The organism is Butyricicoccus sp. AF18-9LB, from assembly GCF_027684505.1.
GTDB classification, from domain to species: domain Bacteria; phylum Bacillota; class Clostridia; order Oscillospirales; family Butyricicoccaceae; genus Agathobaculum; species Agathobaculum butyriciproducens.
The window spans coordinates 55,259-170,601 of record NZ_JAQCWA010000003.1; the positions used below are offsets into that span (position 1 = coordinate 55,259).

Genomic DNA, 115,343 nt, shown 5'->3' on the forward strand with positions numbered 1-115,343 from the left:
TGAAGCATACGATTACCCGGTTGACTTCTTCAAGAAGCGCGTATGGCGCGTTGACCGCCGTCCGGTTACCAAGTACGCTCTGGACAAGGCTGTTGAGGTCATCAAGAACGCAAAGAAGCCGCTCCTGATCTGCGGCGGCGGCGTTCGTTATGCTGAGGCACACAAGGTATTCAAGAAGTTCGCTGAGGACTTCGGCATCGCATTCGGCGAGACCCAGGCCGGCAAGTCCGCTGTTGTTTGGGATCACGAGCTGAACCTCGGCGGTCTGGGCACCACCGGCGGCATCGCTGCAAACAAGCTGGCGCACGAGGCTGACGTTGTAATCGGCGTTGGCACCCGTTACACCGACTTCACCACCGCTTCCAAGTGGCTGTACCGCACCGACGCTAAGTTCGTCAACATCAACCCGTCTGAGTTCCAGGCTTACAAGATGGACGCTACGCCGGTCGTTGCTGACGCAAACGAGGCTCTGACTGCTATCGGCGAGGAGCTGGCTAAGATCGGCTACCACACCGACAAGGCTTACGCTGAGGAAGTTGCTGCTCTGCGCAAGGAGTGGTGGACTGAGGTTGAGCGTCTGGACAAGGTTGAGTACACCGACAAGGAGCACTTCACCCCGGAGTGCAACGACGACAACCGTGAGTGCGTTGAGAAGTACATCGAGGATACCGGCTGCAAGCTGTGCCAGACCACCGTTCTGGGCACCATCAACCATCTCATTGATGACAACGCTATCGTATGTGCAGCAGCAGGCTCTCTGCCGGGCGACATGCAGGGTCTGTGGCGTGCCCGCAAGGAGAACACCTACCACATGGAGTACGGTTACTCCTGCATGGGTTACGAGGTTGCCTCCGCTCTGGGCGCTAAGATCGCTTGCCCGGATCAGGAAGTTTACGCTATGTGCGGCGACGGTTCCTTCGACATGCTGCACTCTGAGCTGATCACTTCGGTTCAGATGGGCCACAAGATCAACGTTATGCTGTTCGATAACGCTTCCTTCGGCTGCATCAACAACCTCGAGGTTTCCAACGGCAATGCTTCCATCTGCACCGAGAAGAACATGCTTGAGGAAGGCGTAACCAACGGCGTACACAAGGGCAAGGTAATCCAGGTAGATTACGCTGCAATCGGCGCTGCTTACGGCTGCAAGACCTACACCGTTAAGACTCTTGACGAGCTGAAGGCTGCAATCGAGGATTCCAAGAAGCAGACCGTTTCCACCCTGATCGACATGAAGGTTCTGCCGAAGACCATGTCCGCAGGTTACGAGGCTTGGTGGCGTGTAGGCGTAGCTGAGGTATCTCAGAAGGCTGAGGTTCAGGCTGCCCGCAAGCGCATCGAGGATCACCTGTTCGAGTCTCGCCACTATTAATAGCGCGCGATAAACTCGCTTTAGGTTTATGAAAGCTCCCAACCGTGAGGTTGGGAGCTTTTTTGTTGCTCGCAGAGAGAATAATGGAGAATTGAGGATGGAGAATGATTCAGGCGGTTTACCTTTTTATAGGGCGGGGGGAGGGCAGCCCGCCCTGCGGTACTGCATAAAAAACACCTCCCATCGATACAGACGGGAGGTGTTCGTTTTTTACAGCATCTGCAGCAGCTCGATCTGCTCACCGGACGGGCCGGTGAAGAACCAGTTCTGCAGGCCGCCGAAGGTATTCGGCAGCACCTTCTTCTCCGGTGCGGTGAAGCTGATAACGCCTGCCGCCTTGAGGTCAGCCGCGGTCTTGTCGAGGTCATCAACGTAAACGGCAAAGTGAGGGATGCTGCCCTCACCGGACGGCACGAGCGTGCCTGCGGGCGGCTCGATCAGCTCGAGCAGGAAGCCGCCGAATTCAACGAGTGCCAGCTTCTTCAGGCCTTCCGGCGTCTCTACGCCGTCGCGCTTGAATACACTGCCGCCGATCATCTCGTAAAATGCAATGCTCTGGTCCATATCTACGGTGTAGATCGCAATATGGCCGATACCCTTATAGTGTTCCTTCATGGTGATTCCTCCTTGTGCGGGCGTTCTCGCCTTAGTATTAGCATAGCACTTTTTTTCGGATTTGCATAGGGGACAGGCATAAAAAAACGACCGTCTTTTGACGGTCGTTTCAGGCTGTCGCGAAACTACAGTTTCGCCGACAAGCAGGAACGGACCGTAGGCCGTTCCAAAGTCGTCCAAAAGTTCCCATACGGAAACTTTTTCCCTCTTAAGGTATAAAAACCGAGATACACGCTCCCGGTTTTTATGAATTTGCAAAGCAAATTCTATTTAACGCGCGCTGCCGCGCGTTATGATAAAATTGGTTCAATACCGACTTTTTTGACAAACTAAAACGACCGTCTTTCGACGGTCGTTTTGAGTTGCATTACTGAACAGAATCGGAAACAGAAGCAGTGGTCTGATTCTCGAGGTAGTTCTGGTAGGTGGTCTTCTCGCTCTTGCCGAAGCCAAGGGGAGAGAAGATGATATAAGCCAGAACCATGATCAGCAGGGTAACGGCAGCCCAGATCTTGCCGTTCTTCCACGGGGTCAGATCTACAGCGCCTACGTCCTTCAGCTCGAAATCGGTTGCACGCGGATGCTTCTTAACGATTACCCACATCAGCAGCATGTCGAATACGAACAGGATCGCGGTGAAGTACAGGTAGTGGATGTTGTTCAGGAACGGAATGACGTTACGCAGACCGAACTGGAGGATGAAGTACAGAACAACGTGTACCGGGATGACGATCTTAGCAGCGATAGCCGGAACCTTCTTCCAGAAGAAGCCGCACAGCAGGCAAACAAAGATCGGGGTATTGAACGCAGCGAAAGCAGAGTTTACGAAGCTCGTGATGCCGCCCATGTACAGCATGAACGGGGACATGATGGTGGAAACAACTGCTACTACAGTACCGAAGTTCTGGCCGATCTTAACCATGCGGGCATCAGATGCGGTCGGGTTGAACAGCGGACGGTGAATGTCGAGTGCGTAGATGGTGGATGCGGAGTTCAGTACCGAGTTAAAGGAGGACAGGATCGCGCCGAACATTACAGCAGCGAAGAAGCCAAGAATCGGCTTCGGCATAACCTGTGCTACCAGCATCGGGTAAGCGGAGTCGCCGGAACCCCAGTCCATGCCCGGGTAAGCCAGTGCGCAGATAACGCCCGGAACAACGATGATCAGCGGAGTCATGATCTTGAGGAAGCCTGCAAATACGGCGCCCTTCTGTGCTTCCTTCAGGTTCTTAGCACCGAAGGTACGCTGGATGATGGACTGGTTGGTTGCCCAGTAGTACATGTTGTTGACCAGCAGACCGGTGAACAGCAGCGGCCACGGGAGCCACGGCTCCGGGGTGTTAACCTCGTTGATGGCGTTCAGGTAGGACGGATTGGTGTGCAGGAACTTGTCGAAGCCGTCCACGAAGGAGCCGTCGCCGCCGAGCTGGCCGGACAGGAACATGAAGCCGAATACCGGAACCAGCAGGCCGCCGACGATCAGGCCGAGGCCGTTGATGGAGTCGGACAGTGCGATTGCCTTCAGGCCGCCGAAGATGGCGTAGATAGAACCGATGATTGCGGTTGCAACACATACGATTGCGATTGCTGCGAAACGGGAAATACCAAACATCTTGTCAATGCCGAAGATGTTTACGAATACCTGTGCGCCTGCGTACAGGATGTTCGGCAGCATGATTACAACGTAGCTGAGCAGTACGATGATGGAAACCAGACGGCGGGTGCCTTCGTCGTAGCGCTGCTCAAAGAACTGCGGAACGGTGGTCAGACCGGTCTTCAGGTACTTCGGCATCAGTACGAATGCGAGGATTACCAGAGCGATTGCAGAGGTTACCTCCCAGCCCATAGTGGACATGCCGACGCGAACTGCCTGACCGTTGTTGCCAACGAGCTGTTCTGCGGAAAGGTTGGTCATCAGCAGAGAACCGGCAATGACCGGGCCGGTCAGGCTGCGGCCGCCGAGATAGTAGCCGTCCTGCGTGTCGAGGTTGTCACCGCGGGTTTTCCACCACGAGATGAGTGCGACGAGTGCCGTGAACGCCACGAAGGTGATCGCGGTAAACGCCATGGAGTTTACGAAGTTCATCTTTTTCTCCCCTTGTAAAAATTTTGTGTCCCGGCGGAGATCCCTCAAAATCCACCGAAACGATTTCTGAATGACGGCCTCGGTCTGCGCTTGCGTGCGCGTGCCCGCAAGATCCCAAAAAACAAGACCGTCAATCGAAGGACTGATGATCTGTTAAATGGGCAAACCGCGTTGCCGTTTGTCCGAGAGTTATTCTAACACTATACAGAGGCTATAGCAAAACATTTTTTTTACTTTTTTTGCACTTTGGATACTTGCACATAAACAAGAAGACGTATTTGTGCATTTCGACGTTAACTGAAAGCAGATTTACAAAGTAAACGTTAAAAAATTATCAATAACAACAAAAAAATTCGTAAAACTGTATCTTTTTTACAAGGAAAAAATCCCCGCATAAAGCGGGGATTCTGTACAGAATTACGGTGTATACCATTCATCGCTGCGATTTTTTGCGTCAAAAATCTGCGCATATTCCGCATGGTGATAATCGTTCAGCAGGTCGTTTTCCGGCTGTTCACTCTGCGGATACCAGGAGCCGTCCGGCAGGCGATAACCGTTGACGTTCATCACCGGAATCTGCTGCTGCAGGGCAAGACGCATCTGGTCAAAGCCCGAGGTCGAGCAGCCGAGCGCGTTCAGCGCATACGCGGACAGATAGTTCGCGCTGATCTGCACGTTTGCCTGCTCCTCGATGTCGTAGTTCGCCCAGATGAAGAACGGCGTTACCATCTTTTTCTGGCGCAGCTCGGCATCCGAGAGATCGCCGCGCTGACTCTCGAGCAGGGTGTTGTAAAAGTCCTCCGGCAGATTGGGCTGGTGGTCGCCGAAGAACACGATCGCCGTCGGCTCATCCACCTTGGAGAAGTAGCTGATCAGCTCCTGCACGGCGTCGTCGCTGTACCGCACGAGCGACAGGTACTGGTCAACCGTTGGGTACTTGTCCTGCTCCTTACCGGTGAGGCAGATGCGCTTGTCGAAGTAACCCTCGCCGTCCCAGTCATAGCCGCCGTGGTTCTGCATCGTTACGTTGAACACGAACAGCGGCGTGTTTTCCCTCTTGCTCTCGTACAGCTCGAAAATCTTCTTGTAGCTTGCACTGTCGCTGATATAATCGCGCACACGACCGGCGTCAGCGGCAAAATCATCCTGATAATACTGCGCTTCAAAGCCGAAGAAACGGTAAACGTTCGTGCGGTTCCACGAGGTGGACAGATAGGGATGAATCGCCGCCGTCTGGTAGCCGAGCGAATCCAGCCCCGAGGCCAGATTGGGCATTTCGCTCTTGATGAACACCTGATACGCCGAGCAGTTGTACGGCAGGAACGCCATTGAATCGCCGGTGAGGAACTCCAGCTCGGTGTTGGCGGTGCCGCCGCCGAAGGTCGAAACGGTCAGCTGACCGCTGATGGTGTTCTCCTGACCCTGCATCAGCTTGTGCACATACGGCATGGGGTCCTCGTTGGTCTCAAGCGCACCGACCGAGCCGAGATCCGAGAAGGATTCGTTCATGATCACGATCAGATTGGGCGTTTTCGTGCCCTGTTTGCCGGTAAATTCGCTCTGTGCGTCAGAAAGCGAATCCGCGCTGTAACCCTCCGGCTGCTTGACAAACGAGCTGGTCGCGCAGCGCAGGAAGTAGAAAATCTCGCTGTACTGGCGGCTGGACTGCCAGAAAGCAAGTCCGGTGCCGACCGTCTGGATGCCGGTGTAGGCGATGAACGCCAGCACGAGCACGCACGGCAGCGAAAACAGTCTGCGGAAGTACCAGCGCTTGTGCACCTTGAAGCTGCGCTGCATCAGGCACACGCTCACGCAGAACAGCACAGCCGCCGCTGCAGCGCGGAGCACGGAAAGCTCTATCGGTGCGGAGTAGCCCTTGGACACGTTGGCTGCCGTGCCGATGGCGGCAATGTCGCTCAGCATGACAGGCGTGCCGCGGAACAGCATAACGTAGTGGTCGATCATACCGTGGATCATCGAAATTGCCATGCCGAGGCATACGCCGATACGCACGTTGCCGCAGATCAGATAGGCCGCGGCGTAAACTGCCACATAGCAGATCCAGCCCTGAAAAAACGACTGCTTGAGCGTGATGACACAGCCCTTGACCATGTATTCCACCAGGATCAGGCTGACAGCCGCCGCAGACAGGAACAGCAGCACGTCATGCACTAGCAGAACCGCCGCGTACAGCCGCGTGTGATTTTCCGCAAACGGGTGGTTGCGGCGCCACGGACGCAGCACCAGCGGTACAAATGCGCCTGCGGTCAGCCAGTGCGAGATGGTCGGCTGATACATCAGCGAGCCCCTGCTCAGCAGGGGATGGAACAGCAGGAAAAACGCAACGAGCAGCAGTACGTTTGCACCGATTCGGTACGGATTTCTTCCGGTTTCGTTTTGAACCTTGTGTTCAATGCTCAAAAAAGTTGCTCCTTTCGCAGAAACGGAAAAGCCGCTGTGGTGTTTCCGCAGCGGCTTCTCAAGTCGTTAGAATTTATGCCTCAGGCGTTTCCTCTACGCGGGTAACTGCGATAGAGAGATCGTCCAGCTGCTTGTCGTCTACAATATCCGGGCAGTTCATCATCAGGTCGGACGCGTTCTGAACCTTCGGGAAGGCGATCACGTCGCGGATGGAATCCAGACCGGCGAGCAGCATGCACAGACGATCCAGACCGTAAGCCAGACCACCGTGCGGAGGTGCGCCGTAGGAGAACGCAGTGATCAGGTGACCGAACTGCTCCTTGGCCTTCTCCTCGGTGAAGCCGAGGGCCTCGAACATCTTGGTCTGCAGCTCGGGATCGTGGATACGAATGGAGCCGCCGCCCAGCTCACAGCCGTTGAGGATAATGTCGTAAGCCTTGGCACGAACCTTGGCCGGATCGGTGTCCAGCAGCGGGATATCCTCGTCCATCGGTGCGGTGAACGGATGGTGCATGGCAACGAGGCGGTTCTCCTCCTCGCTGTACTCGAACTGCGGGAACTCGGTGACCCACAGCAGCTTGAAGTCGTCCTTCTTGGCAAGGCCCAGACGCTTAGCCAGCTCGCAGCGCAGCGCGCCCAGAGCAACAGCGGCGGTCTGCCAGTTTGCGTCGGCAACAACGAACAGCAGGTCGTTCTCCTTTGCACCTGCGCGCTCCTTGATGGCTGCAATCTCGTCCTCGGACAGGAACTTGGCAAACGAGGAGGTCATGCTGCCGTCTGCGGCGAGCTTCATCCATGCAAGGCCCTTTGCGCGGTAGGTCTTGACGAACTCGCCGAGCTTGTCGATCTCCTTGCGCGGGAACTTGTCCGCGTAGCCGTTTACGTTGATGAGACGGACCGTACCGCCGTTCGCTACGGTGTCCTTGAACACCTTGAACGAGCAGTTTGCGGCAATGTCGGAAATATCCTTGATCTCAAAGCCAAAGCGAACGTCCGGCTTGTCCGAGCCGTACTTGTCCATGGCGTTCTGCCAGGTCATGCGCGGCAGCGGCAGCTGAATGTCAACATCGAGCACTTCCTTGAATACGCGCTGGAGGAAGCCCTCGTTGACGGCGATAACGTCATCCTGCTCAACGAACGACATCTCGAGGTCGATCTGGGTGAATTCCGGCTGACGGTCAGCACGCAGATCCTCATCGCGGAAGCAGCGGGTGATCTGAATGTAGCGGTCCATGCCGGACAGCATGAGCAGCTGCTTGTACTGCTGCGGGGACTGCGGCAGGGCGTAGAACTTGCCCGGATGCACACGGGACGGCACGAGGTAGTCGCGCGCACCCTCCGGCGTGGACTTGGTCAGCATCGGGGTCTCGATCTCGAGGAAGCCGTGCTCGTCGAAGTAGTTGCGGGCAACCTGCGTTACGCGGTGGCGCAGCATCAGGTTCTTCTGCATGGACGGACGGCGCAGATCGAGGTAGCGGTACTTCAGACGAATCTGGTCACCGACCTCCTTGGTGTCGTCAATCTCAAACGGGGTGGTCTCCGCCTTGGACAGAATGCGAATGTCCTCGGCAATAATTTCAACCTCGCCGGTCGGCATCTTCTTGTTGATGGCTGCCTCATCGCGGGCCACCAGCTTGCCCTTTACCGCTACAACGAACTCGGTGCGGCAGGTGAAGGCAATGTCGAACAGGTCGGCGTTGACCGACTTGTCGAACGTGCACTGCACGATGCCTGCGCGGTCGCGCAGCAGCAGGAACAGAACGCCGCCGTTGTCGCGCACGCGGTCAACCCAGCCGTTTACGGTAACGGTCTGGCCTGCGTGCTCCAGGCGAAGCTCGCCGCACATGTGCGTGCGCTTCATGCCTGCAATAGATGTGTTATTCATGTTTATCAATCCTTTAAGATTTGTTTATTACAGTTTTGATTTGCAGAGCAAATTCTATTTAATACGCGCTGTTGCACGAATTAGCTGAAATATAGATGGTAAGTTACTGATTGTCCTTATCCTTCATCGCCGGACGAACGTGCTCATAATAGCCGAGAAAGGCCATAACCGCAAACAGAATGATGCCGGCGAAGGCGATAAGGAACATAATGGAAGCGTTGTCGGCAATCGACGCGGAAAGCGCCAGAATAGCCGCAATGACACCAAGCATGCCGGTTATCATGAGAATACCGCCGTAAATAAGCTGTTTCATAAACAATCCCTCCATATTCAGTTGAAAATCTATCTCTACTAAAGGCGGGGGGGCACCCGCCCTGCAATTTAGCGATTTATTTGTCGCAGATGACCTTGCCTGCGTTCTTCTTCGCCAGACCGTCATGAATCAGCTTAGCTGCCTCGTCAAGCGAAATCTTGACCTGCTCGCCGCTCTCCATATCCTTGACAGCGACCACGCCTGCGTTAATTTCATCCTCGCCGAGGAAGATAACGAACGGAATGCCCAGCTTGTCGGCGTAGCCGATCTTGTGCTTGAACTTCTTCTGCTCGCTGTACAGCTGGGTGCGGATGCCCGATTCACGCAGAGCGGTAGCGGTCTTGATAGCGGCGCCCATGTCGTCAGTCATCGGCAGGATGAGTACGTCTGCCGGTGCCTTGTTCATCTGGTCGTTCAGATAACCCTGCTCACCGAGAACGTAGAACAGACGGGTCAGGCCGATGGAAATGCCAACGCCCGGCAGCTGCTTGTCGGTGTAATACTCGGCAAGGTTGTCGTAGCGGCCGCCCGAGCAGATGGAACCGATTTCCGGATGGTCGAGCATAGCGGTCTCATAAACGGTGCCGGTGTAGTAGTCCAGACCGCGGGCAATCGTCAGGTCGATCTCGAAGTGGTCAGCCGGAACGCCGAACGCCTGCATATAGGTTGCAACCGTTTTCAGTTCCTCTGCGCCGAGGTCGAACACCTCGTTCCTGCCCTTGTAGCCCTCCAGCGCCGCGAGGATACCCTCGGTGCCGCCCGGCGTCTCGATGAACTTCAGCAGCTCGTCAGCCGTAGCCGCTTCCACGCCGAAATCCTCGACCAGAATGGTCTTTACCTTCTCTGCGCCGATCTTCTCCAGCTTGTCGATGGTACGCATCACATCGCCGGCCTTCTCGGTCAGACCGAGGATAGCAAAGAAGCCGTTGAGCACCTTGCGGTTGTTGATGCGGATCTTGAAGCGCTGAAGACCGAGCGAGGTGAACGTCTTGTAGATGATGCTCGGCACCTCGGCCTCGTTGATGATATCCAGCTTGCCGTCACCGATGACGTCGATGTCCGCCTGATAGAACTCGCGGAAACGGCCGCGCTGTGCGCGTTCACCGCGGTAAACCTTGCCGATCTGGAAACGGCGGAACGGGAAGGTCAGCTCGCCGTAGTGCTGGGCAACATACTTTGCCAGCGGTACGGTCAGATCGAATCGCAGGGACAGATCGCTGTCGCCCTTGGTGAAGCGGTAGATCTGCTTTTCGGTCTCGCCGCCGCCCTTGGCGAGCAGTACCTCGGAGGACTCGATCAGCGGGGTATCCAGCGGATAGAAGCCGTACAGCGCATAGGTTTCGCGCAGTACCTGCATGATGCGTTCCATCTGCACCTGCGGTGCCGGAAGCAGCTCCATAAAGCCGGATAAGGTTCTGGGTTTTACTTTTTCCATAACTATTTTGATTCTCCTCAAGACAGACGTATGCACCGAATTGGCGTACCCGATCCGGTGCAACGAATGCTATTGTTTATTTTTTGTTCTTCGGGTTGACAATATTACGCCAATCCAGATCACCGCGGTCCAGACCGAGGATGAGCATCTCGGCGGTTGCCGAGTTGGTTGCAATCGGGATATTGTGCATGTCACACAGGCGGGAAATCGCATGAACGTCCGGTTCGTACTGTGCGTTGGACATCGGATCACGGAAAAACAGCACGAGGTCGATCTCGTTGTAGGCTACGCGCGCGGAGATCTGCTCCTCGCCGCCCTGCATACCCGCAAGGCACTTGTCGATTTTCAGACCGGTAGCTTCTTCAACAAACTTGCCGGTGGTGCCGGTGGCACAGATGTTATGCTTTGCAAGAATACCGCAGTATGCCATGCAAAATTGTACCATCAGTTCTTTTTTGCGGTCATGTGCGATCAGTGCTATATTCATCAGGAATAACCCCTTTCCTGTATATTCATGTTGAGATTACTTACAATTTAAGTGGAATACGCTCGCCGTTGAGCCGCCGGGCGATATTCATAAAGGCGCGAGCCGCGCCCGTGTGCTTGACGGCATGAATGCTCCTGCCGCTGTTGCTGCACGAAATGAGGTCCACATCCTCGGGCACGAGACCGAGCAGGGGAAGTCCTGCTTCATCCATCGCGTCGTCGATGTTGCCGGATTTGCCGTGGCTGATGAGCTGCGGGCGCACGCGGTTGAGCACCATGCGGATGCGCTGGATGCAGTATTCCTCCTCCAGCTTGCGGGCGCAGCGTTCCGCGCCGCGGACACACACGCGGTCGGTCGAGGTGACGATGATCGCCTGCGTGGCAATGTGCGCCAGAAAGGAAAGCTCAGCCGGCAGTCCGGCGGGACCGTCGATCAGCAGGTAGTCGAACCCGGCCTCCTCGGCCTGCACAGCCAGCTGCTCCATGCCGCGCTCGCTGAGAGCGGGAAGCGCCACCGGTGCAGTGAGTAAGTACAGCGTTTTCATATCCGGATGACACGCCATGGCATCCGCGAGGGGAACCGCGCCGCCTGCCACATCGGCAAACGAGTAGACCACCCGGTCGGACATGCCGAGCACGATATCCAGATTGCGCAGACCGCAGTCGCCGTCAATCAGCAGCACTTTGCTGCCAAGCTGCGCGAGAGCCGCGCCTACGCCCGCTGTAAGGGAGGTCTTTCCTGTGCCGCCCTTACCGGACGCAACAAGAATCACCTTCAACATACCGCCTCCGAAAGAAAACCTTATTTAAGGCAATACTGCATAAATCTGCAGATTCGCCTACAAGTGTATTATAAACTAACAGCGGGCGGTTTACAAGCGTTCATCGCGAATTTTTTGACGAAAACTTCAAATGGCACCGGGTTTGGAAAGAAAAAACCCGGCAAAATCACATTTGCCGGGCTTAGGCTGCCGCGAAACTGCAGTTTCGCTTACAATTGTTTTATCGAATCAGGGTGTTCTCCGCCTGACGGGAGGCTGCGCGGTCCGACTTGCCGACAGAGAAATACTCATCGAGCATATCACGCACGATCGGCGCAACGTAAGCGCCGTGGCCTGCGCCTTCACCGACTACGCAGATAACGATCTGCGGGTTGTCAAAGGGGGCAAACGCGATGAACAGACCGTTGTCGAACGACTCGCCGTTCTCGAACATCTCGGCCGTACCGGTCTTGCCGCCGACCTTGATGGGGTAGTCCGCGAAAACGCTGCCTGCGGTACCGCCCTCGTCGGTAACCTCGCTCATGCCCTGCATGACAAGCTCGCGCGTGGCATCCGAAATGTCGATCTTGCCGAGCACCTCGGATTCATCGGTTTTCATAAAGCTGCTGTAATCGTAGCTTTTGATGCTTTTGACGAGCGTCGGCTTGTACAGCGTGCCGCCGTTTACGATAGCGGAAACATAGTTTGCCAGATGCAGCGGCGTAAAGCCGTTATCCGACTGACCGATCGCTGCGTTCAGATCATCGCCGCCCTGCCACTCGCGGATCGCCGGGTCGGCCTTGCGCTGCTGCTCACGGTAGGTCGGGCCTGCTGCCTGACCGGTAGCTTCGCCGACCTCGATGCCGGTCGCCGTGCCGAGACCGAACTTCTTAGTCCACTGCTCGAGGTGCTCACCGGTCAGCTTCTGACCGACCGTGTAGAAGAACGTATTGCACGAGTATTTGAGCGCATCCGTGACGTTGAGCGTCATGGGCGTGTCGTGGTTGTTGCAGCGGAAGGTCTGTCCGCCGTACTCGTAGGTGCCGGTGCAGGTAACGTAGGTGTCACCGGAGATGATGCCTTCCTCCAGACCCGCGATGGCGGTCACCATCTTAAAGGTGGAGCCCGGCGGGTACACACCCGAGGTTGCACGGTTTACCTCCGGATGGCGGCTGTCCGCCTGGATGGAGGCGTAGTTTTTGTTGTAGTTTGCCAGGTCGTAGGTCGGGTAGGACGCCATCGCGAGCACCTCGCCCGTGTTCGGGTCGAGCGCAACAGCCGCGCCGCCCTTGCCGTAGGCAGACAGATTGCTTTCCAGCGATTTCTCGGCGACTTCCTGCAGGTCAAGGTCAATCGTGGTGATAACATTGTCGCCCGGCTTGGGAGCCGTAGCGGTGGTCTGCTCGGCAATAGCCGAACCGCCAAGGTCGGTCTCCACCGTGCGGGAGCCTGCCGTGCCGTGCAGGTAGGACTCGAGCGCGCTCTCCAGACCGGACTTGCCGATGAGATCGCTCATCTGGTAGCCGGTCTTGTCCTTGTAAGGGCCGCCGTTGTTGTCGGAATTCCACTCGTCGGAGGTCAGGGAGCCGATCGTGCCGAGCAGGTGCGCGGCGGTGGCGGTGTCGTACTGGCGGACGGCTTCGCTCTGGATTTCAATGCCCTGAAAATCCGCGCTGTGCTCCTTGATATAGGCGATCAGGTCCATCGGCACATTGTCCGCGAGTGTGTAGGTTGCCTGATTGCTGAAGCCGACCGTGCGCATGCTGTAATAGATGCCGACCATCGTGCGGGCGTCCGCAAGCGAGAGATCGGTCGGCATGCCGAGGTTTTTCTCCATATAGGCGCGCATGGCGTTGATAAACTCGGTCGGGGAGACCAGCTTGGTTGCATCCACCTGTGCCGCCTGATCAATGGTGTTGCCGTTCTCGTCGGTCTTGGGGTCGGTCTCGCTCGCCTGCTTGGCAGCGTCTACGGCCGCCGTAACCGCATCCAGACCGAGCGACTTGGCGCTGTCCTTCATATAACCCGACAATTCGGTCAGCGATGCGCTGTTGTAGGTGAACGGCGCGGACTGCGTGATCGGCAGCCGGTCGTTGATGGACGGAATCGCCGCCGTGTCCGCAGAAACCGCCTGCGCGGTGTCGGTCGGGGTGTCCGAGGACGTATCCGTGCTGTCTGCGGCATCCGCAGAGGTGTCACTCGAGGTATCGGTGGCAGCAGCCGTCTTTGCGGCATTCTGCTTGGCGGTCGCGTCCACGGCTGCGGTCTGGATACGGTGCGTCAGATCGAGCAGGGTATCAAACCGCTTGTCGTTGCCGTCCCAGAAGGACGAGTAGATGAGCACGAGCGAAAAGCCGGTGTTGTTGGTGACGAGCGGTCTGCCGTAGCGGTCGAGAATCTCACCGCGGGCTGCGGAAACCGTAGACGTGGTGGTGAGAAACTCCGCCGAGCGGCGGACATATTTTTCGCCGTTCAGAATCTGCAGCTGGAATAACTGCGAGAGCGCCACACCGCTGCACAGCAGCAGCAGTCCGCACAGCGCGAGCAGACGGCGAAGCAGTTGAGGTTTATTTAACATGGGGAAGTGCTCCTTTCCGCAAAGGGTCAGCGGCTGCGCTTACGGGATTTGCCGCTGAGCCTGCGCAGCGGCAGGTAAACGACAAAGCAGAACAGGCAGGTCAGCACCGTACCGACGGCAAGCTGCCGCAGGACGATCAGGAAGGACGCGCCTGCATGCATCAGCGAGAAGAGATACCGCAGCAGACCGAGCAGCACACACTCAAACGCCGTGAGGATGAGCATGGAAATGTAATTGCGGGTGAGCAGTCTCTGGCAGAGCTTTCCGGCGGCATAGCCGAACAGCAGGAAAAACAGGGGATAGAGACCGTCCACGCCGGTGAAGCTGAGGTCATAGCAGATGCCGACCGTCACGCCGGTAACAGCCGCCTCCGCCGGGCCGCCGAGCAGCGCGGCTGCCGTGACGAGTGCGGGCAGCAGATCGACCGCAGAGCCGAAAATGCGCATGCCGCCGAACGTGCCGGTCTGCAGCGCGAAGATAATCACCGAAAACAGCACATACACGATCAGCTTCGGGATGGAAATATGTTCTCTCTGCATGGCTTACTCCGCTGTGTCCGTGTATTCGGTGATGATGGAAACCGAGGAAACGCTGTCCACGCTGACAAACGGCTTGATGACCGCGTAATACGACAGACCGCTTTCCTCCGGCTGCACGCTTTCCACCGTGCCGATGAGGATGCCCTTGGGGAATACACCGCCGCGTCCCGAGGTCTCGACCGTATCGCCGACGACCACCTTGGAGTCCTCGCGCAGATAGGACAGGCGAAGTGCACCGCGTGTCATCAGGTTATAGTCGCCTTCCGCGATGGCGGTCTCGCGCGTGCGGGTGACAAGCGCGCCGCACTGCATTTTCGGGTCGGTGATGGAAGTCACCTCGCAGGTGTTGTCGGTCACCTCGCTGACAAAGCCGAGCATGCCGTCCACGGTCGTTACGAGATCGTCCTTGTTGACGCCGCTCGAGCTGCCCTTGTCCAGCGTCAGCGTATCCGCCCAGTCGCCCGGACTGCGGGCGATGACCTCAGCGCTGACCGTCGTGGTGCTGCGGGTGCTTTCCGGCTGCCCAAGCTGAGAGCGGAGCAGGTTGTTTTCCTCGAGCGCGATCTGTGCGTCACGCACAAGCTGTGCATTGTCGCTGATCTGCTGCTTGAGCTGCTCATTCTCGGCCTTGAGTGCATCAAACTCGGTGAAATAATCCAGTCCCTTGCTGAAAAAGTGTCCGACACCGGTGCCGAACCGCTGAAACGGCCGGACAACCGCACCGGCGGCTCTCGTGATGGGCGAGGAATTGCCGCTGATGCCGCTGTACACCGCGGAGAGAATGCACAGCAGAATGACGACTGCCGCACCGATCAGGAGCGGAGAGCCGACTTTATGACGTCGTCGCAAAACGAATCTTCCTTTCATAATGTTGCACTGAAATGTGGAATTTCAGCAGGTAAATGCGGCTTATACCGCATGAATATCGCGCAGAATGGTATAAAGCGGAGCCACAGGCAGACCCATGACGCTGTAATAGTCGCCCTCGATGCCCTTGATGAGCAGTGCGCCGTGGCCCTGGATGCCGTAGGCGCCGGCCTTGTCGAGCGGCTCTCCGGTGGCGAGGTAGGCGGCAAGCTCGTCCTCCGCAAAATCGCGGAAGGTGACGCGCGTGCAGGTGTGCAGCGTGTGCGCCCCGCCGTCCGGCGTGAGCACGGCAAGTCCGGTCAGCACCTCATGGGTGCGTCCGCGCAGACGGCGGAGCATGGAAGCGGCCTCGTCCGCGTCCTTCGGCTTGCCGAGGCGCAGTCCGTCGATCGTGACCATGGTATCCGAGCCGATGCACACGGCGTTCGGGTGCTGCGCCTGCACAGCCTCGGCCTTCAGGCGGGAAAGGCGGGTGACTTCCTCGCCGAGCGGCGCATCACGCAGGGTTTCGTCCGCATCGGCAGGGCAGACCGTAAAGTGTTCGGTGATAAGCGACAGAAGCTCTTTGCGCCGCGGCGAAGCGGACGCTAAAACGATCTCCATTATTCGACTCCTCTTTTATATAATCCGTTGGTAAATTCGCCGTCCAGCGGTGCGCCGGACAGGAACGCGCGGGAAATCCGCACACATTCCTCGGGCGATTCGATGGTGAACTGCAGACGCGCGGTCTGTACGCCCAGGCGGGAAAAATCCTCGCGCAGACACAGCGGACGGCTGTTCAGCAGCGTGTTGCGGCAGCCGAATTCGTTCAGCAGCGGGAAACGCTCCTTGCGGCGGTCGGTGAGGTACGTCACGCCGTTCTGGCACGAGCACTTGCCGCCGTGCTGACGGCGAATGGCGCAGTTTTCAAAGATCATCAGCGGCAGACGGCCGTAGACGATCAGGTCGGTCTCGAGCGGACCGCGCATATCTCGAATCTGCGCCAGACGAGCCTCGAACGAAAGCGTCTGGCGGGAAACGCCCATTTCAGCCAGCGCACTCAGCGTTTTGCTGTTGTAGGCGTTCAGACCGAAATCACCGTGCACGGTAAAGCCAAGCCGCTTGGCAAGCGGGATGTGGCCGATGTTTCCGGCGAGAACCGTGTCGGTTCCTCGGCTCATGGCTTCACCGAGCATCATCTCGATCTGCGGCTGCTCGTTGTCCGAGAACACGCGCGGCAGGATGGCGGGCAGTCCGGTCTGCGCTGCAACTTCAAGCGGGACGTAAACGGTCTCCAGACCAAGCTCGCGCAGCGCATCCGCCTGCGCCTTGGTGCGCACGGCTGCGGTGTAGCCGCGGAAACCCTCGCGGGCAGCGGCCTCGTCGTCGCGCGGCAGCACGCTGCCGTGCAGCCAGTCGCGGGAGGGCGCAACGCCGCGTTTTGCCAGCAGAAGGTCGAGTGCGTCGCGGCGCATGCCGTTCATCACGGACGCCGGTATCATCAGACCGTCCTGCACCTCGATACGCATATTCTCAATATAAAACGGCGTACCGCCGGTCTTTCTGAGCGATTTTTCGATCATCTCCGGTGTGGTCGGGCGGTTCTGCGCCTGCTCTACCGGCATGACGACCGAAACGCCGTCCGCACTGAGCACCGCACCGGTGTCCTTGCGGGCGGTAAAGCAGAGGGAAACCGGCACGAGCGGTGCCTCCTTGCCCTCGGCAAAGCGATGCGCGGCCTCGTCGTAGAGTTTCTTTACCTCGTTCATCGGCACATCGGTCTTGGTGCCGAACATGCTGTCACCCAGCTTGCCGGTGTAGTAGCCGTCGGTGAAGCCGTCGCGCGAGAACACGCGGCGCAGAATGTCGCGCTCCTCGGCGGTCGGCCTGCGGTGCTCGCGGAGCAGGTCGGAGTAGACCTTGGTTACAATAGCGGCGTACTCCGGACGCTTCATGCGGCCCTCGATCTTGAGCGAGGACACACCCCAGTCGGAAAGCTCGGCAACGTGTCCGGCGAGCATGAGATCCTTGAGCGACAGCGGATAGCCGCCGCTGTACGGCAGGCGGCACGGCTGTGCACACAGACCGCGGTTGCCCGAGCGCTGACCGATCACGGCGGACAGGTAGCACTGCCCCGAGTAGCACATGCACAGCGCACCGTGCACGAACACCTCGGTCTCGACACCGGCCTGCTCGGTGATGAGTTTGATCTCCTCACGGGAGCATTCCCGGCTGAGCACTACGCGCGAAAAACCGATGTCGCGCGCCTGCTTTGCTGCGTCGAGCGTGTGAATGGTCATCTGCGTGGAGGCGTGCAGCGCGAAATCCGGCGCGTGTGCATGGATGAGCCGCGCCAGCCCCAGATCCTGCACGATAAGCGCGTCCGCGCCTGCTTCGTACAGGAACTTTGCGTCCTCGAGTGCGTCCTCAAGCTCGCGGTCGCCGGCAAGAATGTTGAGCGTAATATTGGTTTTTACGTCGCGTGCGCGGCAGTAGGCGATGGCGTCCGCCATCTCGTCATGCGAAAAGCCCTGTGCGTTGCGGCGTGCGTTGAACATGCCGAAGCCCATATAGACTGCGCCTGCACCGGACTGCACAGCGGCGCGAATGCCCTCCGGCGAACCGGCGGGAGCAAGAAGTTCTACTTTATTCCTCATTTGCGGTTGTGATTCGGGTGCTTGCCGTTATTCTGCGCCTGCCGGTCGCGCAGTGCGGCAAGCTCGGCTTCGAGGGCACGGCATTTTGCCTCAGCGGCTTCGGCGGCAGACTTGGCCTTGATGTAATCATCCGCCAGCGTGATCGTTGCCAGTGCCAGCGCGCGTGTGGATGCGAACGACGGCGAGCCGCCGCAGTGCGCCACGGTCTGGCGTGCCAGCTCGGCTACCTCATTCATATAGTCCGCGCTCTCGTCGGAGACCAGATTGTATTTTTGACCGGCAATATGAAGAACCATGCGGTTTGCCATAACGGGTCCCTTTCCTTTCATTATAATATATATGCGGACAGCGCCGCTGAAAAGCGGTACTGTCGAATTTGGGCATAAGAAGATAAAATATAGTATAGCACAATATGACGGGTTTTGAAATAAAAATTCTGTGCAAACGATAAAAAACTCCGTATAGAATTTTCACAATGTGTATAAAGTGTAAAAGATTTGCGTTCGGCTTGTCTCGCGCGTTTTAGTGTGATAAAATGTGTATATTGGCGGAAGTCCGGGAAAAGGCTTCCACGTTATCTTTTGGAGGTCATTTTTATGCTGAACATGAACGAGGTCCGGCGCATTGTCGTCAAGGTCGGCTCCTCGACGCTGACTTATGACAACGGCAAGCCGAATATCCGCCGTATCGAGCGTCTGGTACGCACGATCAGCGACCTGCAGAACCGCGGCTTCGAGATGGTGCTCGTATCCTCGGGTGCAGTGGCGGTCGGCACGGCAAAGCTCGGCCTGGCGGAGAGACCGAAGGAGCTGTCGGTCAAGCAGGCGGCGGCGGCTGTCGGGCAGTGCGAGCTGATGCACATTTACGACAAGATGTTTCTGGAATATGGCATTAACGTGGCGCAGATCCTGCTGACGCGCGAGAATATCGTCGATGACGACCAGCGCACCAACATCCATAACACGTTTACCGCGCTGACCAAGATCGGCGTTGTGCCCATCATCAACGAAAACGACACGGTTGCAACCGCCGAGCTGAAGCACATCGAGAACTTCGGTGATAACGATACGCTGTCCGCAGTCGTGGCACGTATGTGCGATGCCGATCTGCTGGTTATCTTCTCGGATATCGACGGCCTGTACGACTCCAACCCGCGCACCAACCCGCAGGCCAAGCTGATTAACCACGTCGGCAGGATCGACGCAAAAATCCGCCGTATGGCGGGCGGCGCCGGTTCCGCGCACGGCACGGGCGGCATGGCGACCAAAATCACCGCCGCAGAGCTTTGCATGGACGCAGGCATTCCCATGATGGTTGCCAACGGCGATAAGCAGGGACTTTTGTATGATATTGTGGACGGTAAAGAGGTTGGAACCCTGTTCCAGAGAGAAAACGGCAGCAGTAGCAGTAATTGAAAGAGGTGAATATTATGCGACAGCTTTTAGAAATTGCCGAGGACGCCCGCCGCTCCAAGTACGCGGTGGCAAAGCTCGGCACGAACGACAAAAACCGCGGCATTCTCGCCATTGCGGACACGCTGATGGCACATGCGGACGAGATCATCGCGGCAAACAGGATGGATATTGAAAACGGCAGAGCGGCAGGTCTGAACGACGGCCTGATCGACCGTCTGATGCTGGACGAAAAGCGCATTGCGGGCATTGCCGAAGGCTGCCGTCAGGTGGCGGCGCTGCCCGACCCGGTCGGTGAGGTGCTTTGGATGCACAAGCGTCCGAACGGCCTGAACATCGGTCAGAAGCGCGTGCCGATGGGTGTGATCGGCATTATCTACGAGGCTCGTCCGAACGTTACCGTGGATGCGGCTGTGCTGTGCTTCAAGGCGGGCTCGGCGTGCATTCTGCGCGGCGGCAAGGAGGCGTTCCAGTCCTCCATGTGCCTGACCAGGCTGATGCGCGCAGCGCTGGCGGCCGAGGGTCTGCCGGAGAACGCTATCAATCTGGTGGAAGACACCAGCCGCGACACCGCAACCCAGATGATGAAGCTGAACGGCTATCTCGATGTGCTGATTCCGCGCGGCGGCGCAGGACTGATCCGCTCGGTTGTCATGAACGCGACCGTGCCCGTCATCGAGACCGGCACGGGCAACTGCCATGTTTACGTTGATGCGGCTGCCGACCTTGAGATGGCGAAGAATATTCTCATTAACGCCAAGTGCCAGCGCCCGAGCGTATGCAATGCGGCGGAAAGCCTGCTCGTCCACAAGGACGTTGCGGAGCAGTTCCTGCCGATGGCGGCAGAGGGCCTTGCACCCGATCATGTGGCAATTCACGGCTGTCCGCGCACGATGGACATCCTCGGTGACAGCATCGCACCTGCGACCGATGAAGATTACGGCAGAGAATACCTCGGCTACGAGATTTCCTGCAAGGTGGTCGATTCGCTCGATGAGGCCATTGATCACATCAACCGCTTTAACACCGGTCACTCGGAGTGCATCGTCACCCGCGATTATGATGCGTCGCAGCGATTCCTTGAGGAAGTGGACGCGGCGGCGGTCTACGTCAACGCCTCTACGCGCTTTACCGATGGCTTTGAGTTCGGTTTCGGCGCTGAAATCGGCATTTCGACCCAGAAGCTGCACGCACGTGGTCCGATGGGGCTGACCGCGCTCACCACCACCAAATATATCATTTACGGAAATGGACAGGTGCGATAATGGATAAAACGATGGAGAAGGAATACAAGTGGCGTGCCGACGAAAAGCTGCTCGGTCAGGCGCTGCTATGGGCTTCCTCGCGGATTGGCAGCCAGAGCCGAACCATCAACATGGAATCCAGCTATTTTGACACGGCGGACGGACTGCTGAAGGAACATCAGGCGGCACTGCGTCTGCGCCGCGAGAACGACCGCAGCGTGTGCTGCATGAAGCTGCGCAACACGGATACGCCGGACGGCATGCGCGCCCACGAGGAGTACCAGTGCGAGGCGGTCTCTCTGCTTGACGGTCTGCGCCGACTGCCCGAGCTTGGTGCACCGAACGACCTGTGCGAGCGGGCGCTGGCAGCCGACCTGCAGGAAATCTGCACGGTTTCGTTCCGCCGGTGTGCGGTTCTGCTGCAGGAGGACGACACCGTGTGCGAAATGGCGCTTGACGAAGGCGAACTGCGTCATAACGGTAAAGCGGCGCCGCTGTGCGAGATCGAACTTGAGTATGTCGCAGGCAGTGAGGATACCTTCCACGCGCTTGCCGCAGAACTGGCACAGCAGCTTGACCTCGTGGTTGAGCCGACCAGCAAGCTGGCGAGAGCGATGGCGCTGTAAATTCCGCTTTACAAACCGGTTCCTATACCTTATAATAAGAACTGCAACAGGGGAATGAGGTTCTCCCTTGGACGAACGTCCTAAACCGCTTATAAAAGCACTTCAGACAAATATTGCGACAAGTGCGCGCATACAGCGCGCCAATAGCATCGTCAATTTCACTTGCCATGCGACAGCATGCCTGCGTAAAATTTCCTTGCTCTTTGCGCACTGTATACGCTACTTTTGCCGCACTATTTATCTGAACTGCTTTCGAAGCTGATGACTTCTGCGTACTATTTCTGCGCAGATGCCATCGGCTTTTCTGCGTTTCTGGGAGGAAAAACTATGTTAACTTCACTCGCGCTCGTATTTCTGCTCGGTCTGGCTGCGGCGGCACTGTGCAGCCGGATTGGTCTGCCGCGCATCATCGGCATGCTGCTTACGGGCATTCTGATAGGCCCGTATGTGCTGAACTGGCTGGACGATTCCATTTTGTCCATCTCGTCTGACCTGCGGCGGATGGCGCTCATCATTATTTTAATTAAAGCGGGTCTGTCACTCGATTTGTCCGACCTCAAGCGGGTGGGACGTCCGGCGGTCATGATGGCGTGCGTGCCTGCAAGCTGTGAGATTCTGGCGTTTTTCCTGCTCGCGCCGCACATTCTGGGCATCAACCGGATAGAAGCGGCCGTCATGGGTGCCGTGCTCGGCGCGGTATCTCCGGCGGTGGTTGTGCCGAGAATGGTACAGCTGATGGAAGAAAAGCGGGGAACAGGGCAGGGCATTCCGCAGATGATACTGGCGGGCGCGTCCTGCGACGATATTTATGTGATCGTGCTGTTCTCGACCTTTGTCGGCATGGCACAGGGCGGCAGTGCCAACATGATGGATTTCGTGAACATCCCAATTTCCATTGCGCTCGGTGTGGCGCTCGGCGCGGCTGTCGGTCTGCTGCTGCACCTGTTCCTTGAAACCGCTTATCGGCACGGCTGCTATGTCCGCAACAGCACGAAGGTTATTCTGATTCTCGGGCTGTCGTTCCTGCTGATAGCGGTGGAGACCTGGCTCAAAGGCATCGTGTCCGTGTCCGGACTGCTGGCCGTTATGAGCATGGCGTGCGTCCTCAAGATCAAAAGTTCGGAAAAAGTCACCAAACGTCTGTCCGCCAAGTTCGGCAAGCTGTGGATCGCTGCCGAAGCGATTCTTTTCGTGCTGGTCGGCGCGGCTGTGGATATCCGCTGCGCGGCACAGGCCGGTGCAGCCGCTGTGCTCATGATCGCGCTGGCACTCGTGTTCCGCGCGGTCGGCGTGAGCCTGTGCATGCTCGGTACCAGGCTGAACCGGAAGGAGCGTCTGTTCTGCGTCATCGCCTATCTGCCGAAGGCAACCGTGCAGGCGGCCATCGGCTCGGTGCCGCTGTCGATGGGTCTGCCGTGCGGACAGCTGGTGCTTTCGGTGGCGGTGCTCGCCATCCTGATTACCGCGCCGCTTGGCGCCATTGGCATCGACCGCACCGCCGGACGCCTTCTCATGCAGGAGAACTCGTCCGATATTGCAGAATGAGGATATGTTGGGTGCGTTTGTGATAACTGCTGTCATTTTTCTTGGCAGAAAATTGTGCAAAGTGTATATTTTTCGCTAAAGATGCAATTTCCTTCGTGAAATCTTGCAAAATTGCACGTTTCCGTGTATAATTAAAGTGAAATTTTAGGAGGGTAAAACATATGACTTTCGACAGCATAATCACAATAGCGGCATTCTGCTGTTACCTGATCTTTATGCTCTGCATAGGTATGTATTTCGTCGGCAAAAACCGCACGACAAATGAGTATTTTCTGGGCGGCCGACAGCTTGGCTCGTGGGTAACCGGCCTGAGCGCACAGGCGTCCGACATGTCCGGCTGGCTGCTGATGGGCCTGCCGGGTGCGGCGTACCTGTCCGGTATTTCCGCAGGCTGGATCGCCATTGGTCTGGCAATCGGCACTTACCTTAACTGGCTGTTTGTTGCCAAGCGTCTGCGCCAGTACACCAAGACCGCAGACGACGCGATTACGCTGCCGCAGTTCTTCAAAAACCGTTTCCACGATGAAAGCGGCTGGATTTCGGTTATTGCAGCGGTGTTCATTCTGGTGTTCTTCCTGTTCTACACCGCGTCCGGCTTTGTGTCCTGCGCGAAGCTGTTCTCGTCCGTATTCGGCATCCCGTATCTGGTTTCGCTGGTGATCGGTGCGGTGGTCGTTATCTCGTATACGTTTGCGGGCGGCTTTTTCGCCGTTTGCTGGACCGACTTCTTCCAGGGCATTCTGATGTTTTTCTGCGTGCTCGCGGTTCCGACCATCGCTATCTTCTCGATGGGCGGCCCGACCGAGTTCTTCTCGCAGGTGGAAGCGTTCAATCCGAACTTCCTGAATATGTTCGTTGACGGTGCGACCGGCGTGCCGTATACTGCAATGGGCATTATCTCTCTGCTTGCATGGGGTCTCGGCTACTTCGGTCAGCCGCATATCCTCGTGCGCTTCATGGGCATTTCGTCTCCGCAGGCAATCAAGAAATCGCGCCGCATTGCAACCATCTGGGTGCTGATTTCCCTGACGGCTGCAATTATGATCGGCATTTCCGGCCGCATGTTCCTTGGTGACAGCATTGTCTTGACCGACGGCAACCAGGAGACCATCTATATCAGCATGGTGGCGAAGATCTTCCCGGTATTCATCGCGGGTATCTTCCTGTCGGCTATTCTGGCAGCCATCATGTCCACTGCGGACAGTCAGCTGCTGGTTACCGCATCTGCGCTGACCGAGGACTTCTACCACAACAAGGTTCACAAAAACGCAAGCGAGAAGGAGCTGATGTGGGTCTCCCGCGGCTGCGTTATGGCGGTAGCAATTATCGCTGTTCTGATCGCAACCAACCAGAACAGCACCATCCTTGGTCTGGTATCCTACGCATGGGGCGGCTTCGGCTCTGCCTTCGGTCCGCTGGTTCTGTGTTCGCTGTTCTGGAGACGCACGAACAAGCAGGGTGCGTATGCCGGCATTATCGTCGGCGGCGTGGTCGATCTGGTATGGGCGCAGCTGTCCGGCGGCATCTTCGATCTGTATGAGATCGTGCCGGGCTTTGTGTTCGGTCTGCTTGCTATCGTTGTTGTCAGCCTGCTGACGCCGGCACCGACCAAGGCAGTGACCGATGAGTTCGATTCCTACCATCACTGCGTAGAGTAATCTGCAAAAGCGGAAGTTAAGGCAGCACCGCAAAATTTATTCGCAAATCGCTCTTGTTCAATTATGCGATATTGCCTTAAGAGTAAGTAATGTAAGTAAAGGGAATACCCGATGTGGTACCGCCCGGAATCAATGAGGCAAGGAGGAGACTGCTATGACAAAGCAGACCGGAATTGTAGACCGTTTTGAAGGCGATTCCGTAGTCGTTGAAGTAAACGGCGAAATGGTGAATTTCGACCGTGCCGATGCACCGGCAATGCTGTGCGAGGGCATGGTGGTCATCATCAAGGACGACCGTATCGTTGATATCGACGAGATCGAGACCCAGCGCATGGAAAACGATATGCGCCGTCGATTTGAACGAATTCTCGGTAAGAATACTGATTGAATACCCCAGTAAAGGAAAGGCAAATACCAATGGAAAAGAAACCCTTTTTGACGCTCCAGCAAGTGCAGGAGATCACCAAAACCTATCCGACTCCGTTTCACATTTATGATGAGAAGGCGATCCGTGAGAACGCCCGCAAGGTAAAGGAAGCATTTGCGTGGAACCCGGGCTACAAGGAATACTTCGCTGTAAAGGCGACGCCGACCCCGCGTCTCATCCAGATTCTGCATGAGGAAGGCTTTGGCTGTGATTGCTCCAGCCTGCCTGAGCTGCAGCTCAGCGATGTGTGCGGCGTAAAGGAGCATGACATCATGTTCTCCTCTAACGTCACGCCGGCAGAGGACTACAAGCTCGCATCCGACCTGAACACCATCATCAACTTCGATGATATTACCCACCTCGATTTCTACGACAAGGTAGTAGGCGACTGGAAGGAGACCATGTCCTGCCGCTTCAATCCGGGCGGTGACTTCGTGCTGAACAACTCCATCATGGATACCCCGCAGGAGGCCAAGTACGGCATGACCCGCGAGCAGCTGGTCGAAGCGTTCAAGTACATGAAGCAAAAGGGTGTTAAGCATTTCGGTATTCACGCATTCCTCGCCTCCAACACGGTTGCCAATGCGTACTATCCGGCACTGGCACGCATCCTGTTCCAGCTGGCGGTTGACGTGCAGAAGGAGACCGGCGTGCATATCGCGTTCATCAACCTGTCCGGCGGCGTAGGCATTCCGTACCGTCCGTCGCAGGAGCCGAACGACATTATGGCCATCGGTGAAGGCGTACATCAGGCTTACGACGAGGTTCTTGTTCCGGCCGGCATGGACGATGTTGCCATCTACACCGAGATGGGCCGCTTTATCCTTGGCCCTTACGGCGCTCTGGTTGCCCAGTGCATCCACCAGAAGCATACCTATAAGGAGTATGCCGGTCTGGACGCCTGCGCTGCGAACCTCATGCGTCCGGCGATGTACGGTGCATACCACCATATCACCGTGCTCGGCAAGGAAAACGCGCTGTGCGATCATACCTACGATGTGACCGGCGGTCTGTGCGAAAATAACGATAAGTTTGCCGTTGACCGCAATCTGCCGCAGATTGACATCGGCGATTACGTTTATATCCACGATACCGGCGCGCACGGCTTCTCGATGGGCTATAACTATAACGCAAAGCTGCGTTCCGCAGAGCTGCTGCTCCGCGAGGACGGCTCGGTAGAAATGATCCGCCGCGCAGAGACCCCGAAGGACTACTTTGCAACGTTTGATTTTACCGGACTGTTTGATAATATTAAGTAAGAGCCTTACCACACAAAAAGGACCCGTTTCGGGTCCTTTTTTGCGTTCTGTGGAGTAATTGAGGATTGAAAATGGAGAATGGAAAATGAACGTACAGATGAAACAATGTCTCCGGTTGGGTTTAACATAAGGGGGGTATTGGGGAACGGCGGGGTGAGGGCACCCCGCCCTACGGATAGTTGTTAAATGATATTAATGGATTATATTCGTAGGTGCCGTCCGTAATAACGAGCCAACGAGTTGCGCGACACGGGTATCCTCCAGAGGACCTTCTCTTGCCTTTCGGGCAATTCACCTTGTGTCGCGCCTGCGTAGAGTAAACCATATGTGTAGCAGTAATGTATCTGGCATTGCATAGAGGTAGGGGAATGGGCGGACACATTGGTCCGCCCCTACGGAAGAAAAAATCCTCTGCCGTTCCTTTATAGTCTCAGTTCTGCAAATTTCGCCGTGCTATCCCAAAGGGAAAGGGGTGAAAATCAGAGGGTGGAAACCGCAGGTGTCTACCCTCTTGTGCCCCTGCCGGGTAGGCAAACCAATGTTAAATGTGTGTAAAGCCTGCGTATTAACGCAATTTTTATTGACAGTACCATGTAAAAACCATATAATTAAAATGTATGCGAATCGTAAAGAAATAATGAAAATGATTGTGTAACAAAACGGGAGGAAGCATATGGGTTTTGATGTGCTGTCAATCGTGCAGATGATCGGCGGTCTTGCGCTGTTCATCTACGGTATGACGACAATGGGAAAAGGTTTGGAGCGCGCAGCAGGCTCTAAACTGGAGAAAACGCTTGAAAAAATGACGGGCAATGTCGTTACTGCTCTGCTGATGGGCATGGTAGTTACCATGGTCATTCAATCTTCGTCCGCAACGACCGTTATGGTTGTCGGCTTTGTAAACGCCGGTATCATGACGCTCAAGCAGTCGGTCGGCGTTATCCTCGGTGCTAACATCGGTACCACGATTACCGCGCAGATCCTGCGTCTGTCCGGCGGCGAGGGCAGCGGCAGCCTGTTCATGGATCTGCTCAAGCCGAAGAATCTGGCATATATCATCGTGCTTGTCGGCGTAATCATTATGATGATTGCAAAAAAGCGCCGTACCCGCGATATCGCGGATATCTTCACCGGCTTCGGTATTCTGTTCATCGGCATGTCGGTCATGGAGGGCGCGGTTGCACCGCTGGCTGATCTGCCGCAGTTCGCGGATCTGTTCGCTGCTATCTCCAATCCGGTGCTCGGCGTGCTGGTCGGCGCGGGCGTTACCGCGATCATCCAGTCGTCCTCCGCATCGGTTGGTATTCTGCAGGCGCTGTCCACCACGGGTGCGATCACCTATTCGGCTGCTATCCCGATCATCCTCGGTCAGAACATCGGTACCTGTATCACCGCATTCCTGTCCTCGGTGGGCGGCTCCAAGAATGCCCGCCGTACCGCGATGGTACACTTCTACTTCAACCTGATCGGCTCCATCCTGTTCCTGATCGGCATTTATGCGATTCAGTACACGGTTGGTTTCTCTTTCTGGGATAACGCGATCGACAAGGGCGGCATCGCAAACTTCCATACGCTGTTCAATCTCACCTGTACGGTTCTGTTCCTGCCGTTCACCGGTCTGCTGGTCAAGCTGGCAACGGCGAGCGTGCCCGCAGAGGAGACGCAGGAGGACCCGCTGGCAAAGCTGGAGCCTCGCTTCCTGACCACGCCGTCTCTGGCACTCGATCAGGCGCAGCGCTGCATTGCTGACATGGGCGACACTGCCAAGCAGAATTTCCATCTGGCAACCGACCCGCTGTTCGGCGGCGCGGCTGCAAACGAGGAGATCTTCCACGAGCACGAGGCCTTCCTCGACCGTGCAGAGGTTGAGATTGGCCGTTACCTGACCACCATCCACAACATCCGTTCGGTTGATCAGCGCCGCCAGATGGCCGAGATGATGCACTCGCTGTCTGATTTTGAGAAGATCGGCGACTATGCGCAGAACATCTTCGAGCGTGCCGACGAGTTCCGTGAGGCCGGTCTGTCCTTCTCGCCGAGTGCGATGCAGGAACTGCGCACCATGTGCGAAGCGGTTGCCGAGGTGCTCGACATGACCGTTGACGGCTATGACAATCAGGCTGTTTCGACCGCCCGTATGGTCGAGCCGCTGGAAGAAGTCGTGGATACGATGAAGGAGCGTCTCAAGAGCCGCCATATCGAGCGTCTGGGCCGGAACGAGTGCACCATGCAGACCGGTATCCACTTCCTGGATATTGTGCATGACCTTGAGAAGATCAGCGACCACTGCTCGAATATCGCCATTTATACCATCCAGCTGGCCGAGGGCGCAGCCGAGTTTGATACGCACGCCTACGTCAAGCAGGCGTATAAGGAGACCCCGCAGTTCGCGGAGAAGCTCAAATTCTATCAGAATAAGTACCTCACCAAGATTGATGAAGTCGAGGCGATGGAGTAACCAAAAAGAGAGATTGGGAAACCAATCTCTCTTTTTTAATTAGTAATTAGTAGTTAGAAATTAGTAATTATTGCTGCATATGATGAGACTTTATTGCAGGGCGGGACAAGGTGAATTGCCCAAAGGGCAAGAGAAGATGCTCTGGGGTATGACCTCATCCCGCCCTACGGTTTACATGGTTATAAATTTGAAATGATTGTAAAATTATGACAGATTAACGTATTGCGTCGGATCTACCTTTTCATCATTCACCTGCACCTCAAAATGCAGATGCGGGCCGGTGGAATTGCCGGTATTGCCGGAAAGCGCGATCTTCTCTCCCTTGCCGACTACATCGCCGACCGACACGAGCAGCTGTGAATTATGCCCGTACAGCGTCTTGAAGCCGTTCCGGTGGTCGAGGATGATATAGCTGCCGTAGCCGTTGCCGGAGTCCTCTGCAACGATGACCTTGCCGTTATCCGCGGCATAGACCGGCGTGCCTTCGTCCACGGCGAGGTCTACGCCGCCGTGCAGGCGGCCCCAGCGGTACTTGAACGCCGAGGTGAACGTGTAGCTGGTCAGCGGCACGGCAAATTCTCCGGTGCCGATGCCGACATTGCGCGTGCCGACCTCGACAATTTCGTCGGTGGCCTGCCGGAGCACGGTGCGCGCAAGGATGGTGCGCGTGCGCTCCTCGCCGTCCACGGTTTCAATCTCGGCGGTGACCTGCGCTGTGCCTGCACAGCCCTGCCGAACGGTCTCACGGTAGGTCTGGTCTTGACTTTCGTTCTCCTGCGTCACGGTGTCGAACGGAATCTGCTCGGTGTAGGTGACGGCGCGGGTCGCAGTCACATCAAGGCATTGCGACAGGGTATCATACAGCGCGGAATCGGTCTCTGCAAGCGCGGCTGGCGCAACGGCCTTGTCCACGCGGACGGTCTGCAGGAAGTGTACGTTTTCGTCTGCCGCTGTCGTGTACGCGGCCTTGATCTGGTCGAGCGCGGCCTGCGCGCCGTCCGTATCGGCGGCAATGGCGGTCTGTTTGCCGTCCACCGAAATAATGGCAAGCGTGTCCAACTCGCCGCTGGCAGTAATGAGATTGCGCTCGAGTTCCTCCTGCGTCAGCAGCGGAGCAGCTGTCCGCACCGGTTTGGCCTGCAGGCGCAGCGGCAGGTAATAGTCCGTGCCGGAAACGGCAGATGCGCTGGATTCAACCGCGTTTACTGCGTTCAGCAGCGTTGCGCTGTCCTCGATGACACCGAGCGGTTGACCGTCCGCAAGCAGCAGCGTGCCCGGCCGGGTCAGCAGCAGAGCGGGCAGCAGGAACAGCAGTCCGAATACGCTCAGCGCACAGACCGAACGGCGGCGGCCTGCCTGCCGCAGAACGCCGGCGAACCGGCTCCAGACCGGCAGATCGTATACGCGGCAGATCGTGCGGTCGAGCAGCAGGATGAGCCGCAGAAGCAGGTAGAGCAGGCGTGAAATCACGCCCAAAACAAAAGATAACAGGTTTCGCATGATGGTAGTATGGCGGAATGATGTGCGCCATATTCACTCCTTTCAATGGTTACAGTTTGGTAACAGCACCAAGAATACCCATTTCAGGGAGCGAAGTCATACGAAACCTGTCGCTAAGTTATCAAATTTTTATTTTTTGATGGGTGTGCCCGTAAAATCCGTGGGGAAAAAGCGCGGATCGAGCGGCTTCTGCTGATAATAGCGGTCGAGAGCGGCACGCTGCAGCGAGACCGCCAGCGGCACGGCGGCATCAAACAGATCGTAGAACGAATCCGTTCGCTCGCCGGTGCGGGATGTCCACGGACGGTGCTCCTGATTGGTGCAGTCCGCCGAGAGCGGCTCTGTCGGGCGGATGAGCGAGGACGCAAAACCGGATTTGCCGATCAGGTGCTCGAATCGCTGCAGACGGCTGAGCGCAGAGGCACCCTGATGCGCAAGATGGTGCATGCGGCGCATATCGTTCATCGAGTGGTAGACGGCGGCAGGCGTGATGTGCACGCCATACGTCTCCCGCAGGGCCTGCGCCAGAATTTTCGCCGCGAGAGGGGACTCGGGCGCATCCGGCTCCAGTTGACGGTACGCTTCGTACTCGGCGGGCGTGTCCGAGACAAAATCCGCGATCATCACACCGTCGATGTCGCTCTCGACTAAATGGCGGCGTGCCTCGGCAGAGTAGCCCGGCATGAACTGCGACAGCCTGTCCGCCTGTGCGGAAACAAACGAATAGGTTACGCGGCTGAGTGCATAGTGCGTGCAGAATCCGAATACATACGCGAGCGCAGCCGTGTTGTGCGACGCGACGGCGGCTTTGCACAGTGACTCGAACAGCGGCGCGGGCGGCTCGGTGCAGACGCGGTTCGCCAGTCTGCGCAGGGCGGACGGGAACGGCGCGTGATAGAGCGCCAGCGGGTCCGCTCCCTGCGAGCCCCATCGGTAGGCCGCCGGATAGGAGGACGCGATATGGGCAACCGAATCACTGGTTACGCGCTGTACGGTAGCCGCAAAAATATGGTAAGTGACATAAGAAGGCATGGCTTTTCACCTCTTGCAGACAAATTGGTATCTTTAGTATAGCGCAAAACATTGCAAAATTCCAGCGAAAGCGGTATACTATTTTTATGCAGAAAACGGGGAGCAGAAAATCCCCTTATAAAGTTGGAGGAATTATATTATGAAACTCGGCATCGTCGGACTGCCAAACGTCGGCAAGTCTACCTTGTTCAACGCAATTACGCAGGCGGGCGCGGAAAGCGCAAACTATCCGTTCTGCACCATCGACCCGAACGTCGGCATGGTCGCTGTACCGGATGAGCGTCTGCAGCCGCTGACCGATCTCTATCACGCAAAGAAGACCACGCCTGCGGTGGTCGAGTTCGTGGACATCGCCGGTCTGGTGCGCGGCGCAAGCAAGGGCGAGGGTCTGGGCAACAAGTTCCTGTCCCACATCCGCGAGGTTGACGCCATCGTTCACGTTGTCCGCTGCTTCGACAACGAGAACATCGTGCACGTTGAAGGCTCGGTCGATCCGGCCCGTGACATCGAGACCATCAACCTCGAGCTGATCCTTGCGGACATCGAGCACCTCGAGCGCCGTCTCGAGCGTACCCGCAAGGCTGCGAAGGCAGACAAGAAGCTGCTCCGCGATGTGGAAATCCTCGAGAACCTGAAGGCGCATCTGGAGGAGGGCAAGACCGCCCGCACCTTCGAGGGCTTTGGCGAGGACGAGGACATTGACCGCGTGATCGGCGAGAGCGACCTGCTGTCCGCGAAGAAGGTCATCTACGCGGCAAACATGGATGAGGAAGGCTTTACCGGCAACGACACCGAGAACGAGCGCCTCAAGGCGGTACAGGCCATCGCAGACGCAGAAGGCGCGATGGTTCTGCCGATCTGCGCAAAGCTGGAGGAGGATATCGCCGGCATGGACGCAGAGGAGAAGGAGATGTTCCTGTCCGAACTCGGCCTGCACGAGTCCGGTCTGGACCGTCTGATCAAGGTCTGCTACGACCTGCTCGGCCTGATGAGCTACCTTACCGCCGGCGAGCAGGAGGTCCGCGCGTGGACCATCGAGAAGGGCACCAAGGCGCCGCAGGCTGCCGGCAAGATTCACACCGACTTCGAGCGCGGCTTCATTCGTGCTGAGGTTATCAACTATAAGGACCTCATCGAGCTTGGTTCGCTGGCTGCTGCCCGCGAAAAGGGTTTAGTTCGCTCCGAGGGCAAGGAGTATGTGATGCAGGACGGCGATGTTGTTCTGTTCCGTTTCAATGTTTAATTGCTGAATTTTATGCAGACCACAGTCGTTTTGACTGTGGTTTTGCTTTGTAAAAGGAGAAATTTCGATTCCTGCAAGATGGTGTTTATCAGCAGATTTATTCGCAGGTGACAGGCGGTATAACGTGTTAAAAAGCTGCGCGGCACTGTTATCCCACAGGGAACGCTCTCTTGCCCTTCGGGCAATTCGCCTTGTGTTGCGCCCGCGCGGTGTCAGCGCAAATTCCGTCCGCTTCGCAAGTGACCAATCCCAATTTGGCGACCACACCAAAATAATCCCTTGTTTTTTGTGCAGCTTTGCTGTATAATGGAGATGTGTTTTATAATACGGAACGAAGGGAAGCGTTTTCATGGCGGAGCAATCGACCGTTCAATCGCTCGACCGCGCATTCGATTTGCTGGAAACTCTGTGCCGCAGCCGCAACGGCATGAGCATCGGCGGCCTGTCTGCGGAAACCGGCCTGCACAAAAGCACGGTTCACCGTCTGCTGACCAGCATGTGTGCGCGCGGCTATGTGCAGCGCGACGCGGAAACCAGCGTCTACCGCGCCGGTATGCGCCTGTGCGAGATGAGCAGCTATATTGTGGATAATCTGGATATTGTTGAGAGAGCACGCGCGTCGCTTGAACGGCTTGAGCAGTGCACGGATGAGACCGTTCACCTTGTCATGCGCGACGACAAGGACATTGTGTACATCCATAAAGTGGATAACGGCTCGTCTGCCATCCGCATGTTCTCGCGCATCGGCATGCGCCTGCCGCTTTACTGTACGGGCGTTGGAAAGGCAATTCTTGCCACATGGGACACCGCAGAGGTGCGCGACGTGTGGCAGCACAGCGATGTGCACGCGTGGACCGAGCACACCATCGTCGATGAGGACGCATTCTTCCGTGAGATCGACAAGGTGCGTCAGCTTGGTTATGCGCTCGACAATGAGGAGAACGAGCTTGGCGTGCGCTGCATTGCAGCCGCCATTCCGGACTACCGCGGACGCGCGTCCTACGCGATTTCGCTGTCCGCGCCGGTCAGCCGCATGACCGACCAGCGCGTGGCAGAACTGCGTGCGCCGCTCATGGCTGCGCGGGATGAAATCGCGCGCGCGCTCGGCGGCGGCCGCTTTTGAGGAGGGCAGAGCATGAACACACTTTCGGTTGTGCATGATGTGCTCCGGCGGCAGGTTCGGGAAGGCGATTTTTGTATTGATGCGACTGCGGGCAAGGGCAGAGACACAGCGCTGCTGTGCCGTCTGACAGGCGAAATCGGCCGTGTGCTTGCCTTTGATGTGCAGGAGGATGCCGTTCGGCAGACCCGCGAGCTGCTGGCGAAAGAGCACCTCAGCGCCGAGGTTTACCTCGACAGCCACGCTAACATGACACACTACGCCGAACCGGAGACCGTGGATTGCATCGTGTTCAATTTCGGCCGTCTGCCCGGCGGAGACCCGACAAAATTCACCACCGCAGAGACTTCACTACCTGCTGTTGATGCGGGACTGAAGCTGCTCAAAAAAGGCGGATTGATGGCGCTTGCGCTCTATTACGGCAAGGAAAACGGCTATGAGGAGCGCGATGCGCTTCTGGCTCACTTGAGGGAACTGGATGACCGAACCTATACCGTGCTCGGCTGTGAGTGGATGAACCGCAAAAATGATCCGCCGCTGCCGATTTTCATCTGGAAGGAGTAACGAATTATGCCTTGGTGCCCGAAATGCGGCGCGGAATACGTCGAGAATGTTCGTAAATGCAAGGATTGCGGCGTGGGGCTGCTCGACCATAAGCCGACACCGGACGAAATGCTGCCGCCCGACCCGAAGCCGACCGGCTGGCGGCGGTTTGTCACAAGAGAACGATTCCTGCGCGTGCTGAAAACGCTGATCGCCATTTTGCTGGCGCTGGCGGCTGCACTGTCGCTGCAAGGATTACTGTAAACGTGTTGTAGATGTAAAAAGGAGAATGGAACGAATCCATTCTCCTTTTGTGCTGTCTGGGTTATTTTTGCTTGCGCAGGGCGCGGTGCATGATTTTGCCGGTCGCGGTGTGCGGCAGGGAATCAACGATGTTGTAGATGCGCGGCCACTTGTACGAGGACAGCATGGGGCTGTTCGTGCAGTACTCCTTCAGCTCCTCAACGGTGAGGGAGGGATCGCTCGGCACAACATATGCCGCAACAACTTCGCCGCGCAGCTTGTCCGGCGCACCGATAACGGCGCTCTCTGCAACCTTGGGATGGTCGTTCAGTACGGCTTCGATCTGCGGCGGATAGATGTTCTCGCCTGCGGAAACGATCATATCGTCCTTGCGGCCGCGCACGGTGACGAACTCGTTCTCGTCCCATGTGCCGACGTCGCCGGTGTACAGAAAGCCCTTGTAGAACTTCTGCTCGGTCATTTCCGGGTTATTATAGTAACAAAATGCGCTCTTTGCCGGAGAGGAGATGATGATCTCGCCCTCGGCCACGTTGTCGTGCGGGACCATGTCGTCCGGCTCGGAATGGGAGCCGTCCTCGCGCAGCTTTACGATGCGAACCTCGTCGTCCGTACACGAGCGACCGGCCGAGCCTGCGTTATCCGGCAGGTCGAACGGGCGCAGAAATGTGTTCCAGAAGGATTCCGTTGTGCCGTATCCGTTGAAAATGTTCGGCGTGAGCAGCTTCATATACTTCTCACATGCGCTCTTTTCAAACGGCGCGCCCATGGTGACAATGCCGCGCAGCGCGGACAGGTCGTGCGGGGTGCGCTCCTGCGTGCGGGCGAGCATGGCGATGATGGTCGGTACACCGATCAGGAACGAGATGTTGTACTTCGAGGCATATTCCAGGCAGCGCTTCGGTGCAAAATCACGCAGAATGACAACTTCGCCACCCGCATAGAGGGTCGGGCACGGGCCGCCGGAGTGGATGCCGCCGCGGTGGAACCACGGGGTCATGTTCATCGTGCGGTCGGTCGGACCGAGAGGGAAGTGCATCATAACGTCATGCGCGGAAAGCACCTCGTTGATATTGTTGATCGGCACGCCCTTCGGACGGTTGGTTGTGCCGGAGGTGTACAGACGGGTGGTCTCGTCGTAGATGTGCGGGTCGAAGTCGATCGGCGGGTCGTTCTCCGGCTGATCGGAAACGTAATCTGCGTAGCGCACCTGACCGGCAGGTACGGCATCGTCCGCGCCGACAACGATCTTGATGGCAGGCTTGCTCTCGCACAGGTCGAGCGCACCGCCGGACAGCTCGCCGAACTCGGCGTCGTAGATGAAAGCCTTGGGCGTGCTGTCATCAATGACGAGTGCAATCTCGCCTGCGCCCTGCCGGTAGTTGACCGGACACGCGACCGCACCAATCTTGTGCGCCGCCAGATAACAGAAAACAAACTCCGGCGAGTTGAGCAGGGTGAACATGACAACGTCGTTCTTGCCGACGCCGTCCGCGCGCAGCGCATGCGCCAGACGGTTGGCTTCGACGTTCAGTTCGCGGTAGGTCCAGCGGCGGCCGGAACGCGGGTCAAAGAGTGCCGGTCGGCTGCCGAAACGCGAAACATTGCGAAGAAAACCGTTCAGATAGGTGAAACGGGTTTCAAATGTGTCGCGGAACATGGAAATATCATAGGTGTATTCGTGACTCAAGGGATCACCTCGTAATAATTTGTATGGGGAATTAGCAATTCGTAATTACCTCAGGAAATGGGTTGTATGTAGAGTTAAAAACTACTTAACGAATATTATAATACCACACAATCATGGAATTGCAAGAAGAAAAATCTTACAGGGACACAGGCTGCATGCCGATGTCCCTGTTATTTTTATTTGCAATAGGATAAAGATTCGCAATTTTAAGGATACATAATCACTAACTGCGTATTCTTGATAGGAATTATTTCTCGTATTTGGCAACAATCAGGCTGGAATTCTGTCCGCCGAAGCCGAGCGAATTGCTCATTGCGGCGTTGATTTCCGCCTTGCGCGCGGTATTCGGCACATAATCCAGATCGCATTCCGGATCGGGCTTTGCCAGGTGCAGGGTGGGCGGCAGAACGCCTTCCTCGATGGCCTTGATGCAGGCGATGGCTTCGGTCAGGCCGCCGGCACCCATGAGGTGGCCGGTCGCGGACTTGGTGGAGCTCATCGGCGGTGCGCTTTCGCGGCCGCCGAACACGGTCTTGACCGCCAGCGTTTCGGCCTTGTCGCCGAGCGGCGTGGACGTGCCGTGCGCGTTGATATAGCCAATGTCGGACGGCTGCATGCCGGCCCTCTTGAGCGCCAGCTTCATGCAGCGGGAAGCGCCTTCGCCGTCCGGGCAGGGCGCGGTAACGTGGTGTGCATCCGAGGTGTTCGCGTAACCGGCGAGTACGGCGTGGATTTTTGCGCCGCGGGCGAGTGCATGCTCCTCGGTCTCGATCAGGAGAGCGCCGCCGCCCTCACCGATAACGAAGCCGTCGCGGTCAAGGTCGAACGGGCGGCACGCCTGCTCGGGGTCGTCGTTTCGGCGGGAAAGCGCCTTGGCCTGCGACAGACCGGAAACGACGATCGGGCACAGAATGCTCTCGCCGCCGACTGCCAGAACCGCGTCTGCCTCGCCGGAGCGGAGCAGCATCGCTGCGGTCATGATGGCGTCGCCGCCTGCCGAGCATGCCGTGTTGAGCGTCAGACTCGGGCCGTGAATGCCGTGTGCAATCGAGATCTGGGCAGCAGCGATGTTGCCGATGGTCATCGGCACAAAGCGAGGGCCGACGCGCTTGCCTGCGTCGAACGCAGCCTGCGTCTGTGCAACGGTGGTAACGCCGTCCATTGCAGTGCCCATGACGATGCCGATACGGTCGCTTTCGCTCTCGATGGACAGCTCACTGTCCTTGAGAGCCTCCTCGGCCGCAACAAAGGCAAACTGCATGAACGGGTCCATCGTGCGGGCCAGCGTTTTCGGCATGTAGGCAGCGGGATCGAAGTCCTTCAGCTCTGCCGCGATCTGCACGGGCAGCTCGGATGCATCAAAGCGGGTAATTTTTCCTACACCGCATTGTCCCTCCACCAGTGCGGACCAGTATGCGTCCACACCAATACCGATCGGCGTAACAGCGCCCATACCGGTGATGACCAATTTCTGTTCTTTCATGCTTGTTCCCCTACTTACTGAAATTTATGCGAAGGCCTGTCCGATAGTGATCAGGCAAATATATAATATGCGCTACTCAATAACATTATAGCAGAAATGCACGGAAAAGAAAAGTCACTTTACACAGTAAAGTGTTCAAATTTGTTTTGCACAATACCCCAGATTGATACAGTATTTGCACAAAAAAGGAGACGGTCAGGGACCATCTCCTTGCAAATGCGTTATTTCTCTTTGGGCCGGATGTCGATGGACGGATTGTAGGCGTAGTAATTCTTGGCATCCAGATTATCCTGCACAACGCGCAGCGCATCTCCAAACCGCTGGAAATGCACGACTTCCCGTTCCCGCAGGAATTTGAGCGGCTCACGAACATCCGGGTCGTCGATCAGGCGGAGAAGGTTGTCGTAAGTTGTTCTGGCTTTTTGCTCTGGTACGATGGGATAAGAACAACTTTTGAGGGGAATTTGTACAAGCCTTTTCATGCTGCGGTGTGACAAGAACAACAAAATTACCGTAAAATGACAAAAATAAAGCAGGACAAGCTGTTTCCTAAAATACAAACCATATTACGCCAAAAACTGGTAAAGCGAAAGCCGTTCTCAAAGAAGGACGGCTTTTTCATTACCCGAAAAAGGAGAAGATCATGCTTACTCAATATAAAATCTATTGTTTGTTTGCCAGACCGCCGCCGTTCAGCGTACAGATAGTATGACAATTCATGTAATAGCAGGAGGGATACTCATGTACTACAACACCTGTCCGCACTGCGGCGCACACTTGGACCCGGACGAGCATTGTGACTGCCTTGCCCGTGTGCGCGGCAAGAAAATCCGTACCGGCAACTGCCGTATCCGCGGCACGATGGGCCGCACGAGGTACGCGCGTGACCGTACTTAAACTCGGCAGTCTGTTTGATGGAATCGGCGTGTTTCCGCTGGCGGCGATGCACTGCGGCATGGAACCTGTGTGGGCGAGCGAGATCGAAGCACGCCCGATCTCCATTACCAGACGACATTTCCCGGATATGCTGCACTTGGGCGACATTACGAAGATCAGCGGTGCAGAGATACCGCCGGTCGATGTGATCACATTCGGTTCGCCCTGTCAGGACTTGTCGCAGATTGGCACGAGAAATGGTTTCGCAGGCAAAAAATCCAGCCTGTTCTATCAGGCCATGCGAATTATCGAGGAGATGAGATATGCAACCAATGGTCGGTATCCAGCTTTCTGTATTTGGGAAAACGTTGCGGGAGCGTTTTCTTCAAATGACAGGCTGGATTTTGCAGCCATGCTCAGTGCGTTCACAGGTGCCGAGGTTTCAGTGCCTCCTCGTGGATGGGCACACGCCGGAATGGTGCGAGGGGGATGCGCTGATACCGCTTGGCGACTGCTGGACGCCCAGTATTGGGGAGAACCCGCCCTCGCACAGCGGCGCAAGCGCGTGTTCGTCGTGGCGGATTTTGCAGGCCAGCGTGCCGGAGAAGTATTATTTAAGCCCCGGACTGTGCTCCCGTTTTCTACGATTAGCGGTCCGGGCGGGTTGTCCGCCACCCAAAGAGGTGGAGTACCTGCTGCTCAAACAGGGCGGCAGGTACCCATTGTCAGACCGTTTTCCCTCCGGCGGATGCGAACTATGGCACAGGTCGGAGATCAGAAAGGGTTCTGCGCCAGCTTTGGACGAGGAGGAGAACCGTTCCCAACTCTGCTTGCGAGTGTAACGGCGCCGTTTTCGTTTTGGTACGAGGGTGAGGAACAAGACGGATTCCTGCGTGTGCTGACACCGCTGGAATGTGAGCGGTTGATGGGTCTGCCTGAAAACTGGACAAAATACGGCTGCAAGAATGAAGAAATCAGCGATCATGCCCGTTATCGCGCACTTGGTAACTCGATTGCCCTGCCGTGTGCAGAATATGTGATGGCGGGTATCGCGGAAGTAATGAATTAAAATTTGGAGGTAATTTTATGGAATTGAAATTTGTTATCCCGAACATGGCAAAATCGCTCGGCAATCTGGAATTTGGCGGTCCGGCCGAGGTGAAGCGCGGCGACACCCGCCGCAACGGCACCCAGACCAAGGTGCTGTACCGCCGCTACAAGCTGTTCAGCGATGTGCAGCGTGCGGATGATATTGAGGTCGTGATCGACGGTGCGGCAGGCCAGAAGCAGTTCGCATACATGGAGCCGGTCAAGCTCAAGAATCCGTCGGTGACGGCTGAGGGCTACGTTATCAACGGCCGCGCGTTCGTGGACTACATTCTGCACGCGGAAGATATGGAAAAGGCGTAAACGAGAAAGGACGGTACGATTTATGCGATTCAGCAATGGTTTTTTCGGTGAAAATGAAGCAACGCTCGGCACGCTGCGTTTTTCGGCAATGCGCCGCGAGGTGTTCGAGGAGAACGCAGACGGCACGCCGTCCGAGGAGGTCAAGGAGCGCACCTACGATCTGAAAAGCGACAAGCAGGGCCGTATGATTCAGGTCAGTGTTCCGGCGAGCGTTCCGGTGCGCGATTTTGCGTACAACGCAGAAGTGAAGCTGGTCAATCCGATGTTCGGCGCTATCGCCCATGTGACGTTCGGCAACAGCGCAGAAGTAGACTGGTACATCAAGGCGGACGATCTGGTGCTCAAAACGCCCGCACAGAACAGCCAGCCGCACAAGGATGTTCCGGCGGATAAGAAACCGTAATGCACAGGCTGTGTAGAAATCGCGGCAGGCGGATTCGCCCGAGCGATAAAGATTTGGTGTTCCGAACGGTGTTTTTCCTGCTGTTCGCGGTGTTTGCCGTGGCATTTGTACTGCTGAATATCCGCACAGACTGGCGCAGTCCGTCCGTGGCTTACCTGCTGTTCAGCGCGGCGATGGGCGGGAAAGTGTGTACCGTGACGGCGTGGCTGCTGTACCGCCGGTTTCCGGACAAGCTGAATGAAATGCGCCATCGGCAAAAGCTGGCGTGCATGGTGCTGGAAAATCAGTGGTATGAGCAGAGCGACACCAAACAGTCCGAGGGATTTTTTAAGGACCTGCCTGCAAGTTCAAAACCGAAGATTGCCCGTTTTCCGCGAATGTATTACCGCATGGAAAACGGGCTTTTGCATATCACGGCAGAAATTACGCTCGGAAAGTTTCAAGAACCGCTGCTGCACTTGGAAAACAAGCTGGAAAGCGGCCTGTATTGTGAACTGGTCAGCAGAGAACTGTTGGACGGATTTGTGGAGTACACGCTGCTGTATGACATGATCTCTAACCGTATCCCCATCTCCGAGGTGTGCGTGGAGCACGGCAAAATGCGGCTTATGCAGAACACCTATTGGGAGTTTGACAGCCTGCCGCATATGCTGATTGCGGGCGGCACAGGCGGCGGCAAAACGTATTTTATCCTGACGCTGATTCGGGCATTGCTGAAAACCAGTGCGGTGTTGTACATTCTCGACCCGAAAAACGCGGATTTAGCGGATTTGTCTACTGTCCTGCCGAACGTGTGCAGCCGCAAAGAGGAGATCGTGCAGTGTATCACCGATTTCTGCACGGCTATGCACGAACGCAGTGCAGATATGAAACGCATGGAGGGTTACAAAACTGGCGAAAACTATGCGTATCTCGGACTTTCAACGCATTTTCTCGTATTTGACGAGTACGTTGCGTTTATGGAAATGCTAACCAGCAGGGAGCGCGAAGATGTGCTCAACAAGCTGCGGCAGATTGTCATGCTGGGACGGCAGGCGGGATTCTTCCTGATTCTCGCCTGTCAGCGCCCGGATGCTAAATATCTCGGTGACGGTATCCGCGACCAGTTTAATTTCCGTGTCGCGCTTGGCAGAATGTCCGAACTCGGATACAGCATGATGTTTGGCGAAACGAAAAAGGAGTTCTTTTTCAAGAATATCAAGGGCAGAGGTTATGCCGATACCGGAAAGGGGGTGATTACGGAGTTTTATACTCCGATCGTGCCGAAAGGGTACGACTTTTTGCAGGAGATTGGGAGGTGTGCAAAATAATTATGTAGCAACAATGTAGCTATATAATTGACGCATAGAATACGATGTGTTATACTAAATTTGAAAAGGAGGTCTGCAAGATGGATAATGTTATTTCTTCTGCAAAAACAGATATGTTCCGTATTCGCATGAATCCTGAAATTCGTGAAGAATTGGAGCAGATTTATGCAAAAACGGGGTTGACACTCACGGACGCAATCAATGTGTTTTTTCAGCAGTCATTAAATGCAGGCGGTTTCCCCTTTGCAGTGACAGGAGATAATGCGGAAATTGTTAAGGCAAAGGCTCTGGCACGGTTGGTGAAAGAACTGAAAAAGGGCGATGATTGCACCGAAAGCTATTCTGCCGAGCAGGCCCGGGCTATGTTGGGTATTGCTGAATGAGAATTAAATTTAAGAAAACTGCTGTTGAAGATATGCGGGCAACGGAACGATATATTAGGGAGCAGCTTAACAATCCGTCAGCAGCAGCAAAATTAACTCGTCGGGTGTATGACGCGATTATGCTGTTAGAGGATAATCCGTTTATGGGCACAGAATTGTGCAGTCGCTATGCGGTAGATACGGACATTCGGTTTTTAGTAGTAGCAAAGCAGATTGTGTTCTATCGTGTTGTGGGCAACGAATATGTAGAAGTTACCCGTGTACTTGATGGGCGTCAGGATTATATGGCGCTGCTTTTTTGAAATTAAATATGTACACGCAAAACGCGCAGAGGAAAGAACTCTGCGCGTTTTTCTATGCCCTCGCGCCGTCCGTGCGGCGGCGTGCAGCGCGAAAGCCGACGGCACGGAACGGTGCATTGGGCGCGGCGTTAGCCGCGCCCAAACGTCGGAACCCCCTGTATCTAACAGGGGGGTACAAATCGGACAAGATAGGCAAACTGCGCAAAACTTTGAACAAAATCAATCAGAAACGGAGGTAAAATTGCAAAAAAAGACTTGGATAATGGAGTTTCGGGCAAAACGGATGCAAATTGGCATATCCGAACAGGATATGGCTCTTGAAGCCGGACTGACACCGGAATATTACCGCCGGTTGGAGCAGGAAAACCAATCCGTATCGCAAAAGGTACGCAAGCGGCTGAAAGACGCGCTCATTCGGCTGCATCCTGAGCCGCTGACACTGCTGTTCGACTATGTGCGTATCCGCTTTCCAACAATGGATGTGAAGCACATCATTGAAGATGTACTTCGGCTGAAAATGAAATATCTGGTGCAGGAGCCGCGTGGAATGTACGGCTACACGAGCACTTACCGGATTGGTGACGTGATGGTGCTGACCTCACCGTTGGAAGAAATGGGCGTGCTGCTCGAACTGCGCGGCAAAGGCTGTCGGCAGTTTGAAGCGTATCTGGACGGACAAAAGCGGACTTGGTACGAATTTTTCCGCAAGTGCATGAAAGAAAGGGCGGTGTTCAAACGGGTAGACCTCGCAGTAAATGATCTGGTGGGTATGCTGGATATTCCGCTTCTCATCAGCAAATGCCGCAAGGAGGAATGCGTTTCGGTGTTCCGCAGTTTTCGGGCGTTTCGCTCGGGCGGGCTGGTAAGTCGGCAGGAGCAGGACAGCGCCCACATGGGCGCAACGCTGTACATCGGCTCGATGCAGTCCGATTTGTACTTTTGCCTTTACGAGAAAGCGTATGAGCAACTGGTGAAAAACGGTACGCCGCTCGAACAGGCGGACATTCAGAACCGCTTTGAAATCCGGCTGAAAAATGAGCGGGCGGACAACGCCGTGTACGATCTCGTGTCAAACGAGAATCCGGAACAAACGGCGTTCGGTATTATCAACCGCTATGTGCGTTTTGTGGATAAGGAGAGCGGCACATCGCGTGAGGAATGGCCGCTGAACCCCGTGTGGGAAACCTTTATCGGCAAGCACCGGAATACGCTCAAACTGACGACTGCACCCGAACCATACACGCTGGAACGGACGCTGAACTGGTTTTCTCATCAGGTCGCGCCGACGGCGAAAATGCTCATGCTGATTGATGAAAAGTGTGGAACGTCCCATGTGAAAGATATTCTGGACAACACGGAACTGCGGGACAAGCACCGCAAAATCATTCAGCAGAAGATGAGAACGGTTAATGAAATGATTAAAACGGAGGAAAACTTATGAATTTTGGCGTAAATCTGTATAACTGGCTGCTGTCGAACGCCCAGCCGCTGGTGTTGGTGGCTATCGTGGTGATTGGCCTGTATCTCGGGTTCAAGCGCGAGTTTACCAAGCTGATTGGTTTTCTCGTGGTGGCCATGCTGTCGGTTGGTCTGGTGTTCAACGCGGCAGGCGTGAAGGATGTTCTGCTGAGTCTATTCAATCAGATTCTCGGTGCGTAAGGCTGGCTGAAAAGTCAGCCTTTTCTTATGGAATGAGGTGAAATTATGGAAGAAATGCGCGTTTATATTGCCAATCTCGGCAAATATAACGAGGGCGAACTCGTTGGCGCGTGGTTTGAACCGCCTATCGACATGGACGAAGTGAGAGAGCGTATCGGGCTGAACGACCAGTATGAGGAGTACGCCATCCACGATTTTGAACTGCCGTTTGCGATCGGGGAATATACGCCTATCGAGGAGATCAACCGCCTGTGCGAAATGGTGGAGGACCTGCCGGACTACATTCGGGATAACATGGGTTCGCTGCTCAGTTATTACAGCGGCGTGGAGGATTTCTGCGAACACGCGGACGATATTATCCTGTGGAGCGGCTGTGACACAACAGCCGATGTAGCGGAACAGATGTTAGATGATGGTTTGATTTCAGATGAAACGCTGCGTCGGTATTTTGACAGTGTGCAGTACGGGCGCGACCTCTCGATGGAGGGCGATTTTGTGGAAACCAAAGACGGCGTATTTGAACTGGTGAGGTGAAAATGATGTTAGAGATGCGAGTTTACATCGAAAAGCGGCATAAGAGCCGCGAAATTGAGCAGCCCGGTGTGTGGTTCACGCCGCCCATCTACTATGACGAGCTGGAAGAACGTATTGGCGTGACCGATCAGGAGCCGGATTATGTTATCCGTGACTATGAGCTGCCGTTCGAGATTGACGAAGATATGATGATCGAAGAACTGAACTGCCTGTGTCAGATGGTAGATGAATTGCCGGAAAGTGTGCAGAAAAATATTGAAACGCTGCTCATGGAGTACGGAAATGTACGCAATCTGTATGAACATTTCGTAACGAACCAGAATCCTGTTCTCTAAAAGGAGGGCCGCTGCGAGAATGGTGAGGGGGTGAAGCACGGCTGTGTGTAACTGCCGACAGGGAGTTATACATCAACCGTGCAGGGGGAGAGGAAAGACGCCTGCGGCTGGAACTCGTTCCTCTCCCCCTATACCCTTTATATAATGTAGAAAGCGAAAGGAATTTATAATGTGAAAAAACTAAGAAGTTACAGCAGTGTATGGAAAGTCGAACAGGTAATATACTCGTTCGGTGACGCAAAACTGCCGACACCTGTCACCGTGACCCAGCTGCTCTGGCTGGCGGCAAGCGGCGTGCTGGTATTCGTGTTCCGTAAAGTGCCGCCGCTGGTGCTTATTCATAATCCGCTGATTTTGTGCTGTATTCCGTTCGGTGTGACGTGGTTTATGAGCAAAAAGACCTTTGACGGCAAGAAACCGTACAGTTTCATGCGCTCGGTGATTGCCTATGCGCTGCGCTCGAAAGTCACCTTTGCCGGAAAGTCTGTCCGGCTGAAAAAGCACCGCGAGAACGCGGATATTACCGTAGTGAGGAGTGAGATTATCCGTGCCGTACCCCATTAAATATATCGAAAATAACCTCGTTTGGAACACTGAGGACGAGTGTTTTGCCTATTACGAATTGATTCCGTTCAACTATTCGTTTCTCTCGCTGGAACAGAAAGACGCGGTGCATGACGCTTTCCGTCAGCTTATCGCGCAGAACCGTGACGGTAAAATCCATGCCTTGCAAATCAGTACAGAAAGCAGTATCCGCGCCGCGCAGGAGCGTTCCAAGAAAAGTGTGACCGGGCGGCTGAAAGAGATTGCCTGCGCCGAGATTGACGAGCAGACGGAAAATCTCGTTGCTTCACTCGGTGATACACAGGTTGATTACCGCTTTTTCCTCGGCTTTAAGCTGGTTGTGACGGATAAGGAGTTGTCCGTGAAAGATGTGGGAAAACAGGTCAAGAATGTGCTGTTCGATGCGGCAAACGCTATCAGCAGTTCTTTCATGGGTGATTTCGTGAGTATGCCAAACGACGAAATCCGCCGTTATTCCCGCATGGAAAAGTTGATGGAAAATAAGCTGTCGCGTCGTTTTAAGGTGCGTCGGCTAAATAAGAATGACTTCGGCTATCTGCTGGAGCATATCTACGGCAGGACCGGCACGGCCTATGAAGATTTTGCGTTTACGCTGCCACTTAAAAAACGCAAGCGTGATACACTGGTTAAAAAGTATGATCTTATCAAGCCTGCTCGTTGTCTGATTGAGGAAAAACAGCGGTATTTACACATGAAGTCCGAGGATTCGGAAAGCTACGTTGCGTACTTTACGATTTCGGATGTGGTCGGTGAACTGGATTTCCCATCCAGTGAGATTTTCTACTATAAGGAACAGCAGTTTGATTTTGCCATTGATACCAGCATGAATGTTGAGATTATCACGAACAAGGCTGCATTACATACGGTTCGCAACAAGAAAAAAGAGTTGAAAGACCTCGATAACCATGCGTGGGAAAACAACTCGGAAACCACCAATCAGGTGGCAGAAGCGCTGGACAGCGTGGACGAACTGGAAACCGTTCTTGATCAGAGCAAGGAAAGTATGTACAAGCTGTCCTATGTGGTGCGTGTTACCGCGCCGGACGTGGAAGAACTCAAACGCCGCTGTAACCAAGTGCGCGATTTCTACGATGATGCAAGTATTAAGCTGGTGCGGCCTATCGGTGATATGATGGGACTACATAACGAATTTATTCCGGCAAGTAAGCGGTACATGAACGATTATGTGCAGTATGTCACCAGTGATTTTCTTGCCGGTCTGGGTTTCGGTGCAACGCAAATGCTCGGTGAGCGTGATGGTATCTATCTCGGCTACAATGTCGATACCGACCAGAATGTCTATGTTCAGCCTGCCAAAGCGGCACAAGGCGTTAAAGGCTCTGTCACCAATGCGCTGTCCGGTAGATTTCTCGGCTCTCTGGGCGGCGGTAAATCGCTGTCGTTTAACCTGCTTACTTACTACGCTGTTCTGAACGGCGCACAGGCTCTTATCCTTGACCCGAAATCTGAACGCGGGCTTTGGAAAGAGAAGCTGCCGGAGATCGCGGACGAGATCAACATTGTCAATCTGACCTCGGACGAGGAAAACAAGGGGATGCTTGACCCATATATCATCATGCGGAAAACCAAGGACGCAGAAAGCCTTGCGCTGGATGTACTCACTTTCCTTACGGGCATTTCCTCGCGTGATGGTAAACTGTTTCCTGTCCTGCGCCGGGCGGTGCGTGCCGTCACGAACAGCGAAACGCGCGGTCTGCTCCGTGTCATTGATGCGCTGCGGGAGGATGGCTCGGAAACCGCGCTTGCGATTGCCGATCACATTGAATCGTTTACCGACTATGACTTTGCGCACCTGCTGTTCTCAAATGGCAAGGTACGGCAGACCATCAGCCTTGAAAAGCAGCTGAATATCATTCAGGTTGCCGATCTTGTTCTGCCGGATAAGGATACCGCGCCTGCGGACTACACCACCATTGAAATGCTGTCTATCTCCATGCTGATCGTCATTTCCACCTTTGCGCTGGACTTTATCCATTCGGACAGAAGTATCTTCAAGATGGTCGGTCTTGATGAAGCATGGGCGTTCCTCAATGTGGCACAGGGCAAAACGCTGGCAAACAAGCTGGTTCGCGCCGGTCGTTCGATGAACGCTGCCGTTTACTTTGTCACCCAGAACGCCGGTGATGTGGCAGACGAGAATATCAAGAACAACATCGGCATGAAGTTTGCGTTTCGCTCTACGGATATGAACGAGATTAAGAAAACGCTTGAATTTTTTGGTCTGGATTCCGAGGATGAAAACAATCAGAAGCGGCTTCGCAATCTGGAAAACGGTCAGTGTCTTTTTCAAGACTTGTACGGTCGTGTCGGCGTGATTAAGTTCCATGTCATGTTCGATTACCTGTTTCATGCGTTTGATACTCGCCCGCCGGTTACAGGGAACGAGGTGTAACGTGTGACAAATACTTCAAAAGTTCAGAAAATTGCCATTACAGCCTTTATCGCGGTTGTGATGGCTTTTCTTTTTCTCAATTTGTTCACCGTGCAGGCGCACGCCGCCGGTCTGCTGGACGAAACCATTGATACGGCGCACGAGTTCAGCCGTTATCCGATTGATAACTACCAGCTTGATTTTTATGTTGATTCCTCGTGGGATTGGCTGCCGTGGAACTGGCTGGACGGTATCGGGAAAACAGCGCAGTACGCAATTTACCTGTTTACGAACTTCCTGTGGACGCTGAATTTGTACATTTCAAATGCCGTAGGATACCTGATTCAGCAGGCATATGACCTCGACTTCATCAGCAGTGCTGCAAGTGAGATTGGTAAAAACATTCAGTTGATTGCGGGCGTGTCGGCCAGCGGATTGGACAGCACGGGGCTGTTTCCCGGCATGATGGCGATTGTCACGCTGCTGGTCGGCGTGTACTGCACTTATGCTGGTTTAATCAAACGCGAAACGACGAAAGCGTTTCATGCGGCGTTGAATTTTGTGGTCGTGTTCGTAGTGTCGGTCGGGCTGATTGCCTATGCACCGTCGGCAATTAGCGGTGTCAATGAGTTTTCGAGCGACATCAGCAACGGCATTGTCGATGTGAGCGCGAAAATTCTTACGCCGGATACGGCAGGCGAGAATACCGGCGTTTCTGCGATTCGGGACTGCCTGTTCGGTATCCAAGTAAAGCAGCCGTGGCTTATTATGCAGTTTGGCGATTCGGATGTGGAGAATATCGGAGAAGAACGGGTAAACAGCCTGCTCGGCACTTCGCCGGATGAAAACCGCGGCAAAGACAGGGAAGAAGTCGTGAAATCGGAACTGGAAGATTACGATAATGGCAATCTGACCGTAACCGAGGTGACAAGCCGGTTCGGCCTATCCGTGTTCTTCCTGATTTTTAATCTGATTGTGTCGGCGTTTGCGATTATGCTGACAGGCAGTATGCTTCTATCGCAGATTTTGTTTATCATCAGCGCCATGTTTCTGCCGGTGAGCCTGCTGATCAGCATGATTCCGGCGTTTTCCGGCACGAGCAGGAGAGCGGTGATTTCGCTGTTCAACACAATCATGCTGAGAGTGGGAACAACACTGCTGACCACGTTCGTTCTGGTGCTGTCCTCGCTGGCATACACGATTGCTAACGGCAAGCCGTTCGTGGTAGTCGTGTTGCTGCAGGTAATTGTGTTCGCGGGCGTGTACATGGAGCGCGACAAACTGCTCGGCATGATCGGTTTGCGTGATGAGGGCACGGGTCGTGTCGGTCGAGCTATGACAAACCGGCCGCGCCGGACGATCTCTCGTGCTGTGAGAAAGGCACTGCCATTTGCGGCGGGTGTTGGAGTAGGAAAGCGCTCTGCACAGCGCCGTGCCGCGCAGAGCACCAGGAGGACTTCGGTGCCTTCGGCGAATCACGAAAATTCAAGCCGTGAAACCGTTCAGCCGGAGAAGAAGAATTTCGGTCAGCGGATAGGCGAAACGGTAGGCAAGATTGCAGATACGCCATCTCGTGTGCGAGATAAGGCGGCAGAAACCGTGCAAAAGGTCAAGGACGCACCGACTAATGCGGAATATGCTGTCCGCAGCAATGTGGAATTTGCACGGGAAAGTGTGCGGGAAACCATGCAGAAACGTCGAGAAGCGCGTGCTGCACAGATGGAATCTCGTAGAACTACCACTGCAAGCCACCGTGAGCAGTTATCTCAGCGAAAAAGAGAACGCAATGAGGGTAATACGGAGAAGCCCAGAACGGAAAGCACTCGTGTTGCACCAAAGGAGCGCCCAACTGTCCCCAAACAGCAGAAAACCGAACCGGAAAAGCCGTCTGCACAGCAGAATCGACCTCGGTCGGAACGGATTGAACCGACACCCAGACAGCGGGAAGATCGTCCGACGGTCAAGGATAAGCCGCAGACTGTGGTTGCAGACCACAAGCCGGACCGTCCGGCAGAACGTCCGATGGTGCCGGACAAGCCGAAAACACGATATACAATGCCGAAAGGACTGGACGAAGAAACCTTTGGTGCGGAGTTCAAACAACGGAAAACCGGAAAAATCACGCGCAAACAGCGGCGTTCGGAGAGCCGAGGTGAGCGCAAGTGATGAAAAAGGCGGCAATGGCAGGTGCCCTGGGCTTCGGACTGCTGATTGCTTTACTTCTGTCGATGTTTCTGATTATCGCTTCGGATGAGGATAGCGACGGAAGTGGCTCGGGTTTGTACATCGGCGTGAACCTCTCAGCGGAAGTGCTCGCGCATCAATCCATGGTTGAGAAGTATGCGCGGCAAAACGGTATCAGCGATTATGTTTATGTTCTGCTTGCTATTATTCAGGTGGAAAGCGAGGGCAAGCTGGAGGACGTTATGCAGTCGTCTGAATCTGCCGGACTGCCGGTGAACTCCCTCGGCACGGAGGACAGTATCAAGCAGGGATGCAAGTATTTCGCCGAATTGGTGACAAAGGCGGACAAACTCGGCTGTGATATGGACGCTGTAATTCAAGCGTACAATTACGGCAGCGGATTTCTGGATTTCGTTGCGAAAAACGGAAAACGGTATACCTTTGAACTGGCACAGGAGTTTTCCCGACAGCACTCCGGCGGCGTGAAAGTCACCTATAAAAATGAGATTTCCACGCCGATCAACGGCGGCTGGCGGTATAACTACGGCAATATGTTCTATGTCAAGCTGGTAAAGCAATATCTGACGCAGACCGGCGGTGACGCACTCGGAACGGACGCACAGAATCGCATTGTCGAGGTGGCACGAAATTCAGAAAAGTACGGTATTTCGGCTGCTGGCGGATATTGTGAAGCATGGGCGGAAGAAGTTTATCGAAAAGCGGGTGTATCCATCGACCGGCATTGTTGTGCGGGCAAAAATCGTGCGCTGTATACGGTCGGAAAGTCCAGCAAGAATATTCCTCTCGGCGCGATGGTTTATAATGACCCGGCGGTGTACCAGTCCCGAACGAACGACACCTGCGGACGAAATGCGGGTCATGTCGGCATTTACATTGGCAAGGGCCAGATTATTTCCAACATCGGCGGCACTGTCATTGATACCGTAGAGGGCTGGACGGCCTACTATGGCTTCGGCGGTTGGGGCTGGGGCGGCGCTGTGGTTGCACAGAAATAAGACAAAGGAGAACGAATTATGTTTCAGAAAAAGACAGAAAAACAGCAGAAACCAAAGAAACTGCGCGTTTACACGGCGAACAGCCGCAAGCCTGCGGTGATTGTGCTGTGGCTGCTGTTCATCTGCGGATTTGTGTTTGCAGTGTATAAGAACTTTACTGCGATTGATACACATACCGTTCACGAAAAGGAGATTGTTGAGCGCCGTGTGGAGGATACCAGCGGTGTAGAAGCGTTTGTGCGGAACTTTGCGAAAACGTACTATTCGTGGAGCAGTAATAAGGATTCTGTGGCACAGCGTACCGATGCGCTGACCAGCTATCTGACCGAGGACCTGCAGCGTTTAACGACTGACACCGTGAAAAGTGACGTTGCGGTTTCTTCGTCCGTGCAGGACGTGCAGATTTGGTCTGTGGAGCAGAGCGGCGGTGAAAACGATTTTGCAGTCGTGTTCACAGTGGCGCAGACGATTTCGGACGGCAAGAAAAAAGACACTGTATCCAGCGTGTACAAAACAGCGGTTCACAAGGACGAAAACGGAGATATGGTTATTACGCAAGCGCCGACGATCACCGGAAAGCCTGCAAAATCTGCATATATGCCAAAAGACACAGAACCCGACGGAACGGTTTCTGCGGTGGAAAGCGAGGATATTACGGATTTCCTGATTACCTTTTTCACGCTGTATCCGACGGCTACGGAAAAAGAGCTGTCTTACTATGTCAGCGAGGATTCCATGCCGCCGGTAAAGTGCACGGACTATACGTTCAGCCAGCTTAAAAGCACGGTGCTGAATAAGAACGGCGATACCGTAACGGCAACTGTGGCGGTGGAATATCTGGACAGCGTTACACAAATGACGCAGATTTCGCAGTTTGAGCTTGTGCTGAAATTGGTGGATGGGAATTGGAAAATCGTCGGGTGATGTATGCGTTTGTACGGGGAAAAGTAGCAAGTAACGAAGTGTGAAAATCGAATACCGAAGAGGAAAAAGGCTCGTCGCAGAATGTTTCGATTCTGAGACGAGCCTTCTATTCTCGCGGTGGCGAGCGCAAAAATTTTATGATTCACTTGATATTTTTATACATGGATACTTAGTTTCTTGCGTTTGTGTATTTGTTTCACACCAAACCAGATAATCTTCATCAAAAGGATATAATACATAATCAATTAACCCAGAAACATTTTCGGACAAATCCAATACTTTATTGGTTGTTATATCCCACACATAAAGTGCATTTCCAGTAATCGGACGCCATGTTATAAAATCGTTTGAAGATTGCAGTTCAGCAAATTCTAAGGTGCTGTCAATATTGTTTGGATATAATTTCGTGGTGGCGTCTATCTGTTTTGACCATTTCTTATGAGCGAAGTCATAACAGTATAACGATTCTGATTTTTGCGGCTGCCACTCCGAAACGCCTACGATAAAAGAGTTTGTGATGCATATTTCCTGCAACGGTTCGGGCGGCTCGATACACATACGTTTATGTTTTTCTATGTCATATGTCCAAAGGGAACTGCCATTAGAATCATATTTTAGATAAACAACATTTTTGTCATTCACAGACGGTGAACCAAAAGTGGTTTGCATGGAATCTGCTGTATCTGCAATTTCCAATTTATGATTGTTCAAATCATAAATTTTTATTGCAGGGTAAATACCATCTTCATTAGCTGTATAGCTGGCGTAAACAACAAAGCTGCCATTTACCGAAAGCGACCACGGGTGCGGGTCAAAATTCCGTGTTTTAGGGAAGAAATCGTTTTCGCCGTCTACGAATATGATTTCTCCTGTACGCAGGTCAGCCGCGTATACAGCCCAATTTTCACCAATAGAACTTCCTACACGCAGTTCGGCGTCTTGGCTCTCGGACCAGACAAACCAATTATCCTTATAATCAAAGGTTGTCATGGTGCCGTTTGTTTGCGTGTCCAATTTAATAAGTTCCTGTTGCTCTTGGGTATTTAAGTCAACCGACCTGATATAGTTATCAGTGTAATTTTTATATAATATCTCATGGTCGGATTTGTGACCGATATAAATGCTTTTTTCAAAATCGATATAATCTGATAAGATTACTGCGGTTTCGGTGTATGGTTCAATGGAAGCAGGTAAACTTTTGGTTTCGCGCTCTTGATAAAAATACAGACTGAATATAGTTACTACAGCTAATAGAATACATGAAATGGAAAGGTTCTTTTTCATTACTTTTCTCCTGTAATAGCCATTATAATTTATCACAAATATAGCGGGTAAGACTATAAAATGCTTTACAGTTATTGTGAAAGATAATCGAGTATGTAAATTGTTTATTTCATATTTGCATTATACCATTAAAAGTGGAATTTGTACTGAAAATGCAGAGTTCAGTATGATTTTTGCAGTAAAATGCACAGATGACGAATGGCGTTTTGGAAAGCTGTTGTCTGTTGTTTTACATTTTTAAAATAATCGCTACGGTATATTGATTATTATTCGTTGCGTGTTATGGATTTCTTGATTATCTTTTTCATATTATAGCCGACGGCAACCTAAAGGACTATCTTACTATGTTAGCAATGATTCCATGCTTACATATATAGTCAGCCAGCTTAAAAGCATAGTGTTGAACAGGCATAGCGATACTGTAATGGTAACTGTGACAGTAGCATACTGGATAATGTTATGAAAATGACGCAAATTTCGCAGTTTGAACTTGCGCTGAAACTGGTGGATGTGAATTAGAAGATTGGCGGGTAAGCGTTTCAATACAAAAACAAGAAAACGGAGGGTAGTAAAACACCCTCTGTTTTCCCGTTTGATTCATCAATATTTTGCTAGGTCAATGATGTTTGTTGGATATAAAGTATTTTATTATTACATATCCGATAATTACGGATATTATTAGAAGAACAGACGCATAAATAGTAATAGGCGTATTAATGATATTTGCCAGATGAAATTCCCTGGAAGAAAAATTTGGCGTTGCAGAAGTGAAATCGGTACAGAGGAAAGAATGTTCGATATTGGTCGTTTCAACACCGGCAGTTGTAGTGCAAATGATGGCTGGTGTAACTTGAGTAATCATCTGTCCAGTTGGAGCCGTAAACAAAATTGTTCCATTACCATCGATGAGTGATTCTGTATATGCATTGATTGATGTGTCTGAAACCTGTATATACCGTATTTCGCCGTTTACTATAAATGCTGTGCGAATGTTATTTTTGAATAATGTACCGGATTGGTTATATAAAGTTGCAATGCGTAAACCGTTTTGAAGATTTGACACACAAGCAATTTCATCTTGGAGATTATTGTTAAATGCGTTTGCTACATATAACTCCTCGTTGGAAGGAATAGGTATTAGTGTATTGGTATCTAGATTCCTTATTTGAATTGTATTTTCTTTTGAAAGTTGAAAAATAGAATTACTTTGTACAGCATTTTTAATGCTATCGAATGTGGGTGAGACTAATAATGTTCCATCTTGCTTCATTATGCCCCATTTGCCGTTTTTTGTTTGCACAAGGACACGATCAAATAAATCTGCATGGCTTCCTGCCAATGAAATTATAGAGCTATATTGATCAAAAGTTCTTATATGTCCACTATGATTCCAATAGGAAATGCTATTATTCTTTTGGACGGCTGCAAGGTCGGAAGATAGAAGTGTGATAGAATCCGCACCTTGCGTGATTTCACGACCGCTTGTATCAAGAAGTGTAGCTGTGCCGTTAGCTTGTGCAGTGAATAACTGCGTTTTCCCTATGTAATACGGTTCAATGTCATCATACTGTTTGCTTACACAAGTACTATTATGGTATATGGCATATTGAGTGTTATTGCATCCAATCCACAGTATATTATCTTGTGCTTGATTCGTTGTAGCAGATATAATTTCAGCAATATCGGTTTGAAATATCGAATTACCGGTAGCATCATAAATTGTATTCTCAGCGAAAAAGTAATGATCATCTTCGGACACATTAATGGTATGTCCTTTTACAGAGGTAATGACTTGTTGTCTTTTCAAATCAATCAATTCGGAAGTCTGAGCTGACAGGTCAACAGGAGAAGCATCATCAGGAGCAAAGACACCAATGGCAAAATCTCCATAAAATTGCACACTGTTATATTTGTAAGGAGTAAGTTGTGAGAAATCTTGGCTGAAGATGGAGCATTTACCATTTTTCGGAAGAATAAAATATGAAGTATGATTGAGCGTCGTGTAATCAGGCAATTCTGCAATGTGTTCAATAATCTTAAATTCTGTTAAAACTCCTTGATTATTAGTGTATAGGTGGAGTTCTTGTGCCTTTTCATCCAGCTGTGCAACATATTCGCCTAGTCCGAACAGATGTTGATTTTCAGGTATTTCATCCCATGTAGGTTTAATAGCAAATGCAGTGTTCAACAATACAGCTATGAGTGGAATACATAATAATTTCTTGATAATAATATTTATCACATCCTATTGATTTATTGATAGTAAACAAGAACTATAGATAGCACAAGAAACGATACCTGATTCAGTATCGTTTCTTGTAAAATTATAGAATTTTCATTGATAAATCACCGGAATTTCCGCCGATTAAAATAATTTGTAATAAAGAAGTGGTAGACGCATCGTATGTAAATGGCAGTGCTTTAGCATACCATGTTCCGTTGTTTACTCGTGTCATAATGGTGCCAGCGTTGTTTGTAGCCTTAGAAAATTGAATTTTTCGACCATTACAACCGGATAGATTCAAATCATAAATGATACCGTAATTTCCGATAACCAACCATCGTGTATCTAATATAACGGTACCCGCATCGTTCATTTGTTGCGTGCCAATTCCATCAACGCCAGCGATAGCATCTAGCTGGACTTACTGCATCGGGTTCATTCCCTTCATTTGGTGTATTAGTATTATACAACATACGGTAAAATACACAATAAGATTGCAGAGTTTGGTAGGTCTGGTGCAGTAAAATGCACAAAGAAAGGACGACAGCTTTTAAAACTGTCATCCATGATTTTACAAATTCAAAATAATCTCTACAGTATATTGATTATTCTCTTGATTGATTTGCATTGTGCCGCCGATTTGTTCTACTGTGGAACTGACGTTTTTCAGCCCATAACCATGAATACCCTCGCGTTTCTTAGAAGAAAATTCTGGGTCATAGGGATTGGAAATGCGGTAATACAGAATACTGTCCTTTTGTCTTAAAGTTAAACTTACGATTTTAGGCGTATCGGCAGATACACCGCTGCACGCGCGAATTGCGTTATCCAATGTATTTCCGAGAATAACACTTAAAACCAGCGGGGACAGGGCAAGCTGAGGGGAAACAAAAACGTCGATTTTTAAAGTAATACCGGCAAGCGAGGATTTTCCCAGTGCATCATTCAAAATTGCGTTAATAACCGGATGGTCTACATCAACGATTTTGCTAAGCGAATTAAATGATTTGGTAATGGTTTCGAGATATAACTCTGCTTGTGATACATCACTGTCCTTGACTAATGCAGTAACAGCAGTTAATTGCTTTTTTATATCATGCCACAGGCTTCGCGTTTGCTCGTTAGCAGATTTCATCTGTTCGTAATAAGACAGCTGAGTTTCGAGTTGCTGTTCAGCCAAACGCCGCTGCTGCTCGTTTTCGTAATTTGTACGAATAGATCGCATATATACGAAGAATACAATGTTGATGTACAAAATTCCGGCAATAGAAAGTGTTAATAATATTAAAAGAAAGTGCGATACGGTTCCGACCAATTCCAATGATACGATGCAGATAAATACACTGACGAGCTGGCAGGTCGTGAGTGGGAGTAATTCTTTGAATGGAATATCAAGTAAACCTTTTTTGCCGAACAGTGTGACAATAAAAAGAATGAGCAGCAAGTTTATCAGCTTTGCAAAGATGATAAATATGCAGCGTGCTAACCCCTGTCCGAGGATAACCGTTCGTGAAATGCCGGAGAGATAAAAAGGATATTCACATATTACGTCAACCAACACACTGAGGGTTATAAATGCTGTTGAAGTTAAAAGTGCCTTGCGAACAGTGGATTCAAAAATCGTATATGTTGATACACTGATAATGCTCCAGCTCAGCACGATACGAAGTATGCCCGGCATATGAATACAGCTCATCACGATAATAAAAATACCCACAAGTAAGTATAAATGTCCTTTGTATTTAGCGCTGCGATATTTTGAGTAAAATCCAGATGCAAAAAGATAGAGTAGAAAGGTGTCTAATACACCACTGAGGGCTTCAATTAGCAAAGTCATATGTTTTCCCTCGCAAACTTTGTAAAAGCTGCAATGACCTCTTTCTTTCGGTTTCTGCTGATTTTGATCAGTTGATGGTTCTGCATTTCTACATCGTCTTTTGTTATGCGAACTACATGATGCAGATTGATTAGGAAACTGGCATGAATACGAAGAAAATTTGCAGATGATAATTGTGGTTCAACCTCTTTTAAGCTCAATCGAGTTTTATAAATCTGCTGCTGTGTATGAATGAAAAGCATATAATTACGGGACTCGAAATACAGAATTTCTTGTACAGGGATACGATACAGTTCGCCATTCGAGGAGAATGAAAAATACTGCGGAATGATCAGACGCAAAGCGCGCTTGAGAACCTCATAGAACTTTTCCTCATTAAGAGGTTTTACAAGATAATGAAAAGCCACGTCATAACCACGAATCGTATATTCGGTGCTCTTGGTTACAAAAACAATAAGCGGCTGTGAGCTCCCCGACATAAGTTCTTCTGCAGCATCAAAGCCATTTGTATCATCCATTTCAATATCCAGAAAAATCAATGGGAAAAATGTCGTCTTCGCTGCTGCCAGCAGTTCGTCTGCTGAGGGAAAAAGGACAATAGATAATTCGGGGGCATATCGCTTGACTAATGCTTTAATGTTGAGTCGTTCTTGCTCTTCATCATCACAAATTGCAATTCGCATAAATACTCCTGTTAAAAATCACATCTTGAAATCAGTTTTAACATTCCAAGGGCTAATTGTTGCTGTTTCTTTGAGAGCTTGGAATAGAGTTGTGCGTATTCTTGCTTCAGTTTTTCACTTTCTTCGAGCGTTGATGTGCAGAATAGAGATTGTACATCAACGCTCTAATGTTTCAATCAACTGTAATAAAACCGGATAAGATGGATAACTGAGCCCGCGTTCAATTTGGCCGATGTATCCAGCGGTTTTCCCGATTTTTTTCAGCAAGACGTTCTTGCGTCAACCCTAACTCTTTACGTTTGACTTGAATAATTTCTCCAAGACCTGTCATTTATAATCACCTCAGGTATAGCGATACTATTATTCTAAGTAGTATGGATACCAATTAGAAGCGACTAATACTATTATTTTATAATAGTTATACTATCTTTTCAACTAATTACTGCAAAAACATGACTAAACTCTGCAAGGACATTGAAATACTTCAAGAGGTCGATATAATAGTGGGTATCAGGTATAGTAAAGTAAATAAGAGAGAATAGAGTATTTTTATGAAGAAATTTGTCGATTCTTATTGTAACTATCTCCAAAAGAAGCGGATTATTGTATCAAATGAGCAATGGGAAATCTGTGCGTATGGCTTGGAATTGATTGTTTCTGCAGTTCTAAATATTGTAATTTTGGTAATGTGTTCAGTTATACTACATGAAGAAAGGTACGCGGATCGCGGTCAACAATGTATCCTAATTGCTCCTGCGTCATTCCGCTGGCTTCTCTTGCCCGCTTAATGGCAAGGCCGATCCCGTGAAAGTTAAATCTGCGTTCGTCCCGTTCAATTTTCATAGCATCACCACCTAATGTAATTTTACATTTCGGGTGTTATTATTTGAACAATGTATAATTTCATTTGCCTGACTATCTGATTTCGCTCTCTTTGCTGCTTGTACCTTTGGGTGAAAAAGATTATAATATAATTGATTTGTATAATTCAAAGATAATAGTGGAGAACCATCATAATGAGTAAAATATTATTAGTAGAGGATAATCCAGATGCAGTAAAAAGGATAATCCGATATATCAATAAAATATTCGCTGAATTGGACGTGGTTTCTTTTTCCGAAGCAGGCGATGCCCTGCAATATGCAAAAGCGAACGATGTTTCCCTTTTTATCCTTGATATTCAGTTAGAGGACTATAAAGGAACCAGCTTAGCAAAGCAGCTCCGCGAATTGCCGGAATATAAATATACGCCGATTATTTTTGAAACGGCATTGGCAGGAGAAGAACTTTCAGCTTATCGAGATGTGAAGTGTTACAGTTTTCTTGTAAAGCCATTTGACGAAGAAGAATTTGCGGCGGCATTTCGTGACGCGTTGGGATTGTCTAAACAGATGAGCCAACAAGCAAAAACCATTCAGATTGAGCAAAAGCAATTTATCTTAGAATATGTTACACAGGATATTGTCTATATCGAAGCCTTTGGAAAAAAACTTGTGATCCATACCAGTAGCCGTCTGTCCGGCATCAAAGAAGATACGATTTCCGGGTACACTTTGTCTGGTTTATTGGCGTTGCTTGATGATCCAGCATTTGTTCAGTGCCATAAGAGTTATGTCGTGAACAAATCCCATATTGAGAAAATTGACAAATCCGAGCGAAAGATTTTTCTGAAAGGATTTACAGATACAATCCCCATCGGAAATAAATATCAGGCCGAATTATGGGGGTAAACATGAACTTTCTAATGAATCTGATACAGTTAGGATTGGATGTGGGAATACTGGCTCTCTGCTGTGAAGCCGTTTTCCGGCAAAAATCAGAAATAAAGGCAAAAGATTTTTTCATTTTTCCCATTCTTCTTGTTCTTTGTGTTGTACCGAGAGTGGATTTTTCTGTCGGAGCAAATATGACGGCATCTTTCCGCAGTGAAGGCTTTGAAATACTACCAGCAGACAATATTGTTGGATTGCTGTTTTTGATTTTTGCAGTATTGTTGTTGAGCAGTATTTTCTTCGGCTCCAAATCCAGCGGAACGGTTTTCTGCGGCACAATGGCGGCCTTCTCCATTTTCCTGTTCGTCAAATGCCTGTGCGCGGTTCTTTTTGCTGTCTGCGGAGCTACGGATATTTTACTCCTGTTGGGCAGCCGTATAGCGGCGTTGTGCCTTATAGTTGTACTGGAGTTCACGCCACTTTTCGGCTTGATCCATCAGCTCGTCCAAAGAAGCGATTTCACAGTTCTGATCGTATCTGCCAATATCGCTGTCCTTCTCATGGCAGTGCTTTCTATCCTCTCTTTTGATGTGGATAGAATTCTTTCCCATCTGTGGGTGATTATAATTCTGATCCTTGCGGTGTTGCTGCTGGACAGTATATTGCTGTTCCTACATCAGCGTCGGACGCAGGAGCAAAAGCGAATCCACATGATTGAGCAGTATGTGCCTATTGTAGAAGAATTGATCTCACAGGTTAGGGCAAGGCAGCATGAATTTAATAACCGGATGATGGCGATTGAAGCTGCCGTTGCCTCTGCTGATACTTTAGAAGAAGCCCGGAAAGAAGTAGCAGGTCTTACAGGAAGTATTGGAATCAGTCTTAATGATCGGGAACTGCTCTCATGCGACAGCAAAATGATTGCCGGGATGCTGTTTGGAAAAATAAAGCAGGCAGAAGCGGCAAATCTTCACATAGAATTATCCTTACACGGTCTTTTCAAGAAAACCGTCACCCCGGAAACAGAATGGATCGAGGTCATTGGAATTTTATTGGATAATGCAATCGAGGCTTCACCGAAAGGAAGTACAATTTTTTTATCCAGCAAGAAACAGGAGGGTTTTCTGGAGTTGACAGTTTCCAATCCGGCTCCGCCGCTGTCAAATACTGAATTTATGGCCTTGTTTGGAAAAGGCGTAACAACAAAGACGAATCGTGACGGCCACGGCTTTGGTCTGTATAACATCCTACGCATGACGGAACAGTATCATGGGAAAATCCTGACCCGCAATGAATCCATTTTGAATGAAAATTATGTTGTCTTTGGCATACTCATGCCATGAGAAAAGGGTATGAACGAGGGTTTTAAGGGAACGAAATTTATCTTGTTCCCTTAAAACCCTCTCTTGTTTCCGGCCTATTGAAGCGCCTGAAAGAGTTCGATATACTGGAAAAAACAAAGAAAGGGATGAATGAATATGATAGGCCTTGTGAGAAATGAGTGGAAAAAAGTTTTTCTGCCGGTGCTATTGACAACAGTTCTTCTGGCAATCGCCATGAGTGTGTTGTCCTGCACAATTTACCAAAATTATGTACTGCACTACGATTTAGAGGCATGGGAAGTTGGAACAGAACTGTTTTCTCTGCTTTATCCGCTATTTGTTGTGGTGCCGCTATGCTGGAATTTGTATTATGAGCGCAAAAATAACTTCCTGCTCTATGTCATGCCGCGAGTGAAAATTAAGAAGTATCTGACTGCCAAATGGATTGCGTATGCGCTGGGAACCCTTTGTATTATTGTGATTCCCTATATACTATCGGCGGTGTTTGCCATCTATGTGAAACCGCCAGTGGTTCCTTTCGTTGAAAATCCGTTTAGCCATATATTTGAAAACGCATTTATAAAGGCCCCGCTGTTATATGCAGTTGCCCTATCCCTTTGGAGGGGCATAGTCAGCCTTTTTGTAATGACCTTCGGATTTGTCCTCGCTTTATACTGCAAGAACATCTTTGTAATCCTTACAGGGCCATTTATGTATTCCATTTTAGAGAATTTTGTTCTGGCTATTCTTCGTTTAGAGAGATACCGGCTGGTCGTAGCTTTTGATCCCGCAACAGTCGATCCAAAGGTCGTATCGATCTCCTCTTTCCTCTTTGGCCCGATTGTTTTAAGCATTGTGATTGGCCTGACAGCGTTTCTTCTTTCTAAGAAAAATGCTGTCGTAACCATTTAGGAATCCGTTATGATTACACTTATCAGAAAAAATCTCCGCTTGTGGGGATATGGAAAGTCGCTTGCCCTATTTGCCGGATGTATACTTTTTTCCATCAGCGGGAGGTTAAACGGAGGTATTGCATACGAGCGGCACATCTTGTCGGCGGTATCAGACCATTACTATCTGACCTATTTTGTGCTGCCGATTGTACTGTTAAGCTGCTTTTCCTTTATTGATGACGACGGAGAGCCAGTAATCTTACGGTTTCAAAGTTACCATTCTTATTTTCTGAAAAAATGGATTGGGGTCGGTTTGATTGCAGTCATTCTGACGGCTGTTCAAACTGGGGCAATTCTTCTGTCTGGTATAGGATTACCTTTAGGCAACGAATGGAACCTTGCTGCGGGTGCAACGGAAGCCGAGTTATTTTCCACTCTGGAACAGCTTTTTGCCAGTCCCTTGCAGGCGTTTGTCTGTTTTACCCTCTATCAGCTTATTGGAAGTTGGCTGATATTTGGAATCTGTATGTGGATTGGACATTTCACTGGGAGAAAGTGGACGATTCGAATTGTAATCGTTCTTTATGTCCTCTCGGCTGTGTGGATCAAGCTTCCGGCAATTCAAAATATTCCGCTGACGAGTTTTAATCATTTGCTGATTTTACACCACAATTTGGGCGTGTCCCATCGTTTAGAGATAACTGCCTTTACTTTGCTGTTCATTGTTTTGATAATTGCTATATCTATTCGGTTTGCGTGGCGGGGACAGTTGTCGCATATACAGTTATCCCACCGTGGTATAGCTGGCTACTATTTCCATGCGCTCATGATCCCTCGTAATCTGCTGATTCTTTTAGGTGTTGTGTTGGGAGTTTCGATTTACAAAGGCTTAGGCAATGGCACCGCCCTATCAGGATTGGAATGGATTTATGCCCTGTTTGCAGGACATGGAACCGGATATTTTCAAGTTTTACCTTTTCTTGAACTGCTGATTACCGGCGGTGTGCCCCTTTATCTGCTTGCCGCTTTTGTGGAGCAAACAGTGAACGGGCAATCTATATTTGTTTCTGTGCGCTCGAAGGGCCGCAGGCATTTGATGAAGAGCATTTTATTGGTCAGCATAAAGTTTCTCATGGTATATGCAATCTTTTGGCTTATGGCTGGCCTTATAGGGGCATCCCTATTCAGCACTGGATTAACAATCGTTTCTTTCAGGCTTATGCTCTATGCGGTTTTAATGAAGTGCCTTGATATATTGGCGCAATATCTGATTGTGCTCGACATCTACATTGCCACAAGACAGGTTACAATCGGTTTCCTTGTGGTAGTGGCGGGAAATCTGCTCTGTATCCTTCCGGGGAATTGGGTAGCTTATTCGCCCTTTGGCCTTTCCAGCCTGACAAGAATTTCTGTTGTGGAACCGGGAATTGGAATTTCCGCTGTGTCCGCCTTTGGTATAGAGGCCGCCATTTTAACGCTGATGATTGCAGGAATTCTTATGTGGGGCTACAAGAAAATATTGAATTAGGAGGACAGAATATGAGTTCATATATTGAAGTGAAAAATGTATCAAAAAGTTTTAGCGGCAGGGCAATTCTTCAGAATATTTCCCTGCCTGTAGAACAGGGAACAGCTGTTGGTTTGGTTGGCGCTAACGGCAGCGGAAAGTCGGTGCTGTTCAAGATTTTATGCGGTTTCGAGAAGCCTGATCGGGGCAGTGTTTATGTGCGCGGAAAACAGCTTGGTAAAAATGGCCGCGACTTCCCCGAAAGTTTGGGAGTATTTATCAATTCCCCCGGTTTTATTGGCATTTACAGTGGTTTTCAAAATCTGAAATTTCTTGCGGACATTCAAGGGAAAATTGGAGAAAAAGAAATCCGACAGGCCATGAGCAAAGTGGGGCTTGACCCTGATAATAAAACGAAAGTAGACAACTATTCTCTTGGTATGAAGCAGAAACTGGGGATTGCACAGGCAATTATGGAGGGGCAGGATATTCTGATTTTGGATGAGCCTTTTAACGCATTGGACTACAAAACCTATGAGGATGTAAAGGCCATCATCCGTATGCTGAAAGCGGAAGGCAAGACCATTTTTCTGACTTCACACCATTTCAAAGACATTGAACAGCTATGCGATCAGGTGTACTCGATTGAAGATTGTCAGCTACTGCCGATTACAGAAGAAATCGCGGCGCGGTATCGAGAAATGGAGTAGCTTGCAAAAGTATATAGAACATAACTGCCGCACGACGGCAAAAGAAAAAAGCCGTCGTAACGCAGATGCATTTTCACGCGTCCATGAAGCGGTGGCTTTGATTTTCAGAGCCGCCGTTTCTTTTCGTCTATCCTAAACCAGCGAAGCCCCGACACCGTGTAACTCCACGGCGGCACATAGGGGGATTGCCGCCGTGTCCATTTTTCTTTTTCGCAGCGTCCATGATCTGCACCAGCTAAAAAAAGCGTAGCCCCTCCATCGGAGCAGTTCGGCCTTAAAAGTGAAATTGAACATCATGTAACACGAATTTCGTTTACTTACGCCCGCATAGCGTCATGCTGTGTGGGCGTTTTTGTATGCCCCTGCTTCTGGTCACGGTGGCCAGAGGCTCCAAGGTGCCGTGGGCCACCTGTTCTCCATTTCAATCCGCACTCACCAACCACCTTTTGAAACGGAGGACAATTATGACGACTATCAATCTGAAATGGTATTACCCCTATATGACCGAAAATGTGATGCTGGAAGTTTCGGACGAGATCGCCGCCGCCCTCTCTATGGGAGGCCGCCTGTGCGACAGCTACAAGCGGCGGAAGCGCAGAAATGGCGAGTGCTCGCTGGACACCGATCCCGGCTTTGAGGCCAATGTACTCCGCCAGCCCTTGACCCCGGACGAGTACATTGAGGCACAGGAAACCACCTTTGCCCTCTATGACGCGCTGGCCCAGCTCCCGCCCACGCAGGCCCGGCGTGTGTACCAGCACTATCTTCTCGGCATGAGCAAGGCCGAGATCGCAGCAGCCGAGGGCGTTGGACGGAGCCGCATCTGCTGCTCCATTGAGCGCGGGCTGTCTGCTATGAAAAATATTTTGAAAAAATCTCTGTAAGAGGGAGTACATTTGCCCTCGAAACCTCCTGATAGGTGAGAGGAGTTTTCTTCCTCGCCTTGAAAACTGAATAGACAGTATTCCCGATACGAAATCCGCGTGATAGCGACGTAAGGTGCGCCGCCACGACAGCCAGTTCAGGAGGTGATGGACAAGCTGGCCGAGCGATCAACGCAGCCTTTGACCCGGTGCTGGCAAACCGGGCGCGAGGACAGCGCGGAGGATAATGAAACTTGCTCACGCCCTCCCACAGACTTGAGGGGGAGTCCCTGCGGTATGCGCCAGCCCTCCACGGGCAGCGGTACTGTGGGGCTATGCAGCCGAAGCCATCGGCGATCTGGAATACTCCCCGTGCCGGGGATGCGTGGCAAATACGGCACACAACAATCATACAGGGAGCCGTCAAACCGGGTCTTTCTGTCTTATGACAGCCCAAACCATTCCGGCGCGGCGGCTCCCTCTTTTGTGGATTGAAACGGAAAACAACTGTCCCGCTGCTTCTGGTCATCGTGGCCAGAGGTGGGGCAAGGTCAAAGGACGGCGCTTTTGTGCCGTCCTTTCACGTTTCCCCACGGACGACGGGAAACCATCAAATCTATTCACACCGCTGATTTTTATAGGAGGTTTTCAGATGACGGAGGCAAGAGTCGGCTATCACAAGGAAGTCAAAACCGCATCTTTTCAGGGCAAATCCATCACCGTGGAAAACCTGACCCCGATGCTCTCTCCCCGAGCACGGGACAAGCGCAAGCGTGAGATTGAAAGCTGTCTGTATGAGGTCTTTGTGAAGTATGCGCCGGGACGGGCGCAGATGCACTAATGCGGGACATCCTTGAGATGCGGGGCTGCCAGAGATATAATATGGGTGTAAGGTTTGGTAGCTCCTACACGGAAAGGAGCACCAAATGATTATTCGTGAAGATGCCATTTATGGCAGACAGTCCGTTGACCGCAAGGACAGTATCAGCATTGAAAGCCAGATCGAGTTCTGCAAGTATGAATTGAGAGGAGGCAATTTCCGCAAGTACACCGACAAGGGCTATTCCGGCAAGAACACCGACAGGCCCAAGTTCCAAGAAATGATGGCCGATATTCGCCGGGGCCTGATCAAGCGTGTGGTGGTCTACAAGCTGGATCGTATTAGCCGTTCCATTCTGGAATTCGCAACCATGATGGAAACTTTTCAGGAATACAATGTCGAGTTCGTATCCTCTACGGAAAAGTTTGACACGTCCACCCCGATGGGGCGGGCCATGCTGAATATCTGCATCGTGTTTGCCCAGCTTGAACGTGAAACCATCCAGAAGCGCGTGACCGACGCCTACTATTCCCGCTGCCAACACGGTTTTCACATGAGCGGCGCGGCCCTCTATGGCTTCCAACTGGAGCCGACCACCATTGAGGGCATCCGCACAAAAATGATGAAGCCTGACCCGGAAACGGCAGATATTGCAAAGTTGATGTTTGAAATGTACTCCCAGCCCGGAACCTCTTTCGGGGACATCGCCCGCTACTTTGCCGACGAGGGCATCCTGATCTACGGTAAGGAAATGAAACGGGGCTTTATATCCCAGCTTTTGAGAAACCCCATTTACGCACAGGCTGATCTCGATATGTACGAGTTCTTCAAAAGCCAGGGTACGGTAGTAGTCAATGAAGCGACAGATTTTGCCGGGACAAACGGCTGCTATCTCTACCAGGGCCGGGACGTGCAGGAAAGAAAAAACAAGCACCTGAAAGATCAGATACTTGTTCTGGCTCCCAGCGAGGGGCTGGTATCGTCTGATACATGGCTGCGCTGCCGGAAAAAGCTCATGGCAAACAGGACGTTCCAAGGCGGGCGCAAGGCAAAGAACACATGGCTTGCCGGAAAGGTCAAGTGTGGCCGCTGTGGGTACGCGCTTATGAGCGTCGGCAATCCTACAGGTGTTCAGTATCTCCGCTGCTCCAAGCGGGCCGACAGTAAAAGCTGTGACGGCTGCGGGACGCTCCGCACACGGGAATTTGAAAGATTTCTGTACGGCGAGATGGTCAAAAAGCTGTCCGAGTTCCAGACGCTGACGGCAAAGCGGGAAACGGTCAATCCCCAATTGACCGCGCTGAACATGGAGCTTGCCCGCGTGGAGGACGAGATTGAAAAGCTGCTGAATACTCTGACCGGGGCTAATGCGGTGCTGTTGTCCTATGCCAACAGCAAAATTGAGGAGCTGTACACACGCCGCCAAGCTCTGACAAAAGAGATCGCGGCGCTGTCGGCGGAAACCATGTCCCCGGAGCAGATTGAGCGGTTGTCGGTCTACCTCAACCAATGGGAAGAAATTGACTTCGAGGACAGGCGGCAGGTTGCCGACGGCCTGATCTCACAGATCCGCGCAACCGACGAACACGTTTCGATTGAGTGGAAAATTTGACTTTTACTTATCTATCGCACACGACAAAGGACTGTGTGCCCTTGTCAAGCGATGTAAGCAAAGCCGTTTGTATAGCTTAATAGCTGTGCGAAAGGCTTTATTTTTTTGCCCTAAAATCCCAAAGTGCAGGGGGTTTCGCTCTTTTTCAGACTGCTGGCAAGCTAATATTGCCCGCTATCCATAAGTTCCAATCTTAAACAAAAACTTTAAGATTGGAGCTTAAAAATGAAAAACTGGCAGAAAAACCGCAACTACAAGCGGGTTAAAGATAAGGACGGCAACGTGGTTGCAAACATCATCACCGTGTTTGGGCAGGATGTAGAGGTTTCGGCCGAAGTGTTTGCGGCATATTCGAAGATGGACCGGCACGCAAGATATATCGGAGAAGATATTCCGGCTGAGAACGAAATATCGCTGGAACGCACGATTGAGGATGGTATACATATCGAAACACTGGAAAATGCAGAACCGAGCGCGGAAGAAATCTGCATTGAACACGAAAATGCAAAAATGAGAGAAGAACAGGCAAAACATTTGCCGGTTGTGCTTGCTCAGTTGAGCGACGATGAGAAAAGGCTGATAGACGCGCTGTATTTTCGCGGACTTGGGGTGCGAGAATATGCCCGTGAAATCAATGTGCCGCCCATGAAGATAGTAAGAGATCGTGACCGGATTTTGGGAAAGCTAAAAAAATATTTTTCAAATTTCTAAATTCGGCTGATACAGTGGCTGTTTTGCTTGGGGGAACAGTGAGGGGATAAACAAACCCTCACTGCTCCTTGGCAACTGAACATCAAACATCAGGTACAAATTCTGTGCGGAGAGCTGCGGTGTAAAGCCGCGAACTGTCGGGCGGCTCCCGACAAGGCGATGACCCGCATAGATGATAATGATACTCCCGATCAGTCACCGTCCGAGCGTTAAAAGCGTCGCAGGCTATGAGATCGGACAACGAGATAGGTGCAATGCCTGTGAGGTCGGTACGCCGCCGGCCGCCTGATGTTTCCCGGCAGCCGGGGGGTGAGGACGAATAGGCTGACAGAGAAATGCGAGGTGATGATATATATGATAGTGTAAAAATCCGGACAACAGAATAATCACAAACCGGAAGAATCGCATGGATTCCTCCGGTTTTGCTTTTTGGAGGTCATCTATGGAATGGAAAAACGCAAATAAGATACTGCCGGAACGCGGTCATCGGGTTCTGTGCCTGTATCCGAACGGCAAAATGGACGTACAGCTTTACTTAGGCCGTGAGAGTTTTGTTCACGATCTGTACGGTCGCTGTATTTTCTGGACGAAACTGCCGAAACGCCCGAAAGCCTATTTTAAGCTGATGGGACGCAATGAATAAAGAACAGCAGGCAATCGCTCGTCTGCGGCTGGCCGCTGAAATGAGCGAAACCTACTACCATGCACCGCTCGTTATAACCACTTCGGGCGGCAAGGACAGCGATGTTTGTCTTGCGCTGGCGCGGGCGGCCGGTATCCGGTACGAAGTCCAGCATAACCATACCTCGGTTGACGCGCCGGAAACCGTCTACCATGTGCGCGAAACTTTCCATCGGCTGGAAAACAAGGGTATCAAGTGTACCGTCAACCTGGCAATGTTCAAGGGTGCTCGCGTGACAATGTGGAGCCTGATACCGCAAAAACTCATGCCGCCAACGCGCGTTGTGCGATACTGCTGTTCCGTGCTGAAAGAGCAGGGCGGCAAGGGACGCATGATAACAACAGGCGTTCGCTGGGCAGAAAGCGCCAAGCGCCGCAAGAACCGCGGTATATATGAGAAGCAATCCGCAGACATAAGCCGCAGAATCACGATCAGCAACGATAACGACGATACACGGCGGCTGTTCGAGAACTGCCGCTTGCAGGCAAAGCGCATTTGCAATCCAATCGTGGACTGGACGGACAGAGAAGTGTGGGACTACATTCGTTCCGAGCATATCCCGGTCAATCCGCTGTACGAGCGCGGCTTTCATCGTGTCGGCTGTATCGGTTGTCCGTTGGCGGGCCGTGCCGGACGGCAGTTTGAGTTTGGTCGGTATCCAACCTATGAGCGGGCGTACCTGCACGCATTTGAACGGATGCTTGAGGAACGCCGTAGCAGGAACCTGCCTGCCGTCTGGCAGGGCGGGGAAGAAGTGCTGCACTGGTGGCTGCAGGACGGCGTGCTGCCGGGGCAGTTGAGCATTTCAGATTACTTAACAGAAACGGAGTGAAACAATGTCAATTATAAAGCGAATCATCTCAGCGGGATTGTCGCTGGCGATGGCGGCAACGATTATCCCAAGTTCGTTTGCCGTCAGCACGAAGTCTGCAAGCACGCTGTCCTCGGTGACAGCAAAATATCTTGACGCAGAAAACGGCAAGGAGATTGCCGAAAAGCAGACATACAGCGTCACGCACGAGGAAAAGTCCCCGCAGACGATCACAAACTACACCTACGCGGATTATACCGAAAGCGTTGAGTATGTGTATTCGCATAAGGACTTGACCTACATCATCGGTTATCCCGACAAGGGCGTACACCCGAACGGTGATCTGACCCGCGCCGAAGCTGCTATGATCTTCTACCGCCTGTATGACGGTGATTATCCCAGCTTTACGCGGCGTATGTCAAACGGTACTTTCAAGGATGTAAACGCAAAGAACTGGTTCTATGAGCCGGTCGAAACGCTGTACAACATCGGGCTGCTGGAAGGCAAGTCCAAGGACAGCTTTGCACCGAACGCACCCATCAGTCGTGCGGAGTTTGCTGTACTGGCGGCGCGTTGCCAGAACCTTAAATACACCAGCGGCAAGGTTTTCTCGGATGTAGAGAAAGGTCACTGGGCGTACAGCTATATCAATGCTGCCAGCGAAGTAGGCTGGATTCAGGGCTATCCGGACGGCACTTTCCGTCCCGACAAGGAGATCACCCGAACCGAAACCGTAACGCTGGTAAACAGCATGATTAACCGCACTGTTACCCGCGAAAAGCTGAAGGCACTGAATGTGCGAAATCCGTACAACGATCTTGCAGAATCGTTCTGGGGCTATACAGATCTCATGGAAGCAACGGTATCCCATACCGCCGAAGAATGGCATGACGCGAAGTACAACGATGGCAAGTACAACATCATTGTCGAGAAATTCGTAGACACCAACGGCAAGGAGATTGCAAAGTCTGTCACTACGGCGGGCAAGGCAGAATCCGCGCCCAAGTCCATTCCGGCGTATGAGTATCGTGGCTATATCCGCACGATCACTTATAAGTACAGCACTGGTGACGCGCTCCCGTCCATCGAAAAGACGGCAAGCGTCAAGGACGCAAAGGTAGGCGATGAAATCACCTACACGATCAAGCTGTCGAACGATAAAAAGGCAAGTTCCGCATGGAAAAGCGTTGTTCTGACTGACAATATTCCATCCGGCATGACCTTTATTGAGGGCAGCGTCTATGTGAACAATGTAGCTGCTACCCATACCGTCAAGAACGGTACGCTGACCGTAAACCTCGGTGATATTGCCGCTGGCAAGACCGTAACCGTTACTTTCAAGGCAAAGATCAACGGCGATATGTACAATCAGACGATCTACAACACCGCTGTTGCCAAGGGTACGAACGGTTATGTGACCGCTGCGGACGGCAAGAAAACCAACATTTACGAGGATAAGGACGATGGCGTGTATGTCCAAAAGGGCGATACCGCGCCGTATGTGACCAAGACTGCGGATAAAGAAACCGCGAATGTCGGTGACAAGATCACCTACACTGTCAAGGTTGGCAACGGTGACGGTGCTGTTTACGAGATCGAAAACGCTAAAATGGCAGATACTATTCCGGCTGAATTTGACTTCGTAGACGGCAGTGTGCAGGTGGATGGCAAGTCCTATCCGTACAGCTATGACAACACCAGCCGAAAGCTGTCTGTGCAGATCGGCAATTTGAAACCGAACGCAGCACGCACCGTAACTTTCTCCGTGACCGTGAGCAAGTCGGCTTACGGCAAGACTGTACACAACACTGCTGTCCTCTCCGGCGATAACATCAAGGACACCGAGGGCAAGGACAAGGGCGTTGAGATCGGTGACGGCAAGACCAAGCCGGAAGTCACCAAGACTGCAGACAAGTCCTCTGCCAATGTTGGCGATAAAGTGACTTACACCATCAAGCTGGCAAACGGCGAGTTTGCAAGCGTGGCAATCAAGGACGCTGTGCTGACCGATACCATTCCGAACGGACTGGATATGCAGTACGGTTCGGTTACACTGAACGGCAAGCTGACCAATGATTACAGCTATGATGAAGCGTCCCGCGTGCTGACCGTTAAGGTCGGTGATCTCGGCATTGAGAAAAGCGCGACGGTAACCTTCGTTGCGGTAGTCAATACCGCTGCTTACGGCAAGACCATCTACAACACCGCTGTTATGAAGTCCGACAACACGCCGGACACCAGCGGCAAGGACAACGGCGTAACCGTTGGTGACGGCAAGGCAAAGCCGCAGATCGACAAGTCTGCGAACAAGTCCTCTGCCCACGTGGGCGATAAGATCGCGTACACGCTGACCGTAAAGAACGATGATACCGCAACTGTTCCGGTTGAGAACGGCGTTATTACCGATGTTCTTCCGGCTGGACTGACCTTTGAATACGGCTCTGTCACGCTGAACGGCAAGAACACCAACGATTACACCTACGATGAAAACACCCGCCTGCTGACCGTCAATGTCGGCACAATTGAGCCGAACGCAAAGCAGGTTATCGGTTTCACTGCAACGGTAAACGAATCCGCATACAACACCACCATCCAGAACCTTGCAACGCTGACCTCTGATAATGCAGACCCGGTGCAGGACAAGGACGATGGCGTAGCAATCGCGGACGGTGATGTGCTGCTGACCGTTTCCAAGTCCGCAGACAAAACCACTGCCAAGATTGGCGATACGATCACCTACACCGTAAACGCAGCGAATGCGACCGGTGCGGATGTGAATATCCGCGACGCGGTTATGACCGATACCATTCCGAACGGACTGACTTTCCGCGGCAATGTAACCGTAGACGGCTACTCCGCAGAATATCAGTACGACAATACCGGCAAGACCCTGACCGTATCGCTCGGTGAGATCGCGCCGAACCAGACCAAGGCTATCCGCTTTGATGTAACTGTGAACAGCGATGCTTACGGTATGCACATTGAAAATACCGCCCTCGTCAGCGGCAGCAATACGCCGGACAAGAGCGGTACGGATAACGGTGTGGATATTGAGGATGGCATGGCAGACGGTCATGCGGGCAACAAGACCGCAAGCAAGACCACAGCAGTAGTTGGCGATACGATCACTTACTCCATTCGCCTTTCCAATGGCGCAGCAGCTACCGCTGATTGGGAGAACATGAAAGTGATTGACGTTCTGCCTGACGGCGTAAGTTTTGCAGGAAACGTGCAGGAGAATGGTTCGGCAACGGTCAATTATTCGTACAATGCTACGATGAAAACAATTACGTTCACGCCGGATGCTATCGCAGCAGGCGCACAGACCGTTCTTAGCTTCGATGTAACCGTAGATGATGGTTCGCAGGGCAAGTTCATTGTCAATACCGCTATCCTCGATGATAACGGCAAGGAAACGCCCATGCCGGATGGCGGCGTGCAGATTGACCAGGGCGAAGCTGCTCCGATTGTCAACAAGACTGCCAGCGTCACCACTGCCAATGTAGGCGATACCTTCACCTACACGATCACTGCAAAGAACGGCAACAAGGCAACTGCCGCATGGAAGAATGTCGTAATGACCGATACCCTCCCGACTGGTGTTAAGCTGGTGGGCGGCGTGTATATCAACAACGAATTTGCGCTGTATCATTTGAGCGGCAATGCGCTGTCTGTGCTCGTAGGTGATCTCGAACCGGGCGAATCGGCGAACATTACGTTTGACGTGCAGGTGCTTGAAAGTGCGGCTGGTACAACGATTACCAACACTGTTTCGCTTGATGGCGATAACGGACATGGTACGGCAACGGATAAGGGTGTAACGATTCCTGACACGGCAGAACAGCCGGACGTTAACACAAATTTTTATGTAACCAAAGAGGTTGATAAAACTGTGGTGAATGTGGGTTCTGGCGTTTCGGCAGACCGCAAACGTGCCACTTTTACCATCACGGTTGGCAACGATTCTAACCAGACGTGGAAACGGGTTATTCTCAAAGATACGCTGGACACCACACTGGTAACGCCGGTTTTGAAAAATAGCGTCTATATGGATGGTGTTCTGAACAGCAAATGGAGTTTTCGGAGCAAAGTGTTTACTCTGGAGCTCGGTGACATTGCGCCGAACGAAAAGCGCGTGGTGAAAATCACGGTTGAGTTTAAGACCGATGCGGGCGGCAAGACGTACACCAATCTTGCCGCGGCTACGGGTGACAATGGTTCGGCTTCGGGCCGTTCGCCGGAGATTGAAGTCGTTTCGTCTGGTTCGTCCGGTACGCCGGTGCTGACGGATATTCACTATCAGTTGTTCGGTGGTTACGCGGACGGCCTGTGGCGGCCGAATGATCGCGTATCCCTGCAGGAAGCCTGCACGGTTGTATATCGTCTGATTGCTAACGGCGGCAACACTTGGCTGCCGCGCGGCACGACTACCGTTCCGAAATACAAGTACGATATTCCGGAAGAAGCAAAGTATTTCGTTTCCATCGGCGTTCTGCCTGCGTCCGCGTTTGATACCGCTCGCATGGATGAGGGCGATGATTACGAGATCAACTATACGATCTCGAAGAACGGTTATCTGCGTATCTGGGCTACCTCCGGTCAGCTGAACACGCTGGTTTCGTATGTGACCAAAACGAATGCCGGTCTGAGTGGTGATGTATCCAGATTAACATTTGCCAAGGTGATTTGTCAACTGACCGGTCGTGATACCTCGCCGGATGTTTCGGGTTACAGTGGCAATCTCCGCACATGGGCGGACGCTCCCTCGTCTGTTGTAACCGAGGTTTCGCACGAACATGATTTCATTATGGACAGCGACCGCAACGAATACTGGATTTGAGAGTAGAATGAGAAAACCCGCCTGTTTTGCAGCAGGCGGGTTTTACATTAGCAGAGAGCAACATAGGCTATTCTGAAAGGAAGGGTGAAGCCGTATGGCAAAACAGCAGATCAAAGCGGTTTGCACACACGTTTTTCAGAATGGAGGGGAAACCTGCGACCGGAAACGATTTACAGAGAAATGGGTAGAGATGATCAATCGTATCGAACGGACAGAAACGAAAATTACGGAGAAAAGGCAATGACAAAAGTGCAGTTATGCGTTACAATAAAAGTAGGAAACAGCTTGTTCTTATCTGAATGAGGGATAGAACATGAAAAAAGCAGCAATTTATTGCCGTTTATCCGAGGAAGATAAAAACAAGCTATGTGCGACCGATGATTCGGGCAGCATTCAGAATCAGAAAGCAATGCTGGTGCAGTATGCAGAAGAACAGGGGTGGGAAGTTTATCAGATTTACAGTGACGATGATTATACTGGTGCAGACAGGCGGCGGCCGCAGTTTAAGCGGCTGCTGAAAGACGCAGAACAGCACAAGTTCGATATTATCCTCTGCAAAACACAGTCACGTTTTACCCGTGAATTGGAACTGGTGGAAAAGTATATCCACGGTCTGTTTCCTATCTGGGGTATCCGTTTTGTCAGCATTGTAGATAATGCGGATACGGACAATAAGGGCAACAAGAAATCACGTCAGATCAACGGTCTTGTAAACGAATGGTATCTGGAAGATATGTCGGATAACATTCGCAGCGTACTGACCAATCGCCGTGTCAACGGTTTGCATATCGGTGCGTTTGCACTGTACGGCTACCGCAAAGACCCTGACCGCAAAGGGCATTTGCTGATAGACGAAGAAGCGGCAGCAGTAGTCCGTGAGGTGTTCAATCTATTTGCACAGGGATATGGGAAAACTTCGATCGCCCGTATTTTGAACACACGCGGGATTCCCAATCCCACCGAGTACAAACGACAGCATGGCTTACGCTACAAGCAGGCGGTGAGCAAAAACAGCACCTTGTGGAAATACTTTGCGATTGCGGATATGCTGGAAAATGAAATTTACATCGGCAATATGGTGCAGGGCAAGTATGGCAGTGTGTCGTATAAAACCAAGCAGTGTAAGCCGCGTCCGAAAGATCAGTGGTATGTTGTGCGTGGTACGCACGAGCCGATTATTGACCAGGAACTGTGGAACAAGGTATGTCGGCGGCGAGCAGAGCGCAGCAGACCGTTCAGTGATGGAAAAATTGGTATTTTCGCACGCAAAGCACGGTGCGCATATTGCGGCTATACGCTTCGGTCCTCCAAGACGCAGGACCGGCACTATCTGCAATGTCCGAATCGGCATATCTCTGTGGAAGCCTGTCCCGGTGCGTTTATTGCGGTCAGCCATTTGGAGGAAGCTGTACTGGAAGAGCTGAACCGGATGGCGCAGGAATTTCTCGATAAGGATGAAGCGGCCGAGAGCGTAGCGTTCTGCAAGGATTTGCAGAAACAGAAGAAATGCCTGCAAAAGGAGATCAACACCTATCGTCAGAAGCAGGAGGAATATACAACAGGCATTCGCAATCTGTACCTCGACAAGGTAAAGGGACTGCTGACAGAGCAGGACTATCTTGCTATGTCGAAAGATTTTGCCGGAGAGCGTGATCGGCTGGAGCATGTGATCGAGGATGGCGAAAAGCAGATGCGAGAACTTGAGGAGCGAATCGCTATCGGAGATAACCGCCGTGCACTGGTCGAGAAGTACATGAACATTGAGCACCTGAACCGTGAGATGGTCGATACGCTGATTGACTATGTGACTGTCGGTCGGCGCGCAAAGGGCACGAAAACGGTTCCCATAGAGATTCATTGGAATTTTTGATCAATTATCATTCAATGAGTATACCGCGTATGATAATATACAGAAATGTGGCGATATATACGCTAAAATGGTGCGAAAAGCCTAAAGGATTGTTCTTGTAAAGGTGTAGCTTCTGCTGCCATATCCTCAAACAGATCAGTGATCGGGTCTCCTTTGGACTGGAACGTTGCGGCGCTCCACGGCACACCGGAGGCCGACTGCGGGTAAATGCCGGTCGTGTGATCGACAAAGTAGGCGTCAAAGCCGCCCTCCTTGATCTGCTCGGGCGTGAGATTGCGCGTCAGCTGGTACACGATGGCGGAGATCATCTCCATGTGGGCAAGTTCTTCCGTGCCGATATCCGTCAAAATGCCCTTGCATTCCTTATACGGCATGGCGTACCGCTGGTTGAGGTAGCGCATGGACGCACCCAGCTCGCCGTCCGGGCCGCCAAGCTGAGAGATAACAATTTTGGCGGTCTGCGGATTCGGATTCTTGATCTTTACCGGAAACTGCAATCGTTTATCGTATGACCACATCAGTCCTCAGCTCCTTCCCACGGCCACGGATCGTCGATCCACGTCCAGTGTCCGCTGCAGGTATCCACCTCACGGGCGGTCAGCGGACCGAATGCATCCTCGTACTCAGCGGCGGCCTTGTCAAACGCCGTGCGCATTTCGTTGTAGTATTTGAGCGCGGCAGCGTTGTCCGGATGGCCGTCGAGGTACTCGATCACCTCGACGAGCGCGAAATCGTACATGCGCACGCGCCCGAGCAGCTTCTCCTTGTCGGTCATTGCGGCACGGCCTCCTCTCCGAGAAACGGCTTGTCGAGTGCCGGAAAGATCGTGCCGCGCGAGAACGCGAGCACCGGATCATACGGCGTATCAAATTCCTGCGTCGGCACAAAGGCCATCGCAAGCGAAAGCAGACCGGCAGGAATACTCTCCTTGGTCTGTGGATTTTTGTTCATAAAATCACCCTGTAAATTGAAAATTGAGAATGGAGAATAGAAAATGAATGAAACGAAATATTGCCGGGCACCCCGCCCTGCAATATAACAAAGCTATAATGATTGCATTCTCCATTGTCATGCTATGCTCTGGGGTCTTAACAAGTTCTCAAACTTGTGTTATACTATATAGATAAAAAGGAGGCATGAAAAATGGAGCTTTCTGAAATCAGAGAACAAAGTGCGAAGGCGGCAGAGCAGGTTTGCGAGGCAGCCAAGCTGAAGATCGGCGACCTGTTTGTGGTCGGCTGCTCGTCAAGTGAAATCCTGGGCGAGAAGATCGGCACGCATTCCAGTGTAGAGGTAGCCGAAGCGGTATTCGAGGGCATTCACAGCGTACTGCATGAGCACGGCGTGGAGCTGGCGGCACAGTGCTGCGAGCACCTCAATCGTGCGCTGATCGTGGAGCGTGCTGTGGCAGAGCAGTTCGGTCTGGAGGAGGTCAACGTCGTTCCGCAGCCCAAGGCAGGCGGTTCGTTCGGCACGACCGCGTACAAGCGCTTTGATGATCCGGTGGCGGTTGAGTCGCTCAAGCAGAGCGCCTCTGCGGGCATGGACATCGGCGGAACGCTGATCGGCATGCACATCAAGCCGGTGGTCGTACCGCTGCGCATTGAGACCAAAAAGATCGGCGAAGCCGTTCTGCTGTGCGCACGCCGCCGTCCGAAGTTTGTAGGCGGCAGCCGCGCAGTCTATAACGAAAAACTTTTGTGAGGATTTTATGGGATTAAAAGCAGTTTTTTTCGATCTGGATGACACGTTATACACCAGTTTTCAGGCCGGGGACGCCTACGCCTACGAAAAGCTGGAGGAGTGGGCCATCAGCACGTTTGGAGACAAAGGCAAGGGGTTCGCGGACGCATTCCGCGTCAACCGCAAGCGTCTGGCACGGCAGCAGCCTGCCATGCCGCCTACGCATGACCGTGTGCTGTTTGCACAGGGTGCACTCGAGCGCATGGGCCTGAACGCCGTTCGCTATTCGCGCGAGGCATTCCGCGTGTACTGGGATGCGGTGTTCGCCAAGATGACCTTGCGCCCGGGCGTGGCTGAGTTTTTGGATGAGCTGCGTGCGGCGGGCGTTAAGGTGGCCATCTGCACCAATATGCTGGCGGATATCCAGATGGAAAAGCTGGAGTACCTCGGCATTGCCGACAAGGTGGACTGCCTTGTTACGAGTGAGGAAGCCGGTGTGGATAAGCCGGGTTCGGCGATCTTCTGGCTGGCGATGCACAAATGCCGCTGTCTGCCGGAGGAGACCGTCATGGTTGGCGACAACTTCACGCACGATATTCAGGGCGCGCTCGACGTCGGCATTGACGGCGTGTGGCTCAACTGGACGGACAAGCCGAAACCGGTCGGTGAGCTGTCCTACACCGAGGTAAGCACATTCGAGCAGGCAGCGGCGCATATCCGCACTTTGCTCTGATCAGTTAGGGAGGACAAGGAAAGACATGCAGCATTTTGACTACAAGCCGCACGGCGTATGTTCGATGAATATTTCGTTCGATCTGGACGGTGATACCGTGCACAACGTATCCTTCAAGGGCGGCTGCAACGGCAACCTGCAGGCGATCAGCCGCGTGGTCGAGGGCATGACCGTGGAGCAGATTGAAGGCTACTTCAAGGGCATTTCGTGCAGCGGACGCGGCACAAGCTGCTCGGATCAGTTGGCAACAGCGGTCCGCAAGGCGAAAGAGTCTGAATAAACAGAAAGAACCGATACCTTATGGTATCGGTTCTTTCTGTCTGTCGAAAAAGTCGTATAGTCAGCATTTTTCAGCATTTCGCGCGGCAGCGCGCATGAAATAGCATTTGCTCTGCAAATGCTCAAAAAGGGGGAGCATGTATCAGCGCAGCGCGGCCGAGAAGCCGCGCAAGGATAGCGCCCCTTTTGAACTTCTGGAGGGAGAAAGTTTCTGTATAGGAACTTTCGGACGACTTTGGAACGGCCCATGGTCCGTTCCTGCTTGTCGGCGAAACTGTAGTTTCGCGACAGCCTCAAAGAACCGATACCTTATGGTATCGGTTCTTTTTGCGTTTTATGGGGTGAAAAGCTGCGGTAAAACGGTTAGAGCGGGCGATTTCTCGTTTTTTTTCTGCACGCATACGCCGAGCCTGTAGGCGGGATCGGGAAAATCCGGCACAAACAGGGAGCCGGGTGCGCCGATGGTGATTGCCGGCGGCTGACAGGCGATATCTACGCAGAACTGCCGCAGCAGCCGCAGACCGCGGCCGTCGGCCTTGACGTAGCTTTCCTTGAGCGCCCACAGCGTGTAGAACGCGTTTTCGCGCTCGGCAGGCGAGAGCGAGGACAGATACTGCACCTCATCGGGGTGGAAGAAGCGGTCGGCAATATTGGGTTTGAAGGAGCGGCACTGCTGAATGTCTACGCCGACCGGGTGGTCGCTCACCGCACAGACTGCCCATGCGGCGGAATGCGACAGGCTGAAATGAACATCCGGCGCGGCGGTCAGATACGGCTTGCCGTTCTCGTTCGCGGCAATGTCGAGCGGGCGCGGCACGGACGGACAGCAAAGGCGGATTGCCTCATCCAGCAGCAGGGAAGCGGTGAAGCTCTGCTGACGGGAGGTGCCGTGCAGGCTGTCGATATACGTCAGCCGCGCGGTGGACAGGCGGGAACGAAGCGAAATATTCATAATATCGGCGGCCGCTGTGGACAGGGCGAAAAGATGGGTCAAAGTAATGCTCCTCTTGCAACATTCATGTGATTTGCTGTCTGATTAACGAATAAATGCATCAGTTCGGAAAGACTGCGCAGATGATGGCTGCACCGCCTTGCATTACAGTTCAAGATGGCAGCAAAGCGAGCGCTTTCTCAATCTTTTCAATCAGCCCTGAATCAGCCGGCAGCCAATCCACGCTTTTCAGTGTTTCCTTGGTCAGCCATCGCGCTTCGGCGGCCTCTAACAGTTCAAGATTACCGCGAATCAGCTGACACCAGAAGCAATCCATTGAAAGGTGAAAGGTCGGATAATCAAATTCAACGGTATCAATCAACTCGCCAACCGAAATCTCGGAGGCCAGTTCTTCCCGGATTTCTCTTTTTAAGGCCTCCTGCGGTGTTTCGCCAGACTCGATTTTTCCGCCGGGAAATTCCCACAGTCCCCTAAAGTCACCGTAGCCGCGCATGGTAGCAAAGATTTTTTCGCCATCACGAATGACTGCGGCGACCACTCGAATTGTTTTCATAAAATGCCTTCCTTATCCGACTACCAGCTTGTTCGTCTTGCGAAGATACTTCGCCGGAATCGGCTGGTCCAGATGCCATGTAATATTCATCGGTTTACTGCCGGTATGCTTCACATAGGCTGCCGTTCCGAGACAGGTATACGGTGCAGCACCAATGCCATCCTGCTTGAACTCCCGCACAAAGAGAACGACCTTGCTGCCGCGCTGCCGGTGGTTGATATAACGCTGACCGGTGCTTGCCGTATCGGAGGTCGTGCTTTGACTTTGCCAATGGAACAGGCTTTCGTTGATCGAATAGTCGTTGTACATGGTAGTCGGGGAGTAGTCCTTGTCCGCCTTGTTGAGCGTGATAAAGAACACATCGACCTGCTTGTCCGGCAGCCACTTGACACCCTCCCGCACATTTTTCGGCGTCATATAGTCCATTGCAATCAGAATTTGATCTCTGGTATAGGTGCAATGCAGGTCCAGCGGACAATCAAAGCCAAGCGGGACAGGCTGATCGATAAAGTCAATACGTTCCAGATTGAGCGCCAGAAGCTCATACAGTTCGTGCATCATAATCGGGCTGTCCGCGAGCAGCTGCATGTTGGCTTTCGTAGTATGGGAACTCCAGTCAGCCGCCTCCTGAAATACGGTGATGTAGAACATTTGAAGCATACGTTTTTCAAAATCGAAAAGTGAAGCCGCAAGTTCACAGGAGAAGCGCGGAAGAATATCCATCAGGAACGTAATCCAGCGCCGGGAATCCACAGAAACCAGCTTGCTGAACGCCTTTGTCAGAATGCTTTCGGCAGGCTCGGCAAAATCATCAAGGACGCCTGCATCTGCACAGAGACGGGAGAAAGAGAATTTACCGTAGATAGACCGCGGGTCGAGGTGATAGTAGCCGATGAAATTCTTCAAGGAAAGGGGAAGGCCGCTGTCCTGTGTGAAGGTTTCGATACGCGCAATCAGACCGGCACGGTCACCGAAGGAGCGGCGAATATTCGCCAGAATGACTTCGGAAGCCTTCTTTTCCAGCTGGATATAGCAGCCCTTCGGCAGTGATACAAAGCCCTTTTTCACCTCGTACTGCATGCTGTGATTGCTGTGAGAGAGCAGTGCGGCAAACTTTTCTTCAAAATTGTATTTCTTGTTTGCCTGACCGATGAAATCCAAAACGGTCAGGCATTCTTTTCCTTCCGAGAGACGCAGACCGCGGCCAAGCTGCTGTAAGAAAATCGTGAGTGACTCGGTAGGGCGCAGAAAGAGGATGGTGTCAATTTCGGGAATATCAACGCCCTCGTTATACAAATCTACAACAAAGATAAAGCGGATTTCACCGGAAACCAGACACTGTCTGGCTTCATTTCGTTCCTTATCGCTGGAAGTACCGGTAAGGGACATGCAGGGGATACCCTTCGATGAGAAATATTCCTCCATGAATTTAGCATGCTCGACAGAGACGCAAAACCCAAGACCGCGAACCTTATTGATGTCGGTTACATACCGGTAGAGAGAATTGACAATATGGCCGGCGCGCTTTTCAGCGACAGCACGGTTCAGAGAAAATACGTTGTTAAGCTCAGCTTTATCATAACCGCCGCGCGTCCAGCGAATATTGGATAGGTCGACATCATCGGAAACGCCGAAGTATTGGAACGGGCAGAGCAGCTTGCGCTCGATTGCCTCCGGCAGTCGAATTTCAGATGCAATGCGGCCATTAAAGTAATCCAGAACGTTTTTTCCATCCATACGTTCCGGCGTTGCGGTCAGACCCAATAAGATTTTCGGCTTGAAGTGGTTCAGCAGTCCTTGATAGGTAGGTGCTGCTGCATGATGGAACTCGTCCACAATGATGAAATCGTAATAGTCCTCCGGGAGAAAGTCATACAGCTTCTGAGAAGCTAATGTCTGCACTGAAATAAATAGATGCTCCAGGCTGCTCGGCTTGAAGCTGCCCACAAAAAGCTCTCCGAAATTGGGGTCCTTTAATACAGCGCGGAAGGCACTTCGGCTCTGTTTCAGAATTTCCTCTCGATGAACGACAAACAGCAGACGAGGCTTCGAGCCGGAAAAGGCTTTGCAGAACCGTCGGTAATCAAAGGCAGAGATTAAGGTTTTTCCGGTGCCGGTTGCTGCAACGACAAGATTGCGGTAATAGCCGCGAACCTCGCGCTCTGCCTGCAGGCGATCCAAAATCTCCTGCTGGTATGGGTAGGGCCGAATATCGAAAACGAACTGCATCTCGCTTGTCGGATTGGTCTTGCCGTTTGTTGACAGTGCACGCTCCAGTCTTTCCCTGCACCCATCCTCATAGACTTCAAAGCTGGCGGTGTTCCAATAACTATCGAAGGTTGCCTCCATCTTCTGAATGGTCGGCAGCATATCCTTGGTTGTCAGCTTAACATTCCATTCCAGTCCGCTGGACATAGCCGGATTGGAGAGGTTGGAAGAACCGACATACGCCGTGGTAAAGCCGGTTTCACGATAGAACATATACGCCTTTGCATGAAGCCTGGTACGCTCGGTATCGTAAGACACACGGATTTCTGTGTTGGGGAGATTGCGAAGCGCCTCCACCGCTTTCACGTCCGTTGCGCCCATGTAGGTTGTTGTAATAACGCGGAGCCTGCCGCCGCGTTCCGCAAAATGCTGAAGATCATCGATGATTAAACGAAGACCGCTCCATTTGACAAACGAAACCAGCATATCAATGCGGTCTGCGGAGGCGATTTCTTTCTTCAGCTCGGAAAACATCTGCGGCTCATGAACTGCTCCGGTAAATAAGCTGCTTTGAGCAATCGATGTTTCGGGGCGGGGGAGGTCCTTTGCTTTTTTCTGGCCGATGCGCATCATAGGATCATCGCGGGACAGCAATGCGAATAACTGCTCGCCCTCATCGTCCACAGTAAGATCGCGCAGGTCGTCCTGCGCTGTCTCCTGCGAAATCAGATCAACAATTTTGTTGACCAGATTTAACTGCGCAGAAATATCGTCACCGGCAATGCGGTCAAGACCTTTGTGAACGACTTCGGACAGGTACTGCGTTAAGACCGCGGAGGACTCGGCAGCATCGATTTTCTCGACATGCTTGCTGCCTTCCGGAAGCTGACGCAGCTCATCTTTGATTTCGGTATTCACTACTTGCTCGTAAAGGCCTTGTTTAAGCATGAAAGAAGTCTCCTGTGCGATAGCGTAATTCGTAATAGGTGTTATTCCTTGAACTGTTTTGTGTAATTTCGACAATTTTATTGTACTCTAAACCGTAAGGAAAATCAATCCATTCATCAGCGTCCAACCTTCAAGCTCTCTGTGGCAGCACTGTGTTCGCTGACACGGTGTTCCAAATCTTCAAGTGAATAAATGCCGTTTACCCGGAGATAATTGAAGGTATCATTCATCTCCTTTAGATTGCTGATTTTACCTTTATGGGAATACGCCCCGGCTTTGCGCTGGGTGTAATAGGCGTTCAGCAGAGAAACAAGGTCGGGTGCCTGCGGCTTGGCAAGCTCTGCTTTTGCTTCGGCAATCCAATCGAACAGGAGAGCGATTTTCTTCTTGAGGTCCCGGATTACGGCGTTGGTGGCTTTGATTCAGCGGTTGAACTCGCCTTTCTCGGTGCGGATACCTTTCTTCTCCATTGCCCGGACGGTTGCGCCTTCATGGATAGTGGGAAGTAAATCCACGCCTTGCTGACCGTAAAAATAATCAAAACTCACACGGCTTCACCACCTTCTTTCTGCGGAAAACTTTCTATTGTCAGCGAAATGCTGCGGAAAGTCATATCCGTCTTTTCGTAAGGACATCGGGCAAAATAGCAGAAGCGGTATTCCTGTTCATACGCATCCATATCAACGAAGCCCCACTTCACGCATAACCTTCTTCGTACACCAACCAATACACGGGTGCTCTCTCCCATAGGGACAGCCATCACATTCCGACTTGGGTTTCGGTAGTAAAGAGATTAAGTAGTAGCAATTATTTCTACCCAGACGGCAACCCTTTCTGCCATTCGTCCAGAAGTAGCAGTAATGGCAATCGCTTGTCTTGTCTGCGGTACAAACAGGCTTACTCAAATAAAACACCTCCAATCTCTTGTATTTGCCCATGGTTTTGGGCATAAAAAAAGAGCGCCTATCCATCCTCGATGCGGGGCCAATAGACGCTCTATGTACATAAGGATATTCAATTTTATCCGCTATAACAGCACGGTACTTAAAACATCCGCCTTTTTTGATTAGCAGGTTTTTTAGCACGATTTTTGGTCTGATTAGCAGGAAGGGCATTTTCATTAGCAAGAACAGCCCGTTTTCTGCTAATAATTAGCTGGCGTTTTTGACTTATAACAACCGTTCGATTCTGGAGGGGTTGTCAAAAATCAAGTTTGGAGTAGGATTTTATCTCATACAGTGAAAGAGCTTTTTCGCAGCTTTTTATATAAGAAAAGCCGAAAACCCTTGAAAACAAAGGCTTTCGGCGTTGTTAGCTGGCGTCCCAGAGAGGATTTGAACCTCCGGCCCCACGCTTAGGAGAAGCCCCCCGCCGGTTTCGCCCGTGTTCACCCGAGTTCGTGGGAGTAAGTCGATGCATGCGGTCCCGTGATGCAGAGTCGCTTTGTGTTCACTGTGGTTCATGGAAGATACAGGCAAATTAGACGTTTGTTAGACAATTTCTAATACGGGGGAAGATGCGTATTTTTTTTCGCGCGCCAATATTAGACGGTTTTACATGAAATACAGCACTGTTCTTCACATCATAAATCAAGCAAAGGATACTATATAATATATCATAATTCCACGCAAATGAAAAGAGAGCACTTGATCACGGGTGCTCTCTTAGATGGGGGAGGGTTAGCCAAGATTGTCGGCAAGCGCGCTCAGAATCTTGAGCAGGTCGGGGTTTTCGGAGATTTTTTTCAAAAGCGACGGATCGATGCCGGAAGGAGGATTGACAGCAGGGGATGCTTCTTGCGCATCCGGGATTTTGCCACGGTAAAAAACTTGCTCGAACAGCTCGGCGTTATTTTTGCGGTTCTCGTCCATGACATGGGCGTACTGATCTGTCACCATCTGGGCTTGCGCGTGACCGGAGTCACCTTGGACGGATTTGATGTCACCGCCAGTCAGCTGCAATTTGTAAGTGATGCTGGAATGGCGAAGCGAGTGGAAAACAACTTTTGGCAGGTCGTTTTTCTTAATTAATGCTTGCAACGGTGTACAAAGGGAACATAATAAAAAACTTAATAATGGACTGCCAATCTTACACAAAGTACCGCCCAAACGAGACTACGGGCGGTATTTTTGTATCATGGCGGAGAAAGGAGGAACTTCCCACGGGGGCTTGACTGAAAAGTTGAGCCTCTTTTTTCATGCCAAAAAACAGGAGGTAAATGCTTATGGCAGATGATAAAACCACAAAAACGCCGGAACAGCCGGTAACGGATAGCGGGCCGGGCAAGGAAACGCCTCCCGCTCCCCCAAAAGAGCCGGAGAAGGTTTCCGTTTCCCCGGAGCCGGAAAAAAAGACGGAACCGGAGGTAAAGAACCCACAGGTTTCTGTCTATAACTTCGCTGAAATTATGAAGGAAAAGAAAGTCGAGGAACGGGCGGCAGCTCCCAGCGGGGAAAAGCCTGTCCCGGCAAAAACGGAAAAACCGGAAAAGCAGCCGGAGGCTCCGAAGAAAGCGGAGGAAAAACCCAAAGAGCCGGAACAGCCGAAGCGCCGGGGCCGTCCCCCGAAGGCAGATAAAGACAAGGACGCAGCCCCGAAGCCCAAAGCTCCCGCACAGAAACCGGAAAAGGCGGTCAAAAAGGAACCGGAGAAAAAAACGGCTCCAACGGTGCAGACTGCTCCCACTCCGAAGGAACCCGAAAAGCCGAAGGATGCACCACGCCGGGGCAAGGAGCAGATCGTCTATATCAAGCTGAACGAGCTCTACGCCTTCAAGAACCATCCCTTTGAAGTCCGGGATGATGAAGAAATGCGGGCTATGGTGTCCAGCGTTAAGGACAAGGGCGTGACCCAGCCCGCTATTGTTCGTCCCCGTGAGGATGGCGGCTATGAGATCGTGTCCGGCCACCGCCGCCAGAAGGCCAGCGAGCTTGCCGGATATGCGGATATGCCCTGTATTGTTCGCAATCTGACGGACGATGAAGCCATCACGCAGATGGTCGAGGACAATCTCAACCAGCGTGAAGAAATCCTCCCCAGTGAGCGGGCCAAAGCCTTGAAAATGCAGCTTGAGGCCATCAAGCACCAGGGCTCCCGCACTTCGGGTCAGATTGACCCGAAGGACGCAGGAAAACGCTCCAACGAAATTGTAGCCGAGCGCAATAAGATGGCGGTCAAGCAGGTGCAGCGGTATATCCGGCTCAATGAGCTGGTTCCCGACCTGATGAAGCTGATGGATGAAAAAAAGCTGGGCTTTACTACGGCGGTGGAGCTTTCCTATATCGGCAAGAAGAACCAGAACTATATCGCCGTCGCCATTGACAGCCAGCAGTCCTCGCCTTCACAGGCGCAGGCAAAGCGTATGCGTGAGCTGGACGAAAAGAAGCTGCTCAACGGGGATGTGATCGACGGCATTATGATGGAGGACAAAAAGGAGGTAGACAAAGTGATTTTGACAGGTGCGGAACTGAGCAAGTATTTCGGCAAGGAAACTACGCCGAGGGAAATGAAGGACCAGATCATCAAGCTGCTGGACGACTGGAAGGGTCAGCAGAAGGAACATGAAAAGCCGGAGAAGAAAACCGAACAGGAAAAGTAAGCCCAAACTTCGGGTCAGCATGGCCCGAGGATTGCGGGGCTCTGCCCCGCGCCCCGAAGCTCTGGAGATATAAATTATTCCCCGTCGCCAGTTATTCCGTAGCATAGCCGGGAAAATCAGTCAAGGGCAGCGCCGCCGCAGGCGGTGCCAGAGGCACCCTTGACGGATTTCTCCCGGTTGTGCTTTTTCCCGGTCAAGCGACGGGGATATAAATTCTCCAGAGCCGTTCCCCTTCCCGGGGGAAGGGGCGGAGGGGTTGGGCGAACTCTTGCTTTACCCTAAACCAAAACAGAAATGGAGGCTCAACCAATGAAACGACCTTTAGCATACCTGACCGCCGCATGGAGCGGCGAGCCGGATGTTGATATGGAGCTGGCGGCCCACTACTGCCGCCTTGCTTATGAGGCGGGCTTTTCCCCGATCTGCCCGCTCTTGTATCTGCCGCTGTTTTTGAATGACAGCGTTCCCGAGGAACACAAGGCCGGGATTGATATGCGCCGGGATATGCTGCGGCGCTCCCATACCCTGATCGTCTGCGGCAGCGTTGTGGACGAGGATGTAAAAAACGATATTGCGGTTGCCGGGCGGCTGGGCATTGCGGCGACAACGCTGGAAGGGGTGCTTGCCGTGAAGGGACACGGCACCCCGGGCTATGCCGGACATTAAGCTGGGGAGCCTTTTTGACGGGATCGGCGTGTTCCCTCTGGCTGCTTCCCGGTGCGGTATCCGTCCGGTATGGGCCAGCGAGATTGAAAAAGCGCCCATCTCCATAACCAAAAGGCACTTTCCCGATATGGCGCATTTGGGAGATATTACGAAGGTGGACGGCGGGAAAATCCCGCCGGTCCATGTGATAACCTTCGGCTCTCCCTGTCAGAACCTTTCTCTGATCGGCAACCGCTCCGGCCTTGCCGGGGCAAAATCAAGCCTGTTCTATCAGGCGTTTCGTATCATACAGGAAATGAGGGATGCTACTGATAACCTATATCCAGCTATCGCTGTTTGGGAAAACGTCATGGGAGCGTTTTCTACAAATGACCGGATGGACTTTAGAGCCGTCCTATCCGCCTTCTCGGACACCGAAGTTCCAATGCCTCCTTCGGGAAGATGGGGAAACGCCGGAATGGTGCGAGGGGGAACGCCTGATGTGTGCTGGCGGCTCATGGACGCCCAGTATTGGGCAGGCTCCCGAAGGCTGGCACGAAGGCAGCGGATTTTCGTCGTGGCGGATTTTGGAGGCAGACGTGCCGCAGACATACTATTTAAGTCCCGTCCAATGCTCCCACTTCCTCCGCCTTGCGGAGAGGGCGGGTGGGCCGCCGCCGAAGGAGATCGAACAGCTTCTTTTGAAACAGGGCGGCAGATACCAGTCATCCACCCCTTTCAGTGCTTCCGTATGCGGGGAGCGGCAAAAAGGCAGGAAGAAACGGCCTTCCGAAACAGCTTCGGATTACCAACTGACCCTTTTCCCACTCTTTTAGCCAGTGATGTAACGCCCTTTGCCTTCTGGTATGAGGGCGACCCGGAGGGCGGCTGCATCCGTTTTCTGACGGAAACGGAAAGCGAACGGCTGATGGGGCTGCCGGAGGGCTGGACAAAGTACGGGGCGGACGGCATGGAGATCCGGCCTCTGCAACGCTACAAGGCGCTGGGAAATGCGATTGCCCTCCCTTGCGCCGATTACATTATGGCCGGGATCTATGAGGTGCTGGCTGGCAGGGCCGGAAAGGAGGAATAAGCCCATGTTTGAAGCCTATATAACCAATACAGCCCTGTACCCCTTGATGGGGATCGAGGTAGGGACAACGGTACATTTCCCCATGACGACACAGGAGTTGCAGGCCGCCCTTGCCAAAATCGGGATAGACGGGAAACGGTACAGCGAAGTGTTCTTTACCAGCTTTGACAGTGATGTGCTGGGGCTCTACGATCATCTCTACGAATGTGAGAACATCGACGAGCTGAACGAGCTGGGCCACGCCCTGCTGGAAGTACGGGATAAGGGCGGACTGGAAACCTTTGAAGCCGCTCTTGTCTTGGGAAACCACACAAGGAGCGTGAAGGATTTGATAAACCTGACGCAGAACCTTGACCTTTACCGCTTTTACCCGGATATTTCCGATGATGAAGGGCTGGGTCGTCTTTACGCCGACGAGCTTGGGACTATCGACATACCGGAGCACATTCAGAACTACTTCGATTATGAGGCATACGGGCGGGATGTGCGTATCAACGAGGGCGGCGTATTCGCTCCCGGTGGGTATGTGTCGGCAGTCCCGGAGGGCTTCAAGGAGTATTACCACGGGCCGCAGGACATCCCGCCGGAACACCGGATATTTGCCTATCCTGAAAAGGCCGAGCCTGTCCACTCCATTCTCGCTACACTCAAACGGTTTCAAGAAGCCCCACCCGCTCCGAAAAAGGACAAGGCGGGGCCTTCCCATGAAGAACGGTAGGACTTCGGGCCAGCATGGCCCGAAGCATAAAGGAGGTGCATACCATCAACTATTACCCTATCAATGAAGGAGCCGCCCGCCGGGCAAAAGAAATGAACAGCTTTTCCGACTACAAGGAAGGGAGCGCAACGGCGGAATACCGGGCAATGGTGGACAAGGCCGCCGCCATAGCGGAAAAGCAGAAATCCCGGGTGGACCCCATGTACCATGAGAAGATCGACCATCTGTTAGACACCTACGCCCGCAAGCTGGCCGAAAACATGAACCAGGGCTTTGCCATTGACGCAAGGGTTCCCTCTGTGATGATCGCCGGACCTGCCAATTTCCCGGTGGGAAAGAAGGAAAAACAGAACCGGGCCCGGGACAGCAACATGGAGGAATGGCGGTATATTCAAGGGCTGCTGGATAAGATATGCAGTACCGGCATGGGCGGGATCAGCGCCGATGACCCGGCAGCGATCGAAAAGCTCCAGAAGAAGCTGGACGGGCTGGAACGCTCCCAGCTCATTATGAAGGAGGTCAACGCCTATTACCGCAAGCATGGCAAGCTGGACGGCTGTGCGCTGCTGTCGCCGGACCAGATCGAAAAGCTGAAAGCAAGCATGGCGTCAAGTTGGCGAAGCGACCCGAGGCCCTTTGAAAGTTACCAGCTTACCAACAACAATGCGGAGATCCGCCGGGTAAAGGCCCGTATCGAACAGCTTTCCAAACAGGCACAGCAGGAATTCTCCGGCTGGGAGTTCGATGGGGGTCGTGTGGAAATGAACCGGGAGGACAACCGCTTGCAGGTGTTCTTTGACGGAAAGCCTGACGCGGACACCCGGGCCGAGCTGAAAAGCAGCGGCTTTCGTTGGGCTCCCAGCGTGGGCGCATGGCAGAGGCAGCTCACGGACAACGCCATCCGGGCGGCTGACCGTCTGGAATGTATCAAGCCGCTGTCCGGCGAAAAGCCCTCCCAGCTTCAAAAGAAGCCCTCTATCTTGCAGACCATGCGGGAACAGGGCGAAAAAGTCCAGACGGAGCCGGAAAAGAAAGCTCCGTCCGGCAGAGATGCCGAGCGGTAAGCCTCGGGCCACATTGGCCCGAGGTTTTCTGTTCCCCGAGATTGTACGGGGGCCTCCCGGATAGCGGGAACCCCGACGGAAAGGAGGTTTTATGCAGGAAGAAGTAAACCAAAAAACGGTTGCCCTTTCGATCAGGACAACGAAGCTCACAGGAAAAGTGCTGGCTGCCGCTCTTGGCAAGGTGGTTCGGGCGCTGCAAAAGCACCACCAGAAGGCGCTGACCCCGCAGGGACGCCAGAGCGTGAAAAAGCTGATGAACCACTATGGCGGCAAAAGTGCCATGCCCTATGTGGGAGCTCCAAAGGATTTTGACCGGATCGCGAAGGAGTTCCATGTGGACTACGCTTTCCATAAAGTGAGCCCCGGTCATTACCTGCTGTTTTTCAAAGCCAATCAGGCGGACGCTATCACGGCGGCCTTCCAGAAGTACAGCGCAAAGGTGCTGAACAAAGAGCAGGACAAGGCTTCCATCCTCGGTCAGCTTCGGAAATTCACGGAGCAAATCAGGACGCAGGCAAAGGAAAAGCAGCGGACCAGAGAGGCGGTGAAGGACGGACGTTGAGTGACAAGATCAGAAAATATGTGCTCCCAAACCTGCCGTACCTCTTTGTGTTCTGGTTTTTCTCCAAAATCGGGACGGCCTACCGGATCGCCCCCGGCACAGACTTCGGGACAAAGCTCATGGGGATGCTTGATACCTTCCCCAAAGCCTTTGAAACCTACTGGCCGGGGCTGGGAGGTATTGACCTGCTGGTGGGCCTTGCCGGTGCGGCTGGGATGTATCTGCTGATACAGTCAAAGATCAGGCAGGCGAAAAAATTCCGGCGGGATGCGGAGTACGGCACCGCCCGCTTTGGAACAAAGGAGGATATAAAGCCATTTGTTGACCCTAAATTTCAGAACAATGTCATTCTGACCGGGACGGAGTTCCTTACCATGAACACCCGTCCGAAGATACCCGCCAATGCCCGGAACCTAAACGCCTGTGTCATCGGATCGTCCGGCTCGGGAAAGACAAGGTTCTGGTTGACCCCGCAGCTCCTTCAAGCCCATTCCTCGTATGTGGTGGTAGACCCGAAGGGCGGCACTCTCGACCAGTGCGGGCGGTTTCTGCAACGGGAGAAATACAGGGTGCGGGTGTTCAACAGTATCGACTTTTCAAAATCCATGCACTACAATCCGCTGGCCTATATCAAGACAGAAAGCGATGTTTTGAAATTTGTTACCGCCCTGATTGCCAACACCAAAGGCGACGGCAAGGAGGGCGACGAGTTCTGGACAAAAGCAGAAACCCTTTTGTACTGCGCCCTTGTGTCCTACATCGTCTTTGAGGGGCCGGAGGAAGAACGCAACATGAATACGCTGGTGGAAATGATAAGCAGCATGGAAGTCCGGGAGGATGACGAAACCTTCAAAAACGCGGTGGACTATATGTTTGACGGGCTGGAACGCCGCAACCCCCAGCACTTCGCCGTGAGGCAGTATAAGAAATACAAGCTCGCCAGCGGCAAGACAGCCAAAAGCATTTTGATTTCCTGCGGTGCAAGACTGGCTCCCTTTGATATTCCCCAGCTTCGGGAGATTATGTCTTATGACGAGCTGGAGCTGGATAAGCTGGGGGATGAAAAATCGGCTCTGTTCTTCCTTATCAGCGACACGGACACCACCTACAACTTTTTGGTTGCCCTCGCTTTTTCGCAGATGTTCAACCTTCTGTGTGAACGGGCTGACAACACCTATGGCGGGCGTCTGCCCTACCATGTGCGGGTGCTGTGGGACGAGGCTGCCAACACCGGGCAGGTGCCGGGGCTGGAAAAGATCGTGGCCGTCATCCGCTCCCGTGAGATCAGCCTGACGCTTTTTTATCAGGCAATGAGCCAGTGCAAGGCATTGTACAAAGACCATTCCGAAACCATCATGGGCAACATGGACAGTATCGTATTCCTCGGAGGCCGGGAGGCTTCCACCCTAAAGGATATTTCGGAAAACTGGCTGGGCAAGGCCACCATCTCTATGCAGACCGAGGGCCGAAGCCGTGGACAGTCTGAAAGTTACAGCCAGAATATGCAGCGGCTTGGCCGGGAGCTGATGACCACCAGCGAGATCACCACCATGCCCGGGGATAAATGTATCTTGCAGCTTCGGGGGCTCCCGCCCTTCCTGTCCCCGAAGTATGACTTGAAAAAGCACCCGAATTACAAGTACACAGCCGAATTTGATAAAAAGAAAAACGCCTTCCGCTTGGAAAGCCTGTTCCGCCACCGGCCATTGAGACTAAAGCCGGAGGACGAATACACGGTGTACGAAGTGGACGGCTCCGACACGGACGAAGAAGCTGACCTGTTGAATTTCGATGATCTGGACAGCGACGAGTTTGTGTAACTTCGGGCCATGTTGACCCGAAGCGCCGCCGATGTGGGCGGCTTTTTTTGTACCCAAAATCATCAAACAAACAAAATGGAGGAACGTATATGGAATTTTTCAATCAGGCAATCGACATTCTCAAAATTCTGGTCATGGCTCTTGGCGCCGGTCTGGCGGTATGGGGCGTCATCAACCTTCTGGAAGGTTACGGGTCGGACAACCCTGCGGCAAAAAGCCAGGGCATTAAGCAGCTCATGGCGGGCGGCGGTGTCGTTCTGATCGGTCTTCAGCTTATCCCTCTGCTGTCCGGCCTGTTCAGCTAAATGTCACCCGTTGTCCCTTTTTCCAGAAAAGGAGCTGATGTATGGACTTTATCATCGACGCAATCGTTGAATGGCTGAAAGGTCTGCTCGTCGATGGTATCATGGGAAATCTGGATGGCCTTTTCGATAACGTCAATCAGAGCGTTGGCGAGATCGCCACACAGGTAGGCACGACCCCGGCGGACTGGAACGCCGGGGTCTTTTCCATGATACGACAGATCTCTGAAACTGCCATCCTGCCAATCGCCGGGGTCATCCTCACTTTTGTAATGACTTATGAGCTGATACAGATGCTCATAGAACGCAACAACCTCCATGAAGTTGACACATGGATATTTTTTAAGTGGGTGTTCAAAACCTTTGTGGCTGTGATGATCCTGACGAATACCTTCAATATCGTGCTGGCGGTCTTTGATGTGAGCCAGCATGTGATCCAGCAGTCAGCGGGCATTATCCAGAACGGGACAGAAATCACGCCGGATGTGCTGGACAGTCTGCGGACAGAGCTTGAAGCGATGGAGTTAGGCCCTCTGTTCGGACTCTGGCTACAATCCTTCCTGATCCAGCTTACCATGATTGCCTTAAACATCGTGATCTTCGTCATCGTATATGGCCGTATGATTGAAATTTATTTACTCACAAGTTTAGCGCCTATCCCGTTTGCCACCGTCCCCAACAGGGAAACCGGACACATGGGGCAGAACTATTTCCGCTCCCTCTTTGCGGTGGGCTTTCAAGGTCTGTTGATCTTAGTCTGTGTTGCCATCTATGCGGTGCTGATCCAGAGTATCGCCGCCGACGGCGACCCCATCGGGGCGATCTGGGGATGCGTGGGATATACGGTGTTGCTGTGTTTTACCCTGTTCAAAACGGGCAGCCTTGCAAAATCCATCTTCGGCTGCCATTAAGAGACTTCGGGCCATGCTGACCCGAAGCGGAAAGGAGGCGGTATGCCCCGGCGTTACAAACAGGGTGCGGACGGACAGCCGCACCCGGCTTTCTACGGAAAGCTCCCCGAAGAATTTTCTAAAGCAGACACCATGCGCTTTATGGTGGAAACCGATCTGAAACTGTCCGGGTGCGTATCGGCGGACACGCTGGCGGCACTCCGGGCGGAAGGCTATGACTACAAGGACGGGAACCTTGTTCCCGCCGGAAAGGAGAAATCCATGCAGGAAAAAACTGCGGGCGGAACACCAGCCGCCCCTATAAAGCTGGATGTAAGCGTGCGGGTCATCGAACCTGTGAAAAATCTCATGGGCTTTGCCAGCGTGAAATTCAATGACTGCTTTGTGGTGGAAAATCTGAAAATCGTACAGGGCAGCAAGGGCCTCTTTCTTGGGATGCCCAGCCAGCCGGACGGCAAAGGCGGCTATCGGGATATGGCCTACCCTGTCACAAAGGAGTTCCGGGAACAGCTCAATACTGCTGTTCTGCAAGCCTATGAGGCAAAGTTGGAACAGATGGCGGAGCGCGGCTCTGTGGGGCGTGCGTCCATCAGCGACCAACTCAAAGCCGGAAAAGCGGCTGCCGAACAGGCAAAGGCAGAGCGGCCTCCGAAGGAAAAGCCCAGCCGCAGTGCAGAGCGTTGACCTCGGGCCATGCTGGCACGAAGCAGAAAGGAGGCGGGAACCATGCCACGCAAACGGACGGGCTATGACGCGGCCTGCTATTACGACGGAAAACTGCTGGGCCGCTGTACCAAAGCGGACAGCGACGCCTATACCCTGTTGATGAACGCCTGCGGCGGGGAGGCCGCCCGTGTCCTGCGGGAATATGCCTATTTTTCCCCGGAACTGAAAGCCATCTTAGAAAAGGCAGCGCTCATGCAGGCAGACCGGAGCCGGACGGGCGGAATGTTCCATGCGCCGAAAAGCTCCCCGTGGGGCGAGGTGCAGAATTGTGAAACCCTCTGTCCGGGGGTGTTTCTGGTATCTACCGCCAGCCATGGCGGAACGATGGTGGCAAATGAGGTAGCCGCCGTCCTCTCCCCAGCAGCGAAAAAGTGCGGCTTCAAGGACAAGGGCTATATTTGCTATGAGGAGGACGCACAGGAAAGCGTAGTGCTCCGGGAGCTGCTGGACAAAAAGCTGTGGAAAATCCCTGACCGCATTAAGGACAAAGGACAGTTTGAAGAAAAACTCAATCAGTCCATCCGGCAGTATCACCCCGAATACTGGCGGGCAAGGCAGAGCGGACGAGAGGCCGCCGAAGCTGCCCGCAGCACAGCCCCGGCCAAAGAGGCCGCAAGATAACCTCGGGCCATACTGGCCCGAAGCAATAAAGGAGGTGTAACAAAATGGCCTATGTGCCAGTACCAAAAGACCTTTCCAAAATCAAGACAAAGCTGGCCTTCAACCTAACGAAGCGCCAGCTTGTTTGTTTTTCCAGCGCGGCGGCGGTGGGCCTCCCGGCTTACCTGTTTTCCCGTGGCAGTATCGGGAACAGTGCCGCCATGTTCCTGATGATCGGCCTCATGCTCCCGTTCTTCTTTCTGGCTATGTATGAGCGGGACGGCCTGCCGCTGGAAAAAGTGCTGAAAAACATCATCCGCACCCGGTTCCTCTATCCCCGGGTGCGGCCTTACAAAACCGAAAACTTCTATGCGCTGCTTAGCGCCAGAAAGGAGGCGCAGCCGATTGCGAAACAGCAGAAGGGCCGGAAAGCCCGCAGGCAGAAAGCCTGAAAAACAGGGCCTTACCGGCCTGTTCACGAAAGGAAAGAATATTCCCACCACCGCCCAGCAGACCCTCCCTTACCGGGAAATGTACCGGGACGGGGTGTGCCGGGTAGCGGACCGCTATTACACCAAAACCATTGAATACGAGGACATCAACTACCAGCTCGCACAGTCCGAAGATCAGGCGGCCATCTTTGACGGGTGGAGCGCCTGCCTTAACTACTTTGACAGCAGCCTTCCGTTCCAGCTTTCCTTCCTCAACCACCGGAGCCGCCCGGGCAGCCGGTACAGCGTGAACATCCCCATGCAGGACGATGATTACAACAGCGTCCGGTGTGAGTATGTGGAAATGCTGGAAAACCAGATCGCCAAAAGCAACAACGGCATTGTCCGCACAAAGCTCCTGACCTTCGGCGTGAATGTGGACGACCTTTCCACCGCCAGGGCAAGGCTGGAACGTGTAGAGGCGGACATTTGCGGGAACTTCAAAAAGCTGGGCGTCAAGTGCCGTTCCCTTTCGGGGCTGGAACGGCTGGAGCTTCTTCACGGGCAGCTCCACCCCGGCAGCGGCTCCCCCTTCCGGTTTTCATGGGATATGATCCCCAAAACCGGGCTTTCCACCAAAGACTTTATCGCCCCGGACAGTTTCGATTTTCGTTTCAGCCGTCTGTTCCGGGTGGGGACGACTTGGGGCGCTGCCTCCTACTTGCAGATTTTGGCCTCGGAGCTCTCGGACAAGCTGCTGGCGGAGCTTTTGGAAATGGATGCGGAAATGACCATCACTCTCCATATCCAGACCGTCGATCAGGCCGCTGCCGTAAAATCCATCAAGGCCAAAGTCTCCGACATTGACAAGATGAAGGTGGAGGAACAAAAGAAGGCAGCCCGGTCAGGGTACGACATGGACATACTTCCACCCGACCTTGTAACGTACAGCAACGACGCAAAGACCCTCTTGGAAGATTTACAGAGCCGGAATGAGCGAATGTTCCTTCTGACCTTCCTTGTGGTAAACATGGCCCCGACCCGCCGGGAGCTGGACAATGACCTGTTCACGGTGTCGGGTATCGTCCAGAAATACAACTGCACCTTGAAGCGGCTGGACTTCCAGCAGGAGGATGGTTTTCTTTCCAGCCTTCCGCTGGGCCATAACGGCATTGAGATCAAGCGCGGCATGACGACCAGCTCCACGGCCATTTTCGTTCCCTTTATGACGCAGGAGCTCCGCATGGATGGCGAAGCCGTCTATTACGGGCTCAACGCACTTTCCCATAACGTCATCATGGCAAACCGGAAAAAGCTCAAAAACCCCAACGGCCTGTTCCTCGGCGTGCCGGGCTCCGGCAAATCCTTTGCCGCAAAGCGGGAGCTTGTGAACGTGTTCCTTGCCACCCGTGACCGGATCATTGTGGTGGACCCGATGGGCGAATACTCGCCCCTTATCAAGCGGCTGGGCGGACAGGTCATCGAGATCGCCCCGGACAGCCCCCACCACATCAATCCGATGGACATTGACCTGAGCTTTGACGAGGAAAACCCGATGGCGCTGAAAGCCGACTTTATCCTGTCGCTGATGGAGCTGATCGTTGGCGGCAAGGATGGCTTGCAGCCGGTGGAGCGGACCGTCATTGACCGCTGTGTACGCCAGATGTACCGGGAACATTTGCAGGACCCGGAAACAAGAAAAATGCCGACCCTCCAAACCCTGTATGACCTGCTCTGTTCCCAGCCGGAGGGCGAGGCGGTACGGCTGGCAACTGCCCTTGAAATCTATGTGTCGGGTTCCCTTAACGTGTTCAACCATGAAACCAATGTGGACTTAAACCGCCGTCTGGTATGCCTTGACTTAAAAAAGCTGGGGGCCGGGCTTCGGACGATTGCCATGCTCATTATGCAGGACTTGGTAAACTCGCAGGTGTCCATGAATTTCCTGCGCGGTATCGCTACATGGTGCTACTTCGACGAATTTCATGTGCTGCTCCGTGACCGCCTGACGGCAAGCTATTGTGTGGCGATCTGGAAAATGCTCCGTAAGAAGGGCTGCGTACCCAGCGCCTTAACGCAGAATGTGAAGGACTTCCTTGCCAGCCCAGAGATCGAGAACATCTTTGAAAACTCGGACTTCCTTGTGCTGCTCTCGCAGGCGCAGGGGGACCGCCAGATTTTAGCCAAACAGCTCGGCATCAGCCCCCACCAGCTTTCCTATGTGACCCACACCAATTCCGGCGAAGGGCTGTTGTTCTTCGGGAACACCACCATCCCGTTTGTTGACCGCTTCCCGCAGAATACCGAGCTGTACGCCATTATGACCACCCGCCCGGAGGACAAGAAACAGGAAATGAAGCGGGCGTAACACACTTCGGGCCATGCTGGCCCGAGGTTCGGAAAGGAGGGACACGCCATCGGAAAAAAACCGGATAAACAGAATTTTCAAAGGCCGGGGCCGACGGAGGATACCGGGGGCAATCGCCCCGGACCGGCTGAACGGGAAAGACCTTCCCCCGCACCATCCCGACGTCTGCGGTTTGAGGACGAGGATACCGGACAGGACAGCCCTTCGGGCCATGATGGCCCGAAGTCCAAAAGCGGCAAGTTTCAAGAGGACAGACGGAAAAGCCGTCCCTCTGACCGCATGAGGCAGGAAGATGAAGCGGACGGGCCGCAGGATACCGGCAAGGCACAGGAGCCGGAGGGCTCCGCCGAGAAGGCCGGGAGCAAAAAGGACAAGTACCAGAAAGCACAGGCAAAAGCGGAACACGCCGGGGAAAAGCTGGGAAAGGCCCGGGAGAAACTGGACAAGACCGAGGCAAAACGGGCAGCGAAGAAGCCGCCGGGGCTTGCGAAGAAAGCTGTCCGGGGAGCCCGCACCGAAGCATGGTTTTATCTCCACAACAAAATCCACGAAGTTGAGCATGAAAATGTGGGTGTGGAAGGAGCCCATAAGTCGGAACTTGTGGCCGAGGCCGGAGCCCGGAAACTGACCCGGTATGCCAAACGGAGATACCGGGAACACCCGGCCCGGAAGGTGGCAAAGTGGGAACGGAAGGACATAAAAGCCCGGGCCAATGTGGATTTTCAAAAGATGGCCTCCGATCACCCGGAGCTTGCCAGCAATCCGCTTTCCCGTGTGCAGCAGAAATGGAAACTGAAACGCCGGTATTCCAAAGAAGCAAAGGCGGCGGCAAAACAGAGCGCAAAGGCCGCAAAGAAAGCCGCTGCCGCTTCGGGGAATGTGACCCGGCGGGCGGCGCAGTTTGTGACCCGTCATCCTGTGGCGGTTTTGGTTTTGGTGCTGTTGTTGCTGGTCTGCTATATCCTGTCGGCGGTAAGCTCCATCTTTCCCACGCTTGGCAGCGGCCTTGCCAATGCTGTGTCCGGCACTTCCTATGCTTCGGAGGACGCCGACCTGCTTGGCGTGGACGAGGACTACACGGCGCTGGAAAATGAGCTGGCGCAGACGGTAGCGAACATCGAAAGCACCCATCCCGGCTATGACGAGTACCGCTATTCCGTGGACGAGATCGGCCATAACCCCTATGAGTTGGCGTCCTATCTCTCGGCAAAGTACCATGTGTATTTCCGGGAACAGGTGCAGGACGAGCTGCGGGAGATTTTCGAGGCACAGTATGAACTGACCTTGACGGAGGAAGTCGAGATACGCTACCGCACCGAAACCAGCACCGACCCGGAGACCGGGGAAACCACCACCGAGGAAGTTCCCTATGAGTATTACATTCTCAATGTGACCCTCACAAACAAGACGCTGCCTGCCGTGATCCTGCCGAGGCTTAACGAACAGCAGCGAGAAATCTACACCGTTATGCAGCAGCTCAAAGGCAACAAACCCTATCTGTGGGAAGGGATTTACAACGGCGGCGAAGATACCGGCCCCAGCTATGAGATACCCGGCGAGGCGCTGGATGACCCGGCTTTTGCGGCGCTCATGGAAGAAGCCACAAAGTACATCGGCTGGCCCTATGTGTGGGGCGGCTCCAGCCCGTCCACCTCCTTTGACTGTTCGGGCTTTGTCTGCTGGGTGTACACGGCCAGCGGCGTCCACAACCTGCCCCGTACCACGGCGCAGGGCATTTACAACCAGTGTGCTATCATTTCCCCCTCCGAGGCAAAGCCCGGCGATATTATCTTTTTCACGGGAACCTATGACAGCCCCGGCCCTGTGTCCCATGTGGGGATTTATGTGGGCGACGGGATGATGCTCCATTGTGGTTCGCCCATCCAATACGCAAACATCAATTCAAGCTACTGGCAGACACATTTCTATGCCTTCGGGCGTTTGTGAGCCAGAGGAAAGGAGTCCTTGCATGAACAAGATCGACAAGCTCGATAAGGAACTGGAAAAAGCCCGGGAGAAGGCTGCCGAGTGGCAGGCCAAAATCCGGGAGCTGGAAAAGCAGAAACAGGAGGAAGAAAACAGCCAGATCGTGCAGGCGGTGCGCTCCCTCAAACTGACGCCCGCCCAGCTTATGGCTTTTTTGAACGACCCCAAAAACAGCCTTACCGCTTCGGGCCATACTGACCCGAAGCCGGAGGCACCCGAAAAGGAGGACACAGCCCATGAAGAAAACTAAATTTCGCAGGCTGGCGGCGATGGCTGCCAGCCTTTTGTGTTGCCTGATCTTTACAGTCCCGGCTTATGCACAGAGCAGCGAGCCGCAGCCGGAGACAACGCCCGCCCCGGTGGAAACCGAAGCGGAGCCGGAAACCCAGAACCCCTTTACCCCGGACGGGACGGGAACCGTGGTGGACAACGCCACCGACGAGGATGGAAAGGAGTTCTACACCATCACCACAGCAGACGAGAGCGTGTTTTATCTGGTGATCGACAAACAGAAAACCAGCGAGAACGTCTATTTCCTCAATACCGTTACCACAGACGACCTTCTGCCTCTTGCTGAACAGGGCAAGGAACCGCCCAAAGAAGTGACCCCTGAGCCAGAGCCAAAGCCCACCGAACCGGTGGAGGAAGTACCGGAACCCAAGCCGGAGAAAAAGGACAGCCCCCTTCTCTCTCTGCTCCTGATCGGTGCGGTGGTGCTGGCCGGCGGTGGGATTGGTTACTATTTCAAGATTTACAAGCCGAAGCATGAGGCCCCGGATTTGGAAGATGATTACTGCGAATATGAGGACGGGGAGCTGGAGGAGATCGCAGAGGAACCCGAGGACGAAAATACCCCGCCGTGGGAGGAAGATACGGAGGAATGAGAATGAATTTTACAAGCAGCCCTTTTGAACGAATGATGAAGGAAGTACCGCACCCCGGCTGGGACAATGACGACCCTTGTAAGGGATGCCGTTATTACAAGGAGTGCAAAGGAAAGAAAAAACAGTGCCGGAAGAAGTTCCGGGCGCTGATCGTGGAGCCCCGCCCTTCGGGCCATCGTGGCCCGAAGTCTTAAATGGACGCCCGGGAGCTGACCCGTGACGAGAAGAAAAAAATCCGTTCTCTGGTCACGGGGATGTGCGCCAACTATGACCGGGAAAGCGGCCTGTGCCTTCCTCTTGACTGTGCCTGCTGTATGCTGCACAAGTGCTGGACAGGGGCGTACTGCCGTTATTTCCGTGAGGCTGTCCTGCCTCTTAACCCGGAGCTTCAAGCGTCGTTGACAACGGAAGGCATCTCCCCGGAGCTGCGAGCCTGTGCGGTCTGCGGAAAGGCGTTTTTGCCCGAGGGGCGTCAAGCCTACTGTTCCGACGCCTGCAAGGCCGAAGGGAACCGCCGAAAAAGCCGGGAACGCATGAGGAAAATGCGGAAGAAAAGGCCGGGCGGCTGTTACGATTTGCCGCCTCCAAAGGCTTGACATTCCGGGCTTTTTTGAGGGTGTTTCCGGGGTGGGAATATCTTATTACATTTCTCCCCGGTCTGCCCTCTTATTTCGTAACATCCAGCACTTCGGGTCATGTTAGCCCGAGGCACAGAAAGGAGGTATCTCTTGGAGACAGTACAAGGATATGTGATTTTGAAAGCTGCCACCTTTGAAACCGGACACGGCTTTGCGCTGGGGCATAATCCGGGAGCGCCGAGCCCCTTTGTGACCTGGCAGTTTACCGAGGGGGAAAACGGCCATCGGGATTACTACTGGGGTCGCTATGGAACCAGTCAGGCATGGGCGCAGAGGGACTTTGACCGCCGGGTGGACGACTATCAGCAGTTTTACCATGCGGCGGTCAAGCATACCGAGCTGGGACCGGAGGGCGTTTACCGCTATTATTCCACCCAGCGGCCCGTGGACATAGGAACTTACCCGAAGCCGCCGGATAACCAGCCTCTTTCCATCGTCAACTACGATGATGACAGGCGGCGTCCTGTGGCAGACGGCAGGCTGATGGCATGGGGCGAACTGACCTACGCAAAGCCGCTGACCGAAAAGCAGATGGAGGATTATGAGCTGAAACCAGCACCGGGCAATCCTGACCGGGTGCGCCCATCCATTACTGCCCGGCTCAAAGATGAAACCAGAGGGCAGGAACCCCCGAAGGAGCCCGGCCAGAAGCGGAGCCATAAAAACCATGAGGAACGATAAAGGAGGATCGCCATGCACGAAAAAGACAACTATCTGAAAACCGCCGAGCTCTCCACAGAGCAGAACTGCAACATGATCGACGGCGTACCCAACAACACGCCCATCCCGCCCACGCCCCCGGAGCTGGACGCAAAACCGCTTGATAAGGTAAAGGAACCCAAAGAGCGCCGGAAAGGCCGGGAGCTGGAACGCTGATGGAGAACCGCAAGCGGAATGTCCATCTGCACGTCATGGTAACGCCGGACGAGCTGGCAGCCATCCATGAACGGATGGCTGAGGCGGGCATTTCCAACGCCGGGGCTTATGTACGGAAAATGGCTCTGAATGGGTATATCCTGCACATCGACCTTGCGCCCGTAAAAGAGCTGGTCTCTCTGCAACGGCGCTGTTCCAACAATCTCAATCAGGTTGCCATACACGCACATACCTATGGCGTGTACCCGGAGGAAATCGACGGATTGAAGCGGGACTATGAAAAGCTGTGGGGCGAGGTGTCAAAGGTGCTGCGGGAGCTCTCCGAGCTGGTGGCAAAGTGAGACGAGGGCGGCAGGCTTCCGTTGTGGGGCTTGCCGCCCTGCTCTTTTTTTACCACTTCGGGCCAGCATGACCCGAAGTTTTAGGACAGGATTTACTAATCTTTCGCAACATTTATGTCCCCGGGCAGGCATGATAAAATAGAGGTAGAAAGGATAGATAAAGGAGGTTTTGAAGATGAAGATACTGCTGAAAATATTGGTTGCTCCCTTTGCTTTGGCGCTGTCCCTTCTGGCGGCTCTGTTGGTGTTCCTGTTTGATATTTGTGCCGTCCTGCTGACGATTGCCTCTGTGATCCTGGCGGTGCTGGGTGTCGCTCTCTTTTTCACGCCGACGCCCATAGGCGGGATTGTATTTCTGTTTCTTGCCTTCCTTCTTTCGCCGTATGGACTGCAAGCGGCGGCGGGCTCCCTTCTTTGGGCGCTGGACGGAGGCAAATCCGCTCTGTACCGGTTTCTGGCAAGTTAAGCAGCCTCGGGCCATACTGGCCCGAAGTCGGGGCGGTCTGAATGGGCCGCCCCTTTCTCATGGAAAGGAGGAATGATTTTTGGCTACCACAACTTTGTTACAGCGCCATGCGGGCGAAGGCGAAACGATTGCTGAGGCTATCCGGGATTGTCTGGACTATGGCAAGGACCCGGAGAAAACAGAAAGCGGAAAGTATATCTCCGCTTATGAATGTGATCCGGCCACCGTGGCGGACGAGTTCCTTTTGGCAAAGGCCAGCTATGCCGCTATGACGGGCCGGGAACAGAAGAAAGAAAATAATGTGCTGTGCTATCAGATACGACAATCCTTCTATCCGGGCGAGATCACCCCGAAGGAGGCGAACCGTATCGGCTATGAGCTGGCTATGCGCTGGACAAAGGGGCGGCACGCTTTTATCGTTACCACGCACACCGATAAGCAGCACATCCATTGTCACATTTATTACAACTCCACCACCCTTGACTGCACCCAGAAATTCCGAAATTTTTGGGGCTCCAGCTTCGCCCTTCGGCGGCTCTCTGACAGGCTGTGCCTTGAAAACGGGCTGTCCATCGTGGAGAACCCGAAGCCCCGGAGCAAGAGCAAGTATCGGAACTATGGGGAGTGGCAGAAAGACCGGAAAGGGCCGCTTTCCTATCAGGACCGACTGCGCCTTGCTATTGATACTGCGCTGGCGGAACGCCCCGCTGATCTGGACGAATTTCTCAATTTGATGAAGCGGGCCGGGTATGAGGTCAAGACGGTTCGGGGCGGCGGTATCAGCTTCCGGCTGACCGGGCAGGGACAGGAACGCTTCACCCGTCTGCGTGCCTCCACGCTGGGGGACGGCTACGACTTGCAAGATGTTCTGTCCGCCATTGAGGGCAAAGAAAAACGCCCCGGGCGCTCGGGGCGGAAAATCAGTCTGGCGGTGGATATTCAAGCAAAGCTGGCTGCCGGTAAGGGGCCGGGATATGAACGCTGGGCGAAGGTATTTAACATTAAGCAGATGGCCGCCGCTCTTGCCTATATACAGGACAATAACCTGACCGATTATGAGCAGTTGGCGAAGAAAGCCACCGAGGCGGCAGACCGTTTCCATGTTATTTCCGAACAGGTCAAGCAGACGGAACAGACCATGAAAACCAATGCCGGGCTAAAGGCCGCAACGGTTCAGTATGCCAAAACCCGCCCAGTCTTTGAGCAGTATAAGGCGACGAAGTACAGCCGGAAATTCCTTGCGGAGCATGAGGCCGACCTTGAACTGTACCGGGCTGCACAAGCGGAAATGCGCTCTCTGCTGGGCGGGGCGAAGCTCCCTAAAATGGATGTGCTGAAGGAGGAAGGCCGCAAGCTCACAGCAAAGAAAAAACAGCTCTATGGAGAATACCAGAAGGCACGACGGGATATGCAGGAGATCGTCACGATCAAGGCGAACATTGACACTCTAATGGGCTACACCGGGCCGGGACGAAAGCAGGAAAAGGAGCGTTAAGGTTATGAAAATAAGGAGCAAAGCGACGCTGACACTTCGGGCCATGTTGGCCCGAAGATACGGGTTTGGGGCGAGCCCCAACAAGCCGCCTTTGTGCCACTTGTGGCCACAGAGGCATTGCTTGCCACTTAGCGACAGCCCCTAAAATGGCGCAAAAAAACAGAGGCCCTTATTCTGGAACCTCCGTTTCTCTGGCTTTCTTAATGCCCTCGGCTGTGGCTTCTATTACAACAAGCTCTTTTTCATTCATAGAATTTAGGAGCACATCAATGTGCTTTCTGCAAGAACTTGACCTTGCCCCTCCGTCCGCATGAATAAACTGGTCAACTGAAACGTCAAACATGGTAATGAGTTTAACAAAAAGGTCGAAGCTGGGATACTGACCTTTGTTCTCAATATTCATAATGGTACGGGAGTCACGGTCTACTAATTCCGCAACGTAGGCTTGTGTCCATCCCTTTTCTTCTCTGGCTCGTTTGAGAGCCGCCCCGAGGCCGTGAAAGTCAAACCTTCTTTCTTCTTGGTTCATTCTCATATCACCCTATATCATTGTACATTTCGGGTTGGATTATGAAAATGTAATGAAATATGATGTAAGGTGGTATTTCATTTCCGCTATGTTTTCTTGAACCTTGAAAACACAAACATCCATTCATTCATTGACATTATTTTTTCTCTGTGTTATACTGTTATACACAATAGCATAACAGTTAAAACACACGGAGGATGCAGAAATGAAACTGATTATTTCAAATGTATCTGGCGTCCCCATATACGAGCAGATTAAACAGCAGATCAAGGCGGCTATTTTATCTGGCGAGCTTCAAGCCGAAGAAACTTTGCCCTCCCTTAGAACACTTGCCAAAGACCTAAAGATCAGCGTCTTAACAGTGACAAAGGCATACACAGAATTAGAGCAAGAGGGCTTTGTTAAAAATGTGCAGGGGCGTGGATGTTTCGTAATGGGGTCTGGTTCAGAACTGATTAAGGAGCAGCTTATTTGCAAAGTAGAAAACAATCTCACCGAAGCAATAAAAGCTGCAAGAATGGCAAATCTATCCACAGAGGAATTACATCGCCTTTTGGACATTTTAACGGAGGTAAAAACAGATGACTAATTATTTAGAGGTAACGAATCTTTCAAAATCTTTTGATTCTTTTCAACTTCATAATATCAGCTTTACTTTGCCAAAGGGATATATTATGGGCTTGATCGGCCCGAATGGTTCTGGCAAAACAACGACAATCAAACTGATTTTGAATATGCTCAAGTGCACCGGCGGTACAGTCAAAGTGATGGGGCTGGATAATATCGCAGAAGAACAAAAAGTAAAATCAGAGCTGGGCGTTGTTTTCGATACAAATTATTTCAGTGATGATTGGAAAGTGTCGCAGGTTGAAAAATCCATTTCGGTATTTTATCCAAATTGGGACAGCCAGAAATTTGCGGATATGTTACGGAAATTTCACATTGCACCAACCAAAAAGGTAAAAGAACTTTCCAAAGGTATGCAGATGAAGTTAATGCTTGCCTGTGCGTTTTCATACGACGCCAAACTGCTGATCCTCGACGAACCGACCAGTGGACTTGACCCGGTTTCCAGAGATGAACTTTTGAAAATTCTTTCAGAGTATATTGAAGATGGTGAGCATAGTGTTTTGTTCTCCACCCATATCACAGGCGATTTGGAGCGTGCAGCCGATTATATTACCTACATCAGTTATGGCGAGTTGTTCTTTACTGGCAGCAAAGATGATTTTGTAGATATGTTCCGCATTGTAAAAGGTGGAATTGAGGAACTGTCCGATGATCTGAAAAATAAGGCGGCTGGTATTCGTACATTCCCTACGGGATTTGAGGCACTGATGAAAACCGAAGATATTAGCGGTTTCCCTAACCTGACCATTGAGCCTGCCACCATTGATGAAATTGTAGTGTTTACAAGCAAGAAAGGTGACGATTATGAGTAATATTTTGAAATCCACAAAATTAGATATTGCATTGGTAAAACCATATTTTAAGACAATTTGTTTCACCCTGCTTCTGCCGATTGTGTTTGCCGCAATCAATCGTTCTTTACTGACAGGGGTATCATTTGCTATGTGCTTTATTGCCATGACGACGGGATATACCTTTTCCATCACAGAAAAAAACAGTATGGATCGTCTGTTTGGTATTTTACCTGTTCGGAAAAGCGAGCTTGTGATCGGACGCTATGTTTTCGTCCTTGCAATGGGGCTTCTTTCCTTGATTATTTCTTTGATTGCACAGCCGCTTGTCTTGAAAGTGCTGGGTGAAACAGTTGGCGTATTTGACATTGTAACTGCCGCTATTGCAGGAGTATTCTTATTTGCACTCTATACTGTGTTCCAGATTCCGGGATATTACAAGTACGGCTCAATCAAAGGACGGGTATTTATGTATATTCCAGTGGCCGGTTTTTTGGTGACTTTACTTCTTCTCTCTAAAATGCCAGCTATCGGGAAATCAATTATTTCAGTCGTTGAATCTTTTCCGATACTTCTCGTTTTCTTTGCGGTTTTTGCTATTGTCGTGATGTATGCGGTTTCGATCTTCTTGTCCATTCGGATTATGAAGAACAAAGAAATGTGAGGTGATTGTATGGATTTCACAATTTTGGCAGTTGTGCTTTTGCTTGGTGTTGGCGTTCCTATCCGTAATAAACTCATACGGAAATATCGGGATAAGAAAAAGAATGATCGCAATTCGGAGTGAACAATATGGAGAAAACAGAGTTCATCCGCTGCCCAGTCTGCGGGAATAAAACACGCGACAAAATTCGGGAAGATACCGTACTTAAAAATTTTCCTCTCTTTTGTCCAAAATGTAAAAGTGAATGTCTAATCGACATTGAACAATTAGACTTACGATTAGCATTATGGGAATACCGTCGTTACTAATGACAGTATTCTGTTTGCTTTATGAGAAAATGCTCAATGCTGGAATGGGCAATAAATTTGAATTTGACAAGGAGATAATAATGATACCAATTTCTGATATTCTCATCCGCTCAATTAGTGGGTATGTGTTTATGGTTCCAGTCTTCGTACTGTATTTCTTGTGGCTCAAAAAATTGGGGAGAACACAAAGTTTTCTCCATACCGCTGCAGTGTTTGTTTTTGGTTATTATTTATTCGGACTTTTGACCGTCACAGGCATCGGCTTTACAAGCACAATGACCTTTCGCCCGAACATTTCTTGGACTCCATTTATCGGTATGATAACTGGGCCAATTGATACCATTCTGAATATTATTCTGTTTGTCCCGTTGGGATTTTTCCTGCCGCTGCTGTACAAGAAATATCATCACATGAAGACGGTTGCATTGACTGGCTTTCTGTTTTCTTTGGCTGTTGAAATTGTCCAGATGTTTGGCTGGGGTTCTTCCGACATCAATGACTTGATGACAAATACCGCTGGAGCCTGTATTGGATTTTTAGTTTATTGTCTGCTGTCAAGAATCTTGCCTGCCAATCTGAAAAAGCAACTTCAATCCAGCCGTGTCAATGCTGTGGCTGAAGTACTTCTCTTTGCTATTTGCACATTTGCCATTATGGTCACGGCTCAGACTTGGTTTGTCCATGATGTGCTGAATGTTCCATAAATTGTATCGGAAACAATCGGTCTCAGATATAAAAAAATAGTGTCTTCTGTTTGACACACCTGCAGACCGATTTTTCCGTATTGAACTTAGTCGCGTCAACGAAGCCACTACCTATGGAATTTCAATCTTTTCCTTCCTGTTATGCTTGGACAGATTGAATAATTCTCTTTGTGTTATATCTATTATTTTTAGGTAATAGTCCACAACGGCTTCTAACATGAAGGTACAAAAAATAAAAGTTGATCCTCAATCAACCCTATTATTGTACTCTTCAATTCATACTTTTCGATCTCAATGGTAGTATGGTTAGATAGACATCTGTTGCCGCTATCCCTTGGTAAGTTACCCGTTCAGCTTACCTACAAATTTAGAATACAATAAATGGCATCATTTGAACAGACTATATTTTTGGGATGAACTGTTCTACTATGAGAGCTTCGGTCTGTTTGCTGTGCTGATTCTGGTACAGTTGGCGGCCACCGGCGCAGCAGCGTTCCGCTTTTACTACAAACAAAGAAAAGGCTGAATAGAAAATAGGTATCATCAATCAAAAATATCATTGGAGGTATAACTTATGGAAAAAGAAACAATGGGAACTGTAATTTCAGTTACAAAACAATGGTGGTTAAAAGTGAATCGTAAACCTGCCCGCGTTCATGCGATGGATGGCGCAGCCTTTCCGCATACTATCAAGGTCAAATATACGATAGACGGCAAAGATTACATCTGCCGAAAATGGATTGGCGCAGGAAACAAAGTCCCTGACAAGGGAACAACGATTAAAGTTACCTATTGTGAAGATAAGCCATCGAAAGCAAGAATTGAACTCTAATTCAAATTGACTGACTAACACGGTATGTTTTGGCCTTTGCGGCATGAAACATACCTACATATTCAAACATCTGCCTCCACAGCGGGGAAAAGAAAAAAACCGCTGACGGGCAGAGGATTTCGTGCGCTTTTCTGTATCATCGACTGATACGGCGGTTTTGAGAAAATCAGAGCCGCCGTTTCTTTTCGTCTATCCTAAACCAACGACGACCTAACACCGTGTAAATCCACGGCGGCATATAGGAGGATTGCCGCCGTGTCTATTTTTGCCTTTTTTCATAGCACCCATGACCTACATCAGTTAAAAAAAGCATAGCTCCGCCTCCGGGTTATTCCGGCTATGTATGCGAAATTTGTTGGAACCTTAATTATTATGTCATTTCATGCGTCCGTGTGGCTTCATGCCGCCCGGGCGCTTTTGCGTTCTTATGCGTTAGCTTCGGGTCATGTTGGCCCGAAGTCATTCCCCGGTGCCGCTCCCCGCCGCCTTCGTTTCGGTCACTCGTCAACCAACAACCGAAACGGAGGTCAATATGGCTATTATCAATTTGCGGGACTATTACCCATTTTATACATCGGATTGCTTCATGGAAGTATCGGAAGAAGTTGCAGAAATGTTCAAAGAGTTTGAGCGTAAAGAGGCTGCTTATCGGCTGCGTACATACCGCCACAAAGCCTACTATTCCCTTGATCGGGACGACGGGCTGGAGCACGAAGCTGTCTTTGTCGCCTTATCGCCCCATGAACTGTATGAGCGGAAAGTGACCATGCAGGAGCTTCACGCAGCGATTTCCAGTTTGCCGGACAAACAGGCAAAACGGATTTATGCTCATTTCATTCTCGGCATGACCAAACAGGACATTGCCCGGGCAGAGGGCGTCCATGAAAAAGTGGTTCGTGTCGCAATCGAGCGAGGTCTGCGGCGCTTAGAAAAAATTTTGAAAAATTCTTTGTAAGGCGTACCGATTTAGGCCGGAAAATGAAATGGCTTATGAGAGGCAAAACACTTCGGGTCACAATGGCCCGAGGTTCAGACAAGCCTCATGCAGATTGAAAATTGAATAAAAAGACACCCGGATACGAAGGGGAACGCGCTGTGTGACAGACCCGCCATGACCTCGGATTTCAGAGAATACAGTCTTTGTAAAACTGAGCGAGCGAACAGGTCCATGCCATAGGTGGGGCAAGGCTGGCTCCACCGGAACAGGCGCAGAACCCGGATACTTGCGTTTAGTCACAGTCCGAGCGTTGAAGCGGCCTTGCAAGCCGTGAGCCGTCGCAGGCAATGAGAACGCCTTGCCATCAGAATGGGGAGAGTTGAAATACTATGGGGCATGAAGCCTATGCCCGTCCGGTGTGTCTGAAATGAAGTGAAAACCTATGGGGAGCCCCCGGCAATGCTGTCTGATGATAGGCCAACCAATCCGGCGTGGCTCCCCATCTTTTCAAAAAAGGAGCACTTTATGGGAAATGCGTTTGGAATGATCCCCGGCTTGGAACCGGACGAATGGAGCAATGACGCCTGCCGTGGTTATGTCATTATGGCAATGGAGGACTGCGGATTTTCGAAGAAGGATATACGGCGTGTTGTGGGGCAGCTTTATGAAGTATTCGACCTCAACAGCGTGGAGGACGCCAAAGAAAAGTACCTTTCCAGTCCTTACTGACCTCGGGCCACATTGACCCGAAGTGGAGAAAGCTCAAAGGGCGGCACCTGCTGGGTGCCGTCTTTTGACGTTTCCCCACGGGACAAGTGGGAAAGGCTGGCATATACACGCACTTTCGCAAAGGAGGTTTTCAATGACGCAAGCTGTCACTTATGAACGAGAAACAAAGTCTGTCGCATTTCAAGGGAAGATCATTGTGCTGGAAAGCCTCACGCCGGTACTTCCCCCGAAGGAGAAAGAACAGCGCAAAAAAGAAATTGAGCGTTGTCTTTACGAGGTGTTCAGTAAATATGGGGACAGATTTCCCTAATCATTCGCAACATTGTTGTCCGGGGCTGCTGATGGTATAATATAGTTGTAAGGTTGGTAGCTCCATTCCAACAAGGAAAGGAGCCCAATATGGAATTTATCAGAGAAGATTGTATTTACGCAAGACAGTCAGTAGACCGCAAGGACAGTATCAGCATTGAAAGTCAGATCGACTTTTGCAAGTATGAATTGAAAGGCGGGAGCTGCCGGGTATTCAAGGACAAAGGGTATTCCGGTAAGAATACGGACAGACCGGAGTTTCAAAAGCTGCTGGGCGAGATCCGCAAGGGAAAGGTTCGGCGGGTCATCGTGTACAAGCTGGACCGTATAAGCCGCTCTATTCTGGACTTTGCAACGATGATGGAGCTGTTTCAAGAGTACGATGTGGAGTTTGTATCCTCCACGGAAAAGTTTGATACTTCGACCCCGATGGGCCGGGCCATGCTGAATATCTGCATTGTATTCGCCCAGCTTGAACGTGAGACAATTCAGAAGCGTGTCACAGACGCCTACTATTCCCGGTGCCTAAAAGGCTTCCACATGAGCGGGCAGGCGCCATACGGTTATCAGTTAGAGCCTACTGTGGTAGAGGGTATCCGCACAAAGAAAATGGTTGCCGACCCCGTAGCCGCCGACCATGTTCGGCTGATGTTTGAAATGTACGCTGAACCGGAAACCTCCTTCGGAGATATTACCCGATACTTCGAGGAACATGACATAAAAATTTATGGCAAATCCATGTTCCGTACATTTCTTTCCCAGCTTTTAAGAAACCCCGTTTACGCACAGGCCGATTTGGAACTGTACGAATTTTTCAAGAGCCAGGGTGCAGCGATTGTGAATGACGCTTCTGACTTTGCTGGAACAAACGGCTGCTATCTCTATCAGGGGCGGGATGTGAAAGAGGACAAGGACAGGTGCTTAAAAGACCAGATACTTGTTATCGCTCCCCACGAAGCACTCATTTCCTCTGACACATGGCTGAAATGCCGGAAAAAACTTATGGCAAATACCACCTTCCAGCAGGGACGGAAACCGAAAAATACTTGGCTGGCCGGAAAAATCAAATGCGGTCATTGTGGGTATGCTCTGAAAGCCACCCATGTACCAAACAGCACCGGATATTTCCGCTGTACCAAACGGACGGAAAACAAAGGCTGTCCAGGCTGCGGGAAAATTCGCAAAGAAGAATTTGAGCAATTCATTTTCTCGGCCATGCAGGAGAAGTTCAAAGATTTTCAGATACTCCACGGCAAAGAGGAAAAGGTCAATCCGAAGCTGACAGCCTATCAAGTAGAGCTGGCACAGGTGGAGGCAGAAATTGAAAAGCTGCTGGACACACTGACCGGAGCCAATGCGACCTTGCTTGCCTACGCTAACAAAAAAATTGAAGAACTGGACACCCGACGCCAGACCATTTCAAAGGCAATCGCCGAATTGAGCGTTGAAACCATATCGCCCCAGCAGATAAAGAAGTTATCCTATTATCTCGACAACTGGGAGAGCATAGATTTTGACGACAAAAGAAAAGCCGCCGATGGTTTGATCTCTACGATCAAGGCCACCAGCGACCGTGTTCAGATAGAGTGGAAAATCTGACATTTCCGCTCTATCGCCCCTCATTTCTATTTTATCTTGTTTGTACCCCTTGTACACCGATGTTTGCAAAAGCAGATGATCCGCCGTATTTTTGCCTTTGGCCTGCCATCTTTTATTATGAACGCCCTCAGTTCGTTTATGGTGACCTTTGTCAATCTGTTTTTGGTGGCGTATTCCGATACGGCGATCGCTTTCTTCGGCGCATATTTTAAGGTGCAGCAGCTGATTGTTATGACGGTAAACGGCTTGATTCAAGGCTGTTTGCCTATTATGCGGTTTAACTACGGCGCAGGCAACAGCGAACGGCTACATTCCGCTTTCCGATACGGAACCGCTTTGGTCACTGGTATGATGATACTGGGGACATTGGCCGTCATCCTTTTTCCAGCACAGATTTTGGGATTGTTTACGGCGTCGGAAACCATGCGCTCCTTTGGAATATCCGCTATGCGGATTATGGCGGCAAGCTATCTGTTTTGCGGTCTCTCTACTATGATTTCCACCTATTTTCAGGCTACGGAAAAAGTAGGTTCCAGCATGGCAATTCAATTATGCAGGCAGATGCTTTTCCTTGTTCCCGCCCTATGGTGTCTGGACAAATTGTTCCATCTGAACGGAATCTGGCTTGCATTTCCGGTTGCCGAAACTGCCACTTTGCTCGTTGCTCTTGTGATGATGGCATGGCATCGCCGCAAAAATATCTCATAACGTGTTCCAGGGAGGAAAAATGATGAACGACACTTTCATGAAAGAGAAACCGGTATTACCGTTGATTTTATCCATGTCATTGCCTATGGTGTTATCCATGCTGGTCAATTCCCTCTACAACATTGTGGACAGTTTTTTCGTCGCACAGATCAGCGAGGAGGCTATGACGGCATTATCGTTGGTTTACCCGGTTCAAAATTTTATCAATGCTGCCGGAATTGGATTTGGCGTTGGCATCAATGCAGCGATCGCCTTCTATCTGGGCGCGGGGGATCACAGAAAAGCGGATCAGGCAGCCACGCAGGGACTTGTGCTTGCCGTGATTCATGGCGTTGTTATGACAGTCTGCTGTATTACAATCATGCCGGTTTTTCTGCGGATGTTCACTTCATCCAAGACAGTGATTGAACTTGGCGTCCGCTATTCTGTTATTGCGTTCGCTTTTACACTCATTGTTACCGTCAGCATGGCGTTTGAGAAATTGTTCCAGGCAGTAGGAAACATGAAAACGACCATGATAAGCCTGATGTGTGGGTGCATCACAAACATTGTCTTAGATCCCGTTCTGATTTTTGGCTATGGCCCATTCCCGGAAATGGGAATCAAAGGCGCTGCGCTGGCGACCGGCATCGGACAGGTTCTGACGCTGACGATTTACCTTGTAGTCTATCTTGTGCGGCCAATTCGCGTGCATATCCGCAGGCAGTACATTCTCCCCAGCAAAAAGATGGTAATAAAGCTGTACTCCATTGGCATTCCCGCAACCCTGAATCTCGCGCTTCCGTCTCTTTTGATTTCGGCGCTCAATGCGATTTTGGCGGCATATTCCGAAGTGTATATTCTGGTTTTGGGAATCTATTACAAATTGCAGACATTTGTCTATCTTCCAGCGAATGGCATTGTGCAGGGGATGCGCCCCCTGATCGGCTATAACTACGGCGCGGGGGAACACCAACGGGTCAGCCAGATCTTTAAGATCGTTTTGTGCATGAGTGGTATCATTATGGTGTTTGGGACAGTAATATGTCTGCTGATCCCCGGACAGTTGATGGGGCTGTTTACCCACACAGAAGCGACGATTCAGGCCGGGGAAACCGCCTTACGCATCATCGGGGCCGGGTTTATCGTCTCGGCGGTTTCTGTTACATCTTCCGGCGCATTGGAGGGACTTGGGAAAGGAACTCCCTCCTTACTGATTTCCCTTTGCCGGTATGTAGTGGTCATCATCCCGGCTGCGTTTTTACTCAGCAGGTTTTTCGGAGCGGTTGGCGTCTGGAATGCGTTTTGGATCACGGAAGCGATTACTGCAATCATTTCTATTTGTGTTTACTACAAGGCAATAGTACAAAGCCAGCTGAGCCAGTCAACAGTAAAATGAACGTTGCTTTGCGCCGCCGTTGACAGCCCCGTCTGCCTTTGCAGATAGGCAATCAAGGGGCGACAGCACGGAGTGCTGCCGCCCTCTGCCATTATTCAGAAAGGGGGAATTTCCATGACCGAGATTGACGCCTATCAAGAGTATATCCGGTGCAAG

At 52.2% G+C, this 115,343-nt stretch carries 116 protein-coding genes and 3 pseudogenes (2 of these 119 running past the window's edge); 84 read left to right on the top strand and 35 right to left on the bottom strand.

What is annotated here, in order from left to right; translation table 11 throughout:
* Window positions 1-1,372, top strand: partial view of a 3D-(3,5/4)-trihydroxycyclohexane-1,2-dione acylhydrolase (decyclizing) gene (gene iolD, locus PGY33_RS03390; RefSeq protein WP_118478780.1) — the 3' portion only. It extends 590 nt beyond the left edge of the window; the window shows 1,372 of its 1,962 coding nt (coding positions 591-1,962); its start codon lies off the left edge, out of view; the stop codon is at window positions 1,370-1,372.
* 210 nt (window positions 1,373-1,582) lie between these two features.
* Here the strand turns inward: iolD and PGY33_RS03395 are convergent, their stop codons facing one another.
* The 14 genes from PGY33_RS03395 to PGY33_RS03460 form a co-directional block, all read right to left on the bottom strand.
* Window positions 1,583-1,987 (bottom strand): VOC family protein, encoded by a 405-nt coding sequence (locus PGY33_RS03395; RefSeq protein WP_118285092.1) that lies wholly within the window; start codon window positions 1,985-1,987, stop codon window positions 1,583-1,585.
* Between the two features lie 367 nt (window positions 1,988-2,354).
* Window positions 2,355-4,073: a solute:sodium symporter family transporter gene (locus PGY33_RS03400; protein ID WP_270477373.1), complete on the bottom strand. Its 1,719-nt coding sequence runs from the start codon at window positions 4,071-4,073 to the stop codon at window positions 2,355-2,357.
* Window positions 4,074-4,490: 417 nt separating this feature from the next.
* Complete coding sequence (locus PGY33_RS03405) at window positions 4,491-6,494, bottom strand: LTA synthase family protein (protein ID WP_270477375.1); 2,004 nt, start codon at window positions 6,492-6,494, stop codon at window positions 4,491-4,493.
* Window positions 6,495-6,567: 73 nt separating this feature from the next.
* The gene (gene aspS, locus PGY33_RS03410; RefSeq protein WP_118478599.1) at window positions 6,568-8,379 is read right to left on the bottom strand and encodes an aspartate--tRNA ligase; all 1,812 of its coding nucleotides are present in this window, start codon (window positions 8,377-8,379) and stop codon (window positions 6,568-6,570) included.
* A 103-nt stretch (window positions 8,380-8,482) separates the two neighbouring features.
* Window positions 8,483-8,692, bottom strand: a complete 210-nt coding sequence (locus PGY33_RS03415) for a hypothetical protein (protein WP_118478601.1) — start codon at window positions 8,690-8,692, stop codon at window positions 8,483-8,485.
* A gap of 76 nt (window positions 8,693-8,768) precedes the next feature.
* Entirely contained in the window at window positions 8,769-10,127 is a 1,359-nt protein-coding gene (gene hisS / locus PGY33_RS03420) for a histidine--tRNA ligase (protein ID WP_118285088.1), read from the bottom strand.
* A gap of 76 nt (window positions 10,128-10,203) precedes the next feature.
* Window positions 10,204-10,614, bottom strand: a complete 411-nt coding sequence (locus PGY33_RS03425; RefSeq protein ID WP_110437294.1) for a methylglyoxal synthase — start codon at window positions 10,612-10,614, stop codon at window positions 10,204-10,206.
* A 40-nt stretch (window positions 10,615-10,654) separates the two neighbouring features.
* On the bottom strand, window positions 10,655-11,395 hold the full coding sequence (locus PGY33_RS03430) for a nucleotide-binding protein (RefSeq protein WP_117490997.1): 741 nt from the start codon (window positions 11,393-11,395) through the stop codon (window positions 10,655-10,657).
* A gap of 220 nt (window positions 11,396-11,615) precedes the next feature.
* Entirely contained in the window at window positions 11,616-13,952 is a 2,337-nt protein-coding gene (locus PGY33_RS03435; protein WP_270477379.1) for a penicillin-binding transpeptidase domain-containing protein, read from the bottom strand.
* A gap of 26 nt (window positions 13,953-13,978) precedes the next feature.
* A complete protein-coding gene (gene mreD / locus PGY33_RS03440; RefSeq protein ID WP_118760917.1) occupies window positions 13,979-14,491 on the bottom strand; it encodes a rod shape-determining protein MreD in 513 nt (170 codons plus the stop codon).
* 3 nt (window positions 14,492-14,494) lie between these two features.
* Entirely contained in the window at window positions 14,495-15,340 is an 846-nt protein-coding gene (gene mreC / locus PGY33_RS03445; protein ID WP_158575586.1) for a rod shape-determining protein MreC, read from the bottom strand.
* A gap of 60 nt (window positions 15,341-15,400) precedes the next feature.
* A complete protein-coding gene (locus PGY33_RS03450) occupies window positions 15,401-15,961 on the bottom strand; it encodes a Maf family protein (protein ID WP_270418638.1) in 561 nt (186 codons plus the stop codon).
* Entirely contained in the window at window positions 15,961-17,994 is a 2,034-nt protein-coding gene (locus PGY33_RS03455) for a U32 family peptidase (RefSeq protein WP_270477381.1), read from the bottom strand. Before PGY33_RS03455 ends, PGY33_RS03450 begins: the two co-directional genes overlap by 1 nt.
* On the bottom strand, window positions 17,991-18,302 hold the full coding sequence (locus PGY33_RS03460; protein ID WP_158574630.1) for a cell division protein ZapA: 312 nt from the start codon (window positions 18,300-18,302) through the stop codon (window positions 17,991-17,993). Before PGY33_RS03460 ends, PGY33_RS03455 begins: the two co-directional genes overlap by 4 nt.
* Before the next feature lie 288 nt (window positions 18,303-18,590).
* On the opposite strand from PGY33_RS03460, the gene proB reads away from it, so the two are divergent.
* The 8 genes from proB to PGY33_RS03500 all read left to right on the top strand — a co-directional run bounded on the left by proB (window position 18,591) and on the right by PGY33_RS03500 (window position 28,623).
* Window positions 18,591-19,409 carry a glutamate 5-kinase gene (gene proB / locus PGY33_RS03465; RefSeq protein ID WP_270477383.1) on the top strand — a complete coding sequence of 273 codons (819 nt, stop codon included), beginning with the start codon at window positions 18,591-18,593 and terminating at the stop codon, window positions 19,407-19,409.
* Between the two features lie 14 nt (window positions 19,410-19,423).
* Window positions 19,424-20,671: a glutamate-5-semialdehyde dehydrogenase gene (locus PGY33_RS03470; protein WP_270477385.1), complete on the top strand. Its 1,248-nt coding sequence runs from the start codon at window positions 19,424-19,426 to the stop codon at window positions 20,669-20,671.
* Window positions 20,671-21,276, top strand: coding sequence for a CYTH domain-containing protein (locus PGY33_RS03475; protein ID WP_118360206.1), 606 nt, complete (start codon window positions 20,671-20,673; stop codon window positions 21,274-21,276). The genes PGY33_RS03470 and PGY33_RS03475 overlap by 1 nt, the downstream gene beginning before the upstream one ends.
* Window positions 21,277-21,603: 327 nt before the next feature.
* Complete coding sequence (locus PGY33_RS03480) at window positions 21,604-22,821, top strand: cation:proton antiporter (RefSeq protein WP_118478784.1); 1,218 nt, start codon at window positions 21,604-21,606, stop codon at window positions 22,819-22,821.
* 161 nt (window positions 22,822-22,982) lie between these two features.
* Window positions 22,983-24,479 carry a sodium/proline symporter PutP gene (gene putP, locus PGY33_RS03485; RefSeq protein WP_118360204.1) on the top strand — a complete coding sequence of 499 codons (1,497 nt, stop codon included), beginning with the start codon at window positions 22,983-22,985 and terminating at the stop codon, window positions 24,477-24,479.
* Between the two features lie 154 nt (window positions 24,480-24,633).
* Window positions 24,634-24,867: a DUF3006 domain-containing protein gene (locus PGY33_RS03490; protein ID WP_118360203.1), complete on the top strand. Its 234-nt coding sequence runs from the start codon at window positions 24,634-24,636 to the stop codon at window positions 24,865-24,867.
* A 29-nt stretch (window positions 24,868-24,896) separates the two neighbouring features.
* A complete protein-coding gene (locus PGY33_RS03495; RefSeq protein WP_118478620.1) occupies window positions 24,897-26,165 on the top strand; it encodes a diaminopimelate decarboxylase in 1,269 nt (422 codons plus the stop codon).
* Between the two features lie 673 nt (window positions 26,166-26,838).
* Window positions 26,839-28,623: a Na/Pi cotransporter family protein gene (locus tag PGY33_RS03500; protein ID WP_118478622.1), complete on the top strand. Its 1,785-nt coding sequence runs from the start codon at window positions 26,839-26,841 to the stop codon at window positions 28,621-28,623.
* 204 nt (window positions 28,624-28,827) lie between these two features.
* Here PGY33_RS03500 and PGY33_RS03505 read toward each other — a convergent pair whose 3' ends face one another.
* Window positions 28,828-30,123, bottom strand: coding sequence for a M23 family metallopeptidase (locus tag PGY33_RS03505; protein ID WP_270477390.1), 1,296 nt, complete (start codon window positions 30,121-30,123; stop codon window positions 28,828-28,830).
* A gap of 129 nt (window positions 30,124-30,252) precedes the next feature.
* Window positions 30,253-31,155: a hypothetical protein gene (locus tag PGY33_RS03510; protein ID WP_116704816.1), complete on the bottom strand. Its 903-nt coding sequence runs from the start codon at window positions 31,153-31,155 to the stop codon at window positions 30,253-30,255.
* 139 nt (window positions 31,156-31,294) lie between these two features.
* Here PGY33_RS03510 and ychF point away from each other — a divergent pair, with 139 nt between their 5' ends.
* From ychF to PGY33_RS03530, 4 genes are all read left to right on the top strand, one after another.
* Window positions 31,295-32,398: a redox-regulated ATPase YchF gene (gene ychF, locus PGY33_RS03515; RefSeq protein WP_116704817.1), complete on the top strand. Its 1,104-nt coding sequence runs from the start codon at window positions 31,295-31,297 to the stop codon at window positions 32,396-32,398.
* Window positions 32,399-32,747: 349 nt separating this feature from the next.
* Window positions 32,748-33,521, top strand: a complete 774-nt coding sequence (locus tag PGY33_RS03520; RefSeq protein ID WP_118478628.1) for an IclR family transcriptional regulator — start codon at window positions 32,748-32,750, stop codon at window positions 33,519-33,521.
* 12 nt (window positions 33,522-33,533) lie between these two features.
* The gene (locus tag PGY33_RS03525) at window positions 33,534-34,082 is read left to right on the top strand and encodes a tRNA (mnm(5)s(2)U34)-methyltransferase (protein ID WP_118478630.1); all 549 of its coding nucleotides are present in this window, start codon (window positions 33,534-33,536) and stop codon (window positions 34,080-34,082) included.
* Between the two features lie 6 nt (window positions 34,083-34,088).
* Window positions 34,089-34,325, top strand: coding sequence for a hypothetical protein (locus PGY33_RS03530; RefSeq protein ID WP_118285072.1), 237 nt, complete (start codon window positions 34,089-34,091; stop codon window positions 34,323-34,325).
* 61 nt (window positions 34,326-34,386) lie between these two features.
* On the opposite strand, the gene PGY33_RS03535 is transcribed toward PGY33_RS03530, so the two are convergent.
* From PGY33_RS03535 to PGY33_RS03545, 3 genes are all read right to left on the bottom strand, one after another.
* Entirely contained in the window at window positions 34,387-36,012 is a 1,626-nt protein-coding gene (locus PGY33_RS03535) for a class I adenylate-forming enzyme family protein (RefSeq protein ID WP_199667359.1), read from the bottom strand.
* Between the two features lie 247 nt (window positions 36,013-36,259).
* The gene (gene fabF / locus PGY33_RS03540) at window positions 36,260-37,495 is read right to left on the bottom strand and encodes a beta-ketoacyl-ACP synthase II (protein ID WP_118478632.1); all 1,236 of its coding nucleotides are present in this window, start codon (window positions 37,493-37,495) and stop codon (window positions 36,260-36,262) included.
* Between the two features lie 221 nt (window positions 37,496-37,716).
* Entirely contained in the window at window positions 37,717-37,977 is a 261-nt protein-coding gene (locus PGY33_RS03545; protein ID WP_367399550.1) for a manganese catalase family protein, read from the bottom strand.
* 259 nt (window positions 37,978-38,236) lie between these two features.
* Here PGY33_RS03545 and PGY33_RS03550 point away from each other — a divergent pair, with 259 nt between their 5' ends.
* From PGY33_RS03550 to PGY33_RS03625, 16 genes are all read left to right on the top strand, one after another.
* Window positions 38,237-38,392: a hypothetical protein gene (locus PGY33_RS03550; RefSeq protein WP_158575063.1), complete on the top strand. Its 156-nt coding sequence runs from the start codon at window positions 38,237-38,239 to the stop codon at window positions 38,390-38,392.
* The gene (locus PGY33_RS03555) at window positions 38,379-39,440 is read left to right on the top strand and encodes a DNA cytosine methyltransferase (RefSeq protein ID WP_270477395.1); all 1,062 of its coding nucleotides are present in this window, start codon (window positions 38,379-38,381) and stop codon (window positions 39,438-39,440) included. Before PGY33_RS03550 ends, PGY33_RS03555 begins: the two co-directional genes overlap by 14 nt.
* Window positions 39,441-39,457: 17 nt before the next feature.
* Window positions 39,458-39,781, top strand: a complete 324-nt coding sequence (locus PGY33_RS03560; RefSeq protein ID WP_116704820.1) for a YdcP family protein — start codon at window positions 39,458-39,460, stop codon at window positions 39,779-39,781.
* 22 nt (window positions 39,782-39,803) lie between these two features.
* Complete coding sequence (locus PGY33_RS03565) at window positions 39,804-40,184, top strand: YdcP family protein (protein WP_118478636.1); 381 nt, start codon at window positions 39,804-39,806, stop codon at window positions 40,182-40,184.
* Window positions 40,184-41,494, top strand: a complete 1,311-nt coding sequence (locus tag PGY33_RS03570) for an FtsK/SpoIIIE domain-containing protein (RefSeq protein ID WP_118478638.1) — start codon at window positions 40,184-40,186, stop codon at window positions 41,492-41,494. The genes PGY33_RS03565 and PGY33_RS03570 overlap by 1 nt, the downstream gene beginning before the upstream one ends.
* 80 nt (window positions 41,495-41,574) lie before the next feature.
* Complete coding sequence (locus tag PGY33_RS03575; RefSeq protein ID WP_110437267.1) at window positions 41,575-41,877, top strand: type II toxin-antitoxin system RelB/DinJ family antitoxin; 303 nt, start codon at window positions 41,575-41,577, stop codon at window positions 41,875-41,877.
* The gene (locus tag PGY33_RS03580) at window positions 41,874-42,179 is read left to right on the top strand and encodes a type II toxin-antitoxin system RelE/ParE family toxin (RefSeq protein ID WP_110437266.1); all 306 of its coding nucleotides are present in this window, start codon (window positions 41,874-41,876) and stop codon (window positions 42,177-42,179) included. The genes PGY33_RS03575 and PGY33_RS03580 overlap by 4 nt, the downstream gene beginning before the upstream one ends.
* Before the next feature lie 283 nt (window positions 42,180-42,462).
* Window positions 42,463-43,620 (top strand): replication initiation factor domain-containing protein, encoded by a 1,158-nt coding sequence (locus tag PGY33_RS03585; protein WP_243022866.1) that lies wholly within the window; start codon window positions 42,463-42,465, stop codon window positions 43,618-43,620.
* A complete protein-coding gene (locus PGY33_RS03590) occupies window positions 43,617-43,838 on the top strand; it encodes a hypothetical protein (RefSeq protein WP_117491625.1) in 222 nt (73 codons plus the stop codon). Before PGY33_RS03585 ends, PGY33_RS03590 begins: the two co-directional genes overlap by 4 nt.
* A 42-nt stretch (window positions 43,839-43,880) precedes the next feature.
* Window positions 43,881-44,372 carry an antirestriction protein ArdA gene (locus tag PGY33_RS03595; RefSeq protein WP_442861214.1) on the top strand — a complete coding sequence of 164 codons (492 nt, stop codon included), beginning with the start codon at window positions 43,881-43,883 and terminating at the stop codon, window positions 44,370-44,372.
* A gap of 5 nt (window positions 44,373-44,377) precedes the next feature.
* A complete protein-coding gene (locus PGY33_RS03600; protein WP_158575064.1) occupies window positions 44,378-44,707 on the top strand; it encodes an antirestriction protein ArdA in 330 nt (109 codons plus the stop codon).
* 171 nt (window positions 44,708-44,878) lie between these two features.
* Window positions 44,879-45,271 carry a conjugal transfer protein gene (locus PGY33_RS03605; protein ID WP_118478644.1) on the top strand — a complete coding sequence of 131 codons (393 nt, stop codon included), beginning with the start codon at window positions 44,879-44,881 and terminating at the stop codon, window positions 45,269-45,271.
* Window positions 45,255-47,705 (top strand): ATP-binding protein, encoded by a 2,451-nt coding sequence (locus PGY33_RS03610; RefSeq protein ID WP_270477402.1) that lies wholly within the window; start codon window positions 45,255-45,257, stop codon window positions 47,703-47,705. The genes PGY33_RS03605 and PGY33_RS03610 overlap by 17 nt, the downstream gene beginning before the upstream one ends.
* A gap of 3 nt (window positions 47,706-47,708) precedes the next feature.
* Window positions 47,709-49,850: a CD3337/EF1877 family mobilome membrane protein gene (locus tag PGY33_RS03615; RefSeq protein ID WP_270477404.1), complete on the top strand. Its 2,142-nt coding sequence runs from the start codon at window positions 47,709-47,711 to the stop codon at window positions 49,848-49,850.
* Window positions 49,850-50,884: a lysozyme family protein gene (locus PGY33_RS14450; RefSeq protein ID WP_199667363.1), complete on the top strand. Its 1,035-nt coding sequence runs from the start codon at window positions 49,850-49,852 to the stop codon at window positions 50,882-50,884. The genes PGY33_RS03615 and PGY33_RS14450 overlap by 1 nt, the downstream gene beginning before the upstream one ends.
* Before the next feature lie 18 nt (window positions 50,885-50,902).
* A complete protein-coding gene (locus PGY33_RS03625; RefSeq protein WP_118478650.1) occupies window positions 50,903-51,808 on the top strand; it encodes a conjugal transfer protein in 906 nt (301 codons plus the stop codon).
* Window positions 51,809-51,943: 135 nt separating this feature from the next.
* Here PGY33_RS03625 and PGY33_RS03630 read toward each other — a convergent pair whose 3' ends face one another.
* From PGY33_RS03630 to PGY33_RS03650, 5 genes are all read right to left on the bottom strand, one after another.
* Window positions 51,944-53,092: a hypothetical protein gene (locus tag PGY33_RS03630; protein WP_118478652.1), complete on the bottom strand. Its 1,149-nt coding sequence runs from the start codon at window positions 53,090-53,092 to the stop codon at window positions 51,944-51,946.
* Window positions 53,093-53,708: 616 nt separating this feature from the next.
* Window positions 53,709-55,334: a hypothetical protein gene (locus PGY33_RS03635; RefSeq protein ID WP_270477407.1), complete on the bottom strand. Its 1,626-nt coding sequence runs from the start codon at window positions 55,332-55,334 to the stop codon at window positions 53,709-53,711.
* Window positions 55,335-55,416: 82 nt separating this feature from the next.
* Window positions 55,417-55,689, bottom strand: coding sequence for a hypothetical protein (locus PGY33_RS03640; protein ID WP_133241563.1), 273 nt, complete (start codon window positions 55,687-55,689; stop codon window positions 55,417-55,419).
* 198 nt (window positions 55,690-55,887) lie between these two features.
* A complete protein-coding gene (locus tag PGY33_RS03645; RefSeq protein WP_118478656.1) occupies window positions 55,888-57,153 on the bottom strand; it encodes a sensor histidine kinase in 1,266 nt (421 codons plus the stop codon).
* Window positions 57,150-57,836 carry a LytR/AlgR family response regulator transcription factor gene (locus PGY33_RS03650; RefSeq protein WP_118478658.1) on the bottom strand — a complete coding sequence of 229 codons (687 nt, stop codon included), beginning with the start codon at window positions 57,834-57,836 and terminating at the stop codon, window positions 57,150-57,152. The genes PGY33_RS03645 and PGY33_RS03650 overlap by 4 nt, the downstream gene beginning before the upstream one ends.
* A gap of 551 nt (window positions 57,837-58,387) precedes the next feature.
* Between PGY33_RS03650 and PGY33_RS14455 the strand changes: the two are divergent.
* Window positions 58,388-58,486: pseudogene (locus PGY33_RS14455) on the top strand (hypothetical protein); the annotation flags it as partial.
* A 46-nt stretch (window positions 58,487-58,532) separates the two neighbouring features.
* Here the strand turns inward: PGY33_RS14455 and PGY33_RS03655 are convergent.
* Complete coding sequence (locus PGY33_RS03655; RefSeq protein ID WP_442861215.1) at window positions 58,533-58,679, bottom strand: hypothetical protein; 147 nt, start codon at window positions 58,677-58,679, stop codon at window positions 58,533-58,535.
* 173 nt (window positions 58,680-58,852) lie between these two features.
* Between PGY33_RS03655 and PGY33_RS03660 the strand changes: the two genes are divergently transcribed.
* The 14 genes from PGY33_RS03660 to PGY33_RS03725 all read left to right on the top strand — a co-directional run bounded on the left by PGY33_RS03660 (window position 58,853) and on the right by PGY33_RS03725 (window position 76,189).
* Complete coding sequence (locus PGY33_RS03660) at window positions 58,853-59,566, top strand: LytR/AlgR family response regulator transcription factor (protein ID WP_270477411.1); 714 nt, start codon at window positions 58,853-58,855, stop codon at window positions 59,564-59,566.
* Window positions 59,557-60,891 (top strand): sensor histidine kinase, encoded by a 1,335-nt coding sequence (locus PGY33_RS03665; RefSeq protein WP_118478664.1) that lies wholly within the window; start codon window positions 59,557-59,559, stop codon window positions 60,889-60,891. The genes PGY33_RS03660 and PGY33_RS03665 overlap by 10 nt, the downstream gene beginning before the upstream one ends.
* Window positions 60,892-61,020: 129 nt before the next feature.
* Complete coding sequence (locus PGY33_RS03670; RefSeq protein ID WP_270477413.1) at window positions 61,021-61,782, top strand: hypothetical protein; 762 nt, start codon at window positions 61,021-61,023, stop codon at window positions 61,780-61,782.
* A 9-nt stretch (window positions 61,783-61,791) separates the two neighbouring features.
* On the top strand, window positions 61,792-63,291 hold the full coding sequence (locus PGY33_RS03675) for a hypothetical protein (RefSeq protein ID WP_270477414.1): 1,500 nt from the start codon (window positions 61,792-61,794) through the stop codon (window positions 63,289-63,291).
* A gap of 11 nt (window positions 63,292-63,302) precedes the next feature.
* Entirely contained in the window at window positions 63,303-63,980 is a 678-nt protein-coding gene (locus PGY33_RS03680; RefSeq protein WP_270477416.1) for an ABC transporter ATP-binding protein, read from the top strand.
* Between the two features lie 464 nt (window positions 63,981-64,444).
* On the top strand, window positions 64,445-64,864 hold the full coding sequence (locus PGY33_RS03685; protein WP_270477419.1) for an RNA polymerase sigma factor: 420 nt from the start codon (window positions 64,445-64,447) through the stop codon (window positions 64,862-64,864).
* Between the two features lie 631 nt (window positions 64,865-65,495).
* A complete protein-coding gene (locus tag PGY33_RS03690) occupies window positions 65,496-65,684 on the top strand; it encodes a hypothetical protein (RefSeq protein WP_021886981.1) in 189 nt (62 codons plus the stop codon).
* 85 nt (window positions 65,685-65,769) lie between these two features.
* On the top strand, window positions 65,770-67,275 hold the full coding sequence (locus PGY33_RS03695) for a recombinase family protein (RefSeq protein WP_118478670.1): 1,506 nt from the start codon (window positions 65,770-65,772) through the stop codon (window positions 67,273-67,275).
* A gap of 225 nt (window positions 67,276-67,500) precedes the next feature.
* Entirely contained in the window at window positions 67,501-67,986 is a 486-nt protein-coding gene (locus tag PGY33_RS03700) for a sigma-70 family RNA polymerase sigma factor (protein ID WP_118478672.1), read from the top strand.
* A 442-nt stretch (window positions 67,987-68,428) separates the two neighbouring features.
* Window positions 68,429-68,629: a hypothetical protein gene (locus PGY33_RS03705; RefSeq protein ID WP_118478674.1), complete on the top strand. Its 201-nt coding sequence runs from the start codon at window positions 68,429-68,431 to the stop codon at window positions 68,627-68,629.
* A complete protein-coding gene (locus PGY33_RS03710; protein ID WP_243022869.1) occupies window positions 68,622-69,500 on the top strand; it encodes a phosphoadenosine phosphosulfate reductase family protein in 879 nt (292 codons plus the stop codon). The genes PGY33_RS03705 and PGY33_RS03710 overlap by 8 nt, the downstream gene beginning before the upstream one ends.
* Window positions 69,501-69,504: 4 nt before the next feature.
* Window positions 69,505-74,319 (top strand): isopeptide-forming domain-containing fimbrial protein, encoded by a 4,815-nt coding sequence (locus tag PGY33_RS03715; RefSeq protein ID WP_270477425.1) that lies wholly within the window; start codon window positions 69,505-69,507, stop codon window positions 74,317-74,319.
* Window positions 74,320-74,413: 94 nt separating this feature from the next.
* Entirely contained in the window at window positions 74,414-74,563 is a 150-nt protein-coding gene (locus PGY33_RS03720; RefSeq protein WP_188885711.1) for a hypothetical protein, read from the top strand.
* A 69-nt stretch (window positions 74,564-74,632) separates the two neighbouring features.
* Window positions 74,633-76,189 (top strand): recombinase family protein, encoded by a 1,557-nt coding sequence (locus tag PGY33_RS03725; RefSeq protein ID WP_118360179.1) that lies wholly within the window; start codon window positions 74,633-74,635, stop codon window positions 76,187-76,189.
* A 110-nt stretch (window positions 76,190-76,299) separates the two neighbouring features.
* Here the strand turns inward: PGY33_RS03725 and PGY33_RS03730 are convergent.
* The 3 genes and pseudogenes from PGY33_RS03730 to PGY33_RS03740 all read right to left on the bottom strand — a co-directional run.
* A pseudogene (locus tag PGY33_RS03730) lies at window positions 76,300-76,707 on the bottom strand (manganese catalase family protein); the annotation flags it as partial.
* Window positions 76,707-76,964, bottom strand: coding sequence for a spore coat protein CotJB (locus PGY33_RS03735; RefSeq protein ID WP_117491587.1), 258 nt, complete (start codon window positions 76,962-76,964; stop codon window positions 76,707-76,709). The gene PGY33_RS03735 and the pseudogene PGY33_RS03730, both read right to left, overlap by 1 nt.
* Window positions 76,961-77,140: a spore coat associated protein CotJA gene (locus PGY33_RS03740; protein WP_118360178.1), complete on the bottom strand. Its 180-nt coding sequence runs from the start codon at window positions 77,138-77,140 to the stop codon at window positions 76,961-76,963. Before PGY33_RS03740 ends, PGY33_RS03735 begins: the two co-directional genes overlap by 4 nt.
* Before the next feature lie 192 nt (window positions 77,141-77,332).
* On the opposite strand from PGY33_RS03740, the gene PGY33_RS03745 reads away from it, so the two are divergent.
* Genes PGY33_RS03745 through PGY33_RS03755 form a run of 3 tightly spaced genes read left to right on the top strand, consistent with a single transcriptional unit; the run spans window position 77,333 to window position 78,885 of the window.
* Window positions 77,333-77,893 carry a TIGR01440 family protein gene (locus PGY33_RS03745; RefSeq protein WP_117491574.1) on the top strand — a complete coding sequence of 187 codons (561 nt, stop codon included), beginning with the start codon at window positions 77,333-77,335 and terminating at the stop codon, window positions 77,891-77,893.
* Between the two features lie 7 nt (window positions 77,894-77,900).
* A complete protein-coding gene (locus tag PGY33_RS03750) occupies window positions 77,901-78,605 on the top strand; it encodes an HAD family hydrolase (RefSeq protein WP_117751308.1) in 705 nt (234 codons plus the stop codon).
* A 25-nt stretch (window positions 78,606-78,630) separates the two neighbouring features.
* Entirely contained in the window at window positions 78,631-78,885 is a 255-nt protein-coding gene (locus tag PGY33_RS03755; protein WP_118478678.1) for a TIGR03905 family TSCPD domain-containing protein, read from the top strand.
* A gap of 333 nt (window positions 78,886-79,218) precedes the next feature.
* Here the strand turns inward: PGY33_RS03755 and PGY33_RS03760 are convergent, their stop codons facing one another.
* The 6 genes and pseudogenes from PGY33_RS03760 to PGY33_RS03785 form a co-directional block, all read right to left on the bottom strand.
* Window positions 79,219-79,878 (bottom strand): 4'-phosphopantetheinyl transferase family protein, encoded by a 660-nt coding sequence (locus PGY33_RS03760; protein ID WP_118478680.1) that lies wholly within the window; start codon window positions 79,876-79,878, stop codon window positions 79,219-79,221.
* A gap of 109 nt (window positions 79,879-79,987) precedes the next feature.
* Window positions 79,988-80,389 (bottom strand): (deoxy)nucleoside triphosphate pyrophosphohydrolase, encoded by a 402-nt coding sequence (locus PGY33_RS03765; protein ID WP_110437243.1) that lies wholly within the window; start codon window positions 80,387-80,389, stop codon window positions 79,988-79,990.
* Between the two features lie 12 nt (window positions 80,390-80,401).
* Entirely contained in the window at window positions 80,402-83,545 is a 3,144-nt protein-coding gene (locus PGY33_RS03770) for a DUF3427 domain-containing protein (RefSeq protein ID WP_118478682.1), read from the bottom strand.
* Window positions 83,546-83,673: 128 nt separating this feature from the next.
* Window positions 83,674-84,075: pseudogene (locus tag PGY33_RS03775) on the bottom strand (MobQ family relaxase); the annotation flags it as partial.
* Between the two features lie 14 nt (window positions 84,076-84,089).
* Complete coding sequence (locus tag PGY33_RS03780; protein WP_199667381.1) at window positions 84,090-84,245, bottom strand: hypothetical protein; 156 nt, start codon at window positions 84,243-84,245, stop codon at window positions 84,090-84,092.
* A 979-nt stretch (window positions 84,246-85,224) separates the two neighbouring features.
* Window positions 85,225-85,641 carry a hypothetical protein gene (locus PGY33_RS03785; RefSeq protein ID WP_270477431.1) on the bottom strand — a complete coding sequence of 139 codons (417 nt, stop codon included), beginning with the start codon at window positions 85,639-85,641 and terminating at the stop codon, window positions 85,225-85,227.
* A gap of 122 nt (window positions 85,642-85,763) precedes the next feature.
* Here PGY33_RS03785 and PGY33_RS03790 point away from each other — a divergent pair, with 122 nt between their 5' ends.
* The 23 genes from PGY33_RS03790 to PGY33_RS03900 all read left to right on the top strand — a co-directional run bounded on the left by PGY33_RS03790 (window position 85,764) and on the right by PGY33_RS03900 (window position 105,069).
* Window positions 85,764-87,143, top strand: coding sequence for a ParB/RepB/Spo0J family partition protein (locus tag PGY33_RS03790; RefSeq protein ID WP_253093653.1), 1,380 nt, complete (start codon window positions 85,764-85,766; stop codon window positions 87,141-87,143).
* Window positions 87,144-87,452: 309 nt separating this feature from the next.
* Window positions 87,453-87,809, top strand: a complete 357-nt coding sequence (locus tag PGY33_RS03795) for a DUF7768 domain-containing protein (RefSeq protein ID WP_178105371.1) — start codon at window positions 87,453-87,455, stop codon at window positions 87,807-87,809.
* Window positions 87,796-88,881, top strand: a complete 1,086-nt coding sequence (locus PGY33_RS03800; RefSeq protein ID WP_158403850.1) for a DNA cytosine methyltransferase — start codon at window positions 87,796-87,798, stop codon at window positions 88,879-88,881. Before PGY33_RS03795 ends, PGY33_RS03800 begins: the two co-directional genes overlap by 14 nt.
* A gap of 4 nt (window positions 88,882-88,885) precedes the next feature.
* The gene (locus PGY33_RS03805) at window positions 88,886-89,599 is read left to right on the top strand and encodes an antirestriction protein ArdA (protein ID WP_117567937.1); all 714 of its coding nucleotides are present in this window, start codon (window positions 88,886-88,888) and stop codon (window positions 89,597-89,599) included.
* A gap of 14 nt (window positions 89,600-89,613) precedes the next feature.
* On the top strand, window positions 89,614-90,663 hold the full coding sequence (locus PGY33_RS03810) for a hypothetical protein (RefSeq protein ID WP_118524771.1): 1,050 nt from the start codon (window positions 89,614-89,616) through the stop codon (window positions 90,661-90,663).
* A 91-nt stretch (window positions 90,664-90,754) separates the two neighbouring features.
* Window positions 90,755-91,225: a PcfB family protein gene (locus PGY33_RS03815; RefSeq protein WP_025543433.1), complete on the top strand. Its 471-nt coding sequence runs from the start codon at window positions 90,755-90,757 to the stop codon at window positions 91,223-91,225.
* Window positions 91,222-93,045 (top strand): VirD4-like conjugal transfer protein, CD1115 family, encoded by a 1,824-nt coding sequence (locus tag PGY33_RS03820; RefSeq protein WP_270477436.1) that lies wholly within the window; start codon window positions 91,222-91,224, stop codon window positions 93,043-93,045. Before PGY33_RS03815 ends, PGY33_RS03820 begins: the two co-directional genes overlap by 4 nt.
* Before the next feature lie 89 nt (window positions 93,046-93,134).
* The gene (locus tag PGY33_RS03825; protein WP_016306504.1) at window positions 93,135-93,350 is read left to right on the top strand and encodes a Maff2 family mobile element protein; all 216 of its coding nucleotides are present in this window, start codon (window positions 93,135-93,137) and stop codon (window positions 93,348-93,350) included.
* A gap of 41 nt (window positions 93,351-93,391) precedes the next feature.
* Window positions 93,392-94,258 (top strand): VirB6/TrbL-like conjugal transfer protein, CD1112 family, encoded by an 867-nt coding sequence (locus tag PGY33_RS03830; RefSeq protein ID WP_270477438.1) that lies wholly within the window; start codon window positions 93,392-93,394, stop codon window positions 94,256-94,258.
* A 42-nt stretch (window positions 94,259-94,300) separates the two neighbouring features.
* On the top strand, window positions 94,301-94,942 hold the full coding sequence (locus tag PGY33_RS03835; protein WP_158573025.1) for a septation protein SpoVG family protein: 642 nt from the start codon (window positions 94,301-94,303) through the stop codon (window positions 94,940-94,942).
* A 42-nt stretch (window positions 94,943-94,984) separates the two neighbouring features.
* Window positions 94,985-95,605, top strand: coding sequence for a DUF7007 domain-containing protein (locus tag PGY33_RS03840; protein ID WP_227358979.1), 621 nt, complete (start codon window positions 94,985-94,987; stop codon window positions 95,603-95,605).
* A 44-nt stretch (window positions 95,606-95,649) separates the two neighbouring features.
* The gene (locus PGY33_RS03845) at window positions 95,650-96,036 is read left to right on the top strand and encodes a PrgI family protein (protein WP_003500106.1); all 387 of its coding nucleotides are present in this window, start codon (window positions 95,650-95,652) and stop codon (window positions 96,034-96,036) included.
* Window positions 95,954-98,383, top strand: a complete 2,430-nt coding sequence (locus PGY33_RS03850; RefSeq protein WP_442865561.1) for a VirB4-like conjugal transfer ATPase, CD1110 family — start codon at window positions 95,954-95,956, stop codon at window positions 98,381-98,383. The genes PGY33_RS03845 and PGY33_RS03850 overlap by 83 nt, the downstream gene beginning before the upstream one ends.
* A gap of 279 nt (window positions 98,384-98,662) precedes the next feature.
* On the top strand, window positions 98,663-100,330 hold the full coding sequence (locus tag PGY33_RS03855) for a C40 family peptidase (protein ID WP_270477441.1): 1,668 nt from the start codon (window positions 98,663-98,665) through the stop codon (window positions 100,328-100,330).
* A 22-nt stretch (window positions 100,331-100,352) separates the two neighbouring features.
* Window positions 100,353-100,619, top strand: coding sequence for a DUF4315 family protein (locus PGY33_RS03860; RefSeq protein WP_005927622.1), 267 nt, complete (start codon window positions 100,353-100,355; stop codon window positions 100,617-100,619).
* The gene (locus PGY33_RS03865) at window positions 100,606-101,253 is read left to right on the top strand and encodes a DUF4366 domain-containing protein (protein ID WP_270477444.1); all 648 of its coding nucleotides are present in this window, start codon (window positions 100,606-100,608) and stop codon (window positions 101,251-101,253) included. Before PGY33_RS03860 ends, PGY33_RS03865 begins: the two co-directional genes overlap by 14 nt.
* Before the next feature lie 2 nt (window positions 101,254-101,255).
* Window positions 101,256-101,447 (top strand): hypothetical protein, encoded by a 192-nt coding sequence (locus PGY33_RS03870; protein ID WP_003500082.1) that lies wholly within the window; start codon window positions 101,256-101,258, stop codon window positions 101,445-101,447.
* Window positions 101,448-101,849, top strand: a complete 402-nt coding sequence (locus PGY33_RS03875) for a cysteine-rich VLP protein (RefSeq protein WP_270477446.1) — start codon at window positions 101,448-101,450, stop codon at window positions 101,847-101,849.
* A gap of 99 nt (window positions 101,850-101,948) precedes the next feature.
* Window positions 101,949-102,572: a hypothetical protein gene (locus PGY33_RS03880; RefSeq protein ID WP_050005651.1), complete on the top strand. Its 624-nt coding sequence runs from the start codon at window positions 101,949-101,951 to the stop codon at window positions 102,570-102,572.
* Window positions 102,573-102,584: 12 nt separating this feature from the next.
* The gene (locus tag PGY33_RS03885) at window positions 102,585-102,767 is read left to right on the top strand and encodes a DUF4316 domain-containing protein (protein ID WP_003500078.1); all 183 of its coding nucleotides are present in this window, start codon (window positions 102,585-102,587) and stop codon (window positions 102,765-102,767) included.
* A complete protein-coding gene (locus PGY33_RS03890) occupies window positions 102,767-103,108 on the top strand; it encodes a plasmid mobilization protein (protein WP_117500197.1) in 342 nt (113 codons plus the stop codon). The genes PGY33_RS03885 and PGY33_RS03890 overlap by 1 nt, the downstream gene beginning before the upstream one ends.
* Window positions 103,109-103,283: 175 nt before the next feature.
* The gene (locus PGY33_RS03895; protein ID WP_009901657.1) at window positions 103,284-103,574 is read left to right on the top strand and encodes a CD1845 family protein; all 291 of its coding nucleotides are present in this window, start codon (window positions 103,284-103,286) and stop codon (window positions 103,572-103,574) included.
* 79 nt (window positions 103,575-103,653) lie between these two features.
* On the top strand, window positions 103,654-105,069 hold the full coding sequence (locus PGY33_RS03900) for a relaxase/mobilization nuclease domain-containing protein (RefSeq protein WP_270477450.1): 1,416 nt from the start codon (window positions 103,654-103,656) through the stop codon (window positions 105,067-105,069).
* 169 nt (window positions 105,070-105,238) lie between these two features.
* On the opposite strand, the gene PGY33_RS03905 is transcribed toward PGY33_RS03900, so the two are convergent.
* Window positions 105,239-105,604: a helix-turn-helix transcriptional regulator gene (locus PGY33_RS03905; RefSeq protein WP_172682257.1), complete on the bottom strand. Its 366-nt coding sequence runs from the start codon at window positions 105,602-105,604 to the stop codon at window positions 105,239-105,241.
* Between the two features lie 199 nt (window positions 105,605-105,803).
* Here PGY33_RS03905 and PGY33_RS03910 point away from each other — a divergent pair, with 199 nt between their 5' ends.
* From PGY33_RS03910 to PGY33_RS03975, 14 genes are all read left to right on the top strand, one after another.
* Window positions 105,804-106,187 (top strand): GntR family transcriptional regulator, encoded by a 384-nt coding sequence (locus PGY33_RS03910; protein ID WP_002578893.1) that lies wholly within the window; start codon window positions 105,804-105,806, stop codon window positions 106,185-106,187.
* Complete coding sequence (locus PGY33_RS03915; RefSeq protein WP_158403853.1) at window positions 106,180-107,040, top strand: ABC transporter ATP-binding protein; 861 nt, start codon at window positions 106,180-106,182, stop codon at window positions 107,038-107,040. The genes PGY33_RS03910 and PGY33_RS03915 overlap by 8 nt, the downstream gene beginning before the upstream one ends.
* Complete coding sequence (locus tag PGY33_RS03920) at window positions 107,033-107,683, top strand: ABC-2 transporter permease (protein ID WP_117502866.1); 651 nt, start codon at window positions 107,033-107,035, stop codon at window positions 107,681-107,683. The genes PGY33_RS03915 and PGY33_RS03920 overlap by 8 nt, the downstream gene beginning before the upstream one ends.
* A gap of 128 nt (window positions 107,684-107,811) precedes the next feature.
* Complete coding sequence (locus PGY33_RS03925) at window positions 107,812-107,991, top strand: cysteine-rich KTR domain-containing protein (protein WP_074021989.1); 180 nt, start codon at window positions 107,812-107,814, stop codon at window positions 107,989-107,991.
* Window positions 107,992-108,071: 80 nt separating this feature from the next.
* Window positions 108,072-108,695, top strand: coding sequence for a VanZ family protein (locus PGY33_RS03930; RefSeq protein ID WP_025580950.1), 624 nt, complete (start codon window positions 108,072-108,074; stop codon window positions 108,693-108,695).
* 391 nt (window positions 108,696-109,086) lie between these two features.
* Complete coding sequence (locus PGY33_RS03935; RefSeq protein ID WP_256186109.1) at window positions 109,087-109,221, top strand: hypothetical protein; 135 nt, start codon at window positions 109,087-109,089, stop codon at window positions 109,219-109,221.
* 48 nt (window positions 109,222-109,269) lie between these two features.
* Entirely contained in the window at window positions 109,270-109,527 is a 258-nt protein-coding gene (locus tag PGY33_RS03940) for a DUF3592 domain-containing protein (RefSeq protein WP_270477455.1), read from the top strand.
* Between the two features lie 532 nt (window positions 109,528-110,059).
* A complete protein-coding gene (locus PGY33_RS03945; RefSeq protein ID WP_015564337.1) occupies window positions 110,060-110,482 on the top strand; it encodes an RNA polymerase sigma factor in 423 nt (140 codons plus the stop codon).
* A gap of 441 nt (window positions 110,483-110,923) precedes the next feature.
* Window positions 110,924-111,193: a hypothetical protein gene (locus PGY33_RS03950; protein WP_015564338.1), complete on the top strand. Its 270-nt coding sequence runs from the start codon at window positions 110,924-110,926 to the stop codon at window positions 111,191-111,193.
* A gap of 133 nt (window positions 111,194-111,326) precedes the next feature.
* Entirely contained in the window at window positions 111,327-111,503 is a 177-nt protein-coding gene (locus PGY33_RS03955; protein WP_015553872.1) for a hypothetical protein, read from the top strand.
* An 89-nt stretch (window positions 111,504-111,592) separates the two neighbouring features.
* Window positions 111,593-113,101, top strand: a complete 1,509-nt coding sequence (locus tag PGY33_RS03960; RefSeq protein ID WP_015564339.1) for a recombinase family protein — start codon at window positions 111,593-111,595, stop codon at window positions 113,099-113,101.
* 75 nt (window positions 113,102-113,176) lie between these two features.
* Window positions 113,177-113,809 carry an MATE family efflux transporter gene (locus PGY33_RS03965; RefSeq protein WP_270477457.1) on the top strand — a complete coding sequence of 211 codons (633 nt, stop codon included), beginning with the start codon at window positions 113,177-113,179 and terminating at the stop codon, window positions 113,807-113,809.
* Window positions 113,810-113,831: 22 nt separating this feature from the next.
* Complete coding sequence (locus PGY33_RS03970) at window positions 113,832-115,187, top strand: MATE family efflux transporter (protein ID WP_118753581.1); 1,356 nt, start codon at window positions 113,832-113,834, stop codon at window positions 115,185-115,187.
* Between the two features lie 114 nt (window positions 115,188-115,301).
* Window positions 115,302-115,343, top strand: partial view of an RNA polymerase sigma factor gene (locus tag PGY33_RS03975; RefSeq protein WP_118753580.1) — the start only. It continues 381 nt past the right edge of the window; the window shows 42 of its 423 coding nt (coding positions 1-42); the start codon lies at window positions 115,302-115,304; the stop codon falls past the right edge of the window.

Bases quoted from the DNA above. Each gene is read 5' to 3' on its own strand.
- PGY33_RS03915 (WP_158403853.1), top strand. From the start codon at position 106,180: ATGACTAATTATTTAGAGGTAACGAATCTTTCAAAATCTTTTGATTCT.
- PGY33_RS03910 (WP_002578893.1), top strand. From the start codon at position 105,804: ATGAAACTGATTATTTCAAATGTATCTGGCGTCCCCATATACGAGCAG.
- PGY33_RS03965 (WP_270477457.1), top strand. From the start codon at position 113,177: ATGATCCGCCGTATTTTTGCCTTTGGCCTGCCATCTTTTATTATGAAC.
- PGY33_RS03480 (WP_118478784.1), top strand. From the start codon at position 21,604: ATGTTAACTTCACTCGCGCTCGTATTTCTGCTCGGTCTGGCTGCGGCG.
- PGY33_RS03940 (WP_270477455.1), top strand. From the start codon at position 109,270: ATGGAAAAAGAAACAATGGGAACTGTAATTTCAGTTACAAAACAATGG.
- PGY33_RS03430 (WP_117490997.1), bottom strand. From the start codon at position 11,395: ATGTTGAAGGTGATTCTTGTTGCGTCCGGTAAGGGCGGCACAGGAAAG.
- PGY33_RS03815 (WP_025543433.1), top strand. From the start codon at position 90,755: ATGCAGGAAGAAGTAAACCAAAAAACGGTTGCCCTTTCGATCAGGACA.
- PGY33_RS03875 (WP_270477446.1), top strand. From the start codon at position 101,448: ATGGACGCCCGGGAGCTGACCCGTGACGAGAAGAAAAAAATCCGTTCT.
- PGY33_RS03660 (WP_270477411.1), top strand. From the start codon at position 58,853: ATGAGTAAAATATTATTAGTAGAGGATAATCCAGATGCAGTAAAAAGG.
- PGY33_RS03675 (WP_270477414.1), top strand. From the start codon at position 61,792: ATGATTACACTTATCAGAAAAAATCTCCGCTTGTGGGGATATGGAAAG.
- mreD (WP_118760917.1), bottom strand. From the start codon at position 14,491: ATGCAGAGAGAACATATTTCCATCCCGAAGCTGATCGTGTATGTGCTG.
- PGY33_RS03470 (WP_270477385.1), top strand. From the start codon at position 19,424: ATGCGACAGCTTTTAGAAATTGCCGAGGACGCCCGCCGCTCCAAGTAC.
- PGY33_RS03520 (WP_118478628.1), top strand. From the start codon at position 32,748: ATGGCGGAGCAATCGACCGTTCAATCGCTCGACCGCGCATTCGATTTG.
- PGY33_RS03970 (WP_118753581.1), top strand. From the start codon at position 113,832: ATGAACGACACTTTCATGAAAGAGAAACCGGTATTACCGTTGATTTTA.
- PGY33_RS03600 (WP_158575064.1), top strand. From the start codon at position 44,378: ATGTTAGAGATGCGAGTTTACATCGAAAAGCGGCATAAGAGCCGCGAA.
- PGY33_RS03455 (WP_270477381.1), bottom strand. From the start codon at position 17,994: ATGAGGAATAAAGTAGAACTTCTTGCTCCCGCCGGTTCGCCGGAGGGC.
- hisS (WP_118285088.1), bottom strand. From the start codon at position 10,127: ATGGAAAAAGTAAAACCCAGAACCTTATCCGGCTTTATGGAGCTGCTT.
- PGY33_RS03810 (WP_118524771.1), top strand. From the start codon at position 89,614: ATGGCCCGAAGCATAAAGGAGGTGCATACCATCAACTATTACCCTATC.
- PGY33_RS03715 (WP_270477425.1), top strand. From the start codon at position 69,505: ATGTCAATTATAAAGCGAATCATCTCAGCGGGATTGTCGCTGGCGATG.
- PGY33_RS03545 (WP_367399550.1), bottom strand. From the start codon at position 37,977: ATGAAAAGGCTTGTACAAATTCCCCTCAAAAGTTGTTCTTATCCCATC.
- PGY33_RS03425 (WP_110437294.1), bottom strand. From the start codon at position 10,614: ATGAATATAGCACTGATCGCACATGACCGCAAAAAAGAACTGATGGTA.
- PGY33_RS03625 (WP_118478650.1), top strand. From the start codon at position 50,903: ATGTTTCAGAAAAAGACAGAAAAACAGCAGAAACCAAAGAAACTGCGC.
- PGY33_RS03895 (WP_009901657.1), top strand. From the start codon at position 103,284: ATGAAGATACTGCTGAAAATATTGGTTGCTCCCTTTGCTTTGGCGCTG.
- PGY33_RS03565 (WP_118478636.1), top strand. From the start codon at position 39,804: ATGCGATTCAGCAATGGTTTTTTCGGTGAAAATGAAGCAACGCTCGGC.
- PGY33_RS03650 (WP_118478658.1), bottom strand. From the start codon at position 57,836: ATGCGAATTGCAATTTGTGATGATGAAGAGCAAGAACGACTCAACATT.
- PGY33_RS14450 (WP_199667363.1), top strand. From the start codon at position 49,850: ATGAAAAAGGCGGCAATGGCAGGTGCCCTGGGCTTCGGACTGCTGATT.
- PGY33_RS03475 (WP_118360206.1), top strand. From the start codon at position 20,671: ATGGATAAAACGATGGAGAAGGAATACAAGTGGCGTGCCGACGAAAAG.
- PGY33_RS03690 (WP_021886981.1), top strand. From the start codon at position 65,496: ATGACGGAGGCAAGAGTCGGCTATCACAAGGAAGTCAAAACCGCATCT.
- PGY33_RS03835 (WP_158573025.1), top strand. From the start codon at position 94,301: ATGCCCCGGCGTTACAAACAGGGTGCGGACGGACAGCCGCACCCGGCT.
- PGY33_RS03415 (WP_118478601.1), bottom strand. From the start codon at position 8,692: ATGAAACAGCTTATTTACGGCGGTATTCTCATGATAACCGGCATGCTT.
- PGY33_RS03870 (WP_003500082.1), top strand. From the start codon at position 101,256: ATGAATTTTACAAGCAGCCCTTTTGAACGAATGATGAAGGAAGTACCG.
- proB (WP_270477383.1), top strand. From the start codon at position 18,591: ATGCTGAACATGAACGAGGTCCGGCGCATTGTCGTCAAGGTCGGCTCC.
- PGY33_RS03885 (WP_003500078.1), top strand. From the start codon at position 102,585: ATGCACGAAAAAGACAACTATCTGAAAACCGCCGAGCTCTCCACAGAG.
- PGY33_RS03585 (WP_243022866.1), top strand. From the start codon at position 42,463: ATGCAAATTGGCATATCCGAACAGGATATGGCTCTTGAAGCCGGACTG.
- PGY33_RS03865 (WP_270477444.1), top strand. From the start codon at position 100,606: ATGAAGAAAACTAAATTTCGCAGGCTGGCGGCGATGGCTGCCAGCCTT.
- PGY33_RS03460 (WP_158574630.1), bottom strand. From the start codon at position 18,302: ATGGCAAACCGCATGGTTCTTCATATTGCCGGTCAAAAATACAATCTG.
- PGY33_RS03500 (WP_118478622.1), top strand. From the start codon at position 26,839: ATGGGTTTTGATGTGCTGTCAATCGTGCAGATGATCGGCGGTCTTGCG.
- PGY33_RS03830 (WP_270477438.1), top strand. From the start codon at position 93,392: ATGGACTTTATCATCGACGCAATCGTTGAATGGCTGAAAGGTCTGCTC.
- PGY33_RS03840 (WP_227358979.1), top strand. From the start codon at position 94,985: ATGCCACGCAAACGGACGGGCTATGACGCGGCCTGCTATTACGACGGA.
- PGY33_RS03925 (WP_074021989.1), top strand. From the start codon at position 107,812: ATGGAGAAAACAGAGTTCATCCGCTGCCCAGTCTGCGGGAATAAAACA.
- PGY33_RS03695 (WP_118478670.1), top strand. From the start codon at position 65,770: ATGATTATTCGTGAAGATGCCATTTATGGCAGACAGTCCGTTGACCGC.
- PGY33_RS03920 (WP_117502866.1), top strand. From the start codon at position 107,033: ATGAGTAATATTTTGAAATCCACAAAATTAGATATTGCATTGGTAAAA.
- PGY33_RS03560 (WP_116704820.1), top strand. From the start codon at position 39,458: ATGGAATTGAAATTTGTTATCCCGAACATGGCAAAATCGCTCGGCAAT.
- PGY33_RS03575 (WP_110437267.1), top strand. From the start codon at position 41,575: ATGGATAATGTTATTTCTTCTGCAAAAACAGATATGTTCCGTATTCGC.
- PGY33_RS03845 (WP_003500106.1), top strand. From the start codon at position 95,650: ATGGCCTATGTGCCAGTACCAAAAGACCTTTCCAAAATCAAGACAAAG.
- PGY33_RS03710 (WP_243022869.1), top strand. From the start codon at position 68,622: ATGAATAAAGAACAGCAGGCAATCGCTCGTCTGCGGCTGGCCGCTGAA.
- PGY33_RS03665 (WP_118478664.1), top strand. From the start codon at position 59,557: ATGGGGGTAAACATGAACTTTCTAATGAATCTGATACAGTTAGGATTG.
- PGY33_RS03705 (WP_118478674.1), top strand. From the start codon at position 68,429: ATGGAATGGAAAAACGCAAATAAGATACTGCCGGAACGCGGTCATCGG.
- PGY33_RS03735 (WP_117491587.1), bottom strand. From the start codon at position 76,964: ATGACCGACAAGGAGAAGCTGCTCGGGCGCGTGCGCATGTACGATTTC.
- PGY33_RS03795 (WP_178105371.1), top strand. From the start codon at position 87,453: ATGAAACGACCTTTAGCATACCTGACCGCCGCATGGAGCGGCGAGCCG.
- PGY33_RS03670 (WP_270477413.1), top strand. From the start codon at position 61,021: ATGAATATGATAGGCCTTGTGAGAAATGAGTGGAAAAAAGTTTTTCTG.
- PGY33_RS03890 (WP_117500197.1), top strand. From the start codon at position 102,767: ATGGAGAACCGCAAGCGGAATGTCCATCTGCACGTCATGGTAACGCCG.
- PGY33_RS03880 (WP_050005651.1), top strand. From the start codon at position 101,949: ATGTTAGCCCGAGGCACAGAAAGGAGGTATCTCTTGGAGACAGTACAA.
- ychF (WP_116704817.1), top strand. From the start codon at position 31,295: ATGAAACTCGGCATCGTCGGACTGCCAAACGTCGGCAAGTCTACCTTG.
- PGY33_RS03805 (WP_117567937.1), top strand. From the start codon at position 88,886: ATGTTTGAAGCCTATATAACCAATACAGCCCTGTACCCCTTGATGGGG.
- PGY33_RS03745 (WP_117491574.1), top strand. From the start codon at position 77,333: ATGGAGCTTTCTGAAATCAGAGAACAAAGTGCGAAGGCGGCAGAGCAG.
- PGY33_RS03630 (WP_118478652.1), bottom strand. From the start codon at position 53,092: ATGAAAAAGAACCTTTCCATTTCATGTATTCTATTAGCTGTAGTAACT.
- PGY33_RS03655 (WP_442861215.1), bottom strand. From the start codon at position 58,679: ATGAAAATTGAACGGGACGAACGCAGATTTAACTTTCACGGGATCGGC.
- PGY33_RS03580 (WP_110437266.1), top strand. From the start codon at position 41,874: ATGAGAATTAAATTTAAGAAAACTGCTGTTGAAGATATGCGGGCAACG.
- putP (WP_118360204.1), top strand. From the start codon at position 22,983: ATGACTTTCGACAGCATAATCACAATAGCGGCATTCTGCTGTTACCTG.
- PGY33_RS03955 (WP_015553872.1), top strand. From the start codon at position 111,327: ATGACGCAAGCTGTCACTTATGAACGAGAAACAAAGTCTGTCGCATTT.
- PGY33_RS03395 (WP_118285092.1), bottom strand. From the start codon at position 1,987: ATGAAGGAACACTATAAGGGTATCGGCCATATTGCGATCTACACCGTA.
- fabF (WP_118478632.1), bottom strand. From the start codon at position 37,495: ATGAAAGAACAGAAATTGGTCATCACCGGTATGGGCGCTGTTACGCCG.
- PGY33_RS03905 (WP_172682257.1), bottom strand. From the start codon at position 105,604: ATGAGAATGAACCAAGAAGAAAGAAGGTTTGACTTTCACGGCCTCGGG.
- PGY33_RS03700 (WP_118478672.1), top strand. From the start codon at position 67,501: ATGAAAAACTGGCAGAAAAACCGCAACTACAAGCGGGTTAAAGATAAG.
- PGY33_RS03960 (WP_015564339.1), top strand. From the start codon at position 111,593: ATGGAATTTATCAGAGAAGATTGTATTTACGCAAGACAGTCAGTAGAC.
- PGY33_RS03450 (WP_270418638.1), bottom strand. From the start codon at position 15,961: ATGGAGATCGTTTTAGCGTCCGCTTCGCCGCGGCGCAAAGAGCTTCTG.
- PGY33_RS03525 (WP_118478630.1), top strand. From the start codon at position 33,534: ATGAACACACTTTCGGTTGTGCATGATGTGCTCCGGCGGCAGGTTCGG.
- PGY33_RS03510 (WP_116704816.1), bottom strand. From the start codon at position 31,155: ATGCCTTCTTATGTCACTTACCATATTTTTGCGGCTACCGTACAGCGC.
- PGY33_RS03725 (WP_118360179.1), top strand. From the start codon at position 74,633: ATGAAAAAAGCAGCAATTTATTGCCGTTTATCCGAGGAAGATAAAAAC.
- PGY33_RS03800 (WP_158403850.1), top strand. From the start codon at position 87,796: ATGCCGGACATTAAGCTGGGGAGCCTTTTTGACGGGATCGGCGTGTTC.
- PGY33_RS03930 (WP_025580950.1), top strand. From the start codon at position 108,072: ATGATACCAATTTCTGATATTCTCATCCGCTCAATTAGTGGGTATGTG.
- PGY33_RS03945 (WP_015564337.1), top strand. From the start codon at position 110,060: ATGGCTATTATCAATTTGCGGGACTATTACCCATTTTATACATCGGAT.
- PGY33_RS03720 (WP_188885711.1), top strand. From the start codon at position 74,414: ATGGCAAAACAGCAGATCAAAGCGGTTTGCACACACGTTTTTCAGAAT.
- aspS (WP_118478599.1), bottom strand. From the start codon at position 8,379: ATGAATAACACATCTATTGCAGGCATGAAGCGCACGCACATGTGCGGC.
- PGY33_RS03740 (WP_118360178.1), bottom strand. From the start codon at position 77,140: ATGAACAAAAATCCACAGACCAAGGAGAGTATTCCTGCCGGTCTGCTT.
- PGY33_RS03765 (WP_110437243.1), bottom strand. From the start codon at position 80,389: ATGAAAACAATTCGAGTGGTCGCCGCAGTCATTCGTGATGGCGAAAAA.
- PGY33_RS03550 (WP_158575063.1), top strand. From the start codon at position 38,237: ATGTACTACAACACCTGTCCGCACTGCGGCGCACACTTGGACCCGGAC.
- PGY33_RS03950 (WP_015564338.1), top strand. From the start codon at position 110,924: ATGCTGTCTGATGATAGGCCAACCAATCCGGCGTGGCTCCCCATCTTT.
- PGY33_RS03590 (WP_117491625.1), top strand. From the start codon at position 43,617: ATGAATTTTGGCGTAAATCTGTATAACTGGCTGCTGTCGAACGCCCAG.
- PGY33_RS03685 (WP_270477419.1), top strand. From the start codon at position 64,445: ATGACGACTATCAATCTGAAATGGTATTACCCCTATATGACCGAAAAT.
- PGY33_RS03435 (WP_270477379.1), bottom strand. From the start codon at position 13,952: ATGTTAAATAAACCTCAACTGCTTCGCCGTCTGCTCGCGCTGTGCGGA.
- PGY33_RS03490 (WP_118360203.1), top strand. From the start codon at position 24,634: ATGACAAAGCAGACCGGAATTGTAGACCGTTTTGAAGGCGATTCCGTA.
- PGY33_RS03755 (WP_118478678.1), top strand. From the start codon at position 78,631: ATGCAGCATTTTGACTACAAGCCGCACGGCGTATGTTCGATGAATATT.
- PGY33_RS03790 (WP_253093653.1), top strand. From the start codon at position 85,764: ATGCTTATGGCAGATGATAAAACCACAAAAACGCCGGAACAGCCGGTA.
- PGY33_RS03825 (WP_016306504.1), top strand. From the start codon at position 93,135: ATGGAATTTTTCAATCAGGCAATCGACATTCTCAAAATTCTGGTCATG.
- PGY33_RS03495 (WP_118478620.1), top strand. From the start codon at position 24,897: ATGGAAAAGAAACCCTTTTTGACGCTCCAGCAAGTGCAGGAGATCACC.
- PGY33_RS03530 (WP_118285072.1), top strand. From the start codon at position 34,089: ATGCCTTGGTGCCCGAAATGCGGCGCGGAATACGTCGAGAATGTTCGT.
- PGY33_RS03850 (WP_442865561.1), top strand. From the start codon at position 95,954: ATGCGCTGCTTAGCGCCAGAAAGGAGGCGCAGCCGATTGCGAAACAGC.
- PGY33_RS03680 (WP_270477416.1), top strand. From the start codon at position 63,303: ATGAGTTCATATATTGAAGTGAAAAATGTATCAAAAAGTTTTAGCGGC.
- PGY33_RS03570 (WP_118478638.1), top strand. From the start codon at position 40,184: ATGCACAGGCTGTGTAGAAATCGCGGCAGGCGGATTCGCCCGAGCGAT.
- PGY33_RS03750 (WP_117751308.1), top strand. From the start codon at position 77,901: ATGGGATTAAAAGCAGTTTTTTTCGATCTGGATGACACGTTATACACC.
- PGY33_RS03860 (WP_005927622.1), top strand. From the start codon at position 100,353: ATGAACAAGATCGACAAGCTCGATAAGGAACTGGAAAAAGCCCGGGAG.
- PGY33_RS03640 (WP_133241563.1), bottom strand. From the start codon at position 55,689: ATGAACGATGCGGGTACCGTTATATTAGATACACGATGGTTGGTTATC.
- PGY33_RS03855 (WP_270477441.1), top strand. From the start codon at position 98,663: ATGAGGCAGGAAGATGAAGCGGACGGGCCGCAGGATACCGGCAAGGCA.
- PGY33_RS03505 (WP_270477390.1), bottom strand. From the start codon at position 30,123: ATGCGAAACCTGTTATCTTTTGTTTTGGGCGTGATTTCACGCCTGCTC.
- PGY33_RS03645 (WP_118478656.1), bottom strand. From the start codon at position 57,153: ATGACTTTGCTAATTGAAGCCCTCAGTGGTGTATTAGACACCTTTCTA.
- PGY33_RS03400 (WP_270477373.1), bottom strand. From the start codon at position 4,073: ATGAACTTCGTAAACTCCATGGCGTTTACCGCGATCACCTTCGTGGCG.
- PGY33_RS03770 (WP_118478682.1), bottom strand. From the start codon at position 83,545: ATGCTTAAACAAGGCCTTTACGAGCAAGTAGTGAATACCGAAATCAAA.